The 110,515-nt window shown below is 66.1% G+C and carries 111 protein-coding genes and 1 tRNA gene (1 of these 112 running past the window's edge); 60 read left to right on the top strand and 52 right to left on the bottom strand.

Annotation, left to right across the window (positions count from 1 at the left end; all coding sequences use genetic code 11):
- Positions 1-15 precede the first annotated feature (15 nt).
- Together AC1RP5_RS21875 and AC1RP5_RS21870 are read left to right on the top strand one after the other, a co-directional pair.
- A complete protein-coding gene (locus tag AC1RP5_RS21875) occupies positions 16-645 on the top strand; it encodes a glutathione S-transferase family protein (RefSeq protein ID WP_493114229.1) in 630 nt (209 codons plus the stop codon).
- A gap of 4 nt (positions 646-649) precedes the next feature.
- Positions 650-1,021, top strand: a complete 372-nt coding sequence (locus AC1RP5_RS21870; RefSeq protein ID WP_493114227.1) for an STAS/SEC14 domain-containing protein — start codon at positions 650-652, stop codon at positions 1,019-1,021.
- A 6-nt stretch (positions 1,022-1,027) separates the two neighbouring features.
- Here the strand turns inward: AC1RP5_RS21870 and AC1RP5_RS21865 are convergent, their stop codons facing one another.
- Positions 1,028-1,453 (bottom strand): hypothetical protein, encoded by a 426-nt coding sequence (locus AC1RP5_RS21865; RefSeq protein WP_493114225.1) that lies wholly within the window; start codon positions 1,451-1,453, stop codon positions 1,028-1,030.
- Between the two features lie 71 nt (positions 1,454-1,524).
- Here AC1RP5_RS21865 and AC1RP5_RS21860 point away from each other — a divergent pair, with 71 nt between their 5' ends.
- Positions 1,525-2,739 (top strand): MFS transporter, encoded by a 1,215-nt coding sequence (locus AC1RP5_RS21860; protein ID WP_493114223.1) that lies wholly within the window; start codon positions 1,525-1,527, stop codon positions 2,737-2,739.
- Positions 2,740-2,742: 3 nt separating this feature from the next.
- Here AC1RP5_RS21860 and hemA read toward each other — a convergent pair whose 3' ends face one another.
- The 3 genes from hemA to AC1RP5_RS21845 form a co-directional block, all read right to left on the bottom strand.
- Entirely contained in the window at positions 2,743-3,966 is a 1,224-nt protein-coding gene (hemA, locus tag AC1RP5_RS21855) for a 5-aminolevulinate synthase (RefSeq protein WP_493114221.1), read from the bottom strand.
- A 108-nt stretch (positions 3,967-4,074) separates the two neighbouring features.
- Positions 4,075-4,428, bottom strand: a complete 354-nt coding sequence (locus AC1RP5_RS21850) for a hypothetical protein (RefSeq protein WP_493114219.1) — start codon at positions 4,426-4,428, stop codon at positions 4,075-4,077.
- 2 nt (positions 4,429-4,430) lie between these two features.
- Positions 4,431-5,843 carry an aspartate aminotransferase family protein gene (locus AC1RP5_RS21845; protein WP_493114217.1) on the bottom strand — a complete coding sequence of 471 codons (1,413 nt, stop codon included), beginning with the start codon at positions 5,841-5,843 and terminating at the stop codon, positions 4,431-4,433.
- A 202-nt stretch (positions 5,844-6,045) separates the two neighbouring features.
- On the opposite strand from AC1RP5_RS21845, the gene AC1RP5_RS21840 reads away from it, so the two are divergent.
- The 5 genes from AC1RP5_RS21840 (at position 6,046) to AC1RP5_RS21820 (ending at position 11,765) form a co-directional block, all read left to right on the top strand.
- Entirely contained in the window at positions 6,046-7,662 is a 1,617-nt protein-coding gene (locus AC1RP5_RS21840; RefSeq protein ID WP_493114215.1) for an ABC transporter substrate-binding protein, read from the top strand.
- A 103-nt stretch (positions 7,663-7,765) separates the two neighbouring features.
- Complete coding sequence (locus AC1RP5_RS21835; RefSeq protein WP_493114213.1) at positions 7,766-8,761, top strand: ABC transporter permease; 996 nt, start codon at positions 7,766-7,768, stop codon at positions 8,759-8,761.
- Between the two features lies 1 nt (position 8,762).
- Positions 8,763-9,701 carry an ABC transporter permease gene (locus AC1RP5_RS21830; protein ID WP_493114211.1) on the top strand — a complete coding sequence of 313 codons (939 nt, stop codon included), beginning with the start codon at positions 8,763-8,765 and terminating at the stop codon, positions 9,699-9,701.
- Positions 9,702-9,712: 11 nt separating this feature from the next.
- Entirely contained in the window at positions 9,713-10,735 is a 1,023-nt protein-coding gene (locus tag AC1RP5_RS21825) for an ABC transporter ATP-binding protein (RefSeq protein WP_493114209.1), read from the top strand.
- A complete protein-coding gene (locus AC1RP5_RS21820) occupies positions 10,728-11,765 on the top strand; it encodes an ABC transporter ATP-binding protein (RefSeq protein ID WP_493114207.1) in 1,038 nt (345 codons plus the stop codon). Before AC1RP5_RS21825 ends, AC1RP5_RS21820 begins: the two co-directional genes overlap by 8 nt.
- A 45-nt stretch (positions 11,766-11,810) precedes the next feature.
- Here AC1RP5_RS21820 and AC1RP5_RS21815 read toward each other — a convergent pair whose 3' ends face one another.
- The gene (locus tag AC1RP5_RS21815) at positions 11,811-13,046 is read right to left on the bottom strand and encodes an RtcB family protein (RefSeq protein ID WP_493114205.1); all 1,236 of its coding nucleotides are present in this window, start codon (positions 13,044-13,046) and stop codon (positions 11,811-11,813) included.
- A gap of 434 nt (positions 13,047-13,480) precedes the next feature.
- Here AC1RP5_RS21815 and AC1RP5_RS21810 point away from each other — a divergent pair, with 434 nt between their 5' ends.
- Together AC1RP5_RS21810 and AC1RP5_RS21805 are read left to right on the top strand one after the other, a co-directional pair.
- Positions 13,481-14,674, top strand: a complete 1,194-nt coding sequence (locus AC1RP5_RS21810) for a M20 aminoacylase family protein (RefSeq protein WP_493114203.1) — start codon at positions 13,481-13,483, stop codon at positions 14,672-14,674.
- Between the two features lie 27 nt (positions 14,675-14,701).
- The gene (locus AC1RP5_RS21805; protein ID WP_493114201.1) at positions 14,702-15,565 is read left to right on the top strand and encodes a DUF6671 family protein; all 864 of its coding nucleotides are present in this window, start codon (positions 14,702-14,704) and stop codon (positions 15,563-15,565) included.
- 242 nt (positions 15,566-15,807) lie between these two features.
- Here the strand turns inward: AC1RP5_RS21805 and AC1RP5_RS21800 are convergent, their stop codons facing one another.
- The 11 genes from AC1RP5_RS21800 to AC1RP5_RS21750 all read right to left on the bottom strand — a co-directional run bounded on the left by AC1RP5_RS21800 (position 15,808) and on the right by AC1RP5_RS21750 (position 25,496).
- Positions 15,808-16,728: a succinylglutamate desuccinylase/aspartoacylase family protein gene (locus tag AC1RP5_RS21800; protein ID WP_493114199.1), complete on the bottom strand. Its 921-nt coding sequence runs from the start codon at positions 16,726-16,728 to the stop codon at positions 15,808-15,810.
- The gene (locus AC1RP5_RS21795) at positions 16,725-17,501 is read right to left on the bottom strand and encodes a creatininase family protein (protein WP_493114197.1); all 777 of its coding nucleotides are present in this window, start codon (positions 17,499-17,501) and stop codon (positions 16,725-16,727) included. The genes AC1RP5_RS21800 and AC1RP5_RS21795 overlap by 4 nt, the downstream gene beginning before the upstream one ends.
- A gap of 4 nt (positions 17,502-17,505) precedes the next feature.
- Positions 17,506-18,294 carry a transporter substrate-binding domain-containing protein gene (locus AC1RP5_RS21790; protein ID WP_493114195.1) on the bottom strand — a complete coding sequence of 263 codons (789 nt, stop codon included), beginning with the start codon at positions 18,292-18,294 and terminating at the stop codon, positions 17,506-17,508.
- A gap of 27 nt (positions 18,295-18,321) precedes the next feature.
- Positions 18,322-19,053 (bottom strand): amino acid ABC transporter ATP-binding protein, encoded by a 732-nt coding sequence (locus AC1RP5_RS21785; RefSeq protein ID WP_493114193.1) that lies wholly within the window; start codon positions 19,051-19,053, stop codon positions 18,322-18,324.
- On the bottom strand, positions 19,040-19,690 hold the full coding sequence (locus tag AC1RP5_RS21780; protein ID WP_493114191.1) for an amino acid ABC transporter permease: 651 nt from the start codon (positions 19,688-19,690) through the stop codon (positions 19,040-19,042). Before AC1RP5_RS21780 ends, AC1RP5_RS21785 begins: the two co-directional genes overlap by 14 nt.
- Entirely contained in the window at positions 19,687-20,349 is a 663-nt protein-coding gene (locus AC1RP5_RS21775; protein ID WP_493114189.1) for an amino acid ABC transporter permease, read from the bottom strand. Before AC1RP5_RS21775 ends, AC1RP5_RS21780 begins: the two co-directional genes overlap by 4 nt.
- A 31-nt stretch (positions 20,350-20,380) precedes the next feature.
- Complete coding sequence (locus tag AC1RP5_RS21770; RefSeq protein ID WP_493114187.1) at positions 20,381-21,283, bottom strand: ABC transporter permease; 903 nt, start codon at positions 21,281-21,283, stop codon at positions 20,381-20,383.
- Positions 21,280-22,260 carry an ABC transporter permease gene (locus tag AC1RP5_RS21765; protein ID WP_493114185.1) on the bottom strand — a complete coding sequence of 327 codons (981 nt, stop codon included), beginning with the start codon at positions 22,258-22,260 and terminating at the stop codon, positions 21,280-21,282. Before AC1RP5_RS21765 ends, AC1RP5_RS21770 begins: the two co-directional genes overlap by 4 nt.
- 28 nt (positions 22,261-22,288) lie before the next feature.
- Positions 22,289-23,947, bottom strand: coding sequence for a peptide ABC transporter substrate-binding protein (locus AC1RP5_RS21760; protein WP_493114183.1), 1,659 nt, complete (start codon positions 23,945-23,947; stop codon positions 22,289-22,291).
- A gap of 27 nt (positions 23,948-23,974) precedes the next feature.
- Positions 23,975-24,754, bottom strand: a complete 780-nt coding sequence (locus tag AC1RP5_RS21755) for an orotate phosphoribosyltransferase (RefSeq protein WP_493114181.1) — start codon at positions 24,752-24,754, stop codon at positions 23,975-23,977.
- 112 nt (positions 24,755-24,866) lie between these two features.
- Positions 24,867-25,496 carry a trimeric intracellular cation channel family protein gene (locus AC1RP5_RS21750; protein WP_493114179.1) on the bottom strand — a complete coding sequence of 210 codons (630 nt, stop codon included), beginning with the start codon at positions 25,494-25,496 and terminating at the stop codon, positions 24,867-24,869.
- A 64-nt stretch (positions 25,497-25,560) separates the two neighbouring features.
- On the opposite strand from AC1RP5_RS21750, the gene AC1RP5_RS21745 reads away from it, so the two are divergent.
- Both AC1RP5_RS21745 and AC1RP5_RS21740 read left to right on the top strand, forming a co-directional pair.
- Positions 25,561-26,232 carry a DUF1345 domain-containing protein gene (locus AC1RP5_RS21745; protein ID WP_493114177.1) on the top strand — a complete coding sequence of 224 codons (672 nt, stop codon included), beginning with the start codon at positions 25,561-25,563 and terminating at the stop codon, positions 26,230-26,232.
- Entirely contained in the window at positions 26,229-26,726 is a 498-nt protein-coding gene (locus AC1RP5_RS21740; RefSeq protein WP_493114175.1) for a TspO/MBR family protein, read from the top strand. The genes AC1RP5_RS21745 and AC1RP5_RS21740 overlap by 4 nt, the downstream gene beginning before the upstream one ends.
- On the opposite strand, the gene AC1RP5_RS21735 is transcribed toward AC1RP5_RS21740, so the two are convergent.
- A complete protein-coding gene (locus AC1RP5_RS21735) occupies positions 26,723-28,171 on the bottom strand; it encodes a DHA2 family efflux MFS transporter permease subunit (RefSeq protein ID WP_493114173.1) in 1,449 nt (482 codons plus the stop codon). The two genes, AC1RP5_RS21740 and AC1RP5_RS21735, sit on opposite strands and share 4 nt — an antisense overlap.
- A gap of 74 nt (positions 28,172-28,245) precedes the next feature.
- Here AC1RP5_RS21735 and AC1RP5_RS21730 point away from each other — a divergent pair, with 74 nt between their 5' ends.
- A complete protein-coding gene (locus AC1RP5_RS21730; protein ID WP_493114171.1) occupies positions 28,246-28,644 on the top strand; it encodes a putative hemolysin in 399 nt (132 codons plus the stop codon).
- Between the two features lies 1 nt (position 28,645).
- On the opposite strand, the gene AC1RP5_RS21725 is transcribed toward AC1RP5_RS21730, so the two are convergent.
- A complete protein-coding gene (locus AC1RP5_RS21725) occupies positions 28,646-29,008 on the bottom strand; it encodes a response regulator (RefSeq protein ID WP_493114169.1) in 363 nt (120 codons plus the stop codon).
- A 51-nt stretch (positions 29,009-29,059) separates the two neighbouring features.
- Between AC1RP5_RS21725 and AC1RP5_RS21720 the strand changes: the two genes are divergently transcribed.
- Positions 29,060-29,653 carry an NAD(P)H-dependent oxidoreductase gene (locus AC1RP5_RS21720; protein ID WP_493114167.1) on the top strand — a complete coding sequence of 198 codons (594 nt, stop codon included), beginning with the start codon at positions 29,060-29,062 and terminating at the stop codon, positions 29,651-29,653.
- A 25-nt stretch (positions 29,654-29,678) separates the two neighbouring features.
- Here AC1RP5_RS21720 and AC1RP5_RS21715 read toward each other — a convergent pair whose 3' ends face one another.
- On the bottom strand, positions 29,679-29,861 hold the full coding sequence (locus AC1RP5_RS21715; RefSeq protein ID WP_493114165.1) for a hypothetical protein: 183 nt from the start codon (positions 29,859-29,861) through the stop codon (positions 29,679-29,681).
- Positions 29,862-29,993: 132 nt separating this feature from the next.
- Between AC1RP5_RS21715 and AC1RP5_RS21710 the strand changes: the two genes are divergently transcribed.
- The gene (locus AC1RP5_RS21710; protein ID WP_493114163.1) at positions 29,994-31,604 is read left to right on the top strand and encodes a flavin-containing monooxygenase; all 1,611 of its coding nucleotides are present in this window, start codon (positions 29,994-29,996) and stop codon (positions 31,602-31,604) included.
- On the opposite strand, the gene AC1RP5_RS21705 is transcribed toward AC1RP5_RS21710, so the two are convergent.
- Positions 31,605-31,823, bottom strand: coding sequence for a hypothetical protein (locus tag AC1RP5_RS21705; protein ID WP_493114161.1), 219 nt, complete (start codon positions 31,821-31,823; stop codon positions 31,605-31,607). It abuts the gene before it with no gap.
- 29 nt (positions 31,824-31,852) lie between these two features.
- Positions 31,853-33,202 carry an MATE family efflux transporter gene (locus AC1RP5_RS21700; RefSeq protein ID WP_493114159.1) on the bottom strand — a complete coding sequence of 450 codons (1,350 nt, stop codon included), beginning with the start codon at positions 33,200-33,202 and terminating at the stop codon, positions 31,853-31,855.
- Positions 33,203-33,447: 245 nt separating this feature from the next.
- Between AC1RP5_RS21700 and AC1RP5_RS21695 the strand changes: the two genes are divergently transcribed.
- The 6 genes from AC1RP5_RS21695 to AC1RP5_RS21670 all read left to right on the top strand — a co-directional run bounded on the left by AC1RP5_RS21695 (position 33,448) and on the right by AC1RP5_RS21670 (position 39,542).
- Positions 33,448-34,422, top strand: a complete 975-nt coding sequence (locus tag AC1RP5_RS21695; protein ID WP_493114157.1) for a Bug family tripartite tricarboxylate transporter substrate binding protein — start codon at positions 33,448-33,450, stop codon at positions 34,420-34,422.
- Between the two features lie 9 nt (positions 34,423-34,431).
- Entirely contained in the window at positions 34,432-35,238 is an 807-nt protein-coding gene (locus AC1RP5_RS21690) for an alpha/beta fold hydrolase (protein WP_493114155.1), read from the top strand.
- A gap of 21 nt (positions 35,239-35,259) precedes the next feature.
- Positions 35,260-36,108, top strand: a complete 849-nt coding sequence (locus AC1RP5_RS21685; RefSeq protein ID WP_493114153.1) for an SMP-30/gluconolactonase/LRE family protein — start codon at positions 35,260-35,262, stop codon at positions 36,106-36,108.
- Between the two features lie 115 nt (positions 36,109-36,223).
- A complete protein-coding gene (locus AC1RP5_RS21680) occupies positions 36,224-38,515 on the top strand; it encodes a mechanosensitive ion channel family protein (protein WP_493114151.1) in 2,292 nt (763 codons plus the stop codon).
- Positions 38,516-38,603: 88 nt separating this feature from the next.
- Complete coding sequence (locus tag AC1RP5_RS21675; RefSeq protein ID WP_493114149.1) at positions 38,604-39,170, top strand: TIGR00645 family protein; 567 nt, start codon at positions 38,604-38,606, stop codon at positions 39,168-39,170.
- Between the two features lie 198 nt (positions 39,171-39,368).
- Positions 39,369-39,542, top strand: a complete 174-nt coding sequence (locus AC1RP5_RS21670; protein ID WP_493114147.1) for a hypothetical protein — start codon at positions 39,369-39,371, stop codon at positions 39,540-39,542.
- Between the two features lie 14 nt (positions 39,543-39,556).
- Here AC1RP5_RS21670 and AC1RP5_RS21665 read toward each other — a convergent pair whose 3' ends face one another.
- Positions 39,557-40,636: a flavodoxin family protein gene (locus tag AC1RP5_RS21665; protein WP_493114145.1), complete on the bottom strand. Its 1,080-nt coding sequence runs from the start codon at positions 40,634-40,636 to the stop codon at positions 39,557-39,559.
- Between the two features lie 193 nt (positions 40,637-40,829).
- On the opposite strand from AC1RP5_RS21665, the gene AC1RP5_RS21660 reads away from it, so the two are divergent.
- Complete coding sequence (locus AC1RP5_RS21660; protein WP_493114143.1) at positions 40,830-42,170, top strand: PepSY-associated TM helix domain-containing protein; 1,341 nt, start codon at positions 40,830-40,832, stop codon at positions 42,168-42,170.
- A 9-nt stretch (positions 42,171-42,179) separates the two neighbouring features.
- Here AC1RP5_RS21660 and AC1RP5_RS21655 read toward each other — a convergent pair whose 3' ends face one another.
- Complete coding sequence (locus AC1RP5_RS21655; RefSeq protein WP_493114141.1) at positions 42,180-43,238, bottom strand: ABC transporter substrate-binding protein; 1,059 nt, start codon at positions 43,236-43,238, stop codon at positions 42,180-42,182.
- A gap of 56 nt (positions 43,239-43,294) precedes the next feature.
- Positions 43,295-44,851 carry a gamma-glutamyltransferase family protein gene (locus AC1RP5_RS21650; RefSeq protein WP_493114139.1) on the bottom strand — a complete coding sequence of 519 codons (1,557 nt, stop codon included), beginning with the start codon at positions 44,849-44,851 and terminating at the stop codon, positions 43,295-43,297.
- Between the two features lie 95 nt (positions 44,852-44,946).
- Here AC1RP5_RS21650 and AC1RP5_RS21645 point away from each other — a divergent pair, with 95 nt between their 5' ends.
- Genes AC1RP5_RS21645 through AC1RP5_RS21625 form a run of 5 tightly spaced genes read left to right on the top strand, consistent with a single transcriptional unit; the run spans position 44,947 to position 49,325 of the window.
- Positions 44,947-45,504, top strand: coding sequence for an RNA polymerase sigma factor (locus AC1RP5_RS21645; protein WP_493114137.1), 558 nt, complete (start codon positions 44,947-44,949; stop codon positions 45,502-45,504).
- Positions 45,505-45,542: 38 nt separating this feature from the next.
- Positions 45,543-46,112, top strand: a complete 570-nt coding sequence (locus tag AC1RP5_RS21640; RefSeq protein ID WP_493114135.1) for a hypothetical protein — start codon at positions 45,543-45,545, stop codon at positions 46,110-46,112.
- A gap of 1 nt (position 46,113) precedes the next feature.
- Positions 46,114-46,656, top strand: a complete 543-nt coding sequence (locus tag AC1RP5_RS21635) for a Spy/CpxP family protein refolding chaperone (RefSeq protein WP_493114133.1) — start codon at positions 46,114-46,116, stop codon at positions 46,654-46,656.
- 10 nt (positions 46,657-46,666) lie between these two features.
- Positions 46,667-48,235 (top strand): DUF1800 domain-containing protein, encoded by a 1,569-nt coding sequence (locus AC1RP5_RS21630; RefSeq protein ID WP_493114131.1) that lies wholly within the window; start codon positions 46,667-46,669, stop codon positions 48,233-48,235.
- Between the two features lie 10 nt (positions 48,236-48,245).
- Positions 48,246-49,325: a DUF1501 domain-containing protein gene (locus tag AC1RP5_RS21625; RefSeq protein ID WP_493114129.1), complete on the top strand. Its 1,080-nt coding sequence runs from the start codon at positions 48,246-48,248 to the stop codon at positions 49,323-49,325.
- 11 nt (positions 49,326-49,336) lie between these two features.
- On the opposite strand, the gene AC1RP5_RS21620 is transcribed toward AC1RP5_RS21625, so the two are convergent.
- The 6 genes from AC1RP5_RS21620 to AC1RP5_RS21595 all read right to left on the bottom strand — a co-directional run bounded on the left by AC1RP5_RS21620 (position 49,337) and on the right by AC1RP5_RS21595 (position 56,457).
- A complete protein-coding gene (locus AC1RP5_RS21620) occupies positions 49,337-50,812 on the bottom strand; it encodes an MFS transporter (RefSeq protein ID WP_493114127.1) in 1,476 nt (491 codons plus the stop codon).
- Between the two features lie 59 nt (positions 50,813-50,871).
- Positions 50,872-51,945, bottom strand: coding sequence for a class I SAM-dependent methyltransferase (locus AC1RP5_RS21615; protein ID WP_493114126.1), 1,074 nt, complete (start codon positions 51,943-51,945; stop codon positions 50,872-50,874).
- 113 nt (positions 51,946-52,058) lie between these two features.
- Complete coding sequence (locus AC1RP5_RS21610) at positions 52,059-52,832, bottom strand: DUF1365 domain-containing protein (RefSeq protein WP_493114124.1); 774 nt, start codon at positions 52,830-52,832, stop codon at positions 52,059-52,061.
- Positions 52,829-54,196, bottom strand: a complete 1,368-nt coding sequence (locus AC1RP5_RS21605; RefSeq protein WP_493114123.1) for an NAD(P)/FAD-dependent oxidoreductase — start codon at positions 54,194-54,196, stop codon at positions 52,829-52,831. The genes AC1RP5_RS21610 and AC1RP5_RS21605 overlap by 4 nt, the downstream gene beginning before the upstream one ends.
- A gap of 23 nt (positions 54,197-54,219) precedes the next feature.
- Positions 54,220-55,626 carry a cryptochrome/photolyase family protein gene (locus tag AC1RP5_RS21600; protein ID WP_493114121.1) on the bottom strand — a complete coding sequence of 469 codons (1,407 nt, stop codon included), beginning with the start codon at positions 55,624-55,626 and terminating at the stop codon, positions 54,220-54,222.
- A gap of 39 nt (positions 55,627-55,665) precedes the next feature.
- On the bottom strand, positions 55,666-56,457 hold the full coding sequence (locus AC1RP5_RS21595) for an EipB family protein (protein ID WP_493114119.1): 792 nt from the start codon (positions 56,455-56,457) through the stop codon (positions 55,666-55,668).
- Positions 56,458-56,553: 96 nt separating this feature from the next.
- Between AC1RP5_RS21595 and pdeM the strand changes: the two genes are divergently transcribed.
- Positions 56,554-57,255, top strand: a complete 702-nt coding sequence (pdeM, locus tag AC1RP5_RS21590) for a ligase-associated DNA damage response endonuclease PdeM (RefSeq protein ID WP_493114117.1) — start codon at positions 56,554-56,556, stop codon at positions 57,253-57,255.
- Between the two features lie 3 nt (positions 57,256-57,258).
- Here pdeM and AC1RP5_RS21585 read toward each other — a convergent pair whose 3' ends face one another.
- Positions 57,259-58,059, bottom strand: a complete 801-nt coding sequence (locus AC1RP5_RS21585; RefSeq protein ID WP_493114115.1) for a 2-keto-4-pentenoate hydratase — start codon at positions 58,057-58,059, stop codon at positions 57,259-57,261.
- A 47-nt stretch (positions 58,060-58,106) separates the two neighbouring features.
- On the opposite strand from AC1RP5_RS21585, the gene mobA reads away from it, so the two are divergent.
- Positions 58,107-58,802 (top strand): molybdenum cofactor guanylyltransferase, encoded by a 696-nt coding sequence (gene mobA, locus AC1RP5_RS21580; RefSeq protein WP_493114113.1) that lies wholly within the window; start codon positions 58,107-58,109, stop codon positions 58,800-58,802.
- Here mobA and AC1RP5_RS21575 read toward each other — a convergent pair.
- Positions 58,750-58,944: a DUF3553 domain-containing protein gene (locus AC1RP5_RS21575; protein ID WP_493114112.1), complete on the bottom strand. Its 195-nt coding sequence runs from the start codon at positions 58,942-58,944 to the stop codon at positions 58,750-58,752. The two genes, mobA and AC1RP5_RS21575, sit on opposite strands and share 53 nt — an antisense overlap.
- A 111-nt stretch (positions 58,945-59,055) precedes the next feature.
- On the opposite strand from AC1RP5_RS21575, the gene AC1RP5_RS21570 reads away from it, so the two are divergent.
- The 4 genes from AC1RP5_RS21570 to dksA all read left to right on the top strand — a co-directional run bounded on the left by AC1RP5_RS21570 (position 59,056) and on the right by dksA (position 61,517).
- On the top strand, positions 59,056-59,304 hold the full coding sequence (locus AC1RP5_RS21570; RefSeq protein WP_493114111.1) for a BufA1 family periplasmic bufferin-type metallophore: 249 nt from the start codon (positions 59,056-59,058) through the stop codon (positions 59,302-59,304).
- A 2-nt stretch (positions 59,305-59,306) separates the two neighbouring features.
- A complete protein-coding gene (gene bufB, locus AC1RP5_RS21565) occupies positions 59,307-60,146 on the top strand; it encodes an MNIO family bufferin maturase (RefSeq protein WP_493114109.1) in 840 nt (279 codons plus the stop codon).
- On the top strand, positions 60,130-60,906 hold the full coding sequence (locus AC1RP5_RS21560) for an HvfC/BufC family peptide modification chaperone (RefSeq protein ID WP_493114108.1): 777 nt from the start codon (positions 60,130-60,132) through the stop codon (positions 60,904-60,906). Before bufB ends, AC1RP5_RS21560 begins: the two co-directional genes overlap by 17 nt.
- 185 nt (positions 60,907-61,091) lie before the next feature.
- Positions 61,092-61,517 (top strand): RNA polymerase-binding protein DksA, encoded by a 426-nt coding sequence (dksA, locus tag AC1RP5_RS21555; RefSeq protein ID WP_493114107.1) that lies wholly within the window; start codon positions 61,092-61,094, stop codon positions 61,515-61,517.
- A 57-nt stretch (positions 61,518-61,574) separates the two neighbouring features.
- Here the strand turns inward: dksA and AC1RP5_RS21550 are convergent, their stop codons facing one another.
- From AC1RP5_RS21550 to AC1RP5_RS21540, 3 genes are all read right to left on the bottom strand, one after another.
- Positions 61,575-63,035, bottom strand: a complete 1,461-nt coding sequence (locus tag AC1RP5_RS21550; RefSeq protein WP_493114106.1) for an N-acyl-D-amino-acid deacylase family protein — start codon at positions 63,033-63,035, stop codon at positions 61,575-61,577.
- A 10-nt stretch (positions 63,036-63,045) separates the two neighbouring features.
- Entirely contained in the window at positions 63,046-64,545 is a 1,500-nt protein-coding gene (locus AC1RP5_RS21545; RefSeq protein ID WP_493114105.1) for a M81 family metallopeptidase, read from the bottom strand.
- Between the two features lie 364 nt (positions 64,546-64,909).
- Entirely contained in the window at positions 64,910-65,809 is a 900-nt protein-coding gene (locus AC1RP5_RS21540; protein WP_493114103.1) for an N-formylglutamate amidohydrolase, read from the bottom strand.
- 126 nt (positions 65,810-65,935) lie between these two features.
- Between AC1RP5_RS21540 and AC1RP5_RS21535 the strand changes: the two genes are divergently transcribed.
- The 6 genes from AC1RP5_RS21535 to AC1RP5_RS21510 all read left to right on the top strand — a co-directional run bounded on the left by AC1RP5_RS21535 (position 65,936) and on the right by AC1RP5_RS21510 (position 71,375).
- Positions 65,936-66,010, top strand: a tRNA-Val gene (locus tag AC1RP5_RS21535).
- 71 nt (positions 66,011-66,081) lie between these two features.
- Positions 66,082-68,130 (top strand): NAD(+) synthase, encoded by a 2,049-nt coding sequence (locus tag AC1RP5_RS21530; protein WP_493114101.1) that lies wholly within the window; start codon positions 66,082-66,084, stop codon positions 68,128-68,130.
- A 91-nt stretch (positions 68,131-68,221) separates the two neighbouring features.
- Entirely contained in the window at positions 68,222-68,629 is a 408-nt protein-coding gene (locus tag AC1RP5_RS21525) for a rhodanese-like domain-containing protein (RefSeq protein ID WP_493114099.1), read from the top strand.
- Between the two features lie 10 nt (positions 68,630-68,639).
- A complete protein-coding gene (locus tag AC1RP5_RS21520) occupies positions 68,640-70,265 on the top strand; it encodes a class I adenylate-forming enzyme family protein (protein ID WP_493114097.1) in 1,626 nt (541 codons plus the stop codon).
- Positions 70,266-70,272: 7 nt separating this feature from the next.
- Complete coding sequence (locus AC1RP5_RS21515; protein ID WP_493114096.1) at positions 70,273-70,743, top strand: DUF3237 domain-containing protein; 471 nt, start codon at positions 70,273-70,275, stop codon at positions 70,741-70,743.
- Entirely contained in the window at positions 70,743-71,375 is a 633-nt protein-coding gene (locus AC1RP5_RS21510) for a LysE family translocator (RefSeq protein WP_493114094.1), read from the top strand. Before AC1RP5_RS21515 ends, AC1RP5_RS21510 begins: the two co-directional genes overlap by 1 nt.
- Positions 71,376-71,460: 85 nt before the next feature.
- Here AC1RP5_RS21510 and AC1RP5_RS21505 read toward each other — a convergent pair whose 3' ends face one another.
- The 10 genes from AC1RP5_RS21505 to AC1RP5_RS21460 form a co-directional block, all read right to left on the bottom strand.
- Positions 71,461-72,318: an alpha/beta fold hydrolase gene (locus tag AC1RP5_RS21505; RefSeq protein WP_493114092.1), complete on the bottom strand. Its 858-nt coding sequence runs from the start codon at positions 72,316-72,318 to the stop codon at positions 71,461-71,463.
- A gap of 1 nt (position 72,319) precedes the next feature.
- Entirely contained in the window at positions 72,320-72,703 is a 384-nt protein-coding gene (locus AC1RP5_RS21500) for a hypothetical protein (RefSeq protein WP_493114091.1), read from the bottom strand.
- Positions 72,700-73,404 (bottom strand): DUF6134 family protein, encoded by a 705-nt coding sequence (locus AC1RP5_RS21495; RefSeq protein ID WP_493114089.1) that lies wholly within the window; start codon positions 73,402-73,404, stop codon positions 72,700-72,702. Before AC1RP5_RS21495 ends, AC1RP5_RS21500 begins: the two co-directional genes overlap by 4 nt.
- Before the next feature lie 50 nt (positions 73,405-73,454).
- Positions 73,455-74,639, bottom strand: coding sequence for a CaiB/BaiF CoA transferase family protein (locus tag AC1RP5_RS21490; protein ID WP_493114087.1), 1,185 nt, complete (start codon positions 74,637-74,639; stop codon positions 73,455-73,457).
- A gap of 76 nt (positions 74,640-74,715) precedes the next feature.
- Positions 74,716-75,861 (bottom strand): TAXI family TRAP transporter solute-binding subunit, encoded by a 1,146-nt coding sequence (locus AC1RP5_RS21485; protein WP_493114086.1) that lies wholly within the window; start codon positions 75,859-75,861, stop codon positions 74,716-74,718.
- Between the two features lie 67 nt (positions 75,862-75,928).
- Complete coding sequence (locus tag AC1RP5_RS21480) at positions 75,929-76,285, bottom strand: cupin domain-containing protein (RefSeq protein WP_493114084.1); 357 nt, start codon at positions 76,283-76,285, stop codon at positions 75,929-75,931.
- Complete coding sequence (locus AC1RP5_RS21475; RefSeq protein ID WP_493114082.1) at positions 76,282-77,238, bottom strand: hydroxymethylglutaryl-CoA lyase; 957 nt, start codon at positions 77,236-77,238, stop codon at positions 76,282-76,284. The genes AC1RP5_RS21480 and AC1RP5_RS21475 overlap by 4 nt, the downstream gene beginning before the upstream one ends.
- Positions 77,239-77,268: 30 nt before the next feature.
- A complete protein-coding gene (locus AC1RP5_RS21470; protein WP_493114080.1) occupies positions 77,269-78,777 on the bottom strand; it encodes a tripartite tricarboxylate transporter permease in 1,509 nt (502 codons plus the stop codon).
- Position 78,778: 1 nt separating this feature from the next.
- Positions 78,779-79,189: a tripartite tricarboxylate transporter TctB family protein gene (locus tag AC1RP5_RS21465; protein WP_493115241.1), complete on the bottom strand. Its 411-nt coding sequence runs from the start codon at positions 79,187-79,189 to the stop codon at positions 78,779-78,781.
- 164 nt (positions 79,190-79,353) lie between these two features.
- On the bottom strand, positions 79,354-80,169 hold the full coding sequence (locus AC1RP5_RS21460; protein WP_493114078.1) for a sulfite exporter TauE/SafE family protein: 816 nt from the start codon (positions 80,167-80,169) through the stop codon (positions 79,354-79,356).
- Positions 80,170-80,294: 125 nt separating this feature from the next.
- On the opposite strand from AC1RP5_RS21460, the gene AC1RP5_RS21455 reads away from it, so the two are divergent.
- The 3 genes from AC1RP5_RS21455 to AC1RP5_RS21445 are packed head-to-tail and all read left to right on the top strand — an operon-like array spanning position 80,295 to position 82,788.
- Positions 80,295-81,341 carry a phosphotransferase gene (locus AC1RP5_RS21455; RefSeq protein ID WP_493115239.1) on the top strand — a complete coding sequence of 349 codons (1,047 nt, stop codon included), beginning with the start codon at positions 80,295-80,297 and terminating at the stop codon, positions 81,339-81,341.
- Positions 81,338-81,997 (top strand): TetR/AcrR family transcriptional regulator, encoded by a 660-nt coding sequence (locus AC1RP5_RS21450; RefSeq protein WP_493114077.1) that lies wholly within the window; start codon positions 81,338-81,340, stop codon positions 81,995-81,997. Before AC1RP5_RS21455 ends, AC1RP5_RS21450 begins: the two co-directional genes overlap by 4 nt.
- A 23-nt stretch (positions 81,998-82,020) precedes the next feature.
- On the top strand, positions 82,021-82,788 hold the full coding sequence (locus AC1RP5_RS21445; protein WP_493114075.1) for a C13 family peptidase: 768 nt from the start codon (positions 82,021-82,023) through the stop codon (positions 82,786-82,788).
- Between the two features lie 9 nt (positions 82,789-82,797).
- Here the strand turns inward: AC1RP5_RS21445 and AC1RP5_RS21440 are convergent, their stop codons facing one another.
- Positions 82,798-83,187: a RidA family protein gene (locus AC1RP5_RS21440; RefSeq protein WP_493114073.1), complete on the bottom strand. Its 390-nt coding sequence runs from the start codon at positions 83,185-83,187 to the stop codon at positions 82,798-82,800.
- Between the two features lie 74 nt (positions 83,188-83,261).
- Here AC1RP5_RS21440 and AC1RP5_RS21435 point away from each other — a divergent pair, with 74 nt between their 5' ends.
- The gene (locus tag AC1RP5_RS21435) at positions 83,262-84,062 is read left to right on the top strand and encodes an enoyl-CoA hydratase/isomerase family protein (protein ID WP_493114071.1); all 801 of its coding nucleotides are present in this window, start codon (positions 83,262-83,264) and stop codon (positions 84,060-84,062) included.
- Between the two features lie 152 nt (positions 84,063-84,214).
- On the opposite strand, the gene AC1RP5_RS21430 is transcribed toward AC1RP5_RS21435, so the two are convergent.
- A complete protein-coding gene (locus tag AC1RP5_RS21430; RefSeq protein WP_493114070.1) occupies positions 84,215-85,810 on the bottom strand; it encodes an AMP-binding protein in 1,596 nt (531 codons plus the stop codon).
- Between the two features lie 99 nt (positions 85,811-85,909).
- Between AC1RP5_RS21430 and AC1RP5_RS21425 the strand changes: the two genes are divergently transcribed.
- The 6 genes from AC1RP5_RS21425 to AC1RP5_RS21400 all read left to right on the top strand — a co-directional run bounded on the left by AC1RP5_RS21425 (position 85,910) and on the right by AC1RP5_RS21400 (position 94,515).
- The gene (locus tag AC1RP5_RS21425) at positions 85,910-86,878 is read left to right on the top strand and encodes a Bug family tripartite tricarboxylate transporter substrate binding protein (RefSeq protein ID WP_493114068.1); all 969 of its coding nucleotides are present in this window, start codon (positions 85,910-85,912) and stop codon (positions 86,876-86,878) included.
- 13 nt (positions 86,879-86,891) lie between these two features.
- On the top strand, positions 86,892-88,961 hold the full coding sequence (locus AC1RP5_RS21420; protein ID WP_493114065.1) for a hydantoinase/oxoprolinase family protein: 2,070 nt from the start codon (positions 86,892-86,894) through the stop codon (positions 88,959-88,961).
- Complete coding sequence (locus tag AC1RP5_RS21415; RefSeq protein ID WP_493114063.1) at positions 88,961-90,592, top strand: hydantoinase B/oxoprolinase family protein; 1,632 nt, start codon at positions 88,961-88,963, stop codon at positions 90,590-90,592. Before AC1RP5_RS21420 ends, AC1RP5_RS21415 begins: the two co-directional genes overlap by 1 nt.
- A gap of 68 nt (positions 90,593-90,660) precedes the next feature.
- Complete coding sequence (locus AC1RP5_RS21410) at positions 90,661-91,737, top strand: ABC transporter substrate-binding protein (protein WP_493114062.1); 1,077 nt, start codon at positions 90,661-90,663, stop codon at positions 91,735-91,737.
- Between the two features lie 16 nt (positions 91,738-91,753).
- The gene (locus AC1RP5_RS21405; protein ID WP_493114060.1) at positions 91,754-93,454 is read left to right on the top strand and encodes an ABC transporter permease; all 1,701 of its coding nucleotides are present in this window, start codon (positions 91,754-91,756) and stop codon (positions 93,452-93,454) included.
- Positions 93,451-94,515, top strand: a complete 1,065-nt coding sequence (locus AC1RP5_RS21400; RefSeq protein WP_493114058.1) for an ABC transporter ATP-binding protein — start codon at positions 93,451-93,453, stop codon at positions 94,513-94,515. Before AC1RP5_RS21405 ends, AC1RP5_RS21400 begins: the two co-directional genes overlap by 4 nt.
- Before the next feature lie 96 nt (positions 94,516-94,611).
- On the opposite strand, the gene AC1RP5_RS21395 is transcribed toward AC1RP5_RS21400, so the two are convergent.
- The gene (locus tag AC1RP5_RS21395) at positions 94,612-95,451 is read right to left on the bottom strand and encodes a TauD/TfdA dioxygenase family protein (protein WP_493114056.1); all 840 of its coding nucleotides are present in this window, start codon (positions 95,449-95,451) and stop codon (positions 94,612-94,614) included.
- A gap of 64 nt (positions 95,452-95,515) precedes the next feature.
- Here AC1RP5_RS21395 and AC1RP5_RS21390 point away from each other — a divergent pair, with 64 nt between their 5' ends.
- From AC1RP5_RS21390 to paaK, 11 genes are all read left to right on the top strand, one after another.
- A complete protein-coding gene (locus AC1RP5_RS21390) occupies positions 95,516-96,112 on the top strand; it encodes a glutathione S-transferase family protein (RefSeq protein WP_493114054.1) in 597 nt (198 codons plus the stop codon).
- Between the two features lie 44 nt (positions 96,113-96,156).
- Positions 96,157-96,462 carry an ATP-dependent Clp protease adapter ClpS gene (gene clpS, locus AC1RP5_RS21385; RefSeq protein ID WP_493114053.1) on the top strand — a complete coding sequence of 102 codons (306 nt, stop codon included), beginning with the start codon at positions 96,157-96,159 and terminating at the stop codon, positions 96,460-96,462.
- A gap of 191 nt (positions 96,463-96,653) precedes the next feature.
- The gene (gene ykgO / locus AC1RP5_RS21380; RefSeq protein ID WP_068191747.1) at positions 96,654-96,779 is read left to right on the top strand and encodes a type B 50S ribosomal protein L36; all 126 of its coding nucleotides are present in this window, start codon (positions 96,654-96,656) and stop codon (positions 96,777-96,779) included.
- Positions 96,780-96,859: 80 nt separating this feature from the next.
- Positions 96,860-98,347 (top strand): FAD-linked oxidase C-terminal domain-containing protein, encoded by a 1,488-nt coding sequence (locus AC1RP5_RS21375; protein WP_493114049.1) that lies wholly within the window; start codon positions 96,860-96,862, stop codon positions 98,345-98,347.
- 4 nt (positions 98,348-98,351) lie between these two features.
- Positions 98,352-99,530 (top strand): glycolate oxidase subunit GlcE, encoded by a 1,179-nt coding sequence (gene glcE / locus AC1RP5_RS21370; protein ID WP_493114047.1) that lies wholly within the window; start codon positions 98,352-98,354, stop codon positions 99,528-99,530.
- On the top strand, positions 99,527-100,426 hold the full coding sequence (locus tag AC1RP5_RS21365; protein WP_493114046.1) for a hypothetical protein: 900 nt from the start codon (positions 99,527-99,529) through the stop codon (positions 100,424-100,426). Before glcE ends, AC1RP5_RS21365 begins: the two co-directional genes overlap by 4 nt.
- Entirely contained in the window at positions 100,392-101,711 is a 1,320-nt protein-coding gene (gene glcF / locus AC1RP5_RS21360; RefSeq protein ID WP_493114044.1) for a glycolate oxidase subunit GlcF, read from the top strand. The genes AC1RP5_RS21365 and glcF overlap by 35 nt, the downstream gene beginning before the upstream one ends.
- 108 nt (positions 101,712-101,819) lie before the next feature.
- Complete coding sequence (locus AC1RP5_RS21355; protein WP_493114042.1) at positions 101,820-102,326, top strand: tetratricopeptide repeat protein; 507 nt, start codon at positions 101,820-101,822, stop codon at positions 102,324-102,326.
- Positions 102,327-102,639: 313 nt separating this feature from the next.
- Positions 102,640-103,875, top strand: coding sequence for a metal-dependent hydrolase family protein (locus AC1RP5_RS21350; protein WP_493114041.1), 1,236 nt, complete (start codon positions 102,640-102,642; stop codon positions 103,873-103,875).
- A gap of 30 nt (positions 103,876-103,905) precedes the next feature.
- On the top strand, positions 103,906-106,569 hold the full coding sequence (locus AC1RP5_RS21345; RefSeq protein ID WP_493114039.1) for a DUF2339 domain-containing protein: 2,664 nt from the start codon (positions 103,906-103,908) through the stop codon (positions 106,567-106,569).
- Entirely contained in the window at positions 106,566-107,855 is a 1,290-nt protein-coding gene (gene paaK, locus AC1RP5_RS21340) for a phenylacetate--CoA ligase PaaK (protein WP_493114037.1), read from the top strand. The genes AC1RP5_RS21345 and paaK overlap by 4 nt, the downstream gene beginning before the upstream one ends.
- A 3-nt stretch (positions 107,856-107,858) precedes the next feature.
- Here the strand turns inward: paaK and AC1RP5_RS21335 are convergent, their stop codons facing one another.
- The 4 genes from AC1RP5_RS21335 to ltnD all read right to left on the bottom strand — a co-directional run.
- Entirely contained in the window at positions 107,859-108,110 is a 252-nt protein-coding gene (locus tag AC1RP5_RS21335; RefSeq protein ID WP_493114035.1) for a hypothetical protein, read from the bottom strand.
- 205 nt (positions 108,111-108,315) lie between these two features.
- On the bottom strand, positions 108,316-108,717 hold the full coding sequence (locus tag AC1RP5_RS21330; RefSeq protein ID WP_493114033.1) for a hypothetical protein: 402 nt from the start codon (positions 108,715-108,717) through the stop codon (positions 108,316-108,318).
- Positions 108,718-108,940: 223 nt separating this feature from the next.
- Positions 108,941-110,353 carry a pyruvate kinase gene (gene pyk / locus AC1RP5_RS21325; RefSeq protein WP_493114031.1) on the bottom strand — a complete coding sequence of 471 codons (1,413 nt, stop codon included), beginning with the start codon at positions 110,351-110,353 and terminating at the stop codon, positions 108,941-108,943.
- Positions 110,354-110,362: 9 nt separating this feature from the next.
- Positions 110,363-110,515 carry the 3' portion of an L-threonate dehydrogenase gene (gene ltnD / locus AC1RP5_RS21320; protein WP_493114029.1) on the bottom strand. 762 nt of this gene lie beyond the right edge of the window, so 153 of the gene's 915 nt are visible here — the last part of the coding sequence; its start codon lies beyond the right edge, outside the window; it ends in the stop codon at positions 110,363-110,365.

Raw genomic sequence — 110,515 nt, 5'->3', positions numbered from 1 at the left:
CGGGGAGAGGCATACATGCTGAAGCTCTATTTCACGCCGGGCACCTGCGCCACGGCCTCGCATATCGGCCTCGAAGAGAGCGGCGCGAAGTTCGACTCGCAGGAGATCTCCTTCGCCAAGAGCGAACAGAGGACGCCCGAGTACCTCAAGATCAATCCGCGCGGCCGCGTGCCGGCTCTGGTGGTGGACGCGGGCACGATCGTCGAAAACACCGCGATCCTCGACTACGTCGCCGCGACGTACGCGCAGCATCTGATGCCGAAAGATCCCGTTCTGCGGGCTCGCGCCATCTCGCTGATGGCGTGGTTCTCGAACACCGTGCACCCGAACTTCACCCATGTCGGTCGCCCCGAGCGCTTCGCCACCGACACGGCGGTGTTCGATCATCTCAAGGCGACAGGCCGCGACAACTTCCTCGCCAACCTGAAGGAGATCGACGGTCTTCTCGCGGGCAAGCAGTGGATCCTGGGCGACGAGTTCTCGGTGGTCGACGGCTACGCGCTGGTCTTCTACGGCTGGGGCAAGCGCATCGGCCTGCCGGTCGGCGAACTCAAGAACTACACCGCCTGGAAGGACCGCATGCTGGCGCGGCCTGCCGTGAAGCGGGTGCTGGAGCGCGAGCAGAGCGTCCTGCTCGCCGCCTGACGCGATGCCGGTTCACTGGACGATCGATTCCAGGGAGCGACTGATCACCGTCGTCGCCGAGGGCGACGTGACGCGCAGCGACGCCGACGCTTTCCTCGACGTGCTGGAGAGCGCCGGGTTGGTCTCGTACCGCAAGCTGTTCGACGGCATGCGGGGCGAGACGCGCATGACGTCCGATGATTTCATGGCGATCGGCGCCCGCATCCGGGCCGGACATCATGACGGGCAGGTCGGCGCACTCGCCGTGGCGCTGACGCGCGAGAAGGCGGAACTCGTGTCGCGCGTGTTGGGAATCATGGCATCGGCCAAGCGGCCCATGCGCATCTTCGACAATGTCGAGGACGCCCGCCGCTGGATCGTCCTGCAGCCGCTCTAGCCGGCCTCAGCCGACCACGAAGCTCTGGTACATGAACTGGAGATCGGCGCTTTCCTGCGGCGTGATCTCGCCGTCGAGGACGCGGCCTTCCCAAGCGCGCAGCTTGCGCTTCACGTCGACCGGTGTGCGCGGGCTCAGCAGCACCATGAAGAACTGCTCGTGCGGCGACAGCTCGCGCTCGCGGCGATAGCCGAAGGGGCCGCTGCCGGGCTGGCGCGCCGGCACGGCGACCTGCTCCTGAACCGGGGGCGGCGCAGGGGCGGGAGCGGCGGTGCGCGGCAGGACCGCGTCGTCGATGATCTGGTCCCAGGTCAGGCCGGCCTCACGTACCATGGCTGAGGCGAGCTTGGCGGCCGCCAGCGCCTCCTGGGCGTGGCTGCTGTCGAGGATCTCGAGGACCTTGACCAGGGTGTTGCGATTGAAGGTCGACACTAGCTTCTGCGCCTTTGACTATTGCATGAGCAACGGGCACTAAGTGCCTACAAGATATAGATGGATAAGCCTTGGATCAAGGCAAGCCCCCTGTAAACGCTTTTCCGGTCTATCTGGCGGGACTCGCCACCTGGTTCGTGCCGCTCGGCATCCAGATGGTCCTGTTCCCCTGGCTGGTCGCCGTCGTGCTGCACATGGACGCCTTTGCCGTGGGCGTCGCGCAGGCCGCTGTCATGGCGCCGTCGCTGCTCTTCCTGCCGCTGGGCGGGCTGGTCGCCGACCGCGGCAACGCCCGCGCGCTGCTGCTGCGCTACCATCTGCTCTATGCCCTGCCGCCGCTCGCGCTGGCGCTCGTCCTGTGGTCGGGCGGTCTCAGCTATCCGCTGCTGATCGCCTACGGCATTGCGGCCGGTGCGATCGGCGCTTTCGCCATCCCGACGCGCGACGCGCTGCTGCCGGTCGTGGCGCCGAAGGGGGGCCTGCCCAAGGCGGTGGCGCTGGCGACGGCCCTGCAGTTCGGTGGTCAGCTTCTGGGCATCGCCTGCGCCTCGACCGCCGACCGGTTCGGCGCGCTGCCGCTCCTGCTGCTGCATTCGGCCATGGTGCTGGCGGGATGCCTGTTCGTGCGCCGGCTGCCCGACCCGCCGCCGCATCCCAAGACCGAGTCGAAGGGCTTTTGGCGTAGCATGGGCGAGGGCGTGTCGGCGGCGGCGAAGTCGGATCAGATCTGGCCGGTCCTGCTGCTGAACTTCGGTGTCGGCATCTTCTATGTCGGGCCGTTCATGGCCGTGCTGCCGCTGGCAATCCGCGACCACTATGCCGGCGGCGCGGCCGAGCTCTCCTACATGAACCTGGCCTTCTGGGCCGCGACCATCGTGGCCAGCATGGCGCTGGCCGGCATCGCGCGACGGCTGACCCTGCGCGGGCGCCTGATCGGCGGTGCAGTCCTGACAGGCGCCGTCGTGCTGCTGTCCTTGGCGCAGTTGCCGCCGTTCCCGGTGTTCCTGGCACTGATCTTCGTCTGGGGCCTGGGCGCCGGCATCACCATGACGCAGAGCCGGACGGTGGTTCAGATCGTGGCGCCGGCTACCCATCGCGCGCGCCTGATGTCGCTGTTCCAGTTGGGCCTGAGCGGTGGCGGCCCGATCGGCGCCTTCCTTACCGGCACAATCTGCTCGATCTGGGGACTGAAGGCGGCGCTGCTCTTCCCCGCGCTCGCGATGCTGCTGATGATCGCGATCGTGCTGTTGAAGTCGCGCCTCTGGTCGATGCGGACGGTCGAGTAGGGACTACTCCGCGGCGGCGCGGAAGCCGATACCCAATGTCTGCCAGACGTCCTGCAGCGCCGCGACGAGGCGGGCCATGTCGTCGTCGCCGTGCAGCGGCGTCGGCGTGAGGCGCAGGCGCTCGGTGCCGCGCGGCACGGTGGGATAGTTGATCGGCTGGACGTAGATCGCGTGACGGTCGAGCAGCAGGTCGCTCGCCTGCTTGCAGAGCGCGGCATCGCCCACGGCGACCGGCACGATGTGCGTGGTCGACGGCATGACGGGAAGACCGGCCGTAGCGAGCCGGCGCTTCAGGGTGGCGGCGCGCTCCTGGTGGCGGACGCGCAGTTCCGGCTGGCTGCTGACCAGCCGCACGCTGGCGAGTGCGGCGGCGGCAATCGCCGGCGGCAGCGACGTCGTGAAGATGAAGCCCGAGCCGCAGGAGCGCACGAAGTCGACCGTGGCGGCGCTCGCGGCAATGTAGCCGCCGACCACGCCGAAGGCCTTGGCAAGCGTCGCCTGCACGATGTCGACCTTGTCCAGCACGCCGTCGCGTTCGGCCACGCCTGCACCGCGCGCGCCGTACATGCCGACGGCATGGACTTCGTCGAGATAGGTGAGGGCGCCATGGCGATGGGCGACGTCGCAGATCTCGCCGATGGGGGCGATGTCGCCATCCATCGAGTAGACCGATTCGAAGGCCACGACCTTGGGCGTCGCGGGATCGGACGCCGACAGCAGCTCCTCGAGATGGCGCGGATCGTTGTGGCGGAAGATGCGGCGGGTCGCGCCCGAGTGGCGGATGCCCGCGATCATCGAGGCGTGGTTGAACGCGTCGGAATAGAGCTCGCAGCCCGGCAGCATCGCGCCCAGCGTCTGCAGCGTCGTCTCGTTGGCGACGTAGCCCGAAGTGAAGACGAGGGCGGCTTCCTTGCTGTGAAGGCCGGCCAGCTCGCGCTCCAGCGCGGCGTGCAGCGTGTTGGTGCCGGAGATGTTGCGGGTGCCGCCGGCGCCCGAGCCCTGGGCGCCGATCGCGGCCTGCATCGCCTCGACGACGGCGGGATTCTGGCCCATGGCGAGATAGTCGTTGCTGCACCAGACGGTGACGTCGCGCGGCGTCTCGCCTTCGCGATGAAGACGGGCGCGTGGAAAGGCGCCGACGATACGCTCCAGTTCGGCGAAGACGCGATAACGGCCCTCGTCGCGCAGCCGGCCCAGATGGCCGTTGAAGAAAGCTTCGTAATCCATTTGCGCGTGTGTCTCCCGCGTGCCGATTTTAGTCGCAACCAGTTTTTCCCCGGAGACACAATTGGTCGCGGGACTGTGACGACAACTAAGAACGGTTCGCAGAAAATGTCAGCGCAGCAGCGGCACGATGAGCGCGATGCTGAGAAAAAGGGAGACCGACAGAAGCGGCAGTGCGCCCAGCCAGCGCGTTTGCCCCGGCAGGCCGTCCCAGTGGCGCAGCGTCGGTACGGCAGCCCACAGAGCAAACAAAAACCCCAGCGCCCAGAACAAGAGGGCGAGGGGCATTGCGACGTTCACTTGATCGTCGGTGGCCGTCGCGATGCCGAGGCCCACGACGGCCGGCGGGATCGCGGCGGTGAACAGGGACACCGCCCAGATCGCCCGGGTGCGGATGCGCTGGCCCGTCCCGAAAGGCGGCGTGGCGACAGACGTCGCGTCGCCGCCTTCGGAACCGGCGCTCACGCTCAGCCCTTGAACAGGCCTTCCGACTTGAGGTCGGCCAGCGTCGCGTCGAACGCCTGGTGCAGGCGGCCGAACAGGTCACCGAGTTCGGTCTCGGTGATGACCAGCGGCGGGCAGATCGCGACGCGGTCGCCCATGTTGCGCACGAACAGGCCACGCTCGACGGCGTGGTTGTAGACCCGCAGGCCGGCTGCGCCGGGGGCGCCGAGGTCGAGCGGCGCCTTGGTCTTCTTGTCGCCGACGATCTCGATCGCACCCATCATGCCGATGCTCATCGCTTCACCGACCAGCGGATGATCGGCGAACGACTGCACGTGCTTGGTGAAGATCGGGCTCATGCGCTTGGCGTGACCGAACAGGTCGGTCTCGTCGTAGATCTTCTGCGCCTCGAGCGCGACGGCTGCCGCCACCGGATGGCCGGAGTAGGTGAAGCCGTGTCCCCAGGTGCCGACCTTGTCGCTCTCCATCATCAGCGCCTGGTAGACCTTGTCGTTGATCATCACCGCCGAGATCGGCAGGAACGACGCCGACAGCGCCTTGGCGCAGGTCAGGATGTCCGGCTTGATGTTCATGGTCTGGCTGCCCCAGACGTTGCCGGTGCGTCCGAAGCCGCAGATCACCTCGTCGGCGATGAACAGCATGTCGTACTTCTGGCAGACCGCCTGGATCTTCTCGTAGTAGCCCTTCGGCGGCACGATCACGCCGCCGGCGCCCATCACCGGCTCGGCGATCATGGCGGCCACATGCTCGGCGCCGCCTTCCTTGATGATCAGCGCCTCGAGTTCCTCGGCGCAGCGCGTCGCGAACTGCTCCTCGGTCTCGCCTTCGGCGCCGAAGCGATAGAAGTGCGGGCAGGTCGTGTGGATGATGCCCTGGATCGGCAGATCGAAGGAGCGGTGGTTGACCGGCAGGCCGGTGAGGCTGCCCGAGGCCACGGTGATGCCGTGATAGCCCTTGGTGCGCGAGACGATCTTCTTCTTGAGCGGACGGCCCAGCGCATTGTTCATGTACCACACCATCTTCACGACGGTGTCGTTGGCCTCGGAGCCGGAGTTGGCGAAGAACACCTTCGACATCTCGACCGGCGCCATCGACTTCAGCTTCTCCGCGAGGTTGATCGCGGGCTCATGGGAGCGCTGGTTGAAGGCGTGGTAGAACGGCAGCTGCTTCATCTGCTCGTAGGCGACGGTCGCCAGACGCTCGTTGCTGAAGCCCAGCGCCGCCGACCAGAGGCCGGCCATACCCTCGAGGTATTCCTTGCCGTCGTCGTCCATCACGTAGACGCCGCGGCCGCGCACGATGGTCAGGGGACCGGTCGTCTCGTGCTTCTTGAAGTTGGTGTAGGGGTGGAGATGGTGGGCGATGTCCCGCGCGGAGTTGGAATTGCCGCGGAAACTGCGAGGAATGTCATTCATGCCGGTACCCCTGAAACTGTGGTGGGCGGCACGATAGCCCGGTTGAGGCAGAAGTTCACTGTATCTGACCATGCAAATTTTTTGTGCAATTGACGGCCCCATAGCCGCGGTGCAATTTGAGTGAGATATGCGCCCACGCAGGGCCGGCGGCCGGGGAGGCCCACCTGCGGGAGCGAACGGGGATCACGAAGGGGTAAAATCCATGAACTTCAATCTGCGGCATTCAGTGGCGCTGACGGCGCTTGCCTGTTCGGCCTTCGCCTTCACACCAGCGGCCGACGCCAAGACCTTCAAGTGGGCGAACTCGGGCGACGTCAGCTCGATGGACCCCTACGCCCGCCAGGAGACGTTCCTCCTGACCTTCACCGCGAACATCTATGACCCGCTGGTTCGCCGCGACAAGAACCTCAAGCTCGAGCCGGCGCTCGCCACGAAGTGGGGCCAGACCGACCCGAACACCTGGTTCTTCGACCTGCGCGAGGGCGTGAAGTTCAGCGACGGCACCCCGTTCACCGCCGACGACGTCATCTTCTCGATCAACCGCGCCAACGGCCCGGGCTCGAACGTCAACGGCAACTTCTCCTCGATGAAGGAGATCAAGAAGATCAACGATCACCGCGTCGAGGTGACGACCAGCGTTCCCGATCCGCTGCTCGCCGACAAGTGGGCGTCGATCTCGATCATGTCGAAGGCGTGGGCCGAGAAGAACAACGCCGTCCAGCCGGCGGACATGATCAAGAACGAAGAGAACTTCGCGACCCGCAACGCCATGGGCACCGGCCCCTTCATGCTGAAGGAGCGCCGCGCCGGCGAGAAGACGGTTCTCGTGCCGAACCCGACCTGGTGGGACAAGCCGGTTCATAACCTGACCGAGGTGATCTTCACGCCGGTGCCGAACGCCGCGACCCGCATCGCCGCGCTGAAGGCCGGCGACATCGACATGACTTACGAGGTCCCGCCGGCCGACACCGACAGCCTGAAGAAGGACGCCAACGTCACGGTCCTGGAAGGGCCGGAGACGCGCGTCGTGTTCCTCGGCTTCGACCAGGAGCGCGACGAGCTGGTCGAGAGCAACATCAAGGGCAAGAACCCCTTCAAGGACAAGCGCGTCCGCGAGGCGATGCACCGCTCGATCGACGTCGACGCGATCAAGCGCACCGTGATGCGCGGCCAGTCGTTCCCGACCAACCTGATGGTTGCCCCGGGCATCAACGGCTACACCAAGGACCTCGACAAGCGTCCCGCGCTGCTGAAGCCCGAGGAAGCCAAGAAGATGCTGGCTGACGCCGGCTATCCGAACGGCTTCGAGACCGGCATGGACTGCCCGAACGATCGCTACGTCAACGACGAGAAAATCTGCCAGGCCGTCGTGGCGATGCTCGCCAAGATCGGCATCAAGGTGAATCTGCGCGCCCAGACGCGCAATCTGTACTTCGCCAAGATCCTGCGCAGCACCTCGGACGGCAAGCCGAGCAACACCAGCTTCTATATGCTGGGCTGGTCGCCGGCGACGACGTACGACGTCCACAACGTCTTCGAGCAGATCATCCAGACGCCGGACGCGAAGGCCAAGAAGGGCCTCTATAACGCCGGCGGCTACTCGAACAAGAAGTTCGACGAACTGTCGAACAAGGTCGAGGTTGAGACGGACAAGGCCAAGCGCGACGCCATGATCGCCGAGGCGACCAAGCTCTATGTCGACGACTTCGCGTACATCCCGCTGCACCAGCAGGCGCTGGTCTGGGCGACGCGCAAGAACGTCGACCTGGTCCAGCCGGCCGACAACAGCTTCCCGCTGCGCTTCGTCAACCTGAAGTAGCCACACCACAAACAACCGGGCCCGGCCGCAGACACGCTGCGACCGGGCCCGGTTCCGTTCTGGCGTCTTTCCTGCTAGGGCTGCGCCAGGCCAAGAAGAACAGATGATCGCCTTCATTCTCAGAAGACTTCTGCAATCGATCGCCGTGCTCCTGACGGTCGGTCTGGTGGCCTTTTCCCTTTTTCGCTACGTCGGCGACCCGATCAACGCCATGGTCGGCCAGGACACGCCCGCCACCGAGCGTGAAGCGCTGCGCGAGCGGCTGGGCCTGAACGACAGCCCGCCGATCCAGTTCCTGCGCTTCATCGGCAATGCGGCCCAGGGCAAGTTCGGGTTGAGCTACCGTACCTCCGAGCCGGTCGGCCGGATGATCGTCGAGCGCATGCCGGCGACCCTGGAACTGTCGTTTTGCGCCGCCATCTTCGCCCTGTTCGTGGGCGTGCCCATGGGCGTCTATACCGGCCTCTATCCAAAGCACTGGTCGAGCCGGCTGATGCAGGCGGTATCGCTGATAGGCATCTCGTTGCCGACCTTCGTGATCGGCATCCTCCTGATCCTGGTCTTTGCGGTCTGGCTGCACTGGCTACCATCCTTCGGGCGCGGCGAGACGGTCATGCTGTTCGGCTGGTGGCCGACCAACTTCCTGACGATCAAGGGCCTGCAGGCACTTATCCTGCCGTCGATCACCCTGGGCCTGTTCCAGCTCACGCTCCTGATGCGCCTCGTGCGCTCGGAGATGCTGGAGGTGATGCGCACCGATTACATCAAGTTCGCGCGGGCGAGGGGCCTCACCAATCGCGCCATCAACTTCGGCCATGCGCTGAAGAACACACTGGTGCCGGTCATCACCGTCACCGGCCTGCAGCTCGGTGCGCTGATCGCCTTCGCCATCGTCACCGAGACGGTGTTCGCCTGGCCGGGTGTCGGCCAGCTCTTCATCCAGTCCGTGCAGTTTTCCGACATCCCGGTGATGGCCGCGTACCTGATGCTGATCGGGCTGCTGTTCGTGCTGATCAACCTCACGGTCGATCTTCTCTATTTCGTCGTCGATCCGCGCCTGCGCAGTCAGGGTGGCACGGCACGCGTGGCGGGGCATTGAGATGAGCGACCGTTCGACTGCTCAGCCGGGCTGGCTGCATCGGATCACCGACAGCGACATCTGGTGGAGCTTCAAGTCCTCGTCGCTCACCGTCGTGGCCGCCGTAGGCACGATCCTGATCATCGTGATCGCGTTCCTGTCGCCCGTGCTGGCACCGCACACGCCGTTCGATCCGGCGACGCTCAGCCTCAGCGACGGGCTGAAGCCGCCGGTGCTGATATCGCCGGATGGCGAGTGGGCATTCCCACTCGGCACCGACGACCAGGGCAGGGACATCCTGTCCTCCATCATGTACGGCACGCGTCTGTCGCTGGTGGTCGGCTTCGCGTCGGTCATCGTCGCCATGACGATCGGCATCGCGCTCGGCCTGCTCAGCGGCTACTTCGGCGGCGCTATCGACGCGCTGATCATGCGCGTGGCCGACGTGCAGCTCACCTTCCCGGCGATCCTGGTCGCGCTGCTGATCGACGGCATCGTGCGCAGCGTGATCTCGGTGCAGCGCCACGACGAGATCGCCGTCTTCGTCATCGTGGGCGCCATCGGGCTCAGCTTCTGGGTCCAGTACGCGCGCACGGTGCGCGGCTCGGTGATGGTCGAGAAGAACAAGGAATATGTGCAGGCGGCGCGGGTGATCGGCCTGTCGCCATTGCTGATCATGGTGCGCCACGTACTGCCCAACGTGACCGGCCCGGTCCTCGTCATCGCGACCATCAACCTCGGCCTCGCCATCATCACCGAGGCGACGCTCTCGTTCCTGGGCGTCGGCCTGCCGTCGACCGAGCCGTCGCTCGGCACGCTCATCCGCCTCGGCAACGACGTGCTGCAATCGGGCGACTGGTGGATCACCGTCTTCCCGGGCGTCACGCTCGCGGCGCTGGTCCTGGCCGTCAACCTGCTGGGCGACTGGTTGCGCGACGCCCTCAATCCGAAACTGCGATAGGTCACCCCAAGATGGCCGCCGCATCGAACAACGCACCGCTCCTCGAAGTCCGCAATCTCCGGGTCGAGTTCCCGACCCGCCGCGGCACCTTGCTCGCGGTCGACAATGTGTCCTTCGAGATCGCGCCGGGCGAAGTGCTGGGCGTGGTGGGCGAATCAGGTGCCGGCAAGTCGCTGACCGGCAACGCGATCATCGGCCTGCTCGAACCGCCCGGCCGCATCGCCGGCGGCGAGATCCGGCTCGAAGGCCGCCGCATCGACAATCTCCCCTACGAGGAGATGCGCCGGATCCGTGGCGCGCGCATCGGCGCGATCTTCCAGGATCCGCTGACCAGCCTCAATCCGCTCTATTCGGTGGGCCGCCAGCTCGTCGAAACGATCCAGACCCACCTGCCGCTGTCGGCCAGCCAGGCGCGCGCACGGGCGATCGAGCTCTTGAAGGAAGTCGGCATCCCCGGCGCGGAGATGCGCATCGACCACTATCCGCACCAGTTCTCCGGCGGCATGCGCCAGCGGGTCGTGATCGCGCTCGCACTCTGCGCCGGTCCACGCCTGATCGTGGCCGACGAACCCACGACCGCGCTCGATGTTTCCATCCAGGCGCAGATCATCGCATTGCTGAAGCGGCTGTGCCGCGAGCACGGCACGGCGGTGATGCTGGTGACCCACGACATGGGTGTGATCGCCGAGACCGCTGACCGGGTCGCGGTCATGTATGCCGGCAGGGTCGCCGAGATCGGCCCGGTGAGGGACGTGGTGAAGCACGCCAAGCATCCCTACACCAAGGGTCTCATGGGCTCGATCCCGAGCCTCGGCGTGCGCACCGAGCGGCTGACGCAGATCGATGGCGCCATGCCGCGCCTGACCGAGATCCCGCGCGGCTGCGCCTTCAATCCGCGCTGCACCTTCAAGGGCCAGCGCTGCCTCGTCGAGCGACCCGACCTGATGGCCGCCGGCAGCAGCCAGGCGGCCTGCTGGCTGCATGATCGCGGCGGCGTCGGGGCGCCCCTTCTCAAGGAGACGGTCGATGCCTGACGGCGGCGCCGATTTTGTCCGCATCGAGGGGCTGAAGCGCCACTTCGACGTGTCCGCGCCTTGGCTGGTGCGCAAGCTCGAGGGCCGGCCGCGCCAGGTCGTGCAGGCGGTCGACGGGATCGATATCGAGATCGCCAAGGGCGAGACCTTCTCGCTGGTGGGCGAGTCGGGCTGCGGCAAGTCGACGGTGGCCCGCCTGGTGGTCGGACTCTATCCGCCGACGGCCGGCCGCATCGCGTTCGACGGCAACGACATGGCGGGTCGCCACAGCCGCACGGATATGGCCGCGCTCCGGCGGCGCATGCAGATGATCTTCCAGGACCCGTATGCCAGCCTCAATCCGCGCTGGCGCGTGTTCGACATCATCGCCGAGCCGATCCGCGCGTTCGGCCTCTCGACGGGGAAGGCCGATCTCGAAGCCCGCGTCGCGGCGCTGTTGCGCCAGGTGAAGCTGAACCCGGCCGACGGCCGCAAGTATCCGCACGAATTCTCGGGCGGCCAGCGCCAGCGCATCTCGATCGCGCGCGCGCTTGCCAGCGAGCCGGAATTCCTGGTGTGCGACGAGCCGACCTCGGCGCTCGACGTCTCGGTGCAGGCGCAGATCTTGAACCTGATGGTGGACCTGCAGCGGCGCCTGCAGCTGACTTACCTGTTCATCAGCCACAATCTGGCGGTCGTCTATCACATCTCCACGCGGGTCGGCGTGATGTACCTCGGCCGGCTGGTCGAGGTGGCCCCGACCGAGACGCTGTTCCGGCGGCCCAAGCACCCCTACACGCGGATGCTGCTCGACACGATTCCCGACCTCGACATGACGGGCCGCCAGCGTAGCCCGGTCGGCGGCGAGGTGCCGAGCCCGATCAATCCGCCCTCGGGCTGCTCGTTTCATCCGCGCTGTCCCTTCGCCAACGACCGCTGCAAGAGCGAGCGGCCCAAGGCGTTGCCGATCGAGGGCGGCACGGTCGCATGCCACGCGATCGAGGAAGGCCGGCTGCCGGTCGAGGACAGGAGCTACGCGCTCAATACCTGAGGCGAGACCGGCCGGAGCGCGATCGGCTCGCGCCCTGGCCGTTGCTTATCCCTTGACGCAAAGCACCTGCTTCAAGGTGTGTTCGATGCTCACGAGGTCGGCCTGCGCGGCCATGACGGCATCTATGTCCTTGTAGGCAGCGGGCGTCTCGTCGATCACCCCGGCATCCTTTCGGCACTCGACACCCGCCGTGGCCGCGAGGTGATCCTGCAGTGTGAACGTCTTCTTCGCCGCGCTGCGCGACATGGCCCGGCCGGCGCCATGCGAGCAGGAGCAGAACGACTCCGCATTGCCCTTACCGCGCACGATGAAGGAGCGTGCGCCCATGCTACCCGGGATGATACCCAACTCGCCCTCGCGCGCACGCACCGCACCCTTGCGGGTCACGATCACGTTCTCGCCAAAGTGAGCCTCCCACGAGACGTAGTTGTGGTGGCAGTTCACGGCCTCGCAATCGCACGAGAACGGCTTGGCCACTTCCGTCGAAAGCGCGCCGAGAGCGGCCGCCATCATCAGCTGCCGATTGAACACGGCATATTGCTGGGCCCACTTCACCGCCTCGACATAGTCGCCGAACAACGCCGAACCTTGCGGGAGATAAGCAAGGTCCTCGTCGGGCAAGTTGATGAACCAGCGACGCATGTCCTCCTTGGCGCGTTCGATGAAGTACGTGCCGATGCGGTTGCCGATGCCGCGCGAACCGGAATGCAGCATGACCCAGACGCGGCCTTCTTCATCGAGGCAGACCTCGACGAAGTGGTTGCCGGTCCCGAGCGTGCCGGCATGGCTGAGCGCGCGCTCCATCGACCACTGCTTGCCCAGGGCGGAATGCTTGGCGAAGAGCTTCTGCAAGCCCTCGGCCATTCCCGGCGGCAAGGCGCTCGAAACGGCCTCCGGCACATTGCCCCACGCGCCGCGATCACCCGGACGGCCGTTGTTCGTGCGGCCGTGCGGGATGCGACGCTCGATCTCGGTACGCAAGGCGAGCAGGTTTTCCGGCAAGTCGGATGCCGTCAACGTGGTGCGCTGGGCCATCATCCCGCAGCCGATATCGACGCCCACGGCGGCCGGCACGATGGCGCCCTTGGTCGGGATGACGCTGCCCACGGTCGCGCCCATGCCCCAATGGACGTCCGGCATGACCGCAACGTGGCCGTGGACGAAGGGCAACGACGCCACATTGTGCAATTGGGCGAGCGCCGCGCCTTCGACAGGTACGCCGGCCGTCCACATCTTGATCGGCGCACGCTGGCTGGAATCGACTGTGAACGTCGCGGTCACGACAAACCTCCTTGAGCAAAGACGGCGCGCCCTCTTGCCGAGGGCGCTTTGGTGGAATGGAAGAGCGGGAGTGGGCGAGGGACCTGACGCCCCAGCGCGATGATTTACGGAAAACGCAGCTCAAGACTCTTGAGCTCAGCCGGGCCGGTTAAATGGCCCTGACTGCTCGCAGTAGTTGCGACGGTGGAATTCTCGTAAACATAAGGCCGCCCGAATAATCGACCTCGTGCGGTTTGTAAAGCGAAACCGATTGACGGCAGGCGTTGCAGGCGGGGCCGACGAATGTTGCCACCGGTGATAGCAAGCCGGGGAGCGATCCTGACGTCGTTGGTTTCCTGCACGAGCCATGATGTGCGCGGGCGCATGCCGAGCGCGCTTGATCTGTGGCGGGGCTCGCTTACGATCCGCCCCAACAGTTTCAATGGAGATTCAGGATGCCGGTCATCAACCGCATTGCCTCGTTCCACAAGGATATGACGGCGTGGCGCCATGACATTCACAGCCACCCGGAAACGGCTTTCGAGGAAGTGCGGACGGCCGACGTCGTCGCGGCAAAGCTGGAGAGCTTTGGTATCGAGGTCCATCGCGGCCTCGCCAAGACCGGCGTCGTGGGCGTGCTGCGCTCCGGCAAGTCCGGCCGCGCGATCGGCCTGCGCGCCGACATGGATGCGCTCGATGTCCACGAGACCAACGAGTTCGATCACAAGTCGACGATCCCCGGCAAGATGCACGCCTGCGGCCATGACGGCCACACGGTGATGCTGCTGGGCGCCGCCAAGTATCTCGCCGAGACCAAGAATTTCGACGGCACAGTCTACTTCATCTTCCAGCCGGCCGAGGAGAACGAGGGCGGCGGGCGCGTGATGGTGGAAGAGGGGCTGTTCGAGAAGTTCCCGGTCGAGGGCGTCTACGGCATGCACAACATCCCGGGCATCCCGGTCGGCAAGTTCGCCGTCCGTCCCGGCCCGATGATGGCCGCCTACGACATCTTCGAGGTCGTGCTGAAGGGCGTCGGCGGTCACGGCGCGATGCCGCAGCACACGATCGATCCGGTCGTGGTCGGCGCGCACATCGTGACGGCGCTGCAGTCGATCGTGGCGCGCAACGTCGACCCGATGGACACCGCCGTCGTCTCGACGACGCAGATCCATGCCGGCGACGCCTGGAACGTGATCCCGCAGGAATGCGTGCTGCGCGGCACTGTCCGCACCTTCAAGAAGCCGGTGCAGGATCTGATCGAGAAGAACATCGAGAAGATCTCGCGCAACGTCGCGGCGGGCTTCGGCGCCGAGGTCGTGAAGTGGCGCTACGAGAAGCGCTATCCCGCGACCGTGAACAGCGTGCAGGAGACCGAGTTCGCCGCCGCAGCGGCCGCGTCGCTGGTCGGGCTCGAGAACGTCAACCGCAACCCGACGCCGGCCATGGGCTCCGAGGACTTCGCCTGGATGCTGCTCAAGAAGCCGGGCTGCTACATCTGGGTCGGCAACGGCGACGGTGTCGGAAGCTGCATGGTCCATAACCCGGGCTACGACTTCAACGACGAGATCCTGCCGATCGGCGCTTCCTACTGGGCGACCCTGGTCGAACAGCAGCTCGCGCGCGAGGCCCTGCCGCAGGCGGCGGAGTAAGCCAGAGCTCCAACCTGCGACGCGGTCGTGTCAGGTCTGCACCCCTACGCCGGTGCCCGCATCGGGCTGGCGACGATGCACGAAAAGGAGCGGGCGCTCGGGCCCGCCTTCCGGCGCGTGCTCGACGCCGACGTCGTTGCCGTACCGGAACTGGATACCGACAAGCTCGGCACCTTCTCCGGCGAGGTCCCGCGGCCGGACGTGCTGGTCGAGACCTCGCTGCTGAAGGCGGAGCTCGCCTTCCAGACGATGGACGTCGATTGCGCGGTCGCGAGCGAAGGCAGCTACGGACCAATCGACCGCGTGCCGCTGATCTCCTGTGGTGTCGAGATCCTGGCCTTCGTCGACCGCAAGCGCGGTCTGCGGCTGGTCGACACTTTCCCGACGCATCATTCGAGCTGGCGACTGTCGCGCTTCCGCAGCGGCGATCCCGCGCGCCTCACCGTGCTGCGCGCCATGGGCTTTCCGCGCTACGGCGTCTTCGTCGCCTGCAGCAGCGACATGGATCATCCGGTGAAGGGGTTGGCCACCGAGGAAGAGGTGATCGCCACCATGGACCGCGAGGCCGAGCGCTCTACCGAAGGGCTGGCGGTCCTCTATTCGGACATGCGCGCGCACCGCAATCCGACCCGCATGAAGGTGCTGCGCGCCGCCGGCTGGCAGCTCGCCAAGCGCCTGCAGTGTCTTTGTCCGAAGTGCCAGGCGCCGGGCTACGGACGTCAGGAATCGCGCCGCGGCCTGCCGTGCGAAGCCTGCGGCGATCCCACTCATTGGATCGACTTCGAGATAGATGGCTGCTCGGTGTGCGGCCACGCCGAGACGAGGCCACGCAAGGACGGGCGCAAGACCGCGCCGAGGCTCTCCTGCAAGAGCTGTCGCGAGATCGAATAACTTCCGTCGTCCCGAGCGGAGCCGCCCGCAGGGCGGCGTAGTCGAGGGACCTCTTTTCCGGCGCACGATGCGTTGAAGCGAAAAGAGGTCCCTCGACTTCGCTGCGCTCCGCTCGGGACGACGGCGGGGACTAAACCGCCAGATCCGTCGCGAGATGGAACAGGCAGTCGCCGCGTTCGCAGCGGGCAGGGACGCGTTTGCAGAGGACGAGGCCGGCGCGCTTGAAGCGCACGATCTCGGGCTCACGCCACGGCGTGTGGTGGAAGTGGATGCGGCCAGCCGGTTGGTCGGCCTTCACCTCGTCGCCCAACTCGACCAGAGGCTCGAACAGGCCGCCATCGGAGGCATAGACGTAGTAGTCGTCGCCGCCGATCTCGGTGAAGCGCGTCTTGGTCGGCGCGGGCACCGGGCCCCTGCAGCAGGCCGACATGGGCCAGCACGCGGCGCATGCCGTCCTCGGCGACCTTGAGCGACGTCGGCGTCACGAGACCACCGCCACCGAGTTCGGTTCCCATGCCGACGACGCCCTGACGGAACGAGGCCGAGGTGAAGGTCCGGCCGCCGCCCTGGGGGGCGGCTGCGATGTAGCTCACCGGCGCGCCGAACGCCTTGAGCATGCCCATGACCTTTTCCATGCGAGCGGCGTCCGGGTGACGGGCCGCCAGCGCGCTCGGAATATAGGTGAGCGAGCTGCCACCTGAATGGAAGTCAAAGGCGTAGTCGAAGCCCGGCAGCAGCGCGTGCTCGATCCAGTAGGCGATCTGCTGGGTGATCGTGCCCTCGGCATCGCCGGGGAACGAACGGTTGAGGTTGCCCTCGTCGATCGGCGAGGTGCGCTTGCCCTCCATCGCGGCCGGGAAGTTGGCCGAGGGCAGGATCACCAGCCGGCCCTTGATGTCCTTGGGCTCGATCGAGCGGATCAGGTTGCCAAGGCCAATCTGGCCTTCCCATTCGTCGCCGTGATTGCCGGCCTGCATCAGCACGTTGGGCCCATCGCCGTTCTTGATGCGGACGATGGGGATCGGGATCCAGCCATAGGCCGAGCGATGGACCGAATGCGGTACGCGCACGAAGCCGGTGGCCTTGCCCTCGGCATTGAGGTCGATGTCCGGCGAGAGCCGGCTCATCGCGGTAAAATCGGTATGCTTGGTCTCGGTACTCAAATCGGTTCACTCCACAGGCGTTCATTGACCAGCGCCTCGGCCACGTCGGCCGAGATTGCCGAAAGGAGCTTCTCGCCCTTCGCGGCGCTGGCGGTTCCGGCATCGCCGATGACGCCGATCGGCGAGCGGCTGGAAAGCTGCCGCCAGCGATAGACGCCCTCGTTGACGGTCGGGATGGCAGACAGTCCGGGGATATAGGGGCCGTGCATCTGCGACAGCTCCTCCGGATTCACGAGCTCGGGCGCCATCGCCATGATCATCGAGGTCTCGGCCTCGCAGGCATGCAGCAGCGCCTTCTGCTTCTCGAGCAGGCTGGCGATCGACTTGGCGGCGATGTCCCAGTAGGTGCCGGTGGCGAGCGGCAGTTTGTACTCGACCGTCAGCTCGCCGATCATGTTCTGCAGCGCCGTGGTGTTTCCGCCATGGCCGTTCAGCACGAAGATGCGCTTGAAGCCGTGGCGGATCGCCGACGTCACCACGCAGCGGATCACCGCGTTCATGGTGGCATAGTCGAGCGTGATCGTGCCGTTCAGCGACATGTGGTGTTCCGACATGCCGTACGGGATGGTGGGCGCAACCACCACCGGCGTGGTCTTCGCCATGATATGCGCCGCGCGATGCGACACTTCATGGACGCAGCGCCAATCGACCATGCTGGGCAGGTGCGGCCCATGCTGCTCGGTGGCGCCGATCGGCACGATGACGATGGCGTTGCGCGCCGCCAGCGCCTTGATCTCCGAGGCCTTGAGCCTCGACCAGTCGATCTCGGTCATGGGACTAGAGCGACGGCAGCGGGGCCATCGGCGAGCCCAGCCACTTCTGGTGCAGGCGGTCGAGCTCGCCGTTCATCGTGTTGAAGAAGATGAAGCTGTCGAGCCAGCGCACCAGGTTCTGCTCGCCCATGCGCACGCCCATGTGGGCGGGGCTGCGGCGGATCACGAACTTGATCTCGAATTCCTTGTTGGGATTGCGCTTCTGGAGATCGGGAATGATCAGGTTGTTGGTGGCGAACAGCTCGGCCTGGCCCGACAGGTAGGCGGCGGCCGCGGTCGCGTCGTCCTCGGTACGCATGATGTTGGCCTTCGGCGCCATCGCCGACAGCGCCAGCTCCTGCGTGGTGCCCTTGGCGGCGGCGACCTTCAGGCTGCCGATCTCGGCGGCGGACTTCACGTTGGCGCTCTTCGGCCCGAAGACCGACAGGTTGGTGTCGGCATAGGGCGCCGTGAACATGATCTGCTTGGCGCGCTCGGGCGTGAGCCCCATCACCGAAATCACGATGTCGACCTTGTCGGTCAGCAGGAACGGGATACGGTTGGCCCCCGTCACCTGCTGCAGCTCGAGCTTCACGCCGAGCGCCTTGGCGACCATGCCGGCCAGCTCCACGTCGAAGCCCTCGGCCTCGCGCTGCTGGTTCTGCGAGCCGAACGGCGGCACGTCGAGCGGCACGGCGATGCGCACCACGCCCTTCTTGAGGATGTCCTCGAAACGGTCGGCCTTGGCGGCGGTGGCGCCGAAGGCCATCAGGCCGACGGCCAGGAGCCCGGTCAGGAAACGCTTGATGCTCATGTCTCTATTCCCCCTCTTGTTGTCTGCTCAATGAAGCACTGCGCTCAGAAAGGTCTCGAGTTCGGGTGTGCTGGGCTTGGCCAAGGTCGCGGCAGCCGGTCCCTGTTCCCAGATCTTGCCCTGGTGCATGAAGATGACCCGATCGGCGACCTTGCGGGCGAATCCGATCTCGTGGGTGACCAGCATCATCGTCATGCCATCCCGCGCCATCTCTTCCAGCACCTTCAGCACTTCGCCCACCAGTTCGGGGTCGAGGGCCGAGGTGATCTCGTCGAACAGCATGAGCACCGGCTGCATCGCGAGCGAGCGGGCGATCGCCACGCGCTGCTGCTGGCCGCCGGAAAGCTGGTCCGGATAGGCGTCGATCTTTTCAGCCAGTCCCACCTTGCGCAACACGGCTTCGGCGAGCTTGCGCGCCTCGGCCGGCGCCATGCCCTTCACGACCTTCGGCGCCAGGGTGATGTTCTTCTCGACCGAGAGGTGGGGGAAGAGATTGAAGCTCTGGAACACGATGCCGACATGCTGGCGCAGTTTGCGCAGGTCGGTGGCGGGATCGTTCACCAACGCACCGTCGAACGAGACCGTGCCGCCCTGGATCGGCTCGAGCCCGTTGATGCAGCGCAGCATTGTGCTCTTGCCCGAGCCTGAGCGGCCGATGATGGCGATGATCTCGCCCTTCTCGACGGAGAGGGACACGCCGTTCAGCACGGTGTGCTGACCGTAGCGCTTGATGACGTCCTTGAGTTCAACGAGCGACATGCAGCCTCCGCTCGAGCCACCGACTCCACTGCGTCAGCGGGAAGCAGAGCGCAAAGTAGATGGCGGCGACGATGAGATAGACGGTGAAGGGACGGAACGTGGTGGCGGTGGTGAGCTGGCCCTCGCGGGTCAGCTCGACGAACCCGATGACGGCGGCCAGCGAGGTGTTCTTGATGAGCTGGACGAGGAAGCCGACGGTCGGCGGGATGGCAAGGCGCAGAGCTTGGGGAACGATGACGTAGCGAAGCTGCTGGGTGAAGCCCAGGCCAAGCGACGCGCCGGCCTCCCACTGGGTGCGCGGGATCGCCTGCAGGCAGCCGCGCCAGATCTCGCCCAGGAAGGCGCCGGCATAGATCGAGTAGGAGGCGGCCGCGGCAATCCACGGCGAGACCGTGAAGCCGAAGATCGAGAAGCCGAAGAAGAAGACGAACAGCCAGGCCAGCAGCGGTGTGCCCTGCACCACGAGGACGTAGATGGCGCCGATCCAGCGCAGCGGCGCAAAGGAGGAGACGCGCAGCAGCGCCACCAGCAGCCCGACCAGGCCGCCGCCCAGGAAGGCGATCGCCGTCAGCGCCAGCGTCCAGCGCGTGGCCGCGATCATGTAGAGGACGTCGATGTAGGAGAGTTCGCGGATCATCGCCGGGCGAACACGAGCTGGTAGAAGGCCGCGAACAGCAGGCGGAAGATCAATGCCAGCACGAGATAGCCGCCCGCCACCAGGACATAGACCTCGAAGTCGCGGAACGTGCGCGACTGTATGATCGAGGCCATGTGGAACAGGTCCTGGGCGGAGATCTGCGACACCACGCTGGTCGCCAGCATCAGCAGCACGAACTGGCTGGCGAGCGAGGGGAACATCAGCTTCATCGCCGGAAAGATGATGACGTAGCGGAAGATCTGGATCGGCGAGAGGCCGAGCGACTGGCCGGCTTCGATCTGCGAGCGCGGAATGGCCTCGAGGCCCGCGCGGATGATCTCGATTGAGTAGGCGCCGAGATTGATCGACAGCGCGATCATGGCGGCGGTGTTGGCGTCGAACTTGAGGCCGGCGCTGGGCAGGCCGAAGAAGATCAGGAAGAGCTGGACGATCAGCGGCGTGTTGCGGATCGTCTCGACATAGACGGCGATGGAGCGGCGAAGCCACGGCCGGCCGTAGACCCGGCCGGCGGCGCCCGCGAGGCCGATCACCAGTCCGGCGGCCATCGCGATCAGCGACAGTTCCAGCGTCAGGATCAGGCCGTCGAGCAGGAAGTCCCACGCGGCGAAGACGTCGCGGAACTGGAAACTGTACGTCATACGGTGGCGGCTGCTCCCCTCGCGGGAAAGACTAGCGCCTCTCGCTACGGGGATCGAGCGCGTCCTGCAGCCCATCACCTAGGAAGTTGAAGGCGATCACCGTCAGGAAGATCAGCAGGCCGGGCCACAGCGCCAGCACCGGCGCTTCCTGCAGCAGTTCCTGTGCACCGGTCAGCATGTTGCCCCAGCTCGCCGCCGGCGGCTGGATGCCGAGGCCAAGGAACGACAGGGTCGATTCGAACAGGATCAGCGTGCCGACCGACATGGTGGTCGCGACGACCAGGGTGCCGGCCGTGTTGGGCAGGATGTGGCGGAACATGATGCGGCCCGGCCGCGCGCCCAGCGCCACGGCGGCCCGCGTGAAGTCGCGCGCCTTCAGCGACAGGGTCTCGGCCCGCACAAGCCGCGCGACCGTGGTCCAGCCGGTCAGGGCCACGATCACCACGATGCGGTAGAGCGAGAACATCTCCGACTGTGCGATCTCGGCCGGAATGCCGAGCTTCCGCGGATCGACGGCCGCCAGCACGATCAGGAGCGGCAGAAGCGGTAGCGAGATCACGCCGTCGGTGAGGCGCATCAGGAAGGCGTCGAAGCGCCCGCCGAAATATCCCGCAACGACGCCGACGATGGCGCCGAGGATCGCCGAGAGCAGGGCGCCCGCGATGCCGACCAGCAGCGAGACGCGTCCGCCGTCGAGCAGGCGCTGGAAGAGGTCGCGGCCGAGATCGTCGGTACCCAGCCAGTGTTCCGCCGACGGTCCCTCGAAACGGCGGAATAGATCGGTCTGTGTGGGATCGACGCCGCGCAGCTCGGCGATCAGCGGCGCGGCGAGGGCCAGCACCAGCATGACCGACAGGAACGCCAGCGAAATCCAGGCGAGCCGGTGGCGCAAAATGCGCCGCCATGCGGCCGGTCGGAGGGCGATGGTCGTCATGGAGCTACATCGGCCAGCGAAACGCGCGGATCGACCCACGCATAGGCGAGGTCGGCCAGCAGGTTGCCGGCAATGGTGGCCGCCGTGGCCACCAGCAGGCCGACCAGCGCCAGATTGTAGTCGTTCTCGAGAATGGCCTGGTAGATCGCCTTGCCCATGCCGGGCCAGGCGAACATCGTTTCGGTGATCAGCGCGCCCGACACCAGCCCGCCGAACGAGAGGGCGAGGATCGTCAGCACGGGCGACAGCGCATTGGCGAAGGCGTGTCGCCACAGCACGATGCGCTCCGAGGCACCTTTGGCGCGGGCCGTCCGCACATAGTCCTGCCGCAGCGCCTCGATCATCGCGCCGCGCATGAAGCGGGTGTAGCCGCCGAGTTGCACGAGGGTCAGCGTCAGCACCGGTAGCGCCAGATGGCGGAGCTGGTCGACCGTCGCGGCGGCCCACGACGTGCCGGGCCGGATATCGGCCATGCCGCCGGCCGGCAGCCAGCCGAGCTTGACGGCGAACAGGGTGATCAGCAGCAGCGCCAGCCAGAAGGGCGGGGCGGATATGCCGCCGAAGCACAGGAGGTTGATCAGGTAGTCGGCCCGGCTGCGCGGATGGGCGGCGGCCCACATGCCGAGCGGTAGCGCGATCGCCACCGAGATGACGAAGGCGAGGCCTGCCAGCGCGAGCGTGTTCAGGAGGCGCGGCCACAGCACGGTCAGCACCGGTTGGCCGAAGGAGCGCGAGTAGCCGAAGTTGCCCTGCAGGGCCTGCAGCAGCCAGGCGAGATATCGCTCGAACAGTGGCTTGTCGAGACCGTAGGCGGCGCGCAGGCGGGCGGCATCGGCGCTGGTCATCGTCGGGTCGCCCGAGATCATCATGTCGATCGGATCGCCCGGCATCAGGCCGATCAGCAGATAGACGATGAGGCTCATCAGGAGGAGGGTGACCGCCGTCTGGACGGCGCGCGCCACGAAATAGCGGCTCATGCCGTCATTCCGCTGATCTTGCCGGCATCTAGTTTTCCCAACGCCATTGCTCGACCCACAAGGTCGAGCTGTTGAGCGTGCCGGTTGGCGTTACGCCCTTGAGCGGCTTGGGAATTACGAAGGGATCCACCCGGAAGAAAAGCGGCAGGGACGGCAGGTCGTCCGCCGCCAGCTTCTGGATCTCCGCGAAAAGGGCGCGTCGCTTGGCAACGTCAAGTTCGCGCTCGGCGGCATCCAGTGCCTTGTCCATGTCGGGATTGGCGTAGCCTGGGTAGTTCTGGCCGCTCCAGCCGTTGGCCGCCGTCGGGATCTCCTGTGAATGGACCGACGAGCGCGGCACGCCCTCCGGCCGCTGCACCCAGGCGTACATGCCAAGGCCGCTATAGGTCCGTTTGCCCATCGCATCGAAGAAGATGCGCGGCGTTTCGGCCTTGAGGCGGACTTCGATGCCGACCTGGCGGAGCTGGCTCTGGATCACCTGCGCCACCAGTTCGCGGACCCTGTTGCCCGCCGTCGTGCCCAGTTCGACGGACAGCTTCTCGCCGGCGGCGTTCTGGCGGACGTTGTTGCGGATGGTCGAAAAGCCGGCCTCATCGAGCAGCTTGCGAGCAGCCGCGGCGTCGTAACCGTACTGTCGCGCCGCCGGGCTGAACATCGGGTCGAGGTCGCTGATCTGGCCATGGGCGATCGGCTGCTTGCCCTCGAACAGCTTCTCCGAGATCGCCTTGCGGTCGATCGCCAGCAGCATCGCCTGCCGCACGCGCTTGTCAGCCAAAAGCTTGTTGTCGAGGTTGACGTCGATGTGCTCCCAGATCAGCGCCGGCTTGTAGACGACGTTGTACTTGTCCTTGTGGCGCTTCTCGAAGGCGATGGCCTGGTCGAGCGACAGGCCCAGTTCGCCCAGCACATAGTCGACGCTGCCGGACAGGAGATTGGCCTCCAGCGCCGCCGTGTTTTCGATGATCCGGACGGTGATGCGCTTGAAGTAGGGTTTCTGGCCGGTCCAGGTCGGGTTCTGTTCCAGCACGACCTTGCTGCCCGGCACGATCTCGGTGAGACGATAGGGGCCGAAGCCGAGGCCGGGATTGGTCGACTGCGTGTCGTAGGCAGTCTTGTTGCGATACTCGGCCGGATTGGCGTCGAAGATCGGCTTCTCGATATGGGCCGGCAGGAGCAGCAGGCCTATGCTGTTGTAGTCGAAGGTGACCCGGTCAATCGTCATGGTGAAGCGACGGTCGTCCTTAACGTCCAATTTCAGGATTCTCTTGTAACCCTCTGAAGACGCTACGCCCGAGAGTGGATGCTTGCCGACCTCCAGAGTGAAGGCCACGTCCCTGGCGGTGACCGGCGTGCCATCGCCCCAGCGCATGTCGCGCAGCTCGACGTCGATCTCCATACCCTTCTTTCCGTCGGGCAGGTCGATCACCCGCGCCTTGCCGTTCTCGATGGTCGGCAGTTCGGTGCAGACGAGGCAGACGAGCTTCCAGTCAGCGTCGTAGGCCGTGACCGGCCGCGCCGTCATGTTGGCGATCAGCGACTTGGCCAGCATGGAGCTGATGACCGGGTTCCAGGTGCCCGGCATCTGCGTCATGGCGACGACGAGTTCGTCCTTGGCCTGTGCCTTGACGGCGGCAGGAGAGGCGAGGGCGCCGAGCGCCAGGATGAAAGAAAAAATGCGGCGGATCATGTCCGCCGCACCGTAGCAAAGAGCTGGCTAGCGGCCCAGCGGTCGAGGCGCGGGCGGACGGCCGCCGTGGCTGGCCGACCACTTCTCCGGCGCTTCGAGGAAGGCGCGCGTCTCGACCAGACCCTTCTCGTCGAAATACTTGTGCTTCTCGGCCGCTTCCAGCGCGTCCCACCAGGTGGCAAGCGCATGCAGCTTCACGCCGGCCGCGGCCAGCATCTCGATGCTCTGCGGGAAGATGCCGTAGTGGAAGACCACGAAGCAGTCCGTGACCTTAGCCTCGGCCTTCTTCAGCGCCTCGATGAAGACCAGCTTGCTGCCGCCGTCGGTCGCGAGATCCTCGACCAGCAGGACGCGTTTGCCGGGCTTCAGCTCGCCCTCGATCTGAGCCATGCGGCCAAAGCCCTTGGGCTGCTTGCGCACGTAGATCATCGGCTTCTTGGCCAGCGCGGCGAGGAAGGCGGCGAACGGGATGCCCGCAGTCTCGCCGCCGGCCACCACGTCGATCTTGCTCCAGCCGATGGTCTTTTCGATCATCTTGTGGGCGTGAGCCATGATCTTGGCGCGCGCTTCCGGGAACGAGATGATCTTGCGGCAGTCGATATAGACCGGGCTCGCCCGTCCCGACGTGAAGATGTACGGGTTCTCGGGCCGGCAGTGGATCGCCTCGATCTCCAGCAGGAGACGGGCAGTCTCACGCGCTTCGGCCGTACCGCTGACGCGGTCCGAGTTTGCCTTGCCGTTCAACTTGTTAGCGGCCTGGTCTGTGTTGGCAGTACCAGTCGTCTTGGCTTTCTTCTTCGTCGCCATGCTGCTTTTTCCCCCACGCCGCTTGCGACAAAATGACGGGCGTGTGTTTAGCGTCCATCCCGAATACCGGCAAGGGCGCGGCGACGAATCCGGCAGTACGGAGGCGCAAAATTTAGTCAGTTTCGGAAAGAGACTTATTTTTTGTGACCGCGACAGGCAAACGCCACCCGCGATGGATCGACATCAGCCTCAGGAATAGACAAATCCCGGCCCCCGCCAGCGCCACGGGATGGCGGGGGAGATCGAGCCAGAAGCCCACCGCGACAGTCCCGGCGCCGGCCAGGGCAGCCACGGCGTAGAGTTCGGAGCGCAGGACCGTCGGAATCTCGCGGGTGAGGAGGTCGCGGGCCACGCCGCCGCCGATACACGTCACCATGCCCAGCATCGCGGCCATCAGGGGGCTGAGCCCGTAGGCGAGCGCCTTCTGGGTGCCGGTTACGGCGAACAGGCAAAGGCCGGCGGCATCGAACAGCAGGACCGGGGTGCGCAGCCGGGCAATCAGGTCCGAGGCGAAGAACCCCACGAGGCCCGCACCGACCGTCACGGCGAGGTAGCGCCAGTTGGCGAGGGCGGCCGGCGGGACGGCGCCGATCATCACGTCGCGCGCCATGCCGCCGGCGACCGCGGCGACCCAGGCGAGGACCAGCACCCCGAACAGATCGAACCGCTTGCGCACGCCTTGCGTCGCGCCGCTGATGGCGAAGACGAAGGTTGCAGCCAAGTCCATCGTGTCGAAAAGCATGGGGGAGACATTACAGAGATTGCCGCCCGCCGCCGAGATGGCAGAGTGAGGGGATGGAGCCAGCATGACCGAAACGACCGTCCCGCCCCGCGGCTTCCGCCGTTTCGTGCATGCCCGTACCCGGCTGCTGATCGCGTTCGCCGCCGGCCTGGCACTCTTCCTGTTGCTGCCGCAGGACATGCGGATCGAGACGAGGGGGCTGCTGGGCTGGGACCTGATGGCGGCGGCCTACATCGCGATGACGCTGCGCATGATCGCCAAGTCGACAGTCGATACCTGTTACGCGCGTGCCGCCTACTATGACGAAGGCGATTGGGTCATCCTTCTCGTGGTCATCGTCAGTGCAAGTGCGAGCTTCGCCACGATCTTCTCCGAGCTCGCGATGCTGAAGCAGCCGCACGCGTCGCTCTTCCACGCGCTGTCAATCTCCGGCGCAACCGTGGCGCTGTCCTGGACGTTCACGCATCTAGTGTTCACCCTGCATTACGCCAACATCTACTACCGCCCCGACGATGACGGTCCCGGTGGCCTGGAATTCCCCGGCGACCGGCCGCCGGACTATCGCGATTTTCTCTACTATTCGTTCGTGATCGGCTGCGCGGCTCAGACCGGTGATGTCGGTACCGTCTCGCCGGCGATGCGCCGCATCACTCTCGTGCACGGCATCGTTTCCTTCACCTTCAACACGGCGATCCTGGCGCTCACCATCAATGTCGGGGCGAGCCTTCTGTCATGAGCGGGAAGCGCCCCGATCTCGGCACCGGCAAGGACATCGTGGCGCTTGTCCTGTTCGTCGGGCTTTGCCTCGGCATCGGCGCGCTCGGGGCGGCAATCACCGCGACCAGCCTCACGACCTGGTATCCGACGCTCACCAAGCCGTCGTTCAATCCCCCCAACGCGGTGTTCGGCCCGGTCTGGACGACGCTCTATGTTCTGATGGCCATTGCCGCCTGGCGCGTGTGGCGATCGACCGACCGGGAAACGATGCGCGGGCCGCTGGCCCTGTTCGTGCTGCAGCTTGCGGTCAATCTCGGATGGAGCATGGCCTTCTTCGGCCTGCGCGATCCCGGGCTGGCCGTCGCCGTCATCCTGGCGCTCGACCTGCTGGTGCTGGCGACCGCCCTGGTGTTCCGGCGTATCGACGGGCTGGCCGCGTTGCTGTTCGTGCCCTACCTCGCCTGGATCGCCTTCGCGACCGCGCTGAACATCGCCATCTGGCGGCTGAACTAGCTGCGCGGCTTCGCGGGCGGCGCCGGTCCGTCGTGGAGACTGATGTCGTCGCCGTCTTCGCTCTTCAGCTCCATGAAGACCACCGACGACACGATCGTCATGACCCCCAGCACCATGAAGGCCTGCTGCACGCCGTAGATCATCGTGGCGGCGTGGGTATGCAGGCCGGCCGGAACGAAGATGGCGGCGATCAGCGATGCGCCCGCCACGCCGAAGCTGATGGCGAGTTGCTGTCCGGTCGCGGCGATGGTGCTGGCGCCGCTGGTCTGCGAGCCCGAGACGTCGGCATAAACCAGCGTGTTCATGCTGGTGTATTGCATCGACGTGAAGAAGCCGAGCACGAAGGCCTGGAGCACGATGCGCCAGATCGGCGTGTCGGCGCCCACGGTGGCGAACGACATGATCAGCAGCCCGACCACGATGGTGTTGAAGACCAATACGTTGCGGTAGCCGAGGCGCGCCAGGATCGCGGGCATGAAGGTCTTCAGGCCGATCGAGGCGATCGCCTGCGGCAGGACCAGCAGGCCCGACTGGATCGGCGAGAAGCCGAGGCCGATCTGGTAGAGCAGCGGGAACAGGAAGGGGATGCCGCCGAGGCCGAGGCGGGTGAAGAAGCCGCCGTTCACCGCCGCGCGGAACGTTCGGATCTTGAACAGGGCGAGATTGAGCAGCGGGAAGGCCGTCAGCGAGGCCCGGATGCCATAGCCCGCGAGCAGCAGGGCCGCGATGGCGAGAAGGCCCACGATCTCGCCGCCGGACAGCGAGTTGTCGCCGAACACTTCCAGCACATAGGAGAGGAGCGCGATGCCGCCGCCGAACAGGATCAGGCCCAGCACGTCGAGAGGATGGGTCGTCTCTTCGCGATAGTCGGGCAGGTAGCGGCGGATGAAGTAAAGGCCGACGATCCCGACTGGGATGTTGACGAAGAAGACGACGCTCCAGTGCAGCCAGTGGACGATCGCGCCGCCCGCGACCGGGCCGACCATTGGGCCGATCAGGGCGGGGATCGACACGAAGCTCATGGCCCGTACCAGGTCCGCCTTGCCGAAGGTACGCGCCAGCGTCATGCGGCCCACCGGCATCATCATGGCGCCGCCCGCGCCCTGCACGACACGGCAGGCGACCAGCATCTCGATGTTCGTCGACAGGCCGCAGAGCAGCGAGCCGACGCAGAACAGGCCGATGGCTGCCGCGAAGACCCGGCGCGTGCCGAACCGGTCGGCCATCCAGCCGCTCACCGGAATGAAGACCGCGAGGCTCAGCGTGTAGCTCGCCAGCACTGACTTCACGTTGAGCGGCGTCACGTCCATCGCCTGGGCAATGGCGGGTACGGCGGTGTTCAGGATGGTCGTGTCGAGCGACTGCATGAAGAACGCCACGGCGACCAGCCAGGGCAGGAGGCGCTTGATGTTGTCGTCGGGCAGGGCGGTTGCGGGCGCTGTCATCTCGAAATCATTTTCCGGTCTGGGCCCGCAGCGACGGTGGGCCGCTTGGAGTAAGGTTCGGCAGGAGGCCTCCTATGTACCGTATGTTCGTTTCAATCATTGTCATCTTGTGGGCAATGGGCGCTTGGGCGCAGTCGCCGCAGCTTGCGAACCCGGCCTCGGTCAACTGTGCGCAGCAGGGTGGCACCCTGAACATCGAGCGGCGGCCCGATGGCGGCCAGTTCGGGGTCTGTGTCTTCACGGACAATTACCAATGCGAGGAGTGGGCGCTGCTTCGCGGCGAATGCCCCAAGAACGGGCTGCGGGTAACGGGCTACGTCACCGCGGCGGGCCGCTACTGCGCCATCACCGGCGGACGCTATTCCGTGGTGTCGGCGCCCGGCGCAACGCCGGAGCGGGGGAACTGTGCCTTTCCGAACGGCAAGTCCTGCGACGCCGACGCCTACTATGCGGGCGCCTGCTCGGTCCGATAAGTCAGGCCAGCACGTGCAGCAGCGCAGATTTCAGGTCGTCGAGACTGTAGGGCTTGTGCAGCACCTGCGTGCCGGCGAGGCCGGGCGGCAGCACCGAGACGCCATAGCCCGTCGCGAAGAGGAAGGGCACGCCGCGATCCTTCAGGGCCTCGGCCACCGGGAAGCTCTTCTGGCCGGCGAGGTTGATGTCGAGGACAGCCACGTCGCAGGCGACTGTGCGCGCGGTGGCGACTGCCTCGTCGAGCCGCGCACAGGAGGCCGCCACCTCGTGGCCCAGCTCGCACAGCATGTCCTCGAGCTGCATCGAGACCAGGGCTTCGTCTTCGACAACGAGGATGCGACGCCGGATCGGGTTGAGGCTCATGCCGCAATTCTAGCGCAACGCCGCCGCCGCGGCGACCGTTGAGGCCTCACCATGCGCATCCAGGTCGTGCACTGCCATCCCCTCGAAGACAGCTTCAATCATGCGCTGTTCCTGACGGCCCTGGAGACGTTGCAGAAGAACGGTCACGACGTTGTCGCGACCGACCTGTATCGGGAGGGCTTCCAGCCGGCGATGACCGAGACCGAACGTCGGACCTACATGGGCAACGGCTACGATGATTCGGGTGTCGCTTCCTATGTCGAGACCCTGAAGAGCGTCGACGGGATCGTCTTCTGCTTTCCACACTGGTGGTTCTCGATGCCGGCGGTGCTCAAGGGATATGTCGATCGCGTCTGGGGGCCGCGCACCGCCTTCGTCTATGACGCGAAGGACAATCACCTCGAGCCGAACCTGCGGAACATCCGGTTGTTCGGCGTCGTGACGACCTTCGGCTCGCCCTGGTGGGTGGTGCGGCTGTTCGCCGGCGATCCGGGCCGCAAGGTCATGATGCGCGGGCTGAAGCCGATGTGCGCCAAGGGCGTATCGAGCTTCTGGCTGGCGCACTACGACATGGATCATTCCACGCCGAAGTCGCGCGAAGCCTATCTCGAAAAAGTAAAGGCGCGGCTCGCCACCATCCGGTGACGGCCGCGCCTCTGCGAGAGCCGCTTTAGCGGGTGGGCGTCGTGTAGGTCGTGGTCGTCGTGGTCGCAGCCGGCGTGTACGGGTCGGACGAGACGGTCGTGGTGCGCTGGGTGGTGGTGGCCGGGGCCTCTACGACGCGCTCGGTGCGAACGGAACAAGCGGCGACGCTGGCACCAACGAGGACAACGAGAACGATGGACTTGATCATGGACCTCTCCTGTATCTGCAATTGATGGCCGCCAACGGGGCCGGGGGACGGCCGGTTGCGGTCGCGGCCGGGCCATCGCTGTGCGGTGGTGATGCGTTGCAGATCGGCCACACTCACCGCTAGGCTGCCGTCATGACCTCCGACAAAAGCCCAGATTTCGACGCGATCATCATCGGTGCCGGCATGTCCGGCCTGTTCCAGCTTCATCGCCTGCGCGAATTGGGGCTGAAGGTGCGGGTGTTCGAATCGGGCAGCGGCGTGGGCGGCACCTGGTACTGGAACCGCTATCCCGGCGCGCGCTTCGATTCGGAGAGCTATTCTTATGGCTATTCCTTTTCCAAGGAACTGCTGGAGGAGTGGGACTGGACCGAGCATTTCTCGCCCCAGCCCGAGACCTTGCGCTATCTCAACAAGGTCGCCGACAAGTTCGACCTGCGCCGCGACATCCAGTTTCACAGCAAGGTCACGGCGGCGCACTGGAACGAGGCGGGCCGGAGCTGGCAGGTGACGCTGGAGGACGGCAGCCGCCACACCGCGCGCTTCCTGATCACCGCGATCGGGCCGCTGTCGGCCTTCACCATGCCGCGCATCGAGGGCGTCGACAGCTTCAAGGGCCAGAGCTGTCACACCGCGCGCTGGCCGCACGAGCCGGTGAGCTTCGAGGGCAAGCGCATCGCCGTGATCGGCACCGGCGCCACCGGCGTGCAGACCATCCAGGAAGTCGCGAAGACCGCGAAGCAGCTCACCGTGTTTCAGCGCACGCCCAACTGGTGCGCGCCGCTGCACAACGGGAAGATCGAGGCCGACGAGATGGCGGCGATCCGCGCCGACTATCCCGAGATCTTCCGGCGCTGCCAGGAGACCTTCGCCTGCTTCCTGCACACCGCCGATCCGCGCGGCACCTTCGACGTGACGCCGGAGGAGCGCGAGGCCTTCTTCGAGAAGCTCTACGGCGAGCGCGGCTTCGGCATCTGGGTCGGCAACTTCAACGACATCCTGACCAACAAGGACGCCAACGCGCTGATCTCCGACTTCGTCGCGCGCAAGATCAGGAGCCGGGTGAAGGATCCCGTCGTCGCCGAGAAGCTCATCCCGAAGAACCATGGCTTCGGCACTCGTCGCGTACCGCTCGAGACGCGATACTTCGAGGTCTACAATCAGCCCAACGTCGAGCTGGTCGACATTAAGGAGACGCCGATCGAGCGCATAACGCCGACCGGCATCAAGACCAGCGCGCGCGACTACGACTTCGACATGATCATCTACGCCACCGGCTTCGACGCCCTGACCGGCGCGTTCGACCGCATCGACTTCCGCGGCGTCGATGGCCGCAAGTTGAAGGACGAATGGGCGGAAGGCGCAGAGACCTTCGTCGGCATGTCGGTCGAGGGCTTCCCCAACATGCTGATGCTGCTGGGGCCGCACACGGCACTGGGCAACATCCCGCGCAGCATCGAATACAATGTCGAATGGGTGACCGACCTGCTGCGCTTCATGCGCGACAAGGGCCTGACCCGCATCGATGCAAGACCCGAAGGTGTGAAGGGGTGGATGCAGACGGTGCAGGAAGCGTCGGTCGGATTGCTGTCCAACGACGTGAATTCGTGGTTCACCGGCATCAACACCAACGTCGAGGGCAAGCAGACGCGGCGCATCTCGCGCTACAGCGGCAGCGCCCCGGCCTATCGCGCTCGCTGCGACGAGGTCGCAGCGCAGGACTATCGCGAGATGGATCTCAGGTAGCTACCGGCCGAACCAGCCGGCGACCGTCGCTCGCACGCGGGGAGAGGTGAAGGGCAGCGCCAACCACGCCAGGAGCAGGAACTCCAGGTGCATGTCCGGCCGCAGGAACGGGATCAGGCCGAGCCCGATGAGGCCCATCACCAGATGACGGTGCATCCTCTGGCCGGGCCACCAGGGAGCAAGTGCCCGCTTGGCCTGATCGACATCTTCCTTGTCCATCGCGAACTCCCCTCGCGCGAAGTTGGCATTTAAGCCGGTCCGCGCCTAGCCCTCCAGGGCCACAAGGCCAGCGCACCCGCGATCGTGCCGCCATAGACGATCGGGCCGAGGGCGATCGCGGTGAACACGCCATCGAGGCCCCAGCCCAGTCCCTCGACGGCGAGCCAGCCGCTGGAGACCGTCACGACCATGCGCGCGACACCCGCCCAGAACGGCACGGACATGCGGCCCGAGCCCTGGCTCGCGAAGTAAAGCGTCAGGCCCAATCCGAACAGGCAGAAGAAGGGCGCGACACGGACCAGATAGGCGGCACTGGCGGTGATGACCTGAAAGTCCTCGGTGAAGAGCCGCGACCAGCTTTCCGGCAGCAACGCCGCCGTCCAGCCGACGAGACCGAACAGGCCGAACGAGATCACGCCGCCGATCCACGCCACCCTGACGGCGCGCTTCCAGTCACCCGCACCCGAGGCCACGCCGACCAGTGTGGTGAGACCTGTGCCGATCCCGAAGGCGAGCGGCGCCAGCATGAACTCCAGGCGCACGCCGATGCCGTAGCCGGCGAGGGCGGCCGCTCCGAAGCGCCCAACCAGCCCGGTCATCGCGAGCGCCGTGACATTGGAGATGATCGTCGCGAAGGAACCGACGAGCCCGACCCGAAGGATCTCCCCGAACAGTCGCCCCTCGAGGCGGATGCCGGACAGGTTTGGCACGAACCCCAGCCGGCCGTCCCACAAGGCCCGCGCCAGCAGCATCATCGAACCGGTCGTGACGAGGATCGAGGCGATGGCCGGGCCGACGATACCGAGCCCCGGCCAATCGCCGAGACCAAGCGCCAGCACGAAGGCCAGCGGCACGTAGACCACGGAGGTGACGGTCAGGATGCGCGCCGGTGTGGCGGCATCGCCGGCGCCGCGCAGCAGGGCCGACAGGAAGGCGCTGAGCCATATGATGATCGCGCCGCTGTACCAGACATTGCTGAAGGCGAGCGCCTGCTCCAGCGCATTCCCGCTGCCGCCCAGCAGGCGGTAGAGCGCGGCCGCCGCGGTCCAGGCAAGCACGGTGAAGAGAAGACCGCAGATCGCGGCGAGGACCAGCGCATGGACGACGAGTGCGCGTGCATCCTCGCGGCGGCCAGCGCCCAGGGCGCGGGCGAGTGCCGAGGCCACGGCGCCGCCCATGCCGCCATTGGCGTTGTTCATCATCAGCGCCATGACCGGGAAGGCCAGCGCGATCGCCGCCAGCGAATCGGTGCCCAGTCGCGCGATGATCCAGACATCGGCCATCGCCACGAGGATCTGCAGGGCCATGACCGCGGTTGTCGGGCCGGCGAGACGCAGGAGGGCCGGCCCTATGGGCGCGGTGAGCAGGGGATGGGACAAGAGGGAGGACTCCGGAAGCAGCGCGCGGGCACGGCTTTGCCGTGCCAACTCCCGTCGCGGGACGGGAGAACGATCGATCGTTGGGGTTAGCGCTGATCCAAGTGCGTGTTCCTCGAAGCGAACGGCAATGTGACGGTCAACTCGCTGGATGGCAAGGCCGCACCACGGTGCAGAAGGGCCGGCTTGACCGTTCTTCGATCCGCTTCCTAGCCTCGTTGCATAAAGAAGTGGGAAGGAAACGTCGGATGATGCTGTCGAGACGCGCCGCGGGCGCGGGTCTCCTGTCTGCCGTCGCCTCGAGCGCCATTGTATCGCGTGCGCAGGCGCAGGCCTATCCCTCGAAACCGATCCGCATCATCGTGCCGTCGGGCCCCGGAGGCATCACCGACATCGTGGCCCGCATCGTCGGCGCCCGCCTGTCCGAGCGCGTCGGCCAGCCTGTCATGATCGACAATCGCGCGGGTGCGAGCGGCATCATCGGGACCGAGGTCGCGGTTCGTGCCGCACCGGACGGCTACACGCTGCTGATGGTCTATCCCAGCCATCCGGTGAACCCGACGCTGAAGAAGCAGCTTCCCTACGACACGCTGCGCGACCTCACCGGCGTCACCACGCTGACCACCGTGTCGCTGGTGCTGCTGGTGCCGCCGTCGCTGCCGGTGAAGAACGTGAAGGAGCTGATCGAGCTCGCGAAGAAGGAGCGCGTGACCTTCGCCTCGGTGGGCGCCGGCAGCCTCGCGCATCTCGGCGCCGAGCTGTTCCGCTCCAAGGCCGGCATCGAGATGACGCAGGTTCCCTATCGCAGCGCACCGGCGGCGCAGCAGGCGCTGATGAGTGGCGAGGTCATGGTGTTTTTCGACACGCCGATCACCGCCGTGCCGCTGGTGAAGGATGGCCGGCTGCGCGCGCTGGGTGTCAGCACGCTCACGCGATCGCCGTTGCTGCCCGACGTGCCCACGATCGCCGAGGCAGGCGTGCCGGGTTACGAGGTGCTGGGCTGGAACGGCATCCTCGTGCCGTCGGCCACGCCGTCTCCGATCGTGCAGAAGTTGAACGGCGAACTGCGCGCCATCCTGGCCGAGCCGGAGGTGCGCGCGAAGCTCGAGCAGCAGGGCGCCGAGCCCGCGCCGATGGAGGTGGCGGCCTTCGACCGGCTGATCCGCGACGACGTCAATAAATGGGGCGATCTGATTCGCGCCGCCGGCATCCAGCCCGAGTAGGAGCGACCGATGCCGCGCGCAAAGATTACCCCCGATCTCGACATGCACTATCGCGACGAGTGTTTCGCCGATTCATGGTCGCAGCCCGAGGCCATGCTGCTGCTGCACGGAAACGCCGAGAGCGGGGAGGCATGGAACGGCTTGATGCCGATCCTCGGCCGCCGCTTCCGCGTGGTGCGGCCCGACATGCGCGGCTTCGGCCAGTCCTCGCCGATGGCGCTCGACTACAAATGGTCGGTCGACCGTCTCATCAACGATTTCATCGCGCTGGCCGATTCGCTGGGCCTCGCATCGTTCCATATCGGCGCGGCCAAGGTGGCCTGTCCGCTCGCCCTGCGCCTGGCGGCGCGCCATCCCGGCCGCGTGCGCTCGCTCGCCGTGCTGGGTGGCATCGTCTCGGGAGAGGTCTCGGTCGGTCCGCGCGCCGCCTCCTGGCTCGAACATATCGAGCAGAAGGGCGTCGAGAGCTGGGCGCGCTGGACCATGCCCGGCCGGCTCGGCAGCAAGTGCGAGCCGGCGATGATGGAAGGGTGGGTAAAGCTGATGGGCAAGACCTCGTTGTCGACCCAGCTCGGCTTCATCCGCTCGGTGCCCGCGATCGACGTGCGGGCCGACCTGCCGTCGATCAAGTGTCCCACCCTGGTGGTGACGACCGACGGCAGCGGCCTCGGATCGGTCGAGGCCGTGCGCGGTTGGCAGCAGATGATCCCGAGTTCCGAGTTCATGGTGGTGCCGGGCGATTCGTATCATGTGGCGGCGACCCATCCGGAAGTCTGTGCCCAATCGATGCTGGATTTCATCGACCGGCGCGTCTGAGCGCCCACAAGGAGGACGGCCATGCAGCAAGTCGCCACCGGTTACGGCCTGATCGAAGGTCCCGTCTGGGATCCCGCCCATGGTCTTTATTTCAGCGACGTGCTGAACGGCGGCGTCTTCCTGTTCGATCGTGCGGGCAAGGTCTCGCAGGTGGTGCCGAAGCGGCGCGGCATCGGCGGCATGGCGCTGCATGAGAAGGGCGGTCTCGTCGTGGGCGGCCGCGACATCGCACATGTCTCGTTCGAGGGAGGTGCGCCGAAGACCTTGCTGGCGCTGGACGCGATTCCCGGCGCCACCGGCTTCAACGATCTCACGACCGATCAGGCGGGCCGCGTCTATGCCGGCTCGCTCGCCTACAAGGTGTTCGGTGGCGAGACCCCGAAGCCCGGCTTCCTGCACGTCATCGATCTCGATGGCTCGATGCGCACCCTGTCGGACGGGATCTTGCTGACCAACGGGCTGGGCTTCTCGCCTGACGGCAAGCGCCTCTATCACAGCGATGCGCGGGCCGGGATCGTGCGCGTGTACGACGCCACGCCGGACGGCGGCGTCGGTCCGTGGCGCCAGTTCGCCTCGATGGGCGAGGGGCGTGTGCCCGATGGGCTGAAGGTGGCGAGCGACGGCTCGGTCTGGGTGGCCGACGCCCATGGCGGCAGGGTCGCGGTGTTCAATGCCGATGGCACGCATCGCAAGGACATCGCGGTGCCGTTGCCGATGGTGACCAGCGTCTGTTTCGGGGGCGACGATCTGCGCGATCTCTACGTCGTCACCGGCTCGCGCGGCGGCCCCAGCGAGAATTGTGGCAGCATCTTCCACATGCAGGTCGACGTGCCGGGCCTTGCGCCACCGCCGGCGCGCGTGCGCCTATAAGTCTCAGAATTTTGACTGCAGCAATGCTGAAAGGAACGAGGAGATAACAACAGGATGGTGTAAAATGGCGGTCCGCCAGCTTTGATCGATAGCCGGCTCACGGGGGATTGAGATCGTGAACGCACTTCGCTCGCTCGCTTTGGCAGTGTCCATCACCGTTTCGCTGACCCTTGGCCTCGGCACCGCCGTGCAGGCCCAGGCGCCGGCCACGCCGCCCGCCGGCATGTCGCAGCAGCAGTTCGATTCGCTGGTCGATGCGATCAGCAACTCCGTGACCGAGAAGCTAAAGACCGAAGGCGTCGGCACGCCCGCCGCCGCGCCGAAGCCGGCTCCGGCGCCCGCACCGGCTGCTTCCGATTCGAAGTCGAAGGCCAAGGCGCCGCCGCCGCCCAAGATCGTCCATGTCGAGCCGCGAACGGCGCCCGATCCGTTCGTCGCTTTCATCAACGGCACCGTGCGGGTCGTCGGTGCGCTGCCGGTCCTCGGCACTCAGCTCTCGCTCATTCCGAATCTGCTCGACCAGCGTGCCGAAGGCGGGCGGGGGACGTCGGCCTTCCTGCTGCTGCTCTGCGTGGTGGGCATCGTTGCCGTAATCGCCGAGGCGACCCTGCGACTGCTGCTGCATCGGCTGCGCGCACGGCTCGCGGCCAATGCCGGCCCGGAAGGCGGCTTGCGCTCGATCGGCTATATCGTGGGCCTTGCCGTGCTCGACGGGCTGGGCGTGCTGGCCGTCTGGCTGATCTGCAATGCTGCCACCGGCGCATGGTTCACCGGTGCGACAGGGCAGGACAAGCTGGCCGCCGCCGTGCTGGCCGGCATCGTCTCCTGGCGTATCTACGTCCTGCTGTTCCGCATCGTGCTGCAGCCGGAACTGCCGAACGCGCGTCTCTGCGCGGCGGGAAACCACGAGGCCAAGACCTTCTATCTGCGGATCTCGGCGGTGATGCTGATTATCGTCCTGATGCGCATCCTGGGTCAGGTCCTGATGGCCATGCGCACGCCGCCGGATGCCGTCGCCAGCTTCCAGGTGATCGGCGCGCTGGTCTATCTGGTGGTCTTCCTGTGGCTGGCCTTCCGGTCCCGCCTCGCTGCACAGCAATGGTTCGGCGGGCTGGGCAGGATCGCACCGCTGATCGGCGGCGTCGGCCGCAAGTGGATCCCCGTGGCGCCACTGTTCTTCGCGGCGTTGGGCATCACACTGATCTACGGCGCCGTCTCGGGCCAGATGTTCGTCGGCTCTGCGATGATCCTGACGCTGAACCTCGTGGTCGGCGTCCTGATCTTCGAGACGCTGATGCAGGCCGTCGTGCGCCGTCTCGACTCGCAGCTCGAAGGCAAGACGCCGGCCGGCAACACGCCCAAGCTGCCCGACGTCGTCGCCCGCTGTATTCGCGTGGCTGTCCTGATCGCCGTGGCCGTGGTGATTGCCGAAAGCTGGGTCGTCGAGGTCCTCGGCTTGGTGAACGTCGACGAGTGGGAGCAGCTCACGCGCTCCTCACGCACCGCCGGCGTGACGCTGTTCGTGGCCTATGTCGTCTGGGAAATCGTCAAGTACCTGACCGAGCCCTACATGAAGCCGAAGACCAAGGACGCCGCGCAGGCGATCGCCGATGGCGATGCGAATGCGCCGCCGGCCTCGCGTCTCAGCACCATGATGCCGCTGATGCGCGGCACCGCCGCGGCGATCATCCTCCTGGTCGCGATCATGATCGCGCTGCAGGATTTCGGCATCAACATCACGCCGCTGATCGCCGGCGCCTCGGTGTTCGGTATCGCCATCTCCTTCGGCAGCCAGACGCTGGTGAAGGACATCGTCTCGGGCCTGTTCTACCTCTCCGACGACGCCTTCCGCGTCGGCGAGTACATCGACTGCGGCAAGGCCAAGGGCACGGTCGAGGGCTTCACCCTGCGCTCGATCAAGCTGCGTCACCAGAACGGGCAGGTGCACACCATCCCGTTCGGCCAGCTCGGCCAGATCACCAACTTCAGCCGTGACTGGATCACCGTGAAGTTCAACCTGCGCTTCGCCCGCGACACCGACGTCGAGAAGCTGCGCAAGGCGTCCAAGAAGATCGGCGCCGAGATGATGGAGATGCCGGCCATTGCCGACCAGATCCTGGCGCCCTTCAAGATGCAGGGCGTGGCCGACATCGCCGGCAACGCCATCGTGGTGCGCTTCAAGTTCACCGCCCGCCCGGGCAACCCGTCGGCGATCCAGCGCGAGGCGCTGAAGCGGATGTTCAGTACTTTCCCGGCGATGGGCTTCGAGTTCGCCCAGGAGGGGGCCAACGTCGTGCTCCATACCGGTCCTGCCTCGCACGAGGAGGCTGCAGCGCCGCCCCCTGCGGCGACGCCGGACGCCCCGGCGGCCCCGCCGCCCTCAAGCGTCCCAGTGGCCGCCAGCTAGCGCCACATTTTCGTCATTGCAGACGGGTTGCAACGGGCAGCCCGTTTGGTGCAAATGCGCCTCCCGACCTTCTGGAGGAGCCGCCTTGATGACGACCGAAGCGCATTCCGAGACCGCCCGCGACCCGCGCAGCCTGCGGCCGATCCCGCGCTTCATCTTCGCGTCGCGGTGGCTGCAGCTTCCGCTCTATATCGGCCTGATCGTGGCGCAGGTCGTCTACGTCTTCCTGTTCCTGAAAGAACTGCTCCACCTGGTCATGGAGAGCGGCAGCGTCACCGAGCAGCAGGCCATGCTGATCGTGCTGGGTCTGATCGACGTGGTGATGATCTCCAACCTGCTGCTCATGGTGATCGTCGGCGGCTACGAGACCTTCGTGTCGCGCATGCAGTTGAACCGCCATCCCGACCAGCCGGAATGGCTGAGCCACGTCAATGCGAGCGTGCTGAAGATCAAGCTCGCCATGGCGATCATCGGCATCTCCTCGATTCACCTGCTCAGGACGTTCATCGAGGCCGGTTCGCTCGGCAGGCCGAACGCCACCTACACCGAGTCCGCCATCATGTGGCAATGCATCATCCACGGCCTGTTCATCCTGTCGGCCGTCGGCATCGCGATCGTCGACCGCATCTCGCAACCGCCGGGCAATCATCACTAGGAGATCACTGACGGTTGCGTCAGCGACGCTCGCATTTCCGCGGGTTCGATCAATCAACCGCTGACCGTTCGGGAAACAAAGAGTAGGGTCGCCCGCCGCTACCAGAGCGGGTGGCACGAGATAGTCCGGCAATTTTAACGGTACGGTAGATGACGGAACGTCAGGCGGGATCGATACGCGCGTCGAGGGTTTGCTGAGATGCGCGATCTCGTCATCGGCATGATTGCCGTCGTCGTCGTGATCGTCGGCATTTTCTTCCTGGCGGCCGTCATGCAGCGCGGCCAGTACCAGCCGCCTTCCGAGGGGCCCTACCTGCCGGATTGTGCCCTCGGCAAATCCTCCGCCGATCCGCGCGCCTGCGACCCGAAGTAATGACGGACAGGCTGTTACTTCGGGCGGGGCTCTCGTAGCCCGGCGTCCGCCGCTGCGAGCTTGCCGCGGCGTTTCAGCTTCACCGCTTCGAGCAGGGTGCGCGCGGCATTGCGCGTCTCCTCCTGGAAGGCCCGGTCCGCATCCAGGGCGACGTGATTGTCCGCATAGGTTTCGTAGTACCCGATGTAACGGTCGATCGCCGCCTGGTGACCCGCCCCGATCAGCCCCATGTCGCCCAGCCAGTCCGTGAGCGAGCGGCGCAGCACCTCCGTGCCGGCGCTGTCGCCGTGCACGACGAGCGAGAAGAGGCGCCCCTCGAGATGGCGGGGAAAATCCCAACCCCTGCGCTCGATGGCTTTGGCTTTGTCGGGGTCCTTGCCGCCGGTCGATGTCGGGTCGGGGTTGCCGCCGTCGGCGCAGACCAGGCGGTCGATCATCGCTTTCAATACGGTCGGCACCTGGTACCAGTGGACCGGCGTCACGATCATGATGCCATGCGCGGCCACCCACATCGGATAGATCTCGGCCATCCAGTCGTTGATCTGGTCGGCGGAATGGTTGGGGTAGCAGGAACAGGGCCAGTGGCAGAGGGGCATGGCGGTCGAGACGCAGGCCTTGCAGGGGTGGATGTGGAGGCTGCGTTCGGCGGTGAGGCGGCTGAGGTCGAGGATCTCGACGTCGACGCCGCGCGCTTCCTCGAAGACTTTCTGAGCGATCTTGACGAGGCGCCAGGTCTTGGAGACTTCACCGGGACAGGTCTGATCGCTGCGCGGGGAGCCGTTGATCAGCAGGATCCGAGGCTTCGCGCCGGGCATCTTGTGGCGGCGCTCGGCACGGCGGATGGCGTCGCGCGCGGCCAGCCATTCCACCGAAAGCTCATAGTCGGGATCGGCGAACCCGGCGCCAGCCCGGCGGGTGAGGGGCGACTTGCGGCTGTCGCGATAGGCCTCCCAGGCGACGGCGAGAATCTGGTCGATATCGTTCGCCAGCGGGCCGAAGGCGGGGTCGTAGTAGCGTTGCCGCAGCCGCCGCCCGAACTCCGCCTTGTCGAGCGTGGTGCTCGGCGAGCCTTTGCGCGCCTTGGTCCTGGCCATCGATTTCCTCCCCGGGGCGTGGGTTAACGCCCGCCGGGCCGCGAGGTTCACATCGCCGGGGGAGAAGTCGCTGCCTCACTGCGTATGGTGAATTAGTAGCCGGCACGGACGCCCTCGCGGGCGTCCCAAGACCGGCAGGAGATCATCAGCGCCATCAGCCGTCGCCAGTGCGCGCTTTTCTTTGGGGACCTGAATGGCGGCCACATCCCGTCGACTAACGCTGCGCTATTGGCTGGAGCAGCTTCATCTCTGGATCGGCCTGATCCTGCTGCTGCCGCTCGTGATGATGGGCATCACCGGCGCCGTGCTGGTCTATGCGCACGATATCGAACACTGGCTGGGCGAGGGCGAGCCCACGGTCACGACCGTCGGCGACTGGCGGTCGCCCGGTGAATTGATCGAGGCCGCCAAGGCCGCGGCCAAGGAGCCCGGCCGTGTGCCGATGGCCGTCCGCTGGCCGGGCGAAGTCGGCGAACCCGCCGCCGTGCGCCTGTCGCGCCCCGGTATGGCCAATGCCGCGCCTCAGGGTGGCCGAGGTGGCGGCCAACAATCGGGGAACCAGCCATCGGGTAACCAGCAAGGTGGACCGGCTCCCCAGACCGGTCCGCAGGGCTCTGCGCCGGGAGGCCAGGCCGGTCAGGCCCGTCCGCCGGCGCAGAGCCCGTTTGCCGGCAGCGTCCAGATCCTGATCGATCCGGTCTCGCTGCAGGTGCTGGGCAACCAGCAGGGCATGACGGGTTGGGTGCGTTTCTTCCATGACCTGCACGGTCATCTGTTCATCCCGGGCGGCCTCGGCCGCGAACTCGTGGGATGGCTGGGCGTGGCGCTGCTCGTGCTGGGCTGTTCCGGCCTTTATCTGTGGTGGCCCAAGCCCGGCCAGTGGAAGGCCGCCTTCCAGGTGCGCCGCAAGGCGAAGGGCTTGCGCTTCCATCGCGAACTGCACGGCGCCGTCGGCATCTGGTCGCTGGTGATCTTCATGCTGGTGAACTTCACCGGCGTCTATCTCGCCTTCCCGCAGACGATCTCCGCGGCGGTCAACGCCGTCTGGCCCGGTCGCGATGTGCGTGCCGCGGTCTTCCAGGCGAAGATCGAGCCGATGCGCGGGACGGCGCCCATGGGTGTCGACGAGGCCGTGGCGCTCGCTCTGTCGCGCGTGCCCGATGCGCGGTTCTTCAACGCCAACCTGTCTATGCGTCCGGATCAGCCGCTGCGCATCGGCCTGGTGCGCGAGGCCTATAGCGACGGCGCGCCGGTCATCACGGTGATCGTCGATCAATACCGTCGCAGCATCGTCGATGTGTTCGATCCGAAAACAATGTCGTTCGGCGAGAGCGTGATCGCCTGGCAGCGCGCGCTGCATTACGGCAGCGGCCTCGGCAGCGTCTATCGCCTGCTGGTGTTCGTCGCCGGCATCGTGATCCCGATCTTCGCCATCACCGGTTTCTACATGTGGTGGATCAAGCGTCGGAATCGCAAGGCGAGCGAACGCGCACGGCAGGCCATCCTCGCGCAAGCCGCGAGTACGGGCGATTGAGGCTTCCGATCACTTCGGTGCGGCGGCGTAGCGTTCCGTGACCTTGGGCGTGCGGGTCGTGCCGTCGTAACAGACGATCTCGACCTCGTGCGCCATGTTGCCCTTGCCGTCGGACTTGTAGGTCGTGACGAGGCCCTTGTAGCTGTCGCGGGAAAGCGCCCCGCGCATCGAGATCGGCGTGATCGCCTGGCTGGACTTCGCGAGGTCGCTAGCGGCCTTGGCGATCATCTGGATCGCGTCGTACTGGGCGGCGGCATAGGCGTCGGGCTCGGCCTTGAAGGCTTTGCGATAGGCCTCGGCGAACTCCTTCATCGGCCCGTCCACGGCCGAGGCGGGCGAGGCCGCCGTCTCGGCGCACACGCCTTTCAGTTCGGCAGGCTCCAGCAGGGCGGCGGTCGAGGGCTGATGCATCGCGACACTCGCCACGATCGGCAGGCCGGGCAGGGCCTTGCGGATCTCGCGCACGACCATCGCCGTGGACGAGGCGCGGAGATGAAGCACGACCGCATCGGCATTGGCCGCCTTCACGCGGGCCATCAGCGCCGCCACGTCCTTGGCGTCGGGAGCGACGCCCTCTTCGAGAACGGGCTTGGTCTTGAGGTTGGCGAAGGTCTTCGCGAGTTCGTCCCGCGCCGCCTCGCCGTCGACCGTGGCCTGATAGATCACCACCGGGCGCTTGGCGCCGAGCTTCTCCACGACGTAGCGGGCGTGGGCGACCTTGGCGACGGCGTCGCTCGGCAGGAATCGGAAGAAGTAAGGGTTGCCGGCTTCCGACAGCTTCGGATTGCTGGACAGGGTCAGCAGCGGCACGCCGACGCTTTGCGCCAGCGGCATCACCGCCAGCATCTGGGGGCCGAGCAATGGCCCGACCACGGCGGGCGGCAATGGCCGTCGCACGGCGCGTTCCCAGACGGCGACGGCGCCTTCGGGCGAGGTCGCGGCGTCGAGCACACGCGATTCGATCCGCACGTCGCGGATCGTTCGCTCGGCCAGGTTGGTGCCGTTCTTCTGGCTCGTGCCCTCGATGGACGCGAAGCCGGTGACCGGCGCAAGCACGGGAAGCGGCACAGAGGTCTTCTGTGCCGCCGCCGGCGTTGCGAGGAGTGCGAGGGAGAGGGCTCCGATTACTGCGCCGCGCCGCCTGCCCATGGAGACATAACCTCGTTCATGCCGGTCAGCTCGCCGGTCTTCGGATCGCGCACGATGCAGGACGGGTTGGCGAAGCCCAGCGGCGAGACCGGATTGTCGACCTCGACCATCGGCAGCTTGGCCGCGATCGCCTTCTTTACGTCGTCGGGCAGGTCGCGGTTCACCCGGATCGGACCGACGCCGGAAACGTCGACTCTCGGCTGATGGAAAGCGGCTTCCACGTCCATGCCACGGTCGATCATCATCAGCGAGAGCTGCGAGACCGCCGGTACGATGCGACGTCCGCCCGAGGCGCCGATGCAGAACCACGGCTTGCCGTCCTTCACGACGACGACCGGGCAGATGTTGCAAAGCGGCTTCTTGCCCGGCGCGATCGAGTTCGGGCGGTTGGGCTCGGGATCGAACCACAGCATGCCGTTGTTCATGGTGATGCCGGTCTTGGGCAGCATCACGCAGGAGCCGAACAGGCTCATGAGGGTCTGGGTCAGCGCCACCATGTTGCCTTCGGAGTCGGCGGCGCAGAAATGCGTGGTGCAGGTATCCGTCGGCTTGTCGCCCAGCGTCTTCAGGCGCTCGTCGTAGGCCTTGTGCATGCCCTCGGCGATGGCGGCGAAGAAGTCGGCGCCGGGCGCGCCCTTGCCCTTGGTGGCGGCGCCGGCCAGCTCGATGGCGCGGCGCAGGGTCGGACCGGCGGTCAGGCCGCCCGCGACGTTGATGGTGACGCCGTTATGCTCGAAGGCGAGGGGATCGACGATCTTCGCCTCGTAGCTCGCGAGATCCTCGTAGGAGATCTTGGAGCCGCCGGCCTGCAGGTCGGCGGCAATGTCGCGCGCCAGGCTGCCTTCGTAGTATTCGCGCGGGCCGCCCTCGGCCAGGCGCCGCATCGTCTCGCCGAGATTGCCGAGCTTGATGTAGCGGCGGGTGCCGGCCCAGTCATTGGCCGGGACACGGCCGTCGTCGCACAGATAGTTGGCCTTGGACGCCGGGAACTTCTCCAGATGCTTCGCGCCGTTGGCGATCATCACCTGCATGTACCAGTCGAGCTCCATGCCGCGCTGGGCGATCTCGACACCGGGCTGCAGCACGTCCTTCCACTTCAGCGAGCCGAAGCGCTCCAGCGCCTTGGCGAGACCGGCGACCATGCCGGGCACCGCGATCGAGTGGTAGCCGACCTCGTTGCGCTGCTCCTTGATGTCGGGCCAGGCGAAGGGATTGGCCGGGCCGGGGCCGACGATCTCGTAGACCGACGGATCGAGCTTCTTGGCCGAGACGGGACCGTAGTCGACCGTCCAGGCGCGGCCTTCCTTGGCGCTCCAGATCGTCATGAAGCCGACGCCGCCGATGCCGCTCATCCACGGCTCGAGCGCACCGATGGCCATGCCGGTCGCGACCGCCGCGTCGATGGCGTTGCCGCCCTTGCGCAGGATCGAGGCGCCGACCTCGGCTGCCTTCGCGTTCTGGGCGACCACGACGCCCCTGCCGCGAACTGCATTCTTGGTGAATTTCAATTGCCGTGTCAGCGACTCGCTCATCAATGCTCCTCAAATGGTAAGGGGACTGTAGCGGGGCCTCTTTTGGCCACAAAGCCTGTTAAACTGCAGGGCGGACTGGCAGAGAGATCGTGGGCGTGGCTGAACTGAACCAGATCGACCTGCAGGCTCTTGCCAGGGGCGACAAACGCACATGGGATGCGTTCGTTATCGCTGCTGCGCCGCTGATCAATGCAGTCGTGCGCCGTGCCCTCAGCTCCTACCGTCTGAGCGAGGACGACGTCATGGACGCCGCCCAGGACGTGTTCGTCCGGCTGTGCGCCCAGGATTTCAGGCTGTTGAAAACTTACGACCCGGCCCGCGCGGGGCTGCCGACCTGGCTGTCGGTGGTCTCGCGGTCCTGCGCCATCGACCATGTGCGCCGCCGCCGCCAGGCGACCGAGGCGCTCGACGACGTGCCCGAGGCCTTCCTCGGCGTCGAGGACCGCCATGTCGAGAAATTGAAGATTCCCGAGGGACTTTTGACCGCCCGGCAGGTCCTGATCCTGAAATACCTCTACGACGAGGAGCGGGACGTCACGGAAGTTGCACAGTTGCTGTCGGTGGATGCCCAAACCATCCGCAGCACCCATCACAAGGCTTTGCAGAGGCTGCGTGCGCATTTCCGCGAGGAGGACCCCACCGGTGGGGGATGAATCGCGGTGTTTTGGCGTACTATGAGCAGGAGCGATCAATGACCATCGAGCGGACCCCTAGGAGCGACAAGGAGCTGTGGCGAAGCCTCGCCAGCCAGCCCCCCGTTGCGCCTGACTCCGCGCCTGCCGGAGTTGGCGCCGAGGTGAGCGAGATGGATCTCGCCGCCTGGCTCGAAGGCCGCCTGTCCGAAGAGGCGGCCGCCCCGGTCGAGATGGCGATCGCCGCGGACCCGGCGCTGCGCCGCGCGGCGATCGAGCTCGCGGATATCCTCGGAAAACCTTTGCCGGCCGCACCCGAGCGGATGGTGGTTCGTGCCCGCGCGCTGGTCGGCTTCGACGCCGAGCGCAAAGCACCGGCCGGCGGCCTGTTTGCCTGGTTGTCGGGCGCTGCGTTGTTCAGCGGCCCGCGTCATGCATTGCAGCAGGGCGTGATGGCGGCGGCAGCGCTCGTGATCGCGACCGGCGGCTTCGTGGTCGGGGGCGGTCTGGGTGAATCGCTCGCCCAGCAGCGCGAAGGCTACTCGACCGTCGACACCGCCAACGTCACGACAGTTTCCGCGACGACATCGAACGAGGTCAGCGAGTTCTTCGCCGGCGACGGGATCTGACATGAACTCGCGCCTGTTGCAGATACTTCTCGGCCTCTCGCTGCTGCTGAACACCTTCGTCCTGGTGGGCTTCGTCTATCGCAGCTGGATCGCGCCGCCGTTCGAAATGCACCGGCCGCCGCCGCCACGAGGCCAGCCCGGCCAACCTGGACAGCCGGGCGGTCCTCGCTTCAATCCCGTCGAGATGGTAGCGCACGATCTCGATCTCGATCCCGAACAGCGCAAGGTGCTGCAAGGGCTGTTCGATCAATATGCAAAGGCGCGTCGCGGCCGGCTGCAGGAAATCCAGCAGTTGCGCGAGCAGACGGGCGTTGAAATACGCCGCATGCCGCCCGACATGACGAAAATCGACACGCTGGTCGACCAGGTAAGTCTGCTTCGCGCCGAGCAGCAGAAGGAGACGCTGCGGACGTTCACGCAACTCGAGCCGAGCTTGCGTCCCGAACAGCGCGAACGCCTGCAGAAGCTGCTTGTCGAGCGAGTCATCGCGCCGTCATCGGCACCTCGTCCGCCGGCTGGGGGGCCGCCGCGTCCGCCACAATAGGAGGCCTGTCATGAGTACACGCCTTGGTCGTCGCGGCTTCATGGAAGGGGCCGCTGTCTTCTCCGCCGGTCTTTCCACCAACCTGTGGTCCGCGCTGCCGGCCCGCGCCGCCTCGGCGATGGGCTTCGACACGGCGCGTCACCTTCTGTCCCGCACGTCCTTCGGCGTGACGCCGGCCGAAATCCGCGCTCTCGAATCGCTCGACTATGCGGTCGCGGTCGACCGGCTGCTCGCCAATGCCCGCGCCGAGGCGATCACGCCGGGACCGGAATGGCTCGGTATGGGCCCGGCCGAGCTGCAGCGCCGCCAGCAGGCAGCCGAAGCCGAGCGCAAGAAAGGTGTCGACGGCAAGAATCTCACGGTCGTCCGGCCGGTGGGAGAGCAGGGGCGCGAACTCCGGAACTGGTGGGTCGAGGAGATGCTCGTCACCGACCAGCCGCTGGTCGAGCGCATGACCCTGTTCTGGCACGGCCATTTCACCTCCTCGCTGATGAAGGTGCGCTACCCCGGTTCGCTCTACCGGCAGAACGCCCTGTTCAGGCGCGAGGCGCTGGGCAACTACGCGACCCTGCTGAGGGCGGTGGCGCGCGATCCCGCGATGCTGATCTATCTCGACGGCAGGGGCTCGGTCGCCCGCCAGCCCAACGAGAATTTCGCCCGCGAGCTTTTAGAGCTCTTCACCCTCGGCGAAGGCCATTACAGCGAAGCCGACATCAAGGCGGCGGCGCGGGCCTTCACCGGCTGGAGCGTCGATCGCGAGTCGGGGCAGTTCATCGAACGTGCCGCCCAGCATGACGACGGCCAGAAGACCTTCCTGGGCAAGAGCGGCCGTTTCGGCGGCGACGAGATCCTGACGATCCTGCTCGCCCAGCCGCGCACCGCCGAATTGATCGTCGAGAAGCTGTGGCGCGAGTTCGTGTCGCTGAAGCCCGATCCCACCGAGGTGACGCGTCTTGCCGCCGTGTTCCGCCAGGGCGGTTATGAGATCAAGCCGCTGATGCGGGCGATGTTCCTGTCGCCGGCCTTCCGTGATCCCGCCAACCGTGGCGCTCTGATCAAGTCGCCAGTCGACCTGATCGTGGGCACCGTGCATGTGCTCGGCCTGCCGGTGCCGGAGAAGACGGGACTGGTCCGCATGCTCCAGGGCCTCGGCCAGACGCCATTCGATCCGCCGAACGTGAAGGGCTGGGCCGGCGGCGAGAGCTGGATCTCTACCTACACCCTGCTGCTGCGCCAGCAGTTCCTGCGCCGCATGATCGAGGCGAGCACCGTGGCGCCGATGGAGAGCGGCATGCGCATGGCGGGCGGTCCCAACCGGCGCGCCGATCGCCGCGAACAGCTTCCCGCCGCCGACGCGAGCACCACGCAGATGATGGAACCGCCGCGTCCCGTCGAGGGCCGCAGCCTGCGCAACGCGGGCAGCGAGGCCCGCCTCGGCTCGACGCTGACGGGCGTGGACAGTGCCGTGCTGCTGCGCACCTTGCTGCCACGCCAGCCGGTCGACGGCGTGGATGCGAGCGGGACCGCGGGCGCCGTCGTGGCGGCGGCGCTGCTCGATACGTCCTACCAACTGAAGTGAGGAGAGGGCGATGGGCCGTATTCTCCTGCTGGTCGAACTGAAGGGCGGCAACGACGGGCTGAACACGCTCGTGCCCTATGCCGATCCGAAGTATCGCGAACTGCGTGCAGGCATCGGCGTTCCGCGCGAGCGGGTCGTGCAGCTCGACGAGAGGGTCGGCCTGCACGAGAAGCTCGCGCCGCTGATGGAGTCGTGGAAGGCGGGAGACCTCGCGATCCTGCAGGGCGTCGGCTATCCCTATCCCAACCGCTCGCACTTCCGCTCGATCGAGATCTGGGACACCGCCTCGGCCTCGTCCCAGACGTTGAGCGAGGGCTGGGTCGCGCAGGCGTTCAACGGCACCAAGATTGCCAAGGGCGCCGGGGTCGACTGCATCGTCGCCGACACCAATGCGTTGCCCTCGACCGGGCCGTCGCTGCGCACCATTGTGATGCAGGACGCCGAGAATTTCCTGCGTCAGGCCAATGCCATCGGCGGCGCCTCCGCGATGGGGGATGGCGGCAATCCCGCGCTGCATCACCTGCTGGCAGTACGGCAGGAGATCAACGCGGCGGCCGCCGGCCTGCGCGACAGACTGCGCGCCGCACCGGCGCCGGCCGAAGCCTACGGGCAGGAATATCTGCTGGGCCGCCAGCTCGACGTCGCGACGCGCGTCCTTTCCGCCAGGGTGCCGGTGGTGGCGATCAAGGTGGCGCTGGGTGGCTTCGACACGCACGCCAACCAGGCGCCGACACACGAGCGGCTGCTGTCGTTCCTCGCGACGAACCTCGCGATTCTGCGCAAGAACCTGATCGTGGCCGATCTCTGGAAGGACGTGGTCGTGATGACCTATTCGGAGTTCGGCCGGCGCGCCAAGCAGAATGCCAGCGGCGGCACCGACCATGGCACCTCGGCGCCGCACTTCGTCATGGGCGGCGGCGTGAAGGGCGGCCTGCACGGTGCCTATCCGTCACTGTCGGATCTGCAGGACGGCGACCTCAAGTACACGGTCGACTTCCGCGCCGTCTTCGCGACGCTGGCCCAGGGATGCTGGGGCCAGCAGTGCGATTTCGGCCTGCGCCAACCGCAGAGGCTCGGCTTCCTCGCCTAGAGCGAAGAGGCCTAGTGGAGCGTGGCGGCGCGCTGCCCGAGGATCTCGTCGCGTACCGAGCCGCGATCGGCCTCGATGCGGATGAACCAGATGAGCAGCGCGGCGATGATCTTGATGACCACCGGAATGGCGATATAGACGAAGACCAGCGCCGAGGCGCTGTAGAGGCCCATCGACGGGTTGAAACCCAGCAGGGCGGCCACGGGCAGCGAGCCCGCCGCCCCGATCGCCGTCGCCAGCTTGGTCGAGAGCGCCCACAGGCCGAAATAGGCGCCGGTGTCGCCCTTGGTGTCCTTGCCCTCGTCGGAGTTGATGATGTCGGCCAGCACCGACGGCGGCAGTCCGTAGTCGGCGCCGATGCCCAGGCCCGTGATGATGGCGATCGGCATGAACCAGATGAAGTCGCCGGCGCCCAGGAAGACGGCGAGCGACATGGACGCCGCGGTCATGACCATGGCGATGAACCAGGCGGCGGTCTTGCTGAGACGGCGCGACAGCAACAGCCATAGCGGCACGCTGGCGGCGGCGGCGCCGAAATAGACCAGCAGGATGATGCCGGCCTGCAGCTTGTTCCCCTTCAGCACGTGCTCGACGTAGAACAGCATGACCGAGACGGCGACGCCCAGGGCCGCGCCGTTGACGATGAACACCAGCAGCAAACGACGGAAGAGCCGGTTCTTCAACGGCGCGAAGAACGGGATCAGGGTCTTGATGGTGAAGCTGCGCTCCATGTTCCGGGTCGGTCGGGCGAGCCACGGCATCATGCCGGTCAGCCAGTCGCGGAAATAACGGACATGGATTTCAGGGTTTTCGCGGACGACCGGCGGATGCACCGACGGCGGCGACCAGAGCAGCGTCGGCAGAGCGAACAGGACCGCGATGGGGATGAAGAACAGCCCCATGTAGACGTAGCCCGCATGGTCGCCGAACTGGGCAGTGAAATAGGTCGGCAGCACGACCGCGAGCGTCATGCCGATCAGGCCGAAGACCTCGCGGCCGACCGTGACCCTCGTTCGCTCGTTGTAGTCGTCGGTCAGCTCCGCGCCGTGGGCGTGGTAGCTGATCGAGACACCGGCATAGCCGAGATGGACGACGAACAGCGCGACGAACAGCCAGGTCGCCAGCAGCACCGGCTGCGTGAACAGCGACTGCGGCGGATGGAACAGCATGTAGAAGCCGCCGATCAGCAGCGGCAGCATGAGTGCCACGAAGGTGAGGCGGCCGCGCGGCCCCCGATGGGTGAACTTGTCGCTGATCAGGCCGATGACCGGGTCCTGGACGGCGTCGATCACGCGGGTGGTGATGAAGATCAGGCCCATGATGCCCAGCGGCACCTTGAGGATTTCACCGTAGAAGTGGCTGACGTTCAGAACCACCGGCAGAGCCGCCATGTTGAGCGGAAGCTGGTTGGTGGAATAGGCGACGAGACGGTCGAAGCTCAACCGTATGGACGAGGTCGAGCTGACCCTGGACTTGGGCGCATGCACGCGGATTTTGCCTTCCTGTTCGGCTCACCTTGGACCGGCGGCCTCTTGATTGCCGACAGTTATATATGCCTGAAGTGTGCCTGCAAAACGTCAGTGCGGCGCGTCGAGAAGCCTGCGGCACAATAGGCGAGGTAATACCGCCACATCCGCCGGAAACGCTCGTCGAAGCCCATGCGGCCGACCTGGTCGGACACCCGGTCGAACCGGCCGAGCCAGGTTTCTAGGGTCCGCGCATAGTCCAGTCCGAAACTGTAGAGCTCGGCCACCTTGAGCCCGGCCTGCTTGCACTGTTCCCGCAGGCTGGACGGGGACAGCAGCATGCCGCCGGGGAAGACATAGGTCTGGATGAAATCCGGGTGCTTGCGGTAGCGCTCGAAGAAGTCGTCGGCGATGACGATGGCCTGGACGAGGGCCGAGCCGCCGGGCACGACGTGCCGCTTCAGGGTCGCGAAGTAATCCGGCCAGAACCGCTCGCCCACAGCCTCGATCATCTCGATCGACACGATATGGTCGTAGCGGCCCTCGATATCGCGATAGTCGCGGAATTGCAGGTCGACCTGGTCGGAGAGGCCGGCCCGCTGCATGCGGGCGCGGGCATATTCGAGCTGCTCCTTCGAGATCGTCACACCAGTGACACGCATGCCGCGGCGGGCAGCGACCTCGGCGAAACCGCCCCAGCCACAGCCGATCTCCAGGATGGTGTCGCCCTGGCGGGCGCCGAGCTGGGTCAGGATGCGCTCGTACTTGGCGATCTGGGCGGCCTCGAGGGGCTTGCTCTCCTCGCCGTCGTAGAGCGCAGACGAGTAGGTCATCGAGGGATCGAGCCACAGGCCGTAGAACTCGTTGCCCAGGTCGTAGTGGGCGTGGATGTTCTTCTTCGAGCCTTCGCGCGTGTTCTCGTGCCGGCGGTGAAGGAACTTCAGCAGCAAGCCATGCAAGAAATTCGTCCGCGTGATCTTGCCGAGGGCCTTCTCGTTGGCGAGCAGCAGGCGGATGAGGCTCGGCAGGTCGGGCGAGTCGCAGAAGCCCTCCATGTAGCCTTCGGCGAAGCCGATATCGCCGTCGAGCAGGACGCGGCGGAAGAACCGCCAATCCTTGACGTCGATCTCGGCTTGCAGAAGTGAAGCTTCCACGCCGAATACGCGGACCTGCCCATCGGGAAGGCGCACCGTCAGCCGTCCGACGGACAGGCGCTCCAGGGATTTCAGGACAAACCGGGCGGCGAGTGGCATGCGGTCCGATGAAGTCAGCGGGTCACGAGCTCCGACGGCGGTGCTGGCTTGCTGTAAAATCTCGCCCGCTTCCGCCACAGATGCAAGGCCTGCCAATGGATCCGCACCACGACGGCCAGGGTCATGGTCGGGTTGCCGAGGAAGCGCCGCAGCACGCCACGGTCGTCCAGCGCCTCGCGCCGGCCGCCCACGGAGGTGGCGAGCATCAGCCCCTGGGCATCGTGATAGTTCACGTCGACATGGGCTCTTTCCGCGTCGAGGCGGAAGCGGAATCGATAGCCGCCCTCGATCGGCAGGAAGGGCGAGACGTGGAAAACCTTGCGGCCTTCCAGCCAGTCCTCCGGCTCGATCGGACGCCGGTCGTCATGATGGACGAGGTAGCAATGGCTCTCGCCGAACGTGTTGTTGACCTCGCACAGGACGGCCCGGAGAGCGCCATCGCGGCCGCGGCAGAACCAGAAGCTGACCGGGTTGAAGACGTAGCCCAGCATCCGCGGCAGGGTCATCAGGACGACCTCGCCGTCGCAGAGATCGGCCAGGCCGTGCTCCTGAAGAATGCCTTTCAGCCAGCCCCTGAGATCGGAGCCGTCGCGCGGACCGTGATCGGCGCGGCGAAACGAGACGAGGCCGCGGCGTTCGAGCTTCAGCCATCGGCCGGCGGCGCTCTCCAGCGCATCGAGGCCGAGGCAGAGGTAGCCCACCTTGTAACGGAAGGCATTCTCGCGCGGCCGCAGCCGGCGATGGACGACGGTCGCGTCGACGATCGAATGGGCAGGGGCGCCCGTCACGTCGTCTCCGTCGCCACGCGCGCGGCCACCGGAAGCGGCAGCGGCGGGATCGCCGGCCGGTCGGCCACGACCCGCGGTGGGTCGCCGATCCGGCGATGCTCGTCGGGCCGCGCCCACGGCCGGTGGACGCCAAGCTGCTCGGCGACATCGAGGCCGGCCGACAGCGCATCCTCGTGGAAGCCATAGCCGCAGTAGCTGCCGCAGAAATAGGTGTCGCGCACGCCCTGGATGCGATGCAGGTCGCGTTGCGCCCGGATGGCGGCGGCGTCGTACATCGGGTGCTCGAAGGAGAAGCGCGAATGGGCCTTGGCCGGCAGCGGCGCGCGGCCGGGATTCACCGACACGAAGAGCGGCGTGCTGTCGGGCAGGTTCTGCAAGCGGTTCATCCAGTAGGTCACGCTCACGTTGCTGTCGCGGCTGCGGCTGTCGGCAACGTAATTCCAGCTGGCCCAGGCGCTGCGGCGGCGCGGCATCAGGCTCTCGTCGCCATGCAGCCACACCTCGTTGGTAGAATAGGCGAACCGGCCGAGAAGGCCACGCTCCTGCTCATCCGCATCGGTCAGCAGGGCGAGCGCCTGGTCGGCATGGCAGGCCATCACGATCCGGTCGAAACGATCCCAATGGCCGGAAGCGTCACGCACCTCGACGCCTTCTTGTGTCCGGCGCACGGCGCTGGCGGGTGTCGCGAGCCGCGCGCGGGCCCGTAGCGGCGCCACGATGCGTTCGACATAGGACCGGCTGCCGCCGCTCACCGTGCGCCACTGAAGTTGCGGTCCGACGGTGAGCAGTCCGTGATTGTTGAAGAAGCGCACGAAGGTCTGCGCCGGATAGTCGAGCATGCGCCCGAGCGGCGTCGACCAGATGCAGGCCGCCATCGGCACGAGATAACGGTCGCGGAAGGCGGCGCCGAAGCCCGCGCTGGCGACGAAGTCGCCGATCGTGAAGTCGAGATCCTCGCACTTGTCCAAAAGCTTCGGCGCCAGGCGATTGAAGCGCAGGATGTCGTGGGTCATGCGCAGGAACGACGGCCGCGCGAGGTTGCGGCGCTGGGCGAAGTAGCCGGCGAAGGAACTGGCATATTCGAACCGACCCTCGTCGAGGCTCACGGCAAACGACATGTCCGACGGCTCGGTCGGCACGCCGAGATGATCGAATAGGGAAATCAGGTTGGGATAGTTGCGCTCGTTGAAGACGATGAAGCCGACATCGACCGGCACGCGCCCTTGGGGCGTCGGCGCCTCGGCGGTGCAGGAGTGTCCGCCAAAACGGTTCTCGCGCTCGTAGACGACCACATCGTGGCGACGGCTGAGGAGCCAGGCGGCTCCAAGGCCGGAGACGCCGGCGCCGATGACGGCGATTTTCATTGTTGGAGACTCCCTCGGTACTTCTACGCGGACTGCCGCAAGGTGCGGAAGGCCATCAGGGCCCGATCGCGCGCCGCGCCGTGCTCGACGATGCGTTCGGGATAGACGTTTGCCGGCGGTGGCGCCTTGGCGGTCCATGGGGAATGGATCGCCTTGTCCGGAAGGTCGGCAAGCTCGGGCACCCATTGGCGGACGTACTCGCCCTTGGGGTCGAACTTCTCTCCCTGCAGCACCGGATTGAAGATGCGAAAGAACGGCGAGGCGTCGGCGCCGGAACCCGCGACCCACTGCCAGCCGGTCGCGTTGTTGGCGGGATCGGCATCGACCAGCGTGTCCCAGAACCAGCGTTCGCCGGTGCGCCAGTCGATCAGCAAGTCCTTGGTCAGGAACGAAGCCACGATCATGCGGACGCGATTGTGCATCCAGCCGGTGGTCCACAGCTCGCGCATGCCGGCATCGACGATCGGATAGCCGGTCCGTCCCTGCTGCCACGCCTCGAGCGTGTCGTCGGGATCGAGCCAGGGGAAGGCATCGAACTCGGGGCGGAAATTGCGCTGCGCAAGATCGCCGAAGTGGAAGAGCAGGCTGTAGGCGAACTCGCGCCAGCCGACTTCGGCCAGGAATTTTTCGGTGGCCGCGGAAGAACCGCGCGTCGTCGCGGCGCGCCAGATCTGGCGCGGGCCGATCTCGCCGAAAGCGAGATGAGGCGAGAGGCGGGAGGTTCCTTCGACGGCCGGCAGGTCGCGCGCATGGCGATAATCCTCGATCGTCTCGTCGAGGAAATGCGTCAGCCGTTCCCGCGCGCCCGCTTCGCCCGGTGTCCAGGTCGCGCGCAGCCCGCCCGCCCAATCGGGCTTGGTCGGCAATAGACGCCAGTCGTCGAGAGTATCGCCGGTCGGCCAGGTCTTCGGCGCCGGCAACGTCTTGGGCGCCGGCAGGGGATCAGCAGGAGGCGGCGCGGCGCGGCATGCGCGCCAGAAGGGCGTGAACACCTTGAAGGGGCCGCCGCCCTGGGTCTTGATTTCCCACGGCTCGAACAGAAGGTTGGCCTTGAAGCTTTCGGCGGTCACACCGCGCTCGGTGAACGACTTCTTCAGGCGCGCATCACGATCGCGCGAGCCCTGGTCGTAGACGCGATTCCAGAAAATCGATGCGGCGCCACATTCACGTGCAAGCTCGCCGAGCACGCGCTCTGCCGGACCACGCCGCAGGACGAGCCGCGATCCCCGTTCGCGTAGCGAGGCATCGAGAGAGTGCAGGCTGTGATGAAGCCACCAGCGCGACGCAGCGCCGGGCGGCCTGATCCCGTCGGTTTCCTCGTCCAGGACATAGACGGGCAGAACGGCATGCCCTGACCCGATGGCCTTGATCAGCGCGGGGTTGTCCGAGAGGCGAAGGTCATTGCGAAACCAAACGATCGAAACCGACATGATCCGCATACGCACGAAGCGCGCGGGTGGATGATCGGGTCAGGACCGCGGGCAGTTCGCCATCGGTCGCATCTCCAGGCTCAGGAGATCGGCGGTGACCGTGACCATGCCGGTCTCGACGGTGAGCCGGTCCAGAACGCCGTTCTCGAAGACCTGCGCCGTCACCGAGAACATCGGACGCTGGGCCTGCTGCCGGCCACGCGTGAAGCTCATGGACACCGGCCACGATTTGGCTTTCGGCACGGCGACGGGCTTGTCCATCGGACGGGCACCCCTCAGGCGATCGTCGTCCAGTTGCGTCACGTCGATCAGGAAAATGTCGCCCATCACCTCGGGATCGAACATCAGGGCGGGGAAGGCGGTGGCGTTCGCACGCAGACGCTCGATCAGGTGATCGATCGCGGCCACCGGCATCAACGTCGCGAGCGGCAGAGTGAATTGCGACGGCGGCGTGCCGGCCTGCACGATCTCGGCTCGCAATTCGCCGCCCGTCTTCTGGACGCGTCCCTTCGTTTCGCGCGTATTGCCGTTTTGAACCTGCATGGTGCGATAGCGGAAATTGTTCCCGCTGCGGGACTCCTCGGCGTCGAGCTTGGAGGAGAGGCTCATCTTCCACGACGCGGTGAGCGCGATCTCGGTGGAGATGTCGCGCTTGAGGTGCCAGCCCGCGCAATCCTGTGTCAGGTCGTGAACGGCGGTGCCGATGCGCGGTGCATTGGCGGCGGCGCCCAGTCGCAGCACGTACTCTGCGCGATGCGGCTGCACCTGCGCGAACGCAAGCTGCGGCCCGCACAGAAGCGCGGCGACGACGAAACACGCGAGGAGATGCATCGCTCCACCTTGCGCACGACGCTGCAACGGGTCAATCGTGCTTCACATGAAATTGCGAGAGATCGTGGCAGGATTCTGGCAGGGCTTTGGTCCCGCATGGTGATGAACAGGCTCGAGTTCATGTGTGCGGGCGAGCCGCTGGAGGCCCTGCCGATGGGCGCGTTGCATTGGCCGGCCGAGCGGTTGCTGGCGGTGGCCGATCTCCATCTGGAGAAGGGCTCGTCTTACGCCGTCAACGCACGCAAGTTGCTGCCGCGCTACGACACGCGCCAGACGCTGGGTGCATTGGCGGCCCTCATCGATGCCGTGCAGCCGCGCACCGTCGTTTGCCTGGGCGATTCGTTTCACGATCGAGCCGCGATCGAGCGCCTGCCGGATGCCGAGCGCGTCGAGATCGAACGGCTGACCGCACGCACGCGCTTCGTCTGGATCGCGGGCAACCACGATCCCGCGCCGCCGCCCTCGGGCTGGGGCGAGGTCGCCGAGGAGATCAAGGCGGGGCCATTGGTGTTCCGCCACGAAGCCTTGTTCGGTCCGGCCGACGGTGAGGTCTCGGGGCACTACCATCCCGTGGCGGCGCTCACGGTACGGGGAAGAGGGCTGCGGCGGCGCTGCTTCCTCACCGACGGGAGGCGTCTCATCCTTCCGGCCTTCGGCGCCTATGCCGGCGGTCTCAACGCGCTCGACCCGGCAATCGCGCAGCTTTTCCCCGACGACTACGACGCACTGGTCGTCGGGAAGGAAGCGGTACGCCGCCTGTCGTGGCGCCAACTCCGCCCCGACGCGACATTCGCCTAGGCCTTACTTCGGCAGCTCGTACTTCAGGGTCACTTCGCCCAGGCCCTCGATCTTGCCGGTGGCGGTGCTGCCCGGCGGCACGAACTGGCAGGCGACCATGCTGCCCGACGAGACGATCATGCCCTTCTTCAGGCGCTTGCCGTGATCGCCGAGCTTGTTCGCGAGCCAGGCCAGCGCGTTGTAGCAATGGCCCAGTACGTCGCCCGAATGGCCCTCGCGCACGACCTTGCCGTCGAAGGAGATCGAGCCGTTCAGGTTGCCGAGATCGAGCTTCGACCAGTTCTTGTTGGGCTTGGCCAGCAGCGAGCCGCCGTTCCAGCCGGCATCCATGATCAGCGGATTGACGGCGAGGCGGCTGTAGTCGGCGCCGCGATCCTCGATCAGTTCGAAGCCGGCGCGCGCTTCGCCGACATACTGGGCGATCGAGTCCTTGTCGTAGGGCTTGCCCTTCGGTGCCGGCACGTCGGCGTTCGCCACCAGGATGATCTCGAGCTCGGCGCCGAGGCGCGTCCAGCGGTCGGCACGGACGGTCGCCTTGTGCTCGAACACGCGCTTCTTGCGGATCGGGCCGTAAGCGGGGCCCTTCAGGCCGGTCTGCGCCAGGATCTGCGGCGAGGTCAGCGCGATCTTGTAGCCGACCAGCGGACCCTGCTTCACCACCTGCTTCTTGAGAAACGCGTCCTGGACCTTGTAGGCGAGGCGCTCGTCGTCGGTCGCGAATTGCTCCGGCCACCAGCCGACCACGGCGCGCGACTTGTCGACCTGATGCAGCCACGTGGCGACCTTGGCGACGCTGAACGTCATCGTTTCTTCCCCTTGCTTGATCTCTTCGTGGCCGCATAGTGCCACTCATGGCGGCGAAAGCGTTGCAAAATTTAGGACCGGTGCGTAGCGGCGCGGTAGTGGGCGTGGTTCTGGCGGGCGGCGAAGGGCGTCGGATGGGCCCGGGCGAACTGAAGCCGCTGCGGCCCTTGGCTGGCAAACCCATGGTCGCTCATGTCGTCGAGCGGCTGCGGCCACAGGTCATGGATATTGTCGTCGTCGCCAACGATCCGTCGCCGGCCTTCAAGTCGCTAAAGGTGCCGCTGATAGCCGATTCACCGGACATAACGAAGGCCGCCGAGCGCGAGGGACGGCGACTGGGCCCGCTGGCCGGCATCCTCGCAGGCATGGAATGGTCGCTGAAGAACCATCCGCATGCCGGCTGGATACTGACGGCGCCGGCCGACGTGCCGTTCCTGCCGCTCGATCTCACGGTTCGGCTGTGCGGCCTGATGCATGTGCCGGAGCCCGACGTGCTGATGGTGCGGCACGGCAAGCGACGCGAACACACGCTCGCCATCTGGTCGGTGAAGCTCGCGAGCGACCTTCGAAAGGCCATCCTGGAGGAGGGGATGCGGCGGGTCGAAACCTTCGCCCAGCGCTACGTCTTCGAGGAGCTGGCCTGGCCAGGGAACGCCGCCCCGTTCCTCAACGTAAACACGCCGACCGAGCTCAGCGAGGCGACCCGTCGTCTGGCTCGAGTTCGATCACGTTCCCGTCGATGACGACCTTGCCGGCATTCTCGAAGTTCACCGTGATGCGGTGGCCGATCATCGACTGGATCTGACCCAGGCCCCAATCCGGCTGGCCGGGGTGGCGCACGAAGTCGCCGGGGCTGAACAGGCCGTTACCGGGCTTATCGAACAAGTTTTCGTTACTCCCGTCTCTGCTACGATGGGCGCCATGACGCCCTATGGCCATAATCTCCGGCCTCAATCCGGAGTATAGACTGGGCGTCGTCATGTCATGGAGGACACAATGAACAAGACCCGCGTCGCCATCGCCTCGGCCCTTGCCGCCGCGCTCGTGCTGCCGGCCGCGACCAGCCAGGCGCAGGGCAACATGGAGAAATGCTACGGCATCGCGAAGGCCGGCAAGAACGATTGCCAGACCGCGAAGTCGTCGTGCGCCGGCACCTCGAAGACGGACGCGCAGGCCGATGCCTGGATCTCCGTTCCCAAGGGCGCCTGCGAGAAGATCATCGGCGGCAAGCTCACGCCGAGCTGAGCGTGGATCCGGTTGCCGGCATCGGGCTGCGCTCCCCGCATCTCGCGGAGATCGCGCGCGACAGGCCGGCGACCGGCTTTCTCGAGATCCACGCCGAGAACTATCTCGCGGGATCGCCGGCGCTGCAGACCGTCGAGCTTCTGCGCGCGGACTATGCCTTTTCCGTTCACGCGGTCGGCCTCTCGCTGGGGGCGGTCGACGGTCTCGACGAGACGCATCTCGATCGCGTGGCCAAGCTCATCGAGCGCCTGCAGCCCGAACTCGTTTCCGACCATCTTGCCTGGAGCGTTTTAGGCGGCCGCTACTTCAACGACCTGCTGCCGCTGCCCTATACGGAGGAGGCGCTGCAGGTCGTCGTTCGCAATGTCGGCCACCTGCAGGAGCGGCTCGGGCGGCAGGTGCTGGTCGAGAATCCATCCTGCTATTTGGCATTCGGGCATTCGACCCTGTCGGAGCCGGAATTCCTCGCGGAGCTGGTTCGCCGCAGCGGCTGCGGACTGCTGCTCGACGCCAACAACATCGCGGTCACGGCGCACAATCTGCGGCTTGATCCGACGGCCTGGCTCGACCGGCTGCCCGCGTCGGCGATCGGCGAATATCACCTGGCCGGCCATGCGGTGAACGATGCCGACGGCGAGCCGATCCTGATCGACGATCATGGCAGCCGGGTCAGCGACGGCGTCTGGAGCCTGTTCGACGAGATCGTGCGTCGCTATGGCCCGCGGCCGACGCTGGTCGAATGGGACACCGATCTGCCGGCGCTGGAGGTCCTGCTCACCGAAGCCGATCGGGCGGGGCGAAGCCTCAGGGCAAAGGCACGGACCGATGCCCGCGCTGCGTGACCTGCAAACGGCTTTTGCGGGCCATCTGACGGGCGAGGATCGCCGCGACCTTATAGATGCCGTCATGGGCGACGCGATCCCGGCGGCGGCTCGCCTTCGGATCCATCGCCATCACGTCGTGCACAGCCTGGCGACGGCACTGGCGACGACCTTTCCGACCGTGCAGGCGATCGTCGGTGAGGATTTCTTCCGGGCCATGGCGCAGGCCTTCGCCGCACGGGACCTCCCGCGGCAGCCGGTGCTGGCCGAATACGGTGGGGGCTTCCCGGCCTTCGTTCAGGATCATGAGCCGGCGGCCGACTTGCCCTACCTCGCCGACGTGGCGCGGCTGGACTGGGCGCTCAACCGGGCCTTCCACGCGCCCCCGGGTTGGCTGACGGCAGAAGACCTGGCCGGCGTGGCCCCGGAGCGCCTGCTCGAACTGCGGCTTGCCCTGGCGGCGGGGGCGACTGTGATCCAGTCCGCCTATCCGATCGACCGGATCTGGCATGCATCCCAGCCGGGAGCATCGGCGGAAACCGTCGACTTGGGGGGAGGCGCCGCCGCCGTGATCGTCGTGCGCCGAACCGACGATGCGGCCTTCGCGCCGCTAAGCCATGCAGAAGCAGCCTTCGCCATGACGCTTGAGAATGGCGGCACCCTGGAAGAGGGGGCAGAGGCCGCGTTTCTGGTCGCGGCAGACTTCGATCTCTCTACAACCTTTGCGAGGCTGCTTGCCTTGCCGGCATTTGCTGCGACGCAGCATCGAGGCTCACGGTAGGGCAAAAAACCCTCACGTTTTGGTGATTGTTACAGTCGCTGTAATTGCTGCAGTGCACGGCTGAATCTACCGCTGGGCCCTAAACCTTCTTGCTCCGCAAGGGCTGCTCCCTATACTCCGCGCGCTTCGAAAAGGGTCCACCTTCCCCTGGTGGACTGTCGTGGCTTCGAGTGGAGTTGCCGACGATGTCGATTACGTTGCCGCAGAATTACCGGCCGACAGAGCGTGAAGCGTTCATGAACCCGATGCAGCAGGAGTACTTCAGGCAGAAGCTGCTGAAGTGGAAGGGCGAGCTGATCGACGAATCGAATCAGACCCTGCAGAACATGCAGGAGGAAAGCCTGGCCCAGCCCGATCTCGCCGATCGCGCGACCGCCGAGACCGATCGCTCGCTTGAGCTTCGGACCCGCGATCGCTTCCGCAAGCTGATCTCCAAGATCGACCAGGCGATGAAGTCGATCGAGGAAGGCTCTTACGGATATTGCGAGGAGACGGGTGAGCCGATCTCGCTGAAGCGCCTCGAGGCGCGGCCGATCGCGACCTTGTCGGTCGAGGCGCAGGAGCGCCACGAACGCATGGAGCGAACCCGCCGCGACGAAGGCAACGACTGAATTGAAAAGGCCCGCTGAACAGCGGGCCTTTTCTTTTGGTCGATTGCCTCGCTGCGATCAGGCCTTGGCTTCGTCCTGCATGGCCTGACGATTGAGCGCGCGGCCGGCCTGGCCGCCGCCGGGCTTGCCGTCGCGCCAGGCGAAGGCGCCGTTGCAGATCACCGTGTCGATGCCCCTGGCCGGTGAGATCGGCTTCTCGAAGGTCGCGGTGTCGATCACCGTCGCCGGGTCGAACACGCAGATGTCGGCATAGAAGCCGGGCTTCACCTCGCCACGCTTGGCGAGATGGAAGCGCTGCGCCGAATAGGACGTCATGCGGCGCACCGCGTCCTCCAGCGGGAAGAGCCCGAGGTCGCGCGAGTAGTGGCCGAGCACGCGGGGGAAGGTGCCCCACAGGCGCGGATGCGGATGGGCGTCGAACGGGATGCCGTCCGAGCCGATCATGGCGCCGGGATGGGACATCGCGGCCTGCACATCCTTCTCGTCCATCATGAAGTAGATGGCGCCGGCCGGCTGGATGCGGTCGGCGGCTTCCTTCATCGAGCAGCCCATCTCCTGGGCGATCTCCTTGAGGTCGCGGCCGCTCATGCCCTCGACCTTGTCGGACCAGGTGATCAGCACCTTGTCGGCGCGCTCCAGCATGTCGCTGCGCAGGATCGTCGAGCCGGCGACATAGGGATAAACGTCGAAGGCGATCTGCTGCTTCTTCATCGCCTCGTTGAAGCGCGGCAGGGTTTCCTTCATGCGGCCGAAGTTGGAGCGGCCCGAGCACTTGTGGTGCGAGACGATGATTTCGGCGCCGACGCGGCGGCCGATCTCGAAGGTCTCGTCCATCGCCTTCAGGATATGGTCGCCCTCGTCGCGCATGTGGGCGGTGTAGACGCCGCCCCAGCGCCCGAGAGGCGTCGCCACGTCGACCACCTCGTCGGTCGAGGCATGGCTCGACACGGCGTAGAACAGGCCGCTCGACATGCCGATCGCGCCCTGTTCGAGGCTCTGGTCGAGCAGCTCGCGCATCTGCTTGATCTCGGGCGCGGTGGCGACGCGGTTGAGGTCGTCGCCCATCGAGTTGATGCGCAGGGTGCCGTGGCCGATCAGGAAAGCGCCGTTGATGGCGGGCTTGGCCGCATCGACCTTGCCCGCGAACTCGGCGAAGTCCTTGGAGAGATTCTCCTTCTTCTTCACGATCAGCGACATCCAGTGGCCGACGTCGGGCCGGATGTAGGGCGCGGCCGAGACGCCGCAATTGCCGCACACCACGGTGGTGACGCCCTGGCTCGCTTTCATCGCCATGGTCGGGTTGTCGATCAGGGCGGTGTCGTCGTGCGTGTGCACGTCGATGAAGCCCGGCGCCACGACCTTGCCGGTGGCGTCGACTTCATTGTCGCCGCGCAGCGAGCCCGGCGCCTCGACGGCGACGATGCGGTCGCCCTTCAGCGCCACGTCGGCGGCGAACAGTTTCTTGCCGGTGCCGTCGGCCACCTGGCCGTTGCGGATGACGATATCGTAAGTGGCCATGGGGATGCTCCTAGGCTTCGTTGCGGCCGAGCCGCATGTCGAGGTCGAACGGGTAGAGCGGGCGCTTGACGCGCTCATACTTGAACAGCTTGAGGTCGGAGGCGGTGCAGCCGTCGCCGTCGCACATCACGATGTGCTTGGCGATGGGCTCGAAGCCGGCGCGGAAATGCTGGCGCGACTTGATGAGCACGAACTTCTTGCGGCGCGGATCGATGCCGCAATGGGTGAAGACGCCAAGGTCGTAGGGCTCGGCGCGCTTCTCGGAGACCACGATTTGCATCTTGCCGGTGTCGAGCACGGCGGTGCGGCCCATGCGGACCGTGGTGCCGGTGGCCATCGGGCCGGTCACGACGAACTGGCCGTCGGTGATCGCCTTCACTTTGCCGGTGACCTTGAGCGGCTTGCCCTTCAGGCCCATGGCCGGCATGTCGATCTTTCCGCCGAGTTCGAGCGTCAGTTCGGCGCCGACGCCGGCCTTGATCATCTGCTCGACGCAGGCCGGATCACAGATAGGACCGGCGACCGCGTCCTCGAGGCCCTGCTTCATGGCTTCCTCGATGACGCTCATCACATCCTGGGTGCCGCCCGAGGCGGTGTTGTCGCCGTGGTCGGCCATGACGACGGGGTAATCGGTGTAGCCCTTGGCGCGGCCGACCTGGACCGACAGCGGCTCGGGATGGAACAGGAAGCCCTCGCGCTTCTCCCACGCCGTATCGAGGATGCGGTTGAGCAGGATCTCGCCTTCGGCCGTGCGCTTGTCGCAGACGATGACCGAGGAGAGGGCGAGGTGGGGGATGTCGGCCTGCGGGAAGCCGCCAAACACGGAAGCGTTCAGGACCTCGCCGGTGTCCTCGGCCTGATTGGCCATGCCCATCAGCGTCTTCATCGGCTCGCGCGAGGGGGTGTGGACCAGCGAGCTGCTCATGATCGGGCGGCTGCCCCAGACCATCTTCGGCTCGATTTCGCCGGCCAGGGTTCGCATCAGAGTGCGGCCGGCGCGGCGGGCCGTGTCGGCCATGTCGATGTGGGGATAGGTGCGGTAGCCCGTCATGATCGTGGCGCCGTTCACCATGGCGTCGGTCATCTGGGTGTGGAAATCGAGCGCCACGGCGATCGGCACGTCGGGCGCGATCTTGCGGATACGATTGAGCAACTCACCCTCGCCGTCGTCATAGTGCTCGGCGACCATGGCGCCGTGCAGGGCGAGGAGGACGGCGTCGCAGCCCTTTTTGATCTCGTCGACGATGGCGGTCGTCATCTGCTCGTATGCCGCTTTCGTGACCAAGCCTGACGGATGGGCACCGGCCGCCATCGGGACCGTGAATTCAGCGCCCGCCTTGCGCGCCACCTCGATGAAACCGCCCAGGGAGGTGTTGGTGCCTTCCGATTCCTTGATGGCGATCGGGCCGCTCAGCGCGGTCGCGCGGGCAAAGGATTCGATGGGAGTGGGCAGGGGCGAGAACGTATTGGTCTCGTGCATCATCATTGCGACTACGAATTTCTTGGCCAACACGCTCTCCATCCAGGCTTAAGTATTTGAACACCCTAGCAAAAACTGCACGTCTCGCGCGTTTGCTGAAGCAATGCAATTGATGCAAAGCTGCATCGCACTATTCTGTTGCGTTGCAAAAAGAGCACACCCGCCTATAGACAGCAACGAACGCTAAAGATGTGAATTCAGGGCTCTTTTTCACTCTTGCTTTCTCTTCGCAGGTGCACCATTCTGAGTGGGCAGCAAACGCTACCTCGGTAGCCTCTTTGTTTGCTGTATGCCCGTCTTGGGCGTTTCCTCCCTAAACTCGGGCCGCGCTTGTCGCGGCCCCTTTTTTTGCCCGATCGGCTGAACTGGGGCTGGTTCAGTGCGTTGCGTGAAGCTATTCGGCAGCCAGGGGCCTCGGCAGAAGGATTTCCTGGGCGCTTTGGCCCATTTCCTCCAGCAGACCCGTGATCAGCCGGGCGAAGACGCCGGCGACCGGGAGCCTCTCGTGCCGGGCCTCGTCCATGTAGAGGGCCCGGTTGATCTCGATCTGGAGCGTGTGGCGGGCGACGGCCGGACGGCCATAGCGCTGGGTCGTGAAGCCGCCGGCATAGGGCTGGTTGCGCTGCACGCGCAGGCCGCGTGCTCGAAACCAGCGTTCGGCGGCGGCCGTGAACTCCGGCGCGCAGGCCTCGCCGTGATTGTCGCCCAGGACGATATCCACCCGCTGGTCCCGGTCGCGGCCGCCCAGGTTGGAAGCCGAGGACGGCATGGAATGGGCATCGATCAGGAGGGCGCCGCCGAAGCTGCTGTAGGTGTGCTCCACCAGCAGGGACAGGGTCTGGTGATAAGGCCGCCAGCAGGTTTCCAGCCGGTGCTCGATCGTCTCGGAGGGGACCCGGCCACGGTAGATCGCCTCGCCGCTGGCCGCGACCCGCGGGATCATCCCGAGGCCGGCCGCGACCCTGGTGGTCCGGTGGTTCAGAGGCCGCGGCAGCGGACCTTCGAACATGCCCGGATCGAGTTCGTAGGGCTCGCGGTTGGCGTCGACATAGGAGCGGGGAAAGCGGGCGGCCAGCAACGGCATGCCCAGCGAGGGCGCGGCGGCGAACAGTTCATCGACGAAGGCGTCTTCCGCCCGGCGGAGCGCGGAGAGGGGGACGACGGCCTGTTCGAGGAATTCGGGAGGATAGATCGAGCCGCTGTGCGGCGAAGCGACGACCACGGGAACCGTCTGGTGCTCGGGCAGCCGGCAATCCAGCGCCTCATGGTCGGGCAGGACCGGGAGAAAATCCATTTATCGGTAATAGCCGGTGGAACCGAGCGCGTCACCTTTCACGCACTTGCCAATCCGCTGGCCGCGATGTAGACGGACCGCCTTCCGCGCTACCGGATGGTTTCGACCCCGGCAGCAGCAGGTGATGGGCGCGTAGCTCAGCGGTAGAGCACTGTCTTGACATGGCAGTGGCCACAGGTTCGATCCCTGTCGCGCCCACCATCGCCTTCTCTCCAGCAGACCTTGATTGGAAACGAACGGCGAGGCACCAGTAGAGGATCGCTGGAGTCCCGATGTCCGATTTTTATTCGCTCTATTCCCATGAGTTCGTGCGCGTGGCGTGCTGCGTGCCGCGCACCCGCGTGGCCGACGCCGCCTACAATCTGGCCGAGACGCTGAAACTGGCCAGCCAGGGCGACAAGGCGCGGGCCGCCGTCATGGTCTTCCCCGAACTCGGCCTGTCTTCCTACGCCATCGAGGACCTGCTGCTGCAGGACGCGCTGCTCGACGAGGTCGAGCGGTCGGTCGCCAAGGTCGTCGAGGCTTCGCGCAAGCTCTTCCCGGTGCTGATCGTTGGCGCGCCGCTTCGGATTTCGAACCGCCTCTACAACACGGCCGTGGTCATCCATCGCGGCAAGGTGCTGGGCGTCGTCCCCAAGACTTATCTGCCGAACTATCGCGAGTTCTACGAGAAGCGTCATTTCATCTCGGGCGCCAACGTCATCCGCAGCGAGATCGAGCTGGTGGGACAGACCGTGCCGTTCGGCACCGACATCCTGTTCAAGGCGACCGGCATCGATCTCACCTTCCATGTCGAGATCTGCGAGGACGTCTGGGTGCCGATCCCGCCGTCGAGCCACGCCGCGCTCGCCGGAGCGGAGCTGCTGGTGAACCTGTCGGCCAGCAACATCACGATCGGCAAGGCCGAGGCGCGGCGGCTGCTGTGCGGCAGCCAGTCGATGCGCGCGGTCGCGGCCTACGCCTATTCGGCGTCGGGGCCGGGCGAGTCGACCACCGACCTTGCCTGGGACGGCCATGCCGCGATCTATGAGCTGGGCGACCAGCTCGTCGAATCGTCGCGCTTCGAGAAGGACTCGACGATGATCCAGGCCGACATCGACGTCGGCCGCATCCGTCAAGAACGCCTGCGCTACAACGGCTTCGCTGATTGCGCGCTGCAGGAGAAGGAGCGGGTCGAGCGCTTCCGGACCTTGCCGTTCGCCTTCGATCCGCCGAAGAACCGCGTCGCGCTGGACCGCGCCATCGAGCGCTTCCCCTACGTGCCGTCCGATCCGGCCAAGCTGCGCGACAATTGCTACGAGGCCTACAACATCCAGGTCCAGGGCCTGGCGCAGCGCCTGCATTCGAGCCGCGTGGAGAATGCCGTCATCGGCGTCTCGGGCGGCCTCGATTCGACGCATGCGCTGATCGTCATCTGCCGGGCGATGGACCAGCTCGGCCTCAGCCGAAAGAACATCTTCGCCTACACGATGCCGGGCTTCGGCACCTCGGACAAAACCCACACCAACGCATGGCGGCTGATGAAGGCGCTGGGGGTCACGGCGGCCGAGATCGACATCAAGCCGGCGGCGACGCAGATGCTGGCCGACATCGGTCACCCCTTCGCCCAGGGCAAGAAGGTCTACGACGTCACCTTCGAGAACGTGCAGGCGGGCCTGCGCACCGACTATCTGTTCCGGCTGGCCAACCAGCAGCGCGGCCTGGTGGTCGGCACCGGCGATCTCTCCGAGCTGGGACTCGGCTGGTGCACCTACGGCGTGGGCGATCACATGTCCCACTACAATCCCAACGGCTCGGTCTCCAAGACGCTGATCCAGCACCTGATCCGCTTCGTCGCCGCTTCGGGCGACGTCAGCGAGAGCACGGCGGAGATCCTGCACGACATTCTGAATACCGAGATCTCGCCTGAACTCATCCCGGCTGGCGAGAAGGGCGTGGTGCAGGCGACCGAAAGCTTCGTCGGTCCCTATGCGCTGCAGGACTTCAATCTCTTCTACCTGACGCGCCTCGGCTATCGCCCGTCGAAGATCGCCTTCATGGCTTGGAACGCCTGGCACGACATCGAGAAGGGCGCCTGGCCCGCCAACATGGACGAGGGCACGCGGCGCGCCTACACGCTGGAGGAGATCCGCGGCTGGCTGGCGCTGTTCCTGCGCCGCTTCTTCACCAACCAGTTCAAGCGCTCGGCGCTGCCCAACGGACCGAAGATCTCGTCCGGCGGTTCGCTGTCGCCGCGCGGCGACTGGCGGGCGCCGTCGGACGGCAGTCCCGACATCTGGCTCGAGGAAATGAAGGCGATTCCCCAGGGCAAGAAGAAATAGACGTCGCGATTTCACGCGGCGGGTTCGCATCGTTTGCGCACTTCGGCCAAAATGGTACTGACGCTCGAAGGAAGCGCGTAGGGAGGGTTTCATGCCGCTCGAGATCAAGAAGACGGTCCAGCAGATGGTCGACGAGGCCAACAGCCAGATCGAGACGTTGCCGCTCGCCGAGGCGATGAAGATCCACGGCCAGCCGGGTGTCACCTTCATCGACATCCGCGACATCCGCGAACTGTGGCGCGACGGCACGATTCCCGGCGCCATCAACGTGACGCGCGGCATGCTGGAAATGTGGATCGATCCGAAGAGCCCCTACGCCAAGGATTACTTCCAGACCGGCAACAAGTTCGTGTTCTTCTGCGCCGGCGCCTGGCGCTCGGCGCTGTCGACCAAGACGGCGCAGGACATGGGCCTGACGCCGGTCGCGCATTTCGAGGGCGGCTTCGGCGCCTGGAAGAAGGCCGGCGGCCCGGTGGAGACGGTCGAGCCCAAGAAGTAGGGCGCGGCCGATGAGCCGGCCCATCAGCGCCGAACAAGCTCCCGCTCAGCCGATCGTGCCGCAGCCGGCGATCGACGACATTCCGGATTTCACGTCGATCCCGGCCTACATCGCGCGGCATGCGGCGACGCATCCCGACAAGCCGGCGGTGAAATGCGACGGCGCCGTGCGGAGCTGGCGGGACTTCGACGCTCGCATCAACAGGATCGCCCGTCGTCTGTCGGAGATGGGGCTGGGCCGCGGCGACAAGATCGCGATCCTCGCGTCCAATTCGATCGAATATCTCGAAACCTTCATGGGCGGGCTGCGCGCCGGCGTCTGCGTCGTGCCGCTCTCGACTATGGCGGCGGCGGATGCGCTCGAGAAGATGCTCGACGATTGCGACGCCAAGGTGCTGTTCCTGTCGGACCAGTATCGCGCGCTGGTCGAGCCTTACGAGGGGCGCCTAGCCAAGCTCGTGGCCGGTGGCCGCATCGCTTACGATTTTACCCGGCCGGGCTGGCAGGATTTCGAGGCCTGGCTGGCGTCGGCGAGCGACGCGCCGTTCGAGACGGCGATCGAGGCGCTGGACGACTTCAACATCATCTACAGTTCCGGCACGACCGGCCTGCCCAAGGGCATCCTCCACTCGCACGCGCTGCGCAGCCAGCTTCCCGTCCGGTTCCCGGTGTTCGACTACGGTCCGGACACGGTCTCGATGGTCTCGACGCCGCTCTATTCCAACACGACGCTGGTCGCGCTGCTCGCGACCGTCGGCGTGGGCGGTACGTCGGTCCTGATGCGCAAGTCCGACGTCGTGAAGTTCCTCGAGCTGGCGCAGGCCGAGCGGGCGACGCATGCCATGCTGGTGCCGGTGCAATATCAGCGCATCCTGGCCCATCCCGATTTCGACAAGTACGACCTCGGCTCCTTCAAGGCCAAGCTCTCGACCAGCGCGCCGTTGCGCGCCCAGGTGAAGGCCGATTGCCTGGCGCGCTGGCCGGGTCGCCTGATCGAGATCTACGGACTGACCGAGGGCGGTGGGAGCTGCATGCTCGAAGCCAACCTGCATCCCGACAAGCTCCACACGGTCGGCAAGGCGGGCTTCGGTGTCGAACTCAGGATCCTCGACGAGCAGGGCAGGGAACTGCCGCAGGGCGAGGTCGGCGAGATCGCCGGTCGCGCCGAGATGATGATGAAGGGCTACTACAAACAGGACGACAAGACGCGCGAGCTGTTCTGGCACGATGCCGACGGCCGGTTGTTCTTCAAGTCCGGCGACATGGGTAAGCTCGACGAGGACGGGTTCCTGATCCTGCTCGATCGCAAGAAGGACATGATCATTTCCGGCGGCTTCAACGTCTATGCTGCCGACATCGAGGTCCTTCTGCTAAAGCATCCCGATGTGATCGACGCCGCGGTGATCGGCGTGCCGAGCGAGCAGTGGGGCGAATCGCCGATGGCGCTCTGCGTGCGTCGCGACGGCGCGGTGACGAGTGAGGAGGCGGTGCGCGAATGGGCGAACGGCCAGCTCAGCAAGACGCAGCGTCTGGTCGCGGTCGAGTTCCGCGACTCGCTTCCGCGCAGCACCATCGGCAAAATCATGAAACGCGAGCTTCGGGCTCCCTATTGGGAAGGCCGGACGGCCAAGATTTGAGGACCACATGACCGGACCCACCCTGCGTTCAGCTCATCTCTTCACCCTGACCCTGCAGGTCGATCCGAATTTCACCGATGTCGGCGAGACGCCCTATGGCCGCCGCCGCATCGCCACGGTGACGGGCGGCACCTTCGAGGGCGACGAACTGCGCGGCACCGTGCTGCCGACGCCGGCCGGAGACTGGCTGCTGCAGCGCCGCGACGGCATCCTGATGCTTGACGTCCGCCTCACGCTCAAGACCGACGACGGCCATCTCGTCTACATGAGCTATCGCGGCATGCGGCACGGCCCGGCCTGGGTGATGGAACAGCTCAACAAGGGCGAGAAGGTCGATCCCAGCCAGTATTACTTCCGCGCCACGCCTTACTTCGAGACCGCATCGGAGAAGTACCGCTTCCTCAACCGCATCGTCTGCGTTTCGACTGGCCGGCGCGAGGCCGCCGGGCCGGTCTACGAGGTCTTCCAGATCCTCTGATGATCGACCTCGCCACCCTCGCGCTGTTCGCCACCGCGAGCCTCGCGCTCACGATGACGCCTGGCCCCGACATGCTGCTGATCGCGTCGCGCAGCGCGAGCCAGGGCAAGGGGGCGGGTTTTGCGACGCTGGCCGGTATCCAGGTCGGCACCTACTGCCACGCTCTGGCGGCGGCCTTCGGCCTGTCGCAGCTCTTCCTGATCGTGCCCGTCGCTTACGATGCCGTGCGTTACGCGGGCGCTGCCTATCTGCTCTATCTCGCCTGGAAGACCGTGCGCTCCGGCGCCGCGACGCTCACGCCGGAAGCCGGCGCGACCCGCCACGCCGTCGGCACGATGTTCCGTCAGGGGCTGCTCACCAATCTTCTCAATCCGAAGATGGCGCTGTTCGTCCTGGCGCTGTTCCCGCAGTTCGTGCAGCCGGAAGCCGGCTCCGTCGCGCTGCAGATCATGGTGCTGGCGACGGTGCTCAATGCCATCGGCCTAGTCGTGAACGGCGCGGTCATCCTGGGCGCAAGCCGTCTCGGCCGCGTCTTCTCCAGCGGAGGCCGCTTTCGCCGCCTGTCGCAGTATTTCCTCGGCGCCGTCTTCGCCGGCCTCGCGGTGAGGCTAGCGGTCGACAGCAGGTCCTAGAGCCCCCTTGTCATCCTGAGCGAAGCGAAGGATCTGGCGCGAGCCACGCAGTGCGCTGGCCGCTATGTGAGGTCCTTCGCTGCGCTCAGGACGACTGAGAGGCCGTGATCTTCTCCAAAACCGGCAGGATGTATTCGCGGAACCTGGCCGGGTTCTCGCTCATCGGGAAGTGGCCCAGCTCTTTCATGACCTGCACCTCGACGCCCGGGATCTGCGCGGCGGTGCGCAGCGTGTCCTCGGCGGTGCAGGAGAAGTCGTACTCGCCAGTCAGCAGGTAGAGCGGGCAGACCTTCGTGTCGATCGTCTTCACCTTCTCGCGCAGGTCGCCGTCGACCCTGTAGAAATAGAGATCGCCTTTGAAGATGCCTGGTCCGCCCTGCATGTACATCCACAGCGTCTCATGGCGGCTCACGGGCGGGCTCTGCGGCGCGATCAGGCCGGAGATCAGCGCGGCGCAGACTTCGCCGCCATGGACGTCGGGACGGTGCAGCCACGCGGTGTCGTACCAGGGCTGCTGGAAGTCGGCGGCCTCGAGCGCCACCAGCGCGCGGAACTCGGTGGCATGCGCGATCGCGAGATTGAGCACGATGCGCCCGCCGATCGAGCAACCCATCACCACCGGCCGGTCCAGTTCGAGTGCCTGGCAGAAGGCGCGGATGGCGGCGGTGTAGGAGGCGGTCGTCAGCCGATACTCGGTCCTCTCCCAGCCGTCGGGCGGCGTCGACTTGCCGTGCCAGGGCATGTCGAAGGCCAGCACGCGGTAGCGCTTCGTGATCTCCGGATCGGCGAGGAGGTGACGGAACTGGCGATTGTCGGCGCCAGCCGTGTGCAGGCAGACGAGAGGGATGCCTTGTCCTGCCTCCTCGAAATAAATGCGGTGCGGCGTGCCGTCGATGTCGAGCCGCACATAGCGGCCGACCATGGGATCGAGAACGGGCGCCATGTCAGTGTGCCTCCGGCAGGCGGCGGGGCAGGGCCAGCAGGTCTTTGAAATACTGCAGGTTCTGCAGCAGCGGCCGCAGGTCGCCTTCGAACGAGGCGGCGCCGCGCTTGGTGAGCGCGAACAGATCGTGCCAGCCCGGCTCCGGCATCTTCCGCCAATGATGCCGCCAGGCCTCCTCGCTGCCGCGAACGGTGAACACGGTGGAGCGCATCAGCCGCGGGCCGCGATCGAGCGCGGCGAGGGCGCCGTCCTTCAGCGTCAGGTGAAAGGGTTCAGTGCCGATGTCGACCCGGCATTCGACGCTGAGCCAGCGTCCGCGTCGCAGCAGGTCGGTATCGTCGGCGAGGAGAGACGGCAGCTTCGCGAAACAATCTGCAGGGATCATTCCTGCAGTATGTACTCGATCGTCGATCCGTCGGAAGCCTTGAAAGTGGCCTTCACCCAGCGGCCCTTGTCGTCGAACCACTGATCCATGACGACGTCGCCCGTGTAGCTGTAATGCTCAGCCTGAAGCGTGCCGTTGGCCGTCTTGATGGTCTCGCGGCCCTTGGGCGTGATCTGGATCTTGGCCAGGTTGCCGTTCTGGCTGTTGAGCATCGACGCCTGCTTGACCTGGTTGAAGTTCCAGTGCGTCGAGGGAAGGGTGTTTGCCGGGAGAGTCTCCTGCCTGGCGCTGCCCTGCTGGAAACCGACATCGCTCGCCGTCAGCTTCGGGGCGCTGCCGCCCTCCCGGACCACCGCGACACCGCCAGCCTCATGCTTGGCTTTCAGCGCGTACTTGGTGCCATTGTCGTCGGTCTGGGTGGAGATCGATTCGAACGTGTTGCCGTTCCAGACCTCCTGGCCGCGATGCATGTAGCGATACATGGTCAGGCCGAGCGCCTTCACCGAAAAGTCGATCGAGGTCGTGACGATGCGTTTGTCGCCGTTCTGCTGGAAGGTGAGGGTATGCGTCCCGATCCGCTCGCCGTTCCGGAATGCGGCGAAAACATGGGTCGGTCCGTACGGCAGCTCGCCGCCAGCAGCCAGGGCCGCGGCCGAGCCGCAGCCCAATAGTGCCAGCGCAAGGATCAGACGACGCATCATCAATGGCTCCCGATCCTCCTTATACGTGGTGGGAAGCCGCTGGATCCCCGTTAGACGACCCGGTCGGCCTTCAACTTCGCGATAACGGCGGGTTCGTAGCCGAGTTCCTGCAAGATCTGTTCCGTGTGCTCGCCCAGGGTCGGGGCGCGGCGGCGGATCGTGAGGGGCGTGCGGGAGAGCTTCACCGGCTCCTGCAGCACCGGCACGCCCATCTTGGCGCCGGGATATTCCATCGAATGGAAGAAGCCGGCTTCCTGCACGTGCTTGTCATCGAGCGTCTGCTGCGGCGTGTAGACCGGGCCGGCCGGAATGCGGTTGGCTTCGAGGGCGGCCAGCGCCTCCGCGACGGTGCGGGTATCGCACCACTTCTGCATGATCGCCGACAGCGCCTCGCCATTGTCGCCGCGGGCGAGATCGTCCTTGAAGCGCTCGTCGGCGGCCAGCTTCTCGTCGCCCATCAGCTTGCACCAGCGCACGAACAGCGGCTGGCCGATCGTCATGGCGTAGATCCAGCCGTCCTTGCACTTGAAGGTGTCGGACGGGCCGGCCGTGAAGCCGCGGTTCAGCGTGGCGATGCGGTTGAGGTTGAGCATCGCCTGCTCGATCAGATGACCGTTGGTGATGTTCATGGCCGTCCGCAGCAGGGCGGTCTCGACCTTCTGGCCCTTGCCGCTCTTGGCGCGGTCCATGAGGGCCGCCAGCACGCCCACGGTGTTGAGCAATGCCGTGCCGAAATCGACGAACGGCGCATTCATGCGGGTCGGCGTCTCGCCGTCACCCGAGAGATGCATGGCGCCCGACATCGCCTGGCCGATCGTGTCGAAGCCGACACGCGTCTTGTAAGGGCCTTCCGAGCCGAAGGTCGAGGTGGTGGCGAGGATGATGCGGGGATTGATGGCGGAGAGGGCCTCGTAGTCGATGCCCATCTTCTGCAGGTCTTCGTAGGGCAGGTTGGCGATCACCACGTCGGATGTCGCCACCAGCTTCTTCACGATCTCCCGGCCCTCGGGCTTCATCGGGTTCAAGGTGAGGCCGAGCTTGTTGCGGCCCATCTGGAGGAACATGGCGCCTTCGCCGCCGTCGACAACCGGGGTCACCCAGCGATCCTCGCTGCCCTCCAGCTTCTCGACGCGGATCACCTCGGCGCCGAGATCGGCCAGCATCGTGCCGCAGAACGGACCGGCGATGTAGCGGCCGAAATCGAGTACGCGGATGCCTTCGAGAACGCCTGACATGTGACCCTGCCTCCCTCGCGCCGGGCCTCGGATGGGCCGGCTGCGTCGGAGCATTAGCAGAGGTCGGCGGGCGGTTCTATTCGAAGACCACGTCCATTCCGGCCCGCGTAAGGGCCGCCGCGCGGGCCTTCAGCCAGCCGTCGGCGAAGGCCTTGTCGTCCGCCGGCGCGCCGGCCGTGTAGGCCTTCCAGGCGTCGATCAGGACCTGCTGGCGCTTCACGAGCGCGTCGTTGTGGGACTGTGCGGCATCGGTCCAGACGCCCCGTTCCTTGAACGCGCGGATCGTGCCCTCGTGATAGGGGACGACCCACGTCAGGTTCTGCCGGGCCAGCGCCATGCCCTCGGCTTCGGGCGCGCTGTCTTTGTATTTGTCGTAGGTGTCGATCATCGTCCGCGTGACGGCATAGATCGTGTCATCGGGCCGGTCGGCGTAAGTCATGAAGATCGGATAGGCGTAATCCGCCATGTCGACGGGCGCGGTGGGCGACAGTCCGCCGGCGCCGCAGGTCGCCTGCTGCGACTTGAAGTAGGGTGCGATCTTGAGGACGCGCGCCCATCCCGCCTTGTCGCCCGGCGGCAGCGGCGGCCACATGATGCCGCGCGGGGAATTGGCGGCTTCGCGCGTGCGGCTGGCCACCGTCGAGGCGAGGAGGGCGTCCGTCTCGTTGTTGATCAGGCCTTTCCACATCGCGTTGGTCGACGAGAACTGGACCAGGGTCACGTCCTGCTCGGTGAGATTGCCGAAGGCGATCAGCGCAATTGCCCCGCGCGTCACCGCGGGCGAGCCGACGACGACGCCGATCCGCTTGCCCTTGAGATCCTTGATCTCCTTGGCGCCGAGATCCTTGGCCACCACGAGGCTGATGCCGTTGCAGGCGTCAGCCGACATGATCAGGCGCGTTGCTTGCGGTCCCCAGTTGCGCGCCCCGAACTCGAAGACGCCTTCCTGCGCAAAATAGGTGCCGATACCCATCTGCGAGATCAGGGCCCGCTGGTTCCTGAGCGGCATGAGGCGGCCGGTGTCGTTGCCCGCGGGCAGCACGCGCACGTCGGAGTCGACGGCGGGCTTGAACTGCTGGGCGATGGCCACGGCAGTGGTGAAGCCCGAGGAACCCGTGTCGTAGGCCGTCCAGGACATTTCCCGCGGCACGCTCTGCGCCGCCGCTGCTCCGCTGAGGAGGAGGACCAGTGCGGCGCCTGTGACGGCGAAGCGTCGGTTCATCGAAACATCCATGGCACACATTTCCGGCGCTGACGCCGGAACATGGTGCCAAGTCGTCGTCGGACCTTCAATCGAAGAAGGTGTTGGGCTTCAGGAACACTGCAAGCATGAGGCAGCCTTCGTCGGTCCATGCATCATGCCGGCTGCCGGCCCGTCGCCACACGTAATTCCCGGCGCTGCAGGTGCCGGCGTGATCGGAGAACGAGCCTTCGATCACGTAAGTTTGTTCGATCGCAACATGCTCGTGCTTGGGCAGGCGCGCGCCCGGCGCCCAGCGCATTAGCACGGTCGAGAGGCCGGTCTCCTTCTGCTCCATCAGGATCTTCCAATCGATCCCGGGGAAGCGCGTCGGCTGCCACGGCACGTCCTTGACGTCCACGTAGGTAGAATCCGGCACCATGCCGGCGAGCGTCTGGACGTTCATGCCGCCACCTTGCGGCGCGCCGCCTTCAAGGTGCCGCCGCGCATCACGTGGCCGGGCAGGGGACGGCCGACGATCTCCTCGGCGAGCTTGGCGACGTCGATCAACCGGTCGATATCGAGGCCGGTCTCCACGCCCATTTCCTCGCACATGAAGGCGAAGTCCTCGGTGCAGATGTTGCCCGCCGCGCCATCGGTCGCCGCGAAGGGGCAGCCGCCCAGGCCCGCGACCGAGGCGTCGAACTTGGTGACGCCCATGCGCAGGCCGGCATAGGCAGCCGCCGCACCGGTGCCGCGCGTGTCGTGGAGATGCAGCGCGATCTCGAGGTCGGGCCACTTCGAGCGCACGGCGCCGATCAGCCGCTCGACGGAGGCGGGCGTGGCCCAGCCCATCGCGTCGGTGAGCTTGATGCCCTTGAGCTTGAAGCCGGCCAGCTCGGCCTCGTCGAGCGCCAGCTGGACGCGCTCGAGGATCAGCCCGGTCGACAGCTCGCCTTCGTAGTTGCAGCCGAAGGCGCCCAGGATGACGCCCCATTCGACCGGCATGCCGCGGTCCTTGAAGGTCTTGAGCGACATGCGCTGCTCGACCATGGCGTCGGGGACCGACTTGCCGATGTTCTTGCGGGAGAAGGTGTCGGAGGCGGTGACGCGAACGCCGCCGTCGACATGCAGAGGGCCCCGAAGCGCGCGCTCGAGGCCCTGCTGGTTCAGCCACAGCGCGCTGTACTGCACGCCGGGCTTGAGATCGATCCTGGAGGCGACTTCCTCGGCGTCGGCCATGGTCGGCACGCGCTTGGGATTGACGTAGGAAACGCAGGCGATGCGCTTCAACCCGGTGTCCGCAAGCGCCTCGATGAGGCGGACCTTGTCGGCCACCGGGATCATCTTCTTCTCCGACTGGAAGCCCTCCCGAGGACCCTCCTCGTCGATGGTCACGCGCTTGGGCAGGTCGGACATTTCCATCCTCCGGATTTTTGGAGGAGGGCGTCAGCCCTCCTCTTCCACGAATGCTTCCTTGCGCGCCTTTTTGAAGCTGGGCAAGGCCATCAGGATCAGCAGCAGCGCCGTCGTGATGAGCAGACCCAGGCTGATCGGCCGCTGCAGGAAGACCATCGGGTCGCCACGCGAAAGCAGCATGGCGCGCCGGAAGTATTCCTCCATCTGCGGGCCCAGCACCAGACCCAGGAGGAACGGTGCACCTTCACAGCCGAGGCGAACGAAGATGTAGCCGAGCACGCCGAACACGGCGACCTGCATCACATGGAATGTACTGTTCTGCAGGCTGTAAGCGCCGATGCAGCAGAACAGCAGGATGGCCGGTGCCAGAAAGCGGTACGGCACCGTCAGGAGCTTCACCCAGATGCCGATCATCGGCAGGTTGATGATGACCAGCATGGCGTTGCCGATCCACATCGAGGCGATCATGCCCCAGAACAGGTCCGGCTTCTTGGTCATGACCTCGGGGCCGGGCTGGATGCCCTGGATGATCATCGCGCCGACCATCAGCGCCATGACGGCGTTGGACGGGATGCCGAGCGTGAGCATCGGGATGAACGAGGTCTGGGCGGCGGCATTGTTCGCCGCCTCCGGGGCCGCGACGCCCGCGACCGCTCCCTTGCCGAAGTCCTGCGGACGACGCGAGATCTTCTTCTCCAGCGTATAGGCCGAGAAGGCGCCGAGGGTCGGGCCGCCGCCGGGCAGCACGCCGAGTGCTGCGCCGAGGAAGGTGCCGCGCAGGGCAGCCGGAACCGCCTGACGCACCTCGTCCATGGTCGGCCACAAGCTGGTGACCTTGATGGTTCCGCCGGTGCGCGTCATGTGTCGTTCGAGGTTGACCACGATCTCGGCGATACCGAACAGGCCCATGGCGATCGGCGCGAAGTCGATGCCGTCGCTGAGTTCCGGTACGTCGAAGGTGAAGCGCTGGGCGCCGGTGTTCACGTCGGTGCCGACCAGGCCGAACAGCAGGCCGAGGAAGATCATCGCGATCGCCTTCGTCACCGAGCCGCTGGCCAGGATGACGGCGGCCACGAGACCGAGGGCCATCAGCGAGCAGTAGTCGGCAGGACCGAACTTCTGCGCCATGCGAGTCAGCGGCTCTGCAAAGAGCACGATGATCGCAGTGCCGACGGTGCCGGCGAAGAACGAGCCGACGGCCGAGATGGATAGCGCGGCACCCGCGCGTCCTTTCCGCGCCATCTGGTAGCCGTCGAGACAGGTCACGACCGAAGCCGCTTCGCCCGGCAGGTTGACCAGGATCGACGTCGTCGAACCGCCATAGGCCGCGCCGTAGTAAATGCCCGCGAGCATGATCAGCGACGCGGTCGGCGGCAGGTGGAAGGTGATGGGCAGCAGCATGGCGATGGTCGCCACGGGGCCGATGCCGGGAAGAACGCCGATCAGCGTGCCGAGCAGACAGCCCAGCAGCGCGTAGGTCAGGTTCTGGAACGAGAAGGCGACGCTGAAGCCCAGCGCGAGATTGTCGAGAAGCTCCATCTCACCAGACTCCGCGCAGGATGTAGATATTCATGCCCAGCCCGACCTTGAAGACGAGCGTGCAGAGGACGGAGAGGACGACGATGTTGCCGATCACCTCCGTGAGCTTGAATTCCTCACCGGCCAGCGAGGCGATCATGATCAGCACGACCAGGGCGGGGATCAGGCCGGCGCGCTCGAACAGCAACGCGAAGCAGACGATGCCGATGGTCACCAAGGTGATCGGCTTCCACTTCGGCCGTTCGACCGGCTCACTGCCGCTCACCAGGGCCACGATGCAGACCAGTACGCCCAGCGCCAGCAGAGTGAGTGAAAGCATCCGCGGCACGTAGCCCGGTCCCATGCGAACCGGCGTGCCCAGTGCGAGTTTCTGCCCAAAATACAGTGCGAGTAATCCAAAGCCGATGAACATCAGCCCGGACAAGAAGTCCTTGCTTAGGAATCGATTCAACGATGCCTCCCCAGAAACGCGTCGTCTTCAGTGTGCTATTGGGTCCGAACCCCCGGACCGCCAACAGCTAAACACAATTCGGCCGCTTTGCCCAAGCTCCAAGTGCATTACAAGTGCTAAGTGCACTATCTGAGAAGCAGACGGACTGCGATTACGCCGAGGCAGAGTGCAAACAAGCGCCGCAGCAGGGACACGGGCGCGTTTGCGGACCATCGCGCTGCTATTGGCGCGACAAAGAGCGCGGGCAACGACAGGGTCGCAACGCAAAACAGGGCAACGTCGCCCACGGCATCGCCTGGCCGGCCCGGTGCGCCGCCATCCATTGCCAGGAAGACGAGGGTCGCGGGGACGGCGATCACCAGATTGAACAGCGCGCCCGCGCCGATCGCGCGCTTCAGAGGGAATGAAAACAGCGTCAGGACCGGCGTGCTCAAGGTGCCGCCGCCCACGCCGACGGCGGCGGCCAGACCGCCGACGATCGCCGGCGGCAGATACGAGAGCAGCCCTTGAGGTTGTTGCTGCCCAATAATGAGGCGGTCGCCAACCGCCATCTTGAGGGCAAGTCCGGCGGCAATCACGGCGAAGAGGGTCGTGAGCACCCATGATGGCGTGAACGGTCCCACCGCGAGGCCGACCACGGCGCCGAGCATCAGGGCCGGCAGCCATGACCGGACCAGGTCGCGGTCAATCGTGCCGGCACGCCAGTGGGCGGCGGCTGCCGTGGTCGAGGCGATGAGGATGCTGGCCTGCGCCGTCCCGACCGCGAGCGAGACCGCCAGCGGCTGGCCGATCCCGATGAATTCGAAGATTTCCAGCAGGACCGGGACGGCCACGATGCCGCCGCCCACTCCCAGCAATCCGGCGAGCAGGCCGATCAGCACACCTGTCGCCAGGAGTGCGGCCCAGGCGGTCGGCGGATAGGCCGAAAGCAGCGCTTCCACGCGTTCTTGTCCCCCGTTGGTCGATATTGCGTGCGCCCCACCGGGCGAGCAAACTCCTGACCATATGAACGCTCGTTCAGGAGGCTTCTCGGGTGGCAAGGCGGGGTGAGGACTTTAGCGGCACGATGCCGGTGCAGGAAAAGCACCGGTTCGACGAGCGGTCGCTGGCTGAATTCATGTCCGCCAATGTTGAGGGCTTCACGCCGCCTTTGCAGGTCGAACAGTTCAAGGGCGGCCAGTCCAACCCGACCTATCGGCTGATCGACGGCGGTGGCCGGCGCTACGTGCTGCGCCGCAAGCCGCCCGGCAAGCTGCTGCCGTCCGCCCACGCGGTCGACCGCGAATTCCGTGTGATCTCGGCCCTCAACCGCACCGACGTGCCGACGCCGAAGGCCTATGCGCTGAGCGACGACGAGAGCGTCGTGGGCACTCCGTTCTATATAATGGAATATTGCGACGGCCGGGTGCTGTGGGATCCGACCCTGCCGGACGTGCCGAAAGAGGGACGGCGTGACATCTATCGCGCCAAGTTCGAGGCGCTCGCCCGGCTCCATAACGTGGACTACGTCGCGCTCGGCCTTTCCGACTTCGGCCGCCCGGGCAGCTACGTCGCCCGCCAGATCTCGCGCTGGGGAAAACAGTACAAGGCCTCGGAGACCGAGAAGATCGAATCGATGGACCGGCTGTTCGACTGGCTGCCGGCGAACCTGCCGACCAACGACGAGACCGTGCTGGTCCACGGCGACTTCCGCCTCGACAACATGATCTTCCACAGCCGCGAGCCGCGCGTGCTGGGCATCATCGACTGGGAAATCTCGACTCTCGGCGATCCATTGGCCGAGCTTGCCTATCTCTGCATGCTCTGGCGCACGCCCAAGGACTGGAACGGCCTTTTAGGTCACGACCTCGCCGAACTCGGTCTGCCGACGGAAGCCGAGATGGTGAGTTACTACAGCGGCCTCACAAAACGCGCCGTGCCAGAGTCCGCGCTCTGGGAATTCTACATGGCCTACAATCTCTTCCGTGTGTCGTGCATCCGCCAGGGCGTCTATGCCCGCTCGCTCGACGGCACCGCCTCGAACGTGCGGGCGGCCGAGTCGGGCAAGCTGGTGAAGCCTGCGGCCGATCTCGCCTGGGCGATCGTCGACAAGATGTCTGGAGCCTCGCGATGAGCAAGCGCAAGACCCTGAGCGCCGTCGAGGAGCCGCCAGCAGTTGCCGAGCGCGAGGCGCGGCCGCCGGTCGAGGCGATCCGCGCCGCGGCCTTCGCCCAGTTCGCCGAGCGCGGCTATCCGGTGGTTACGGTGCGCGACATCATGAAGGCCTGCGGTCTCACGCAGGGCGCGCTCTACAATCACTTCAAGTCGAAGGACGAGCTGCTGCACGACATCATCGCCTCGACGCAAGGCGAGCTGGAGCGTCTGTGCCAGCAGGCCGTCGCGGGAGCGGGAAGCGATCCGCGCGCCGAGCTCGCGGCGTTCGTGCGTGTCTATGTCATGCGCCACTGCCGGCTGCGCGTCGAAGCGCTGGTCGCCAACCGGGAGATCGGCTGGCTCGACACCGCGCGCGTCGCCGACATCCGCCGCAGCCGCCGCGCCATTCGTGACATCGTCGTGACCATCCTCTCGCACGGAATCGAAAAGGGCGTGTTCGATCCGCCGCGCATCGACGGAAAGCACGATCTCAAGGCAATCGCCATGTCGCTGCTCGACCAATGCACCCACGTCTCGATGTGGTACGGTCCCGGTGGAGATCTCACCGAAGAGCAGATGGCGAAGCTCTACACCGACATGGCATTGCGCGTCGTCGGAGCCACGCCGCAGGCTTGAGTCATCATCAGGAGCTGCAAGGCATGTTGGTTCGCGTCGTTTCCCTGGTCGCGTTGCTGGCGACGCTCATCGCCTGCACCCCGGATTCCGACGCGGCACCACCGGCCACTCGTACCCCCGTGACGGGCGCCGTGCCCAGCGACGTGCCGGCGGCGCGCTGGCATGCCGTGCTGATCGCCGGGGACAACAACAGCCCGTCCTTCGACAACGGCATCGATGCGCTGCGCGACAAGCTCGCGGCGCGCGGCGTGCTGGACATCCGCCTGCTCACGTCCGATCCGAAGCGCAATCCGTGGGCGCTGGTCGCCAATGCGGCGAACGTTTCGAACGCGTTGCGCAATGCCAATGGCGGCGGGGCGTGCCTCGCTTTCATCACCAGCCACGGCAACGAAACCGGCGTCGTGCTGCGCCAGGCCAACGGTGTCATTCGGCCGGGCACTCTCGACAACGCACTGGATGCGGGATGCGGCACCCTGCCGACGGTGGTCATCGTCTCGGCCTGCCACAGCGGTGTCTTCCTGACGCCTGAAATGCGCCAGCCCAACCGCGTGATACTGACGGCGGCAGCGGCCGATCGCTCGAGCTTCGGCTGCGGCACCGGCAGCACCTTTGCCTATTACGACCAGTGCCTGCTGCAGCAGTTCGACGCCGCCACGACCTGGAGCCAGCTTGCCGAGACCACCCGCACCTGCGTGCAGAACCTCGAGAAGAGCCTGGGGATCCCGACGCCGTCGCTGCCGCAGATCTTCGTGGGATCCGCGGTCGCCAATCTCAAGTTGCCTGGCCGGTAGTCGTAGCCGTCAGCCGCCGATCACGGCGGTGAAGTCGCACGTCACCTGGTGCGGGCTGTCGCCCGAGAGCTGAAGCGTGTGGCGGGCGGGGCGCGACGCCTCGTCGGGAAACATCTTTACCCATTCGTCGTTCAGCGCCGCGCGACCAGTTGACGGTGTCTTCATCCAGAAATTGATCTTGATGATGTCGTCGGGCGTGCCGCCGGCTGCTTCGACGCAGAGCTTGATGTGCTTGAAGATGTTGGCGACCTGGCCGGCGAGATCGGGTGGGACGGTGCGTGTGCCGGGCTCGGTGCCGTTCATGATGCTCGACATCAGGATGTTGCCGATGCGGCTGGCATTGGGGATCGGGTTCTGGTGGCTGTAGCCCGGGTAGTTGATGCTCTTGCGCTTGGCCATTCGTTTCTCTCCCTCTGAAGAGCGGAGCATTGCATTTCCTTCCGCCGGGGCAAATGCTCGCTGCAGGAGGAACGATGACCCAAAGCCAGACTGGTACGCTCGTCGAGTACGAGCGCGACGGCGAGATCGTCACCCTGACGCTCAATCGCCCCGACAAGCTGAATGCCTTCAATGACGAACTGGTCGGCGCGCTGTCCGATGCGCTGCACCGCTTCGACATGGAGGACGAGGCGCAGATCGCGATCATCACGGGTCGCGGGCGCGCCTTTTCGAGCGGCGCCGACGTGAAGCAGCGCCAGCTTCGCAGCCGCGAGGAGTTCCTGCGGCTCGGCGGTCCGCAGGGACGGGGCACCCATTCGGCCGACCTGCTGACCAAGTCGGTGAACTGGAAGCCGGTCATCGCCGCACCACATGGCTATGTGCTCGGCCTTTCGGTCGGCGTCGTGCTGGAATGCGACCTGATCGTCGCGGAAGAGGGCACGCGCTTCCAGATCACCGAGACCTCGCGTGGCCTCGGCGCAGGGCGGTACTGGGGCATCATGCAGTTCCGTGGCGGCGGCGCCTTCGCGATGGAAGCGGCGCTGGCTGGCCGCTACTTCACGGCGGAGGAAGCGTTCAAGGCGAACCTGATCAATCGCGTGGCGCCCAAGGGCAAGTATCTCGACATGGCGCGGGATCTCGCGCGCGACGTGGTGAAGAACCCGCCGCTCAGCGTGCGCTCCACCGTGCGGACGCGGCGCTGGTACATGGACCGCATGACGCGCGAGATCATGCACCAGACCGCGCCCGAGCGACTCTATCTCTCCGAGGATTTCCAGGAAGCGGCGCGCGCCTTCACCGAAAAGCGCAAGCCGGCGAAGTTCAAGGGTCGCTGACCAAAAGCCCGTCGTCTCGACCGGAGCGCGCAGCGCGGAGCGGAGAGACCTTCGCGCCACCAAAAGCCGGCTAATCGTCGAGAGAAGGTCTCTCCACTACGCCTCGCTTCGCGAGGCTCCGGTCGAGACGACGGTTTTTATTGGGAAGTGCTTCAAAGCCGCTCCAGCGCCATGTCGCGAAGCTTGGCGCGCTGGATCTTGAAGCCGTTGGGTGAGGGCGTCTTCGGGAAGTCGTCGATGGCGAAGACCCTCATCGGGACCTTGTAGTTGGCGAGGCCGTGCCTGCAGTGGGCGATGGCGCCGGCTTCGTCGAGCGACGTGCCGGGCGCCAGGATGACGAAGGCGACGACCTTCACGCCGTCCGGTCGCGGCACCGCGATGGCCTGGCAGCCGGCGATGCCCGGCAGCTTCTGCAGGTGGGTCTCGATCTCCAGCGGGTTCACGAGGAAGCCGGAGAGGCGCAGCACGTCGCCCATGCGACTGAGGAACGTGAAGCCGCCATGGCCGTCGAGTTCTGCAAGATCGCCGGTGCGGACGTAGCCGTCGGCGGTCACGGTCTCGGCGGTGGCCTTGTCATTGCCGTAGTAGCCCACCATCAGCGAGGGCCCCGCGCATTCGAGCGCACCGGCCTGGCCGACGCCCAGCAATTCGCCGGTCTCGGGATCGCGGACGCGGACATGGCCGAGCGGCGAGACGGGGACGCCGCCGCCCTTCTTGCGGCGCGCCACCTCGGCGTCGATCGGCTGCATCGAATAGAGCGCCTGGACTTCGCTCATGCCGTAGAGACCGCAGAGGCGCAGGCCGCGCTTCTCGGCCGTCTCGGCGATGTCGTCGAGCGAGGCGTTGAAGGCGGCATAGCCGGCCCACTTCACCGACGGGAAGGGCATGTCGCCGGGCACCGCGTCGAGCAGGCGGGCATACATGTCGTCGCTGCCGAACAGCGTCGTCGGCCGGTGATGGGCGATCAGCCGCGCGATCTCGTCGATCTCGTAGGACTCGACCAGCACGCAAGGCCTGCCGGCCGCCAGCGTGGCCATCGTCTGGTCGAAACCGTAGACGCCGCACATCGGCAGGATCGACAGCGACAGCGTGTCGGGCGCGGTGAGGCCGAAGGCACGGGCCACCTGCTGGACGTGACCGGCGATCGCGCCCTGGCGATGCAGCACGAACTTGGGCGCACTCGTTGTCCCTGAGGTCGTGAAGATGTTGCAGGGTGCGCTGGCTTTCGCGTTGTTCAGGCCGAGGCGCGGCCGCGATAGCAGCCGCTCGTAAGGCACGCGCCGCAGGCTCTCGATGGCGGACGGGACCGAAGCCGGCTCGTCGCCGACCGTGACGATGGCCGCGAGCCTTTCGAGCGCCTTGGGTTCGATGTCGGCCAGGATCGACAGGAAGTCGATGCGGCGGAAGCCCGGTGCGCAGGCCAGCACCTTGGCGCCGGAACGGCCGACGATGTCGGCGACCTCGACGCCGCGATAGCGCGTGTTCACGGCAACGGCGATGGCGCCCAGCCGCACGCAGGCGAGATATAGGATCGGATATGCCGGCACATTGGGCAGCCACAGCGCCACCCTATCGCCTGGGCCGACGCCGAGGTCGGCCAGACCCTGCGCCGCGCGGCGCGCGCTCTCGGTCAGCTCCAGGAAGGAGATCGTCCGGTCGCCGTGAAAGAACGCGGGCGTATCGGGCGTCTGTTCGGCGATGTCGGCGACCAGGGTCCAGACATCAGCGGCGGGTTGGGCGAGAGGCATGCGCGCGGAGACTACCCGAAGACTGTTTCATCTCAAGCGTGGTGGGTTGACCCGGCACGAGCCTTGCCTGACGCTCGGCATTGGGGATTGGGGGTCGTGATGTTTCGTCGAAGCCTGCTTGCTGCTCCGTTCGTCCTTGCCGCAACGTCGGCGCGCGCCCAGCAATGGGTGCCAAAGCAACCGATCAAGATTCTGGTGGGCTATGCGCCCGGCGGAACCGCGGACATCGCCGCCCGCATTGCGGCAGAAACCATCCAGCGCCAGCACGGCTACACCGTCGTGGTCGACAACAAGACCGGCGCCGGCGGCTTCATTGCCCTGAAGGCGGTCGCGCAGGCGCCGGCCGATGGCTACACGGTGGGCATCGGCATCATGGGCCAGCTTGCGGTCGGCCCGGTGGTGCCGGGCTCGCAGATCCCGCTCGATCTCGACAAGGAGCTGACGCCGATCTGCAATCTGGTCGGCGTGCCGATGGCACTGATCGTGCGCATGGATGCGCCGTTCACGACCATCCCCGAGTTCGTTGCCTATGCAAAGGCCAATCCCGGCAAGGTGAGCTACGCCTCGACCGGCCTCGGCTCGACCAACCAGCTCGGCGCGGAGTTCCTGGCGGCCGAGGCGGGTGGCCTTAAACTGATCCATGTGCCCTATCGCGGCGGCGCACCGGCCATCGCCGACGTGGCGGCGGGCAACGTCGACGTATTCTTTGGCAATGTGTCCGAACTGATCGGGCAGGCGAGGGGCGGCAAGGTGCGCGTGCTGGCACTTGCGTCGACCAAGCCGTCGGCGCTGGCGCCCGAGCTGCCGCTGCTCACCAAGGACATTCCCGCGCTCGACATCAACAACTGGTTCGGCCTGATGGGACCGGCCGGATTGCCGGCCGACATCAAGGGGGCGCTGGCCAAGCTCTTCATGGAAGCGATCGCCGACCCCAAGAATGCCGAAACGCTGGCCAAGCAGGGGCTTGAGCCGATCGATCAGGGGCCCGATGCTTTCGCCGCCTACATCGTCAAGGACCGCGAGCGCTGGGCGAGGGTCGCCAAGCAGGGCAATGTGAAGGCCGAATAGCAAAGGACGTGTAATGAGTGCGCCGCTTTCCCTCGGGATCGACATCGGGGGAACTTTCACCGACCTCGTCATTCACGATCCGCGCACCGGGCGGGCCGTCATCTGGAAGGAAAGCACGACGCCGGACGATCCGGCCCGTGGCGCCCTCGAAGGCACGCGAAGGGTGCTGGAGAAGGCGGGTGCCAAGCCGCAGGAGATCGGGCGCGTCGTCCATGCGACGACCCTGTTCACCAACGCACTGATCGAGCGCAAGGGTGCGAAGACGGGCCTGCTCACCACGGCCGGCTTCGGCGACGTGCTGGAGATCGCGCGCGAGCGCAAGTACGAGCTCTACGATCTCTTCATCGAGATGCCCAAGCCGCTGGTGCAGCGCGCCTGGCGTCGCGAGGCGAAGGAGCGGCTGGGACCGGACGGCAGCGTCGAGATCGCGCTCGACGTCGACGCGGCGCTGGCCGAGGTCGCCGACCTGGTGAAGCAGGGCGTCGAAAGCCTCGCCATCTGCTTCCTGCACTCCTATGCCAATGCCGCGCATGAGCGGGCAATCGGTGCGGCCGTCGCGGAGCGCTTCCAGAATCTGTCGATCTCACTGTCGTCCGACATCGCACCGGAAATCCGCGAATACCTGCGCGCCAGCACGACGGTCGCCAACGCCTATGTGCGGCCGCTGGCGGAGATCTATCTGGAACGGCTGGAGCAGGCACTGCGCGCCGAGGGCATTCCCGGCGGCCTGTTCCTGATGCTGTCCAATGGCGGGCTCACCCATGTGAGCGAAGCCAAGCGGGCGCCGGTGCAGTTGCTCGAAAGCGGTCCGGCGGCGGGCGCGCTGGCCGGTGCCTGGTTCGGACGCAATGCCGGGCTGGAGCGCGTGCTGGCTTTCGACATGGGCGGGACGACCGCCAAGCTGGCGCTGGTCGACGATGGCGAGCCGGTCGTCGCCTGGGGCTTCGAAGCGGCACGCGAAAAGCGCTTCCTGCGCGGCTCGGGCCTGCCGATCCAGATTGCCACGGTCGAGTTGATCGAGATCGGTGCTGGCGGTGGTTCGATCGCCCACAAGAGCGATCTCGGTACGCTGAATGTCGGTCCCGAGAGCAGCGGCGCTCAGCCGGGACCGGCTTGCTACGGTCGCGGCGGTACCGAAGCGACGGTGACCGATGCCGACCTGACCTTGGGCTATCTCAACGCCGACTTCTTCCTGGGCGGTGCCATGAAGATCGACGCGGTGGCGACGAACGCGGCGTTCGGAAAGCTCGCGGGCGCGCTGGGTGTCGAGCCAGGCCGCGCGGCGTTCGGTGTGCACGACGTCGTAAACGAGAACATGGCGGGCGCGGCACGTGTCGCCATCGCCGAACGCGGACGCATTCCGTCGGAGTATGCGCTTCTTGCGACGGGCGGCGCGGGTCCAGTCCATGCCTGGCATGTCGCGCGTAAGCTCGGCGTGAGTCGCGTCGTATGCCCGCCGGGAGCGGGGGCTGGCAGCACCATCGGCATGCTGATGGCGCCCGCGCGCGTGGATCGCGTCGCCAGCTTCACCACGGCGCTGGCGGGTGCGGATCTCGCCGCGGCAGGGCGCATCTTCGCTGGCCTCGAGAGGGAAGCGCTCGATGTCCTTCGGTTGACGGGCGCAGATGTCGAGGCACGCACGGTCCGTCACCTCGCCGACATGCGTTACATTGGCCAGGGCAGCGAGATCACGGTCGTGCTGCCACAGCCTTTGACGGAAGCCGCCGTGAAAGTAGCATTCGAGGCCGCCTACAAGGCCCTGTTTGCCCGGACGCCACCGGGTGCCGCGATCCAGCTCGTGGCGCTTCGCCTCTCGGTCAGTGCGCCGATGCCCGGCACCGGCGGCAAGCTCGAACTACCGCGGCACGCCTCGGCCGCCGCGCTCAAGGGCATGCGGCCGGTGTTCTTTCCCGATGAAGGCAAGACGCTGCCGACGCGGGTGTGGGACCGCTACGCCCTCGAACCTGGCGTGAGCATCGACGGCCCTGCCGTGTTCGAGGAAAACGAAAGCACCTTCATCGTCGGACCGAATTCCAAGGCGCGGCTGCTGGCCGACGGTTCCATCCTGGCGGAGGCAAACTGATGTCACGCACCTTCGATGCCATCGAACTGGAACTTTTATGGCGCCGGCTGATCTCGCTGGTCGACGAGGCGGCAGCCGCCATGGTGCGCACGTCATTCTCGACGCTGGTGCGTGAAAGCTACGACTTCTCCTGCGTCGTCACCGATGCGTCTGGCCAGTCGCTGGTGCAGGCGAGCGAAAGCATCCCGAGCTTCATCGGCACGCTCCCTGAGACAGTGAAGCACTTCCTGCGCTTCTTCCCGGAGGATCAGCTCTCGCCCGGCGACGTGCTGATCACCAACGATATCTGGCTGGGCACCGGCCATCTGCCCGACGTGACCTTGGCCAAGCCGATCTTCCGCAACGGCAAGCTGATCGCCTTCAGCGCGACGACGGCGCACGTGCCTGACATCGGCGGAAAGATCCGCAGCCCCGAGCCGCGCGAGGTCTTCGAGGAAGGTTTGCAGATCCCGCCCATGAAGATGATGGCGGCGGGCAAGACGGACGAGACATTGGTGGCGCTGATCCGCAAGAACGTGCGCACGCCCGACCAGACGATGGGCGACCTCTATGCCCAGATCGTCGCGCTCGATCTCATGGAAGATCGCCTGCTGGTCCTTATGGAGAATTACGGGCTGCCCGACCTCACCGATCTCGCGCGCGAGATCCAGGGGCGCTGCGAGGCGGCGATGCGGGCCGCGATCCTCGAACTGCCGGACGGGACCTATCACAGCGAGCTCAAGACCGACGGCATCATGGACAAGCCCATCACCATCAAGATGGCGCTCACCATCAAGGGCGACGAGATCCTGATCGACTTCGCCGGCACCGACGCCCAGGTCGATCGGGCGATCAACTGCGCCATGTGCTACACGAACGCAATGTGCATGTACGGAGTGAAGGTCTGCACCAACTCCAACCTGCCCAACAATGAAGGCGCGTGGCGGCCGATCACGCTCACCGCGCCGCCGGGCTGCATCGTCAATCCGCAATTCCCCGCACCGGGCGGCTCGCGCATGCTGATCGGTCACTACATCCCGATGCTGGTGTTCGGCTGCCTGGGCCAGATCGTGCCGGAGCGGGTGATGGCGGCCTGCGGTTCGCCGATGTGGGGCATGAACCAGTCTGGCGTGCGCGAAGGCGGCAAGCCCTACGCCAACATGTTCTTCTACAATGGCGGCATGGGCGGCAACACGCAGCGCGACGGCGTGACGTGCCTCTCCTGGCCGTCGAACGTCAGCTCGACCTCGATCGAGATCAGCGAGCACATCGCGCCACTGCGCTTCCATCACAAGAAGCTGCGTCCCGATTCCGGCGGCGCCGGCCGCCATCGTGGCGGGCTGGGACAGGAGATCCTGATCGAAAGCCGCAGCGAGACGCCGATCGCCGTGTCGTTCCTCGCCGAACGCACGCTCTTTCCCGCCTTCGGCATCGAGGGCGGCAAGGACGGCGCGCCGGGCGAACTGCGCATCAACGGCGAGAAGACCGATCCCAAGAAGCAGTATGTGCTGAACAAAGGCGACACCGTTTCGCTAGGCACGCCGGGCGGTGGTGGCCATGGCGATCCCAAGCTTCGCTCTGCGGCGGCACTCGCTGCCGACATCGCAGCTGGATACGTGACGGTGCAGTCAGCCTATCAAGGCGACGACTAAGAGGGCGATTGAACCTCCCGGCAGCGGTCGTTACGCTCGCTGCAACAAGAGTGTATCGGGAGGAAACGATGAAGCTGTTCGCTGCCGCATCCGCGGCTCTTTGCGCCGTCGCTCTGGCTGCGGTCTCCCCGGCCAATGCCCAGGCCAAGCTCTGCGCTGCGCCCAAGCAGATGGAAGGCTTCAAGACCTGCGCAGACGTGGCGAAGGCCGAGGCCGAAGGCGCCTTTACGCTCTATTCGACCGATCCCGAAGCGGGGCAGGTGAAGCTGCTGGCCGCCTTCAACAAGGCGTTCCCCAAGATCAAGACCAGCTATGTCCGCCTGCAGGCGGGTGCGCTCTACGCCAAGGTGCTCTCCGAGCGCCAGGCCAAGTCGTACCTGGTCGACGTCATCCAGATCTCCGACATGGGCATGATCCTGGACTTCCAGAAGCGCGGCGGCTTCAAGCAGTACATCTCGCCGGAGATGGCTGCCTACAAGCCCGAGTACAAGAGCAAGCCCGAGGGCTTCTGGACCTGGGGCTCGGTGATCATGGGCGGCATCGCCTACAATCCTAACCAGGTCTCGGCCGCCGATGCGCCGAAGAAGTGGGAAGACCTGCTCGATCCGAAGTGGAAGGACGGCATCAACGTCAAGGTGTCGAACTCCGGCCTGCAGCACGGCATCTGGTACATGCTGCTGCCGATCCTGGGCCCGGACTATTTCAAGAAGTTCGCCGAGAACAAGCCGCGCGCCTTCGACTCCTACGTCCAGCAGTACGGCCGCCTGGTCGACGGCCAGGACAAGGTCATCATGGGCGCGCAGTATTCCGGCTACATCGAGTTCAAGGCCAAGGGCGCGCCGCTCGCCTTCGTGTTCCCGGAGACCGGCGTTCCCGCCGTGCCGGAGACCTACGGCATCGTGGCCGACGGTCCGCACCCCAATGCCGCGGAACTGTTCATGGACTGGTTCCTCTCGCCGGTCGGCCAGGTGGCCCTTGCCGAGGCGCTGCTGCTCCATTCGCCGCGCGAGGACGTGCCGCCGCCGGCGGGCAGCGTGTCGCTGAAGGAGATGAAGCTGCTCACGCCGGCCGACTGGGATGCCTTCGAGAAGGACCGTCCGGCCTTCGCCAAGGAATGGGACCGCATCGTCGGCGCGCGTCGCTAGGACCGGCGTGACGTTCGTGAGCGGGGAGGCCGGGCACGGCCGGCGCAATTACTGGCAGGCGATCATCACGGTGATCGTCCTGCTGGCGGTGGGATTTTTAGTGATCCTGCCGATGGTGTTCCTGATCGAGGAGTCGCTGAACGTCGGCGACCCCATGGCCTTCCCGCCGCAGGAATACGGGATCAAGAACTACCTGGCGATCTTCGAGGAGGACCTCAACGTCCTCTACAACACGGTGATCATCGCGGTCATGGCGACCGTGATGGCCGTGCTGATCGGCTTCACGCTGGCCTGGATCCTGACGCGCACCAACGTGCCGTTCCGCGACAAGCTCGAGCGGCTACTCGAGCTCCCGTACTACATGACGCCGCTGGTCGGCGCGCTGGCCTGGGCGGTCATCGCCGGGCCCAAGAGCGGCTTCATCAACCAGCTCTGGAAGGGCGCTGGCGGCAGCGGCGACCTGGTCGACATCTACGGCCATTTCGGCATCGCCTGGATCATGGCGCTGTTCGAGGGGACGGTCGCCTTCGTGATGATCGCCGCCTCGATGAAGTCGATGGATCCGGCGCTGGAAGAGTCCGCGCGCGTGATGGGGGCCAGCAAGCTGCGCACCACGCTCACCGTCACGCTGCCCATGGTCATGCCGGGCGTGCTGGGTGCCACCTTGTTCGTCTTTGCCGAAATGCTGGGCTCGTTTGCCGCCGCCCTCGTGATCGGCATCCCCGCACGCATTTACGTCATCACCACGGCGATCTGGGATTCGACGCTGTCCTATCCGCCCGACTATGGCCGCGCCTCGGCGATGGGGCTGGCGTTGTTCGTCGTGATGTTCGCGATGCTCACCTTCTATCGCTCGGTCATCAAACGCGGCAGCTTCGCTACCATCACAGGCAAGGCTTTCCGGCCGCGACCGATGGATATGGGCCGGCTGGTCTGGATCCTGTTCTTCATCTGCTGCCTCTACATCTTCCTGGCCGTCGTCCTGCCGATCGCAGCGCTGCTCTTCACCTCGCTGCAGCGCTTCGCCACCGTGCTGCTCGACCAGGCGCAGTTCACCCTGGCCAACTACGAGACCGCCTTCTCGCTGGGGCCGGTGCGGCAGGCCATGGTCAACAGCCTGATGCTGGGCTTCGGCGTGGCCAGCATCGGCGTGCTGGTGATGGTCGTGCTGGTCTGGCTGATCTACCGCTCGAACCTGCGCGGCCGCGGTGCGATCGAGTACTTCGTCATGTTCCCGCAGGCCGTGCCGCGCCTGGTGTTTGGCCTCGCGCTGCTGTGGGCCTGGCTCAACATCCCGATCCCGATCTACGGCACGCTCTGGCTGCTGGCGCTGGCCTATTTCACGGTGATGTTGCCGCTCGGTGTGCGCACTCTGGCGGGCGTCGTGCTGCAGATCGACAAGAGCCTGGAGGAATGCGCCCGCGTCTGTGGCGCGAGCTGGGGCTACCAGATGCGCACGGTGACCTTGCCGCTGCTGAAGCCCGGCATCTTGGCCGCCTGGCTGCTGATCTTCATGGCCTGTGTGCGCGAGCTGGGCGCGTCGGTCTTCCTGATGGGGCCGCAGGCCAAGGTCATCGCGCCGTCGATCGTGGCGGCCTTCGCCAGTTCCGGCACGGAGCTGACGGCGGCGATGGCGCTGATCCAGACATTCACCGTGATCGTGGCGCTGCTCATCCTGTTCCGGGTGACGCGCAACGTGACGAAGGAGCTGTCGTGAGCGAGACGCGTATCGAAGTCAAAGACCTGGTCGTGCGTTACGGCGACCAGCTCGCGGTGAACGGCGTGAGCTTCACGGTGGGGAGCGGCGAGCATCTGACCCTGCTGGGCCCGTCGGGCTGCGGCAAGACCACGACCTTGCGCGCCATCGCGGGTCTCGAACAGCCTTCCGGCGGCAGCATCCGTATCGAGGGGCGGGCCGTCTACGACGCTGCGACCAAGACGAACGTGCAGACCGAGCAGCGCGGCGTCTCGATGGTATTCCAGTCCTACGCGGTGTGGCCGCACATGACGGTGGCGAACAACGTCGCCTACGGCCTGCGGGTGCGAAAGCAGGGCGAGGCCGAGCTGAAGGCCAATGTCGAGCGCGCGCTGGATCTCGTGCAGATGCGCCATCTTGCCGACCGGCCGGCCTCGAAACTGTCGGGTGGCCAGCAACAGCGCGTCGCGCTGGCGCGCGCCATCGCCTTCTCGCCGACCGTCGTGCTGTTCGACGAACCGCTCTCCAACCTCGACGCCAAGCTGCGCGCCGAGATGCGGGTCGAGCTGCGCGAGCTGCAGCGGCGGCTCGGCATCACCTCGGTCTATGTCACGCACGACCAGGAGGAGGCGCTGGCCATCTCCGATCGAGTGATCGTCATGAACGTGGGCGTGATCGAGCAGATCGGCACGCCGGAGGAGATCTATAACAAGCCGCGCAGCCGCTTCGTCGCGGACTTCGTGGGTTCGGCCAACCTGATCAAGGGCAAGTTGGCCGGCGACGGTTCGTTCGTCACCGAAGGCGGCACGGCGCTCAAGGTGATGGCGCCGCACAAGCCGCACGGAAGGGAGACCGAGGTCGCCGTCCGCACCGCCTATATCGGGCTCGAGCCGCTGGCCGGCGAGAACCATGTGCCCGGCAAGGTCCGCCAGCGCCTGTTCCACGGCGACTTCGTGCAGTACGTGGTCGACAGCCCGGTGGGCGCGATGATCGTCCGCCGCCCGCCGACCAACCTGCTGCCGGAAGGGGCGGACGTGACGCTGTCCTTCTCGCCGGAGCACTGCGTGCTGCTGGAGGCGTAGAAGCTATTTGTCATCCTGAGCACAGCGAAGGATCTCACGCCAGCCAGAGAGCCCCCTGGTCGTTCCGTGAGGTCCTTCGCTACGCTCAGGACGACATCAGAACGGCTCGGTCCCCGCCACGATCACGCGATGCATCAACCGGCGTTCGCCTTCCGGATAGTCGGCGTTGGCCTTGTGCATCGTGCAGCGGTTGTCCCAGATCACGATGTCGCCCTGCCGCCAGACATGGCGGTACTCGTACTTGGGCTGGGTCGCATGGGCGATCAGCTCGTCGAGCAGGGCGTCGCTCTCGGCGCGGTCGAGGCCCTCGATCTGTTCCATGCGGTTGGGATTGAGATAGAGCGACTGGCGGCCGGTCTCCGGATGGGTGCGCACCAGCGGATGCGTCGCCTCGGGCATCGCGGCCATCTCCTCGGCCGGCCGCGTCGAGATGCGGCTGAGCTTGCGGCTCGAATGGTACTTGTGGATCACCTTCATCGGGTCGATCCGCGCCTTCATTTCGGCCGGCAGGCCCTCGTAGGCGGCGTACATGTTGGTGAACTGCGTGTCGCCGCCGCGCGACGGGACTTCCACGCCGTAGAGCATGGTGAGCGAGCAGGGGGCCCGCATGAAGCTGTCGTCGGTGTGCCAGTTGGCGCCGTTCACGATCTTCTTGCCGTCGCCCAGCACGTCGCGGTCTTCACTCGAGATGATGTTCACCTCGGCGCATTCCGGTGTGCGGGCGAGCTGCTTGCGCAGCATCGGCGTTCCGAACTTCGACATGGCGGCGAGGAAGGCCGGCGGCGCCAGGGCCTGCTCGCGGATGCAGATCACCAGATTGTCGTGCAGAACACCGGTCAGCGCCGCCTGCGTCGCCGCGTCGGTCGGGCTGTTGAGGTCGATGCCGCTCACCGCCGCGGCCATATGAGGGCCGAGTTTCTCGGTCTGGAAATTCATGGCGTTGCTCCCGGAAGGCGCGATAACGTGCGCGCCGATCCGATGAATCTCAAGAGGGACCGACATGAAGATCGCCTATTCCGCTGCAAGCCCGTATGTCCGCAAAGTGATGGCTTGCGCCATCGCGCGCGGTCTCAACGACAAGATCGAGCGCTGGAAGATCGGCACGACCGATCCGGCGCTGTCGCCGGTCAACCCGCTCTCCAAGGTCCCGACCCTGATTACCGATGACGGCATGTCGATCTACGACAGCCCGGTGATCTGCGAGTATCTCGACAGCATCGGCTCCGCGCCGAAGCTGTTTCCGCCGGTCGGTCCGGCGCGCTGGAAGGCGCTGACCCAGGAAGCGCTGGGCGACGGCATTCTCGACGCCACCCAGCCGCGCCGCCGCGAGATCCCGCTGCCGCAGGACGAGGGCCGCAAGAGCTACATCGCGCTCCAGCAGGGAAAGGTCACGCGCGCGCTCGACGAACTCGAGAAGCAGGCCGATTCGCTGGGCGACCTGACCACGATCGGCGAGATCACCATCGGCTGTGCGCTGGGCTATCTCGACTTCCGCTATGCCAACGAGCCGTGGCGTCCGGGCCACCCGAAGCTCACGGCCTGGTACGAGAAGGTCGTGAAGCTGGCGCCACTTGCCGAGACGATGCCGGTGGGGTGAGACTGTCGCTCGTTGGTGCCCTCTAGGAAACTTAAGGGAGCTCGATGAGCGATATCGACACCAAGCCGCAGGCGGTAGAGCGGACCAAGACCAAGCAGCCGCCGCTCTACAAGGTGATCCTTCTTAACGACGACTACACGCCGCGCGAATTCGTGGTCGTCGTCCTGAAGGCCGTCTTCCGCATGACCGAGGAGCAATCTTACGTCGTGATGATGACGGCCCATCAGCGCGGCGCCTGCGTTGTCGCCACCTACACGCGCGACATCGCCGAATCCAAGGCGACCGAGGCCAACGACATGGCCCGCGGCGCCGGTCATCCCCTGGAGTTCAGCACCGAGCCCGAGGAGTAGGCGCGGCGTCGACGGAATGTCAGGCGTCAAGCCTTTGGGATCATTGACGAATCCAGCTTTCCCAGCCAAAACAGCCCGGCGAAAGTTGATTGGAAAATCAATGGGTTGACGGGAACGTTCGCGATCCGTATTTTCCGCCCGCTTTCGGAATTCACCCCGGCCCGGCCGGGGCTTTTTGTTGAGTTAGGGCCATGAAGATCCGTCATTCTCTCAAGTCGGTGAAGCTCCGTCACAAGGACTGCCGCATCGTGCGCCGCAAGGGCCGCGTTTACGTGATCAACAAGACCAACCCGCGCTTCAAGGCCCGCCAGGGCTGAAGACGGCGTCAGCGTCTTAGCGAACAAAGCGGCGGAGGCTTCGGCTTCCGCCGCTTTTTCATTTGGCGTATGAGCGAAGCATGGAGATGCCGCCGCTCGATCCCGCCATTCTCGCCCGCCGGTCGGAGATCGTCGCCGCGCTGCGGGCCATCGTTCCGGGCGAAGGCGTCATCGACGACCTCGACGGCATGCGCCCCTTCGAGTGCGACGCGCTGTCGGCCTATCGCCAGATGCCGCTGGTCGTGGTGCTGCCGGAGACGGTGGCCCAGGTGGCGGCCATCCTGCGCTACTGCCAGGACCACAAGGTGAAGGTCGTGCCGCGTGGCGGCGGGACCTCGCTGTCCGGCGGCTCCATGCCGGTCGGCGACGCGATCCTGCTGGCCATGGGCAAGTTCAACCGCGTGCTCGAGATCGACTACGCCAACCGCTGCGCGCGGGTGCAGCCCGGCGTCACCAACCTCGGCGTCACCAAGGCGGTGGAGCACGAGGGCTTCTATTACGCGCCCGATCCCAGCTCGCAGATCGCCTGCTCGATCGGCGGCAACGTCGCGGAGAATTCCGGCGGCGTGCACTGCCTGAAGTACGGCCTCACCACCAACAACCTGCTCGGCATCGAGATGGTGCTGATGAACGGCGAGGTCGTGCGGCTGGGCGGCAAGCATCTCGATTCCGGCGGCTACGATCTGCTCGGCCTGATGACAGGCTCGGAAGGGCTTCTAGGCGTCGTCACCGAGGTGACGGTGCGGCTGCTGCGCAAGCCCTCGACGGCGCGTGCGGTGCTGCTGGGTTTCCCGACCGAAGCGGGCGCGGCCGATTGCGTCGCCGCCGTCATCGCCTCGGGCATCATCCCCGGCGGCATGGAAATGATGGACAAGGACGCGACCAAGTGCGCCGAGGCCTATGTCGGCGCGGGCTATCCGCTCGACGCCGAGGGACTGCTGATCGTCGAGCTCGACGGCCCGCCGGTCGAGGTCGACTACCTGGTCGAGCGCGTGGCCGAGATTGCCCGGGGCCGCGGCGCGACCACGGTGCGGGTCAGCCACGACGAGCAGGAGCGGGTGCTCTTCTGGGCCGGCCGCAAGGCTGCGTTCCCAGCCGTCGGCCAGATCTCGCCCGATTACATGTGCCTCGACGGCTCGGTGCCGCGTGGCAAGCTCGTCGAGGTGCTGGCCGAGATGCGCGTCCTGTCGAAGCAATACGGGCTTCGGGTCGTGAACGTCTTCCATGCCGGCGACGGCAACCTCCATCCGCTGATCCTGTTCGACGCCAACGATCCCGCCGAACTGAAGCGCTGCGAGGAGCTGGGCGCCGACATCCTGCGGCTTTGCGTGCGGGTCGGCGGCGTGCTGACGGGCGAGCACGGCGTCGGCATCGAGAAGCGCGACCTGATGGGCGTGCAGTTCACCGAGATCGATCTTGACCAGCAGATGCGCGTGAAATGCGCCTTCGACCCCGACCACCTGCTCAATCCCGGCAAGGTGTTTCCGAAGCTGCGCCGCTGCGCCGAACTCGGCCGCCTGGTCGTGACGCAGAACAACATCCCGTTCCCCGATATCCCGCGGTTCTGATTCGATGACAGCTACGATCAAGCCGCGCGACGCTGAGGAGCTGCGGCAGGCGGTGGAGTGGGCGCTGAACGAAGGCGTGACTCTCGACGTGCGCGGCGAGAGCAGCAAGCTGGCGCTCGGCAAGCCGATGCAGTGCGGCCAGGTGCTCGATCTCTCCGGCATTTCCGGCATCGTCGACTACGCACCTGAAGAGCTAGTGGTGACCTTGCGTGCCGGCACGCCGATGCGCGAGGTCGAGGCGTTGCTGGCCCAGCGCAACCAGATGCTGGCCTTCGAGCCGCCGGATCTCGGTCCGCTGCTCGGCCGCGACGCAGGGCAGGGGACGCTGGTCGGCGCGGTGATGGGCAATCTGGCGGGCTCGCGCCGTCTGTCGGCCGGCGCGGCGCGCGATCACCTGCTGGGCTTCAGCGGCGTCAACGGACGCGGCGAGGCCTTCAAGTCCGGCGGCAGGGTGATGAAGAACGTCACCGGCTACGATCTCTCCAAGGTCGTCGCGGGATCGTGGGGCACGCTGGCCGTGCTCGACGAGGTTTCGGTCAAGGTGCTGCCGGCGCCTGACCAGACGGCGACGCTGCTGCTGCTGGGGCTCGACGATGCGGCCGCGGTGCGCGCGATGTGCGCGGCGATGGGCAGCCCTCACGAAGTCTCTGGCGCGGCGCACCTGGCCGGCCGCACGGCGCTCCGCCTCGAAGGCGTGGCGCCGTCGGTCGAGGCGCGGCTGAAAGGCCTGCGCGAGCTGATGGCTGATGCCGGCGGGCAAATGGAGGAACTCGGCACCTTGGAAAGCCGCGCCTTCTGGCGTGAGGTGCGCGACGTCGTTCCCCTGAAGGCGGCGCCCGACGCCGTGGTGTGGAAAATCTCCTGTCCGCCGACCGAAGGTCCGGCGATCCTGGCCCGCATCAAGGCGCAGCGTCCGTCGGCCGAGGCCTTCTATGACTGGTCGGGCGGTTTGATATGGCTCGCGCTGCCGCCCTCGGCTGACGCCGACCACACGATCGTGCGCGGCGCGCTGGGGGCGACCGGCGGTCACGCGACGCTGATCCGCGCCTCCGAGGCCGTGCGGGCCGCGGTGCCGGTCTTCCAGCCGCAATCCGCCGCGCTCGTGGCGCTGGCGGCGCGCGTGAAGGAAAGCTTCGACCCCAAGGGTCTCTTCAATCCAGGCCGGATCGGAGCGTTGCCATGAACGACACTCCCCCAAGCCCCGAGTCAACTAGGTCAAATTCCCACTTCGGCGAGTACCGAACCCGTATTGGTGTTGGACTCACAGGGGTGCTCGTCGTTGGATTTTTCACTTACCTGTGGTGGAAAGCTCAAGAATCGAGCAACGGTGACGTCGTCAAGCTGTTGGGAACCATCACCATTGCTGATTTCGGTCAATGGTTGTCCGGCATTGCGGCAGCGCTGGCATTCATATGGATTGTTCTAGCGTACTTTCAACAAAGCGAAGAACTTTCGCTTCAACGCGCAGAGATTGCGCGTCTTGCATCAGAAGCAAGGCGCCAGGCGCAATCTCTCGAAGAAGCTGAACTCGCCGCTCGCCGAGAAGCATTCTTCCGAATGTTTGATCGGGTTATACTGGAGTGTGATCGAATCAAGGTCGCAATCGTTCGGCGGAACCTGTCGGCATTTGAAGCAAAAGACGATGATCAGCTGACATCCAGTATTTGCACCAAACTAATCGATGAGAAGCTTTGCCCTCCGTTGCTGCTTCGTCTGTTCAAGGGCGATGACAGATTCACGGCAGGTGGGAAATTTCCTATACTGATTGAAGCCGCCGGCGACACTACTTTCAAAGTCCGCGCAGTTAGCAAGGATTACCTTCTCGATCTCGATGAGCTCGATCGCTACTACGCGAACGTAGATCTCCTATTGCGGGAAGGTGACCGCTGCGACAATGACGGGACGTTTAAGTCGTTAGTACAGGCTTCATCTGCATACCTATTTTATGTTGCGATAGCGGAGTTACTTCTGAAGAAGAATCATGGCGCGAGGAAATCGCCGTCGTATGAGCAAGAAAAGCAGCGCCTATTAGAGCTTGTCGCACATGCAAACGAACTTCACTCTCGCCCAGCTCGCTGATCCCGAGAACGAACGCAGTGAGCGCATCCTGCGCAAGTGCGTGCATTGCGGCTTCTGCACCGCCACCTGTCCGACCTTCGTGCTGCTGGGCGACGAGCGCGATAGTCCGCGCGGCCGCATCTATCTCATCAAGGCGATGCTGGAGGGCGACCGCGCGCCAACACAGCAGGAGGTGCGGCACGTCGATCGCTGCCTGTCGTGCCTGTCCTGCATGACGACCTGCCCCTCGGGCGTGAATTACATGCACCTGGTCGATCACGGCCGGCATCGCATCGAGGAGACCTATACTCGGTCGCCGACCGATCGCTTCATGCGCAACCTGCTGGCCTGGCTGATGCCGCGGCCGGCGGCGTTCCGCTGGGCCATGGTGCTGGGGCGCCTCGCTAAGCCGCTGGCGCCGCTGCTGCCCGCGACCAGCAGCGATCCGGGTGGTGCCACCTTCCTGCGTCGCCTGCGCGCCATGCTGGAGGCGGTGCCTGACATCGTCCCGTCGCCGTCGCCGGGCGACCGGCCGCAGACCTTTCCGTCCAAGGGCCTGCGCCGCAAGCGCGTGGCGCTGATGCCGGGCTGCGGCCAGCAGGTGCTGGCACCCGAGGTCAACGAGGCCACCGTGCGGCTGCTGACGCGCCACGACATCGAGGTGGTGAACGTCGCGGGATCGGGCTGCTGCGGCTCCTCGGTGCTGCATGTCGGCCGCAACGAGCAGGCGATCGCACTGGCCAAGGCCAACATCACTGCGTGGCTGCGCGAGATCGACGGCGCGGGGCTCGATGCCATCGTCATCAATGCCTCGGGCTGCGGCACGACGGTGAAGGACTACGGCAACATGCTGGCCGACGAGCCCGAGTGGCACGAGAAGGCGCTGCAGGTCGCGAAACTCGCCCGGGATGTCAGCGAGGTCATGGCCGAGATCGGTCTGGTGAACATCGAGCCCAAGGGGCTCACCGTCGCCTACCACTCGGCCTGCTCGATGCAGCATGGCCAGAAGCTGAACGAGCCGCCCAAGAAGCTGCTGCGCGACGCGGGCTTCGTCGTGAAGGACGTGCCCGAGGGCCATCTCTGCTGCGGCTGGGCGGGCACCTACCAGGTGTTGCAGCCCGAACTGTCGCGCCGCTTGCGTGACCGCAAGGTGGCCAACATCGAAAGCGTGAAGCCCGACGTGATCGCGGCCGGCAATTTCGGCTGCATCGGCAACATCGCGTCCGGCACCGGCATACCGATTGCACATACGGTCGAACTGCTCGACTGGGCCACCGGCGGACCGAGGCCTGCCGCGCTCGACTGACCGGGCTTCGCCAGGAGTGCCATGACCCTTCTTCGCGCTTGCCTAGCCGCCCTTCTCGGATTGATGCTTGGGATCAACGTGCAGGCGCAGAACGCCGGGAGTGGGACCGTGCTCGATACGCTGTTCACCAAGCTGCGCGATGCCACCGATCCCACCGCGATCCGCTCGCTGGAGGCGGCGATCTGGGAACAGTGGGTGATGGTTCCCGACATGGGCCAGCGCGCCATCATGATGCGCGGCATTGCCGAGATGCAGCAGCAGGAACTCAAGTCTTCGATCGAAACCTTCACGCACCTGATCGAAGTCGCGCCCGAACTTTCGGAAGCCTGGAACAAGCGCGCGACCGCGCACTGGCTGATGGGCAATTTCCCGGCGTCGCTCGCCGACATCTGCGAGACGGTGAAACGCGAGCCGCGCCACTTCGGCGCCTATTCCGGCCTCGGCATGATCCGCGCCGAGATGGGTGAGAACGGGCGCGCCGTCGCGGCGTTCGAACTGGCGCGCAAATGGAACCCGCACATCGTGGGTGTCGACGAAGAGATCGAGCGGCTGAAGGCACTGGGCGGCGAGCCCGGTTCCGAGGATCCGCTGGGATGCGGCCGCCCTACGACCTAGGTCGGATGCACGATCTGTGTAAGGTCGTCGTCAGCCAGCGGGAACATTATCAATGGGCGTCATGCACTCCCCATGTGTGACGCCCGACGTCTGGAAGCGGGCGTCGAGACGGTTCGGTCTCGCTGTTTCCCACAAGCAACGAGCCAACAGTCAGGCCCTGCGCAGCGCACCTCCCGGCTGCGTGGGGCTCGCTTCCCTCAATGAGCATTTCCCGACAGGCTGGTGCCGCCCGCGCCGGCCTTTTTCTTGCTGCCTTGCCCATCCGTGAGGGGGGAGGCAAAGTCGCCCCGCGTTCAAATTCGGGAGTTGGTTCATGGCCACGTTGTATGTCGGCGGCCGTCTTTTCGACGGCGAGAAGGTGCAAGACGGGCAAGCGGTGCTGGAAGAGGGCGGCCGCATCAAGCGGGTCGCCTCGGCTGGTGAATTCAAGGGTTTCGCCGGCGAGCGCGTCGATACTTCAGGCGCCACGCTGATTCCCGGCATCATCGACTGCCACGTCCATTCGCTGTCGGGCGCCGAGGGCAATCCGGGCGCGGTGCAGGATCGCCTGAGCGCCGCCCAGCTCACGGTGCGTGGCATGGAGTTCATGCGCCAGACGCTCGAAGGTGGTGTCACCGCCGTGCGCGACTGTGGCGGCAAGGACTATATCGAGTTCGCCATTCGCGACGCCTACAATGCCGGCCGCTTCCTCGGCCCGACGATGCGCTGTGCCGGCCGCATGATCTGCATGACGGGCGGCCACGGCAATCGCGTCGGCCGCGTCGCCGACGGTGTCGACGAGGTGGTGAAGGCGGTGCGCGAGCAGGTCCATGCCGGCTCCGACCTGGTGAAGATCATGGCCACCGGCGGCGTAATGACCGCGGGCGTCAATCCCGAGGACGCGCATTACAGCGCGGAGGAGATGAAGGCCGGCATCTCGGAGGCGCATCGCTTCCATAAGTGCTGTGCGAGCCACGCGCAGGGTGCGCTGGGCATCCTCAACGCCGTGCGCGGCGGCATCGATTCCATCGAGCACGGCATCTTCATGGACGAGGAGTGCTGCCGCGAGATGAAGGAGCGCGGCGTCTGGCTGGTGCCGACGCTCGCCGCCGTGAAGAACATCCTGAAGGGCTATGACGAGGGCGACCGTTCGATCCCCGATTACGTGATCGAGAAGAGCCGTCGTGTCTTCGACCGCCATATCGCGGCGACCAAGATGTACTACGGCGCCGGCGGCCGCATCGCGATGGGCACCGATGCGGGCACGCCGCACAACCGCCACGGCGAGAATGCGCGCGAACTCGAGTTCATGTGCGACATCGGCATTTCGAGCCGCGACTCGCTGTTCTTCGCGACCGCGAGCGCCGCCGACCTGATGCGCCTGGCCGATCACGGCCGTATCAAGGAAGGCAACGTGGCCGACTTCGTGGTCTGCGATGGCGATGCGCTGGCTGACATCAAGCGCGCCGCCCGCAAGGAGAACCATCGCATGGTCGTGAAGCGCGGCATCGTCGCCCGCGACAACCGTGCGGCCTTCGCCCAAGGCGCCGCCCGCGTCGCGGCGGAGTAGGGAACCGGCGCAGGCGATCCCGGAGACTTCGTGGAAGAGATATTCCTCATCCTGGTCGGGATCGCCTGGGCGCTCGGCACACCGCTGATCGCCATCATCGCGCTGGTCCGCACGTCGGGTATACGCGCCCAGAACGAACGTATCTCTTCCGAACTGGCGGCGCTGCGTCGCCAGCTCGCCGCGACAGGAGAGCAAAGGCTTCCGCCTTCTGCCGAGGCAGCTCCTGCCGTGACGCTGCCGGTCGAGGCGACGCCGGCCGAAGGCGTCGTGCCGCCACCGCCGGCCCCGCCGTTCGTTCTCGAGCCCGAGCCGGAAGTTTCCGCTCCGGTGGAACCCGATGCGATCGTCATCGGTGCTGGCATGCCGGCGTCGCCCGCAACGCCACCTTCGTTGCCGCCGGTCCTGACACCCGAGCCGGTGAAGGTCGGCTGGGAGCAGCGGTTGGGCGCGCGGGCATTCGTGTGGCTCGGGGCGATCACGCTGGCGCTGGCGGCCGTGTTCCTCGTCCGCTACTCGATCGAGGAAGGCTATCTCTCGCCCGAAGTGCGCGTCATCCTCGCCGCGCTTTTCGGCTTCGCATTGATCGCTGGCGCCGAACGCATGCGGCCGCGCGACGATCGTGTATCGCAGGCGCTGGCTGCTGCCGGTGTTGCGGCTCTCTATGGCGCGCTCCTGTCGGCCGTCGCGCTCTACGGCATGATCTCCCAGGTCGCGGCCGGTGGCGGGGCAGCGGCCCTGACCGCCTTCGCGATCACGCTCTCGCTGCGCCACGGCATCTTCGTCGCGGCGCTCGCCTTCGTGGGCGGCTTCCTCAGCCCCGCGATCATCGGCAGCGACCAGCCCAACACGCCCGTCCTGTTCGGCTATCTGCTGGCCATCGCCGCCGGCACCCTGACGGTCATCCGTGCGCGCGGCTGGTGGGTGCTGGGCTGGGGCGTGCTGGCCGGTTCGGCGCTGTGGACGGTGATCTGGATGCTGGCCGATCCGGACCAGCCTGAACTGCATTGGGTCGGGATCTTCCTGGTGGCGATCGCCGGCCTGTTCGTCTGGGCGACCTGGCGGCGCATGCAGGAGAGCGAGAATCCGCCCCAGGATGTGCTGGCGCTGGTCTGGGCGTCGCTCGCGGTCACCGGCGGGCTGCTCGTCCTGGCCATCGCGCAGGATGCCGGCCGGCAGACGGCGGGCTGGCTGGCGCTCGCTGCGCACGGCGTCGGCATCTTCGCTTTTGCCCGCTGGACGCCGCGATTCCAGTTCACCGCCAGTCTCCCGCCGCTCCTGTCGCTGGCGGCGCTGGCGCTGTGGTCGAACGTGTCGGGCGGCGTGGCGGCCGACTGGAGCGATAGCCGCTTCGGCTGGCTCGTGACGGAATTCGGCGGCCTCTATGCCGCGGCGGCCTTCGCGCTGCTGTGGAATGCGGCGCGGCCGGGCTTCTGGGCGGCGCTGTCGGTGTCGGCGGCACTCTCGCACTTCGTGCTCGCCTGGTACGTGCTGCGCGGAATGCCGGGCATCCCCTGGGGCCTGATCAGCGTTGGTCTCGCGGTGCCTTTCCTCGTCGGTGCCGAGCGCCTGACGCGCTGGCGCGAGACGATGCCGGGCGCCACCGAGGCGCTGGGCTTCCTCGCCGCCGGCGTCACATTCTTCATCGGCGCGGCCATTCCGCTCGAACTCAATCGCGAATGGATCACGGTCGCCTATGCGATCGAACTGGCCGCGGTGGCCGCCATCTCCGCGCAACTCGGGCTGGTGACCCTGCGCCAGCTCTGCTGGCCGCTGCTGGCGGTCGTGGTCGTGCGCTTCGTCATCAACCCCGAGATCCTGAAGTATCCGATCGGCCTGACGCCGATCCTCAACTGGATGCTCTGGGGTTACGGCATCTCGATCACCGCACTGGTCGTTGCGCTGCGCTTCCTGCGGCCGACCGGCGACGTTCGGCTGGTGCGCGCGGTCGAGGCGGCGGCGGCGCTGCTTGGCTTCGTCCTGCTGACGCTCGAGGTTCGCAGCCTCTTCCAGCCCACCGCGATGATGACGCCCGATGCGAGCTTCATGGAGCGGGCGTTCTACGTACTGGTCTGGGGCGCGTTCGCTCTGGCGGCATTGTGGAAGACGCGCCTCGACGGTGACATCGTGGCGCTATGGGCATGGCGCTTGAGTGGGGGCGTGGCCCTCGCGGTGGTGCTGGTCCTGCAGGTCCTGGTCGCCAATCCCGTGTTCGAGCCGGCCGATGTCGGCCGCCTGCCGATCTTCAATGGGCTGCTGCTGGCCTATGCGCTGCCCGCGGCAATGGCGGCCTTGGCGCGGCGCTGGATCGACGTCGAGCCCGACCGGCGGCTCGACTTCGTGGTGGGCGGGGCCGCTTCGGTCCTGGCGTTCGCCTACGTCTCGTTCGAGGTGCGCCACTTCTTCGATCCCGGCTTCGAGCGCCGCGGCTTCGAGGCGGACGGGCTGGAACTCTATGCCTATTCGATTGCCTGGCTGCTGTTTGGCGTGGTGCTGCTGGCGCTGGGCTTCCTGCGGCAGGCGGCGGCGTTGCGGCACGCCGGCATGGCGCTGGTCTGCATCGTCGTGGCCAAGGTCTTCCTGATCGACATGGCGGGCCTGCAGGGCCTGCTGCGGGTGTTCTCGTTCCTCGGCCTGGGTGCGGCCCTGATCGGCCTTGGCTACGTCTATCGGCGGCTGGGCTTCGACAGCAAATGACGGCGAAGCTGTTTCCCGAGCTTTCGACCTCGCTCGATGCGCTGCGGGCGCTGCAGCTCGACCGGCTGCGTGGCACGCTGCGCCATGCCTACGACAACCAGGCGCCGTATCGGGCCAAGTGCGACGCGGCGGGCGTGCATCCCGATCAGCTTGTCACCCTCGACGATTTCGCGCGCTTTCCCTTCACGGAGAAGGGCGACCTGCGCGACGCTTATCCCTACGGCATGCTGGCGATCCCACGCGAACGCTGCGTGCGCCTGCATGCTTCGAGCGGCACGACTGGCCGGCCGACCGTCGTCGGCTATTCGGCGAGAGACATTGCGACCTGGGGCGACTTGATGGCGCGCTCGCTGTACGCTGGTGGCGCGCGGCCGGGCGACATCATCCACAATGCCTATGGCTACGGCCTCTTCACCGGCGGGCTGGGTGCGCATTACGGCGCGGAGCGGCTGGGCTGCACGGTGGTGCCCATGTCCGGCGGCTTCGGCGAGCGGCAGGTCCAGCTCATCCGCGAATTCGGCGCGCGGGTCGTGCTGATGACGCCGTCCTACATGCTGGCCATCGCCGACGAATTCGAACGGCAGGGCGTCGACCCCCGCGAGACGGCGATGCGGATCGGCATCTTCGGCGCCGAGCCGTGGACCGAGGGAATGCGTTCGGAGATCGAGCGCCGACTGGGCATCGATGCCGTCGACATCTATGGGCTCAGCGAAGTGATGGGGCCGGGCGTCGCCTGCGAATTCGTGGAGGCCAAGGACGGGCCCACGATCTGGGAGGATCATTTCTATCCCGAGATCGTCGATCCCGCGACCGGCCGGCCGGCGGCCGACGGCGAGCCTGGCGAGCTGGTGTTCACGACGCTTTCGAAAGAGGCGATGCCCGTCGTGCGCTATCGCACGCGCGATCTCACGCGGCTGATGCCGGGCTCGGTCACGGTGATGCGACGCATGGCGAAGATCACCGGCCGCAGCGACGACATGCTGATCGTGCGCGGGGTCAATCTCTTCCCAAGCCAGGTCGAGGAGCAGATCCTGCGCGACGACGACCTGAGCGGCCATTACGTGATCGAGCTGACGCGCACAGGCGCGCTCGACGATCTGCTGGTGAAGGTAGAGGCGAGGGCCGTTCAGATGCCGGGAGCGCGGGACCGCTCGGCCGCTGCGTTGACGCAGCGGCTCAAGGGCATGTGCGGCCTGACCGCCGAGGTGGAAATCATGGCGCCGGGCGGAATCGAGCGGTCGATGGGCAAGGCGCGCCGGGTCATCGACAAGCGGCCGAAGGCCTGAGCGCTAGAGCCCCGTGGCCAGCCGGATCCTGGCCTTCACCAGACCGGGATCGTCAGGAAGCTGACTGACTTCGGCCGCGATCAGCGACGACTTGCCTGCAGGCGCTGCCTTGGCGCGGCCTGTCGAGGCGTCGACGACCACCGCGAGGGTGAGAAGGACGGCGGCGATCACCAGCAGATCCACCCAGGAAAACCAAGTCCTGCGATGTTCGAGGGGCATTGCGATGGCCCGGGGCTTGTTCTGGCCGTTTTTCATGGTGGCCTCTGGGGGAGTTATCGGCTGGGCTGGAATGGTTGCTTTATGATTCGGATTTCGGTCGGGGCCGCGACCAGAGTGGGGCGATAACAAGAAGGATTGTGTCAACTGTGTCCGATCGTGGCCCCGGCGACCGCGGCGAAGGTCAGGATCGACGCGGCGATGACCAGAAAATCGACCCAGCCGAGCGACAGGCGCCGGCGCTTCACGACCGGTCTCCTGTGTTGCCGCCGGGACTGGCGCCCGGATTGCCACCACGCGGCGGCGACGCAGGGCGATACTTCTGCAGGACCGGGGCAAGCTTATCGAGCGGCACGTCCATGGCGGCGGCAAGCGCCTGCGCATGGCTCTTCATCTGCGCTTCCGAGGGCGGCTGTTGTTGCTCGCCGCGCGGCGGCGGGCCGACCTTCTGGAACGCGTTGCGCACGCGATCGGCGGGGATGCCGAGATCGGTCGCGATCTGCTCGACCGGCGGCCCGTTGCGCGGCGGCGTGCCCTGGCCGCCCTGGCCGGGAACGCCGGTCTGCGCGAGCACGCCACCCGCGAAGATCACGACGCAGGCGAGCGTGAACAAGGCATCGACGGTGGCGAAATTGCGGCGGGCCATGGAACCTCTCGTTGTGTCCTTACGAGACACTACGGAGAGGTGACGGCGATCATCCCTTGTCGAAAAATCATGCGCGCGGCGTGTAGGTCGAGCTTTGCTCGGCCTGTGAGCGTCAGGACATCGCTTGCGATGTCCGGGAGCGCCGATGAAAGAGCGGCCCGCTCATGACCCCTCCGTCGTCGTAAGACGACGACACCTCCCCATTTGAATGGAGAGGAAACTTTCAGACGTAGGCGATGCGCAGGATGTTGGTGGCGCCGGGCGTGCCGAACGGGACGCCCGCGGTGACGACCAGTCGCTCGCCTTCCTTGGCGATCTCCTGCTGGCGCGCCACGCGCACGGCGCGCTGGACCATGTCGGCGAAATTGTGTGCGTCTTCGGTCTGCACCGGATGGACGCCCCAGGTGAGCGTCATGCGCCGCGCGGTGTCGAGGTTCGGCGTGAGGCAGAGGATGCGCACGTCGGGCCGTTCGCGGGCGGCGCGCAGGGTGGTCGAGCCGGTGTTGGTATAGGTGACGATCGCGGCAGCCGAGAGCGTATGGGCGCACTGGCGCGCGGCAGCGCTGATCGCGTCGGCGGTTGTCGCCTCGGGCTCGTGTCGGCTCGCATCCATCAGGCGGCGATAGAGCGGGTCGGTTTCGACGCTCTTCAGGATGCGGTCCATCATCGTGACCGCTTCGATCGGATAGTTCCCGGAGGCCGACTCGGCGGAGAGCATGACGGCGTCGGTGCCGTCATAGACGGCCGTGGCCACGTCGGACACTTCGGCGCGCGTCGGCGTCGGCGACTGGATCATCGACTCCAGCATCTGCGTCGCCACGATGGTCGGACGGCCGGCGACGCGGCAGGCGGCGAGGATGCGCTTCTGCAGTGGCGGCACGGCCTCGGGCGGCATTTCCACGCCGAGATCGCCGCGGGCGACCATGATGCCGTCGCTCTGCTCGATGATCTCGTCGAGATGCTCGATCGCCTGCGGCTTCTCGAGCTTGGCCATCACGGCGGCGCGGCCGGCCACCAGCTTCTTCAGTTCGGCGATGTCGTTGGCATGCTGGACGAAGGAGAGTGCCACCCAGTCGACGCCGAGCGAGAGGCCGAACACCAGGTCCTTGTGATCCTTCGGTGTCATCGGCGACATCGGCAGGACGAGGTTGGGCAGGTTGACGCCCTTGCGGTCGCTGATTGTGCCGGCGACCTCGACCTCGGTGTCGATGGTCTTGTCGTCATGGGCCACGATGCGCAGGCGGACCTTGCCGTCGTCGACCAGCAACAAGCCGCCGGGCTTCGCGGCCTTGAAGATCTCAGGATGGAGCAGGGGCACGCGCTTGGCCGTGCCGGGCGTCGCGTCCATGTCGAAGCGCAGCTTCTGGCCGTTCTTCAGCTCCATCGGCCCCTTGGCGAAGGTGCCAAGGCGCAGCTTGGGGCCCTGCAGGTCCATCAGGATGGCGATCGGGTGCTTGTATTCCTTCTCGAGTGCCCGGAGCTGATCGACGCGCTTGCGGTGATCCTCGTGCTGCCCGTGGCTGAAGTTCAGGCGGAAGACGTCGGCACCGGCCTCGAACAGGGTGCGCAGCCGCTCGTTGGTCGACGAAGCGGGGCCGAGGGTGGCGACGATCTTGGTGAAGCGATTGCGATGCATCGGTCCAGCCTACTTCCCGGGCGAAGACACTTTGAAGTCGCCCGCCTGTTCGTAGACCTTTACGACCGCCGCGTCATCCAGCTTGCCCCAGCCGGCCCCTGCGGCCGCAATGAAGAGCTGGTGTGCAGCAGCTGCAAGCGGCAGCGGCAGGCGAAGCTCGTG

Source organism: Reyranella sp. GW821-FHT12G01 (genome assembly GCF_058806575.1).
The sequence above is the reverse complement of the archived record's forward strand: the minus strand, read 5'-3'. Positions and strand labels throughout refer to the sequence as shown.

Bases quoted from the DNA above. Each gene is read 5' to 3' on its own strand.
- AC1RP5_RS21875 (WP_493114229.1), top strand. From the start codon at position 16: ATGCTGAAGCTCTATTTCACGCCGGGCACCTGCGCCACGGCCTCGCAT.
- AC1RP5_RS21870 (WP_493114227.1), top strand. From the start codon at position 650: ATGCCGGTTCACTGGACGATCGATTCCAGGGAGCGACTGATCACCGTC.
- hemA (WP_493114221.1), bottom strand. From the start codon at position 3,966: ATGGATTACGAAGCTTTCTTCAACGGCCATCTGGGCCGGCTGCGCGAC.
- AC1RP5_RS21845 (WP_493114217.1), bottom strand. From the start codon at position 5,843: ATGAATGACATTCCTCGCAGTTTCCGCGGCAATTCCAACTCCGCGCGG.
- AC1RP5_RS21840 (WP_493114215.1), top strand. From the start codon at position 6,046: ATGAACTTCAATCTGCGGCATTCAGTGGCGCTGACGGCGCTTGCCTGT.
- AC1RP5_RS21835 (WP_493114213.1), top strand. From the start codon at position 7,766: ATGATCGCCTTCATTCTCAGAAGACTTCTGCAATCGATCGCCGTGCTC.
- AC1RP5_RS21830 (WP_493114211.1), top strand. From the start codon at position 8,763: ATGAGCGACCGTTCGACTGCTCAGCCGGGCTGGCTGCATCGGATCACC.
- AC1RP5_RS21825 (WP_493114209.1), top strand. From the start codon at position 9,713: ATGGCCGCCGCATCGAACAACGCACCGCTCCTCGAAGTCCGCAATCTC.
- AC1RP5_RS21820 (WP_493114207.1), top strand. From the start codon at position 10,728: ATGCCTGACGGCGGCGCCGATTTTGTCCGCATCGAGGGGCTGAAGCGC.
- AC1RP5_RS21810 (WP_493114203.1), top strand. From the start codon at position 13,481: ATGCCGGTCATCAACCGCATTGCCTCGTTCCACAAGGATATGACGGCG.
- AC1RP5_RS21795 (WP_493114197.1), bottom strand. From the start codon at position 17,501: ATGACCGAGATCGACTGGTCGAGGCTCAAGGCCTCGGAGATCAAGGCG.
- AC1RP5_RS21790 (WP_493114195.1), bottom strand. From the start codon at position 18,294: ATGAGCATCAAGCGTTTCCTGACCGGGCTCCTGGCCGTCGGCCTGATG.
- AC1RP5_RS21785 (WP_493114193.1), bottom strand. From the start codon at position 19,053: ATGTCGCTCGTTGAACTCAAGGACGTCATCAAGCGCTACGGTCAGCAC.
- AC1RP5_RS21780 (WP_493114191.1), bottom strand. From the start codon at position 19,690: ATGATCCGCGAACTCTCCTACATCGACGTCCTCTACATGATCGCGGCC.
- AC1RP5_RS21775 (WP_493114189.1), bottom strand. From the start codon at position 20,349: ATGACGTACAGTTTCCAGTTCCGCGACGTCTTCGCCGCGTGGGACTTC.
- AC1RP5_RS21770 (WP_493114187.1), bottom strand. From the start codon at position 21,283: ATGACGACCATCGCCCTCCGACCGGCCGCATGGCGGCGCATTTTGCGC.
- AC1RP5_RS21765 (WP_493114185.1), bottom strand. From the start codon at position 22,260: ATGAGCCGCTATTTCGTGGCGCGCGCCGTCCAGACGGCGGTCACCCTC.
- AC1RP5_RS21760 (WP_493114183.1), bottom strand. From the start codon at position 23,947: ATGATCCGCCGCATTTTTTCTTTCATCCTGGCGCTCGGCGCCCTCGCC.
- AC1RP5_RS21755 (WP_493114181.1), bottom strand. From the start codon at position 24,754: ATGGCGACGAAGAAGAAAGCCAAGACGACTGGTACTGCCAACACAGAC.
- AC1RP5_RS21750 (WP_493114179.1), bottom strand. From the start codon at position 25,496: ATGCTTTTCGACACGATGGACTTGGCTGCAACCTTCGTCTTCGCCATC.
- AC1RP5_RS21745 (WP_493114177.1), top strand. From the start codon at position 25,561: ATGACCGAAACGACCGTCCCGCCCCGCGGCTTCCGCCGTTTCGTGCAT.
- AC1RP5_RS21740 (WP_493114175.1), top strand. From the start codon at position 26,229: ATGAGCGGGAAGCGCCCCGATCTCGGCACCGGCAAGGACATCGTGGCG.
- AC1RP5_RS21735 (WP_493114173.1), bottom strand. From the start codon at position 28,171: ATGACAGCGCCCGCAACCGCCCTGCCCGACGACAACATCAAGCGCCTC.
- AC1RP5_RS21730 (WP_493114171.1), top strand. From the start codon at position 28,246: ATGTACCGTATGTTCGTTTCAATCATTGTCATCTTGTGGGCAATGGGC.
- AC1RP5_RS21725 (WP_493114169.1), bottom strand. From the start codon at position 29,008: ATGAGCCTCAACCCGATCCGGCGTCGCATCCTCGTTGTCGAAGACGAA.
- AC1RP5_RS21720 (WP_493114167.1), top strand. From the start codon at position 29,060: ATGCGCATCCAGGTCGTGCACTGCCATCCCCTCGAAGACAGCTTCAAT.
- AC1RP5_RS21715 (WP_493114165.1), bottom strand. From the start codon at position 29,861: ATGATCAAGTCCATCGTTCTCGTTGTCCTCGTTGGTGCCAGCGTCGCC.
- AC1RP5_RS21710 (WP_493114163.1), top strand. From the start codon at position 29,994: ATGACCTCCGACAAAAGCCCAGATTTCGACGCGATCATCATCGGTGCC.
- AC1RP5_RS21705 (WP_493114161.1), bottom strand. From the start codon at position 31,823: ATGGACAAGGAAGATGTCGATCAGGCCAAGCGGGCACTTGCTCCCTGG.
- AC1RP5_RS21695 (WP_493114157.1), top strand. From the start codon at position 33,448: ATGATGCTGTCGAGACGCGCCGCGGGCGCGGGTCTCCTGTCTGCCGTC.
- AC1RP5_RS21690 (WP_493114155.1), top strand. From the start codon at position 34,432: ATGCCGCGCGCAAAGATTACCCCCGATCTCGACATGCACTATCGCGAC.
- AC1RP5_RS21685 (WP_493114153.1), top strand. From the start codon at position 35,260: ATGCAGCAAGTCGCCACCGGTTACGGCCTGATCGAAGGTCCCGTCTGG.
- AC1RP5_RS21675 (WP_493114149.1), top strand. From the start codon at position 38,604: ATGACGACCGAAGCGCATTCCGAGACCGCCCGCGACCCGCGCAGCCTG.
- AC1RP5_RS21670 (WP_493114147.1), top strand. From the start codon at position 39,369: ATGCGCGATCTCGTCATCGGCATGATTGCCGTCGTCGTCGTGATCGTC.
- AC1RP5_RS21665 (WP_493114145.1), bottom strand. From the start codon at position 40,636: ATGGCCAGGACCAAGGCGCGCAAAGGCTCGCCGAGCACCACGCTCGAC.
- AC1RP5_RS21660 (WP_493114143.1), top strand. From the start codon at position 40,830: ATGGCGGCCACATCCCGTCGACTAACGCTGCGCTATTGGCTGGAGCAG.
- AC1RP5_RS21650 (WP_493114139.1), bottom strand. From the start codon at position 44,851: ATGAGCGAGTCGCTGACACGGCAATTGAAATTCACCAAGAATGCAGTT.
- AC1RP5_RS21640 (WP_493114135.1), top strand. From the start codon at position 45,543: ATGACCATCGAGCGGACCCCTAGGAGCGACAAGGAGCTGTGGCGAAGC.
- AC1RP5_RS21635 (WP_493114133.1), top strand. From the start codon at position 46,114: ATGAACTCGCGCCTGTTGCAGATACTTCTCGGCCTCTCGCTGCTGCTG.
- AC1RP5_RS21630 (WP_493114131.1), top strand. From the start codon at position 46,667: ATGAGTACACGCCTTGGTCGTCGCGGCTTCATGGAAGGGGCCGCTGTC.
- AC1RP5_RS21625 (WP_493114129.1), top strand. From the start codon at position 48,246: ATGGGCCGTATTCTCCTGCTGGTCGAACTGAAGGGCGGCAACGACGGG.
- AC1RP5_RS21605 (WP_493114123.1), bottom strand. From the start codon at position 54,196: ATGAAAATCGCCGTCATCGGCGCCGGCGTCTCCGGCCTTGGAGCCGCC.
- AC1RP5_RS21600 (WP_493114121.1), bottom strand. From the start codon at position 55,626: ATGTCGGTTTCGATCGTTTGGTTTCGCAATGACCTTCGCCTCTCGGAC.
- AC1RP5_RS21595 (WP_493114119.1), bottom strand. From the start codon at position 56,457: ATGCATCTCCTCGCGTGTTTCGTCGTCGCCGCGCTTCTGTGCGGGCCG.
- pdeM (WP_493114117.1), top strand. From the start codon at position 56,554: ATGGTGATGAACAGGCTCGAGTTCATGTGTGCGGGCGAGCCGCTGGAG.
- AC1RP5_RS21585 (WP_493114115.1), bottom strand. From the start codon at position 58,059: ATGACGTTCAGCGTCGCCAAGGTCGCCACGTGGCTGCATCAGGTCGAC.
- mobA (WP_493114113.1), top strand. From the start codon at position 58,107: ATGGCGGCGAAAGCGTTGCAAAATTTAGGACCGGTGCGTAGCGGCGCG.
- AC1RP5_RS21570 (WP_493114111.1), top strand. From the start codon at position 59,056: ATGAACAAGACCCGCGTCGCCATCGCCTCGGCCCTTGCCGCCGCGCTC.
- AC1RP5_RS21560 (WP_493114108.1), top strand. From the start codon at position 60,130: ATGCCCGCGCTGCGTGACCTGCAAACGGCTTTTGCGGGCCATCTGACG.
- dksA (WP_493114107.1), top strand. From the start codon at position 61,092: ATGTCGATTACGTTGCCGCAGAATTACCGGCCGACAGAGCGTGAAGCG.
- AC1RP5_RS21550 (WP_493114106.1), bottom strand. From the start codon at position 63,035: ATGGCCACTTACGATATCGTCATCCGCAACGGCCAGGTGGCCGACGGC.
- AC1RP5_RS21540 (WP_493114103.1), bottom strand. From the start codon at position 65,809: ATGGATTTTCTCCCGGTCCTGCCCGACCATGAGGCGCTGGATTGCCGG.
- AC1RP5_RS21530 (WP_493114101.1), top strand. From the start codon at position 66,082: ATGTCCGATTTTTATTCGCTCTATTCCCATGAGTTCGTGCGCGTGGCG.
- AC1RP5_RS21525 (WP_493114099.1), top strand. From the start codon at position 68,222: ATGCCGCTCGAGATCAAGAAGACGGTCCAGCAGATGGTCGACGAGGCC.
- AC1RP5_RS21520 (WP_493114097.1), top strand. From the start codon at position 68,640: ATGAGCCGGCCCATCAGCGCCGAACAAGCTCCCGCTCAGCCGATCGTG.
- AC1RP5_RS21515 (WP_493114096.1), top strand. From the start codon at position 70,273: ATGACCGGACCCACCCTGCGTTCAGCTCATCTCTTCACCCTGACCCTG.
- AC1RP5_RS21510 (WP_493114094.1), top strand. From the start codon at position 70,743: ATGATCGACCTCGCCACCCTCGCGCTGTTCGCCACCGCGAGCCTCGCG.
- AC1RP5_RS21505 (WP_493114092.1), bottom strand. From the start codon at position 72,318: ATGGCGCCCGTTCTCGATCCCATGGTCGGCCGCTATGTGCGGCTCGAC.
- AC1RP5_RS21500 (WP_493114091.1), bottom strand. From the start codon at position 72,703: ATGATCCCTGCAGATTGTTTCGCGAAGCTGCCGTCTCTCCTCGCCGAC.
- AC1RP5_RS21495 (WP_493114089.1), bottom strand. From the start codon at position 73,404: ATGATGCGTCGTCTGATCCTTGCGCTGGCACTATTGGGCTGCGGCTCG.
- AC1RP5_RS21490 (WP_493114087.1), bottom strand. From the start codon at position 74,639: ATGTCAGGCGTTCTCGAAGGCATCCGCGTACTCGATTTCGGCCGCTAC.
- AC1RP5_RS21485 (WP_493114086.1), bottom strand. From the start codon at position 75,861: ATGAACCGACGCTTCGCCGTCACAGGCGCCGCACTGGTCCTCCTCCTC.
- AC1RP5_RS21480 (WP_493114084.1), bottom strand. From the start codon at position 76,285: ATGAACGTCCAGACGCTCGCCGGCATGGTGCCGGATTCTACCTACGTG.
- AC1RP5_RS21475 (WP_493114082.1), bottom strand. From the start codon at position 77,238: ATGTCCGACCTGCCCAAGCGCGTGACCATCGACGAGGAGGGTCCTCGG.
- AC1RP5_RS21470 (WP_493114080.1), bottom strand. From the start codon at position 78,777: ATGGAGCTTCTCGACAATCTCGCGCTGGGCTTCAGCGTCGCCTTCTCG.
- AC1RP5_RS21465 (WP_493115241.1), bottom strand. From the start codon at position 79,189: ATGTTCATCGGCTTTGGATTACTCGCACTGTATTTTGGGCAGAAACTC.
- AC1RP5_RS21455 (WP_493115239.1), top strand. From the start codon at position 80,295: ATGCCGGTGCAGGAAAAGCACCGGTTCGACGAGCGGTCGCTGGCTGAA.
- AC1RP5_RS21450 (WP_493114077.1), top strand. From the start codon at position 81,338: ATGAGCAAGCGCAAGACCCTGAGCGCCGTCGAGGAGCCGCCAGCAGTT.
- AC1RP5_RS21445 (WP_493114075.1), top strand. From the start codon at position 82,021: ATGTTGGTTCGCGTCGTTTCCCTGGTCGCGTTGCTGGCGACGCTCATC.
- AC1RP5_RS21440 (WP_493114073.1), bottom strand. From the start codon at position 83,187: ATGGCCAAGCGCAAGAGCATCAACTACCCGGGCTACAGCCACCAGAAC.
- AC1RP5_RS21435 (WP_493114071.1), top strand. From the start codon at position 83,262: ATGACCCAAAGCCAGACTGGTACGCTCGTCGAGTACGAGCGCGACGGC.
- AC1RP5_RS21430 (WP_493114070.1), bottom strand. From the start codon at position 85,810: ATGCCTCTCGCCCAACCCGCCGCTGATGTCTGGACCCTGGTCGCCGAC.
- AC1RP5_RS21425 (WP_493114068.1), top strand. From the start codon at position 85,910: ATGTTTCGTCGAAGCCTGCTTGCTGCTCCGTTCGTCCTTGCCGCAACG.
- AC1RP5_RS21420 (WP_493114065.1), top strand. From the start codon at position 86,892: ATGAGTGCGCCGCTTTCCCTCGGGATCGACATCGGGGGAACTTTCACC.
- AC1RP5_RS21415 (WP_493114063.1), top strand. From the start codon at position 88,961: ATGTCACGCACCTTCGATGCCATCGAACTGGAACTTTTATGGCGCCGG.
- AC1RP5_RS21410 (WP_493114062.1), top strand. From the start codon at position 90,661: ATGAAGCTGTTCGCTGCCGCATCCGCGGCTCTTTGCGCCGTCGCTCTG.
- AC1RP5_RS21395 (WP_493114056.1), bottom strand. From the start codon at position 95,451: ATGAATTTCCAGACCGAGAAACTCGGCCCTCATATGGCCGCGGCGGTG.
- AC1RP5_RS21390 (WP_493114054.1), top strand. From the start codon at position 95,516: ATGAAGATCGCCTATTCCGCTGCAAGCCCGTATGTCCGCAAAGTGATG.
- clpS (WP_493114053.1), top strand. From the start codon at position 96,157: ATGAGCGATATCGACACCAAGCCGCAGGCGGTAGAGCGGACCAAGACC.
- ykgO (WP_068191747.1), top strand. From the start codon at position 96,654: ATGAAGATCCGTCATTCTCTCAAGTCGGTGAAGCTCCGTCACAAGGAC.
- AC1RP5_RS21375 (WP_493114049.1), top strand. From the start codon at position 96,860: ATGGAGATGCCGCCGCTCGATCCCGCCATTCTCGCCCGCCGGTCGGAG.
- glcE (WP_493114047.1), top strand. From the start codon at position 98,352: ATGACAGCTACGATCAAGCCGCGCGACGCTGAGGAGCTGCGGCAGGCG.
- AC1RP5_RS21365 (WP_493114046.1), top strand. From the start codon at position 99,527: ATGAACGACACTCCCCCAAGCCCCGAGTCAACTAGGTCAAATTCCCAC.
- glcF (WP_493114044.1), top strand. From the start codon at position 100,392: ATGCAAACGAACTTCACTCTCGCCCAGCTCGCTGATCCCGAGAACGAA.
- AC1RP5_RS21350 (WP_493114041.1), top strand. From the start codon at position 102,640: ATGGCCACGTTGTATGTCGGCGGCCGTCTTTTCGACGGCGAGAAGGTG.
- paaK (WP_493114037.1), top strand. From the start codon at position 106,566: ATGACGGCGAAGCTGTTTCCCGAGCTTTCGACCTCGCTCGATGCGCTG.
- AC1RP5_RS21335 (WP_493114035.1), bottom strand. From the start codon at position 108,110: ATGAAAAACGGCCAGAACAAGCCCCGGGCCATCGCAATGCCCCTCGAA.
- AC1RP5_RS21330 (WP_493114033.1), bottom strand. From the start codon at position 108,717: ATGGCCCGCCGCAATTTCGCCACCGTCGATGCCTTGTTCACGCTCGCC.
- pyk (WP_493114031.1), bottom strand. From the start codon at position 110,353: ATGCATCGCAATCGCTTCACCAAGATCGTCGCCACCCTCGGCCCCGCT.